At 36.7% G+C, this 82,764-nt stretch carries 51 protein-coding genes and 6 pseudogenes; 24 read left to right on the top strand and 33 right to left on the bottom strand.

Translation table 11 applies throughout. The annotated features are described in order from the left end of the window. On the bottom strand, positions 1-609 hold a 609-nt coding region (locus CO726_RS23545; protein ID WP_169513068.1), incomplete at its 3' end, for a tyrosine-type recombinase/integrase. A gap of 231 nt (positions 610-840) precedes the next feature. On the opposite strand from CO726_RS23545, the gene CO726_RS23540 reads away from it, so the two are divergent. Both CO726_RS23540 and CO726_RS23535 read left to right on the top strand, forming a co-directional pair. After that, on the top strand, positions 841-1,191 hold the full coding sequence (locus tag CO726_RS23540) for a zinc-finger domain-containing protein (protein ID WP_099685872.1): 351 nt from the start codon (positions 841-843) through the stop codon (positions 1,189-1,191). A 21-nt stretch (positions 1,192-1,212) separates the two neighbouring features. Next, entirely contained in the window at positions 1,213-1,725 is a 513-nt protein-coding gene (locus CO726_RS23535) for a helix-turn-helix domain-containing protein (RefSeq protein ID WP_099685871.1), read from the top strand. A gap of 288 nt (positions 1,726-2,013) precedes the next feature. Here the strand turns inward: CO726_RS23535 and CO726_RS23530 are convergent, their stop codons facing one another. Continuing rightward, positions 2,014-2,268: a hypothetical protein gene (locus CO726_RS23530; protein WP_000045595.1), complete on the bottom strand. Its 255-nt coding sequence runs from the start codon at positions 2,266-2,268 to the stop codon at positions 2,014-2,016. A gap of 353 nt (positions 2,269-2,621) precedes the next feature. Here CO726_RS23530 and CO726_RS31900 point away from each other — a divergent pair, with 353 nt between their 5' ends. Beyond that, positions 2,622-2,777, top strand: coding sequence for a hypothetical protein (locus CO726_RS31900; protein ID WP_000394770.1), 156 nt, complete (start codon positions 2,622-2,624; stop codon positions 2,775-2,777). Positions 2,778-3,049: 272 nt separating this feature from the next. On the opposite strand, the gene CO726_RS23525 is transcribed toward CO726_RS31900, so the two are convergent. Then, positions 3,050-3,589, bottom strand: a complete 540-nt coding sequence (locus tag CO726_RS23525; protein ID WP_099685870.1) for a hypothetical protein — start codon at positions 3,587-3,589, stop codon at positions 3,050-3,052. Positions 3,590-4,073: 484 nt separating this feature from the next. Here CO726_RS23525 and CO726_RS23520 point away from each other — a divergent pair, with 484 nt between their 5' ends. The 4 genes from CO726_RS23520 to CO726_RS23505 all read left to right on the top strand — a co-directional run bounded on the left by CO726_RS23520 (position 4,074) and on the right by CO726_RS23505 (position 7,350). Next, the gene (locus CO726_RS23520; RefSeq protein WP_099685869.1) at positions 4,074-5,306 is read left to right on the top strand and encodes a WXG100 family type VII secretion target; all 1,233 of its coding nucleotides are present in this window, start codon (positions 4,074-4,076) and stop codon (positions 5,304-5,306) included. 14 nt (positions 5,307-5,320) lie between these two features. After that, a complete protein-coding gene (locus CO726_RS23515; protein ID WP_099685868.1) occupies positions 5,321-5,773 on the top strand; it encodes an SMI1/KNR4 family protein in 453 nt (150 codons plus the stop codon). Positions 5,774-5,916: 143 nt separating this feature from the next. Next, a complete protein-coding gene (locus CO726_RS23510) occupies positions 5,917-6,765 on the top strand; it encodes an AraC family transcriptional regulator (protein WP_136699832.1) in 849 nt (282 codons plus the stop codon). A gap of 192 nt (positions 6,766-6,957) precedes the next feature. Beyond that, positions 6,958-7,350 (top strand): cupredoxin domain-containing protein, encoded by a 393-nt coding sequence (locus tag CO726_RS23505; protein ID WP_063222252.1) that lies wholly within the window; start codon positions 6,958-6,960, stop codon positions 7,348-7,350. Positions 7,351-7,523: 173 nt separating this feature from the next. Here CO726_RS23505 and CO726_RS23500 read toward each other — a convergent pair whose 3' ends face one another. The 3 genes from CO726_RS23500 to CO726_RS23490 form a co-directional block, all read right to left on the bottom strand. Further along, entirely contained in the window at positions 7,524-7,868 is a 345-nt protein-coding gene (locus CO726_RS23500; RefSeq protein ID WP_099685867.1) for a DUF4878 domain-containing protein, read from the bottom strand. A 239-nt stretch (positions 7,869-8,107) separates the two neighbouring features. Further along, the gene (locus CO726_RS23495) at positions 8,108-9,049 is read right to left on the bottom strand and encodes an ABC transporter permease (RefSeq protein ID WP_099685866.1); all 942 of its coding nucleotides are present in this window, start codon (positions 9,047-9,049) and stop codon (positions 8,108-8,110) included. After that, positions 9,030-9,935, bottom strand: coding sequence for an ABC transporter permease subunit (locus tag CO726_RS23490; protein ID WP_099685865.1), 906 nt, complete (start codon positions 9,933-9,935; stop codon positions 9,030-9,032). Before CO726_RS23490 ends, CO726_RS23495 begins: the two co-directional genes overlap by 20 nt. A 238-nt stretch (positions 9,936-10,173) precedes the next feature. Between CO726_RS23490 and CO726_RS23485 the strand changes: the two genes are divergently transcribed. From CO726_RS23485 to CO726_RS23460, 6 genes are all read left to right on the top strand, one after another. Continuing rightward, positions 10,174-10,356, top strand: a complete 183-nt coding sequence (locus CO726_RS23485; protein WP_099685864.1) for a hypothetical protein — start codon at positions 10,174-10,176, stop codon at positions 10,354-10,356. A gap of 37 nt (positions 10,357-10,393) precedes the next feature. Then, a complete protein-coding gene (locus CO726_RS23480) occupies positions 10,394-10,579 on the top strand; it encodes a hypothetical protein (RefSeq protein ID WP_099685863.1) in 186 nt (61 codons plus the stop codon). A gap of 36 nt (positions 10,580-10,615) precedes the next feature. After that, a complete protein-coding gene (locus CO726_RS23475) occupies positions 10,616-10,798 on the top strand; it encodes a hypothetical protein (protein WP_086420007.1) in 183 nt (60 codons plus the stop codon). 254 nt (positions 10,799-11,052) lie between these two features. Continuing rightward, positions 11,053-13,158 (top strand): peptidase domain-containing ABC transporter, encoded by a 2,106-nt coding sequence (locus tag CO726_RS23470; protein WP_099685873.1) that lies wholly within the window; start codon positions 11,053-11,055, stop codon positions 13,156-13,158. 11 nt (positions 13,159-13,169) lie between these two features. Next, positions 13,170-13,577 (top strand): thioredoxin family protein, encoded by a 408-nt coding sequence (locus CO726_RS23465; protein ID WP_099685862.1) that lies wholly within the window; start codon positions 13,170-13,172, stop codon positions 13,575-13,577. Between the two features lie 32 nt (positions 13,578-13,609). Beyond that, positions 13,610-14,020, top strand: coding sequence for a disulfide bond formation protein B (locus tag CO726_RS23460; RefSeq protein WP_086420004.1), 411 nt, complete (start codon positions 13,610-13,612; stop codon positions 14,018-14,020). A gap of 441 nt (positions 14,021-14,461) precedes the next feature. On the opposite strand, the gene xerS is transcribed toward CO726_RS23460, so the two are convergent. The 11 genes from xerS to CO726_RS23405 all read right to left on the bottom strand — a co-directional run bounded on the left by xerS (position 14,462) and on the right by CO726_RS23405 (position 56,366). Further along, positions 14,462-15,538 (bottom strand): tyrosine recombinase XerS, encoded by a 1,077-nt coding sequence (gene xerS, locus CO726_RS23455; RefSeq protein WP_099685861.1) that lies wholly within the window; start codon positions 15,536-15,538, stop codon positions 14,462-14,464. An 852-nt stretch (positions 15,539-16,390) separates the two neighbouring features. Continuing rightward, entirely contained in the window at positions 16,391-18,163 is a 1,773-nt protein-coding gene (locus CO726_RS23450; protein WP_099685860.1) for an ABC transporter ATP-binding protein, read from the bottom strand. Continuing rightward, positions 18,160-19,905: an ABC transporter ATP-binding protein gene (locus CO726_RS23445; protein ID WP_099685859.1), complete on the bottom strand. Its 1,746-nt coding sequence runs from the start codon at positions 19,903-19,905 to the stop codon at positions 18,160-18,162. The genes CO726_RS23450 and CO726_RS23445 overlap by 4 nt, the downstream gene beginning before the upstream one ends. A gap of 23 nt (positions 19,906-19,928) precedes the next feature. Beyond that, on the bottom strand, positions 19,929-25,259 hold the full coding sequence (locus tag CO726_RS23440) for a non-ribosomal peptide synthetase (RefSeq protein ID WP_099685858.1): 5,331 nt from the start codon (positions 25,257-25,259) through the stop codon (positions 19,929-19,931). Positions 25,260-25,297: 38 nt separating this feature from the next. Then, positions 25,298-29,224: a condensation domain-containing protein gene (locus CO726_RS23435; RefSeq protein ID WP_169513067.1), complete on the bottom strand. Its 3,927-nt coding sequence runs from the start codon at positions 29,222-29,224 to the stop codon at positions 25,298-25,300. 38 nt (positions 29,225-29,262) lie between these two features. Next, positions 29,263-32,415, bottom strand: coding sequence for a non-ribosomal peptide synthetase (locus CO726_RS23430; protein ID WP_099685856.1), 3,153 nt, complete (start codon positions 32,413-32,415; stop codon positions 29,263-29,265). Positions 32,416-32,466: 51 nt separating this feature from the next. Continuing rightward, entirely contained in the window at positions 32,467-34,974 is a 2,508-nt protein-coding gene (locus CO726_RS23425) for a condensation domain-containing protein (RefSeq protein WP_099685855.1), read from the bottom strand. 3 nt (positions 34,975-34,977) lie between these two features. Next, positions 34,978-36,231 (bottom strand): MupA/Atu3671 family FMN-dependent luciferase-like monooxygenase, encoded by a 1,254-nt coding sequence (locus CO726_RS23420; RefSeq protein WP_169513066.1) that lies wholly within the window; start codon positions 36,229-36,231, stop codon positions 34,978-34,980. Continuing rightward, positions 36,224-40,882 carry a type I polyketide synthase gene (locus CO726_RS23415; RefSeq protein ID WP_099685853.1) on the bottom strand — a complete coding sequence of 1,553 codons (4,659 nt, stop codon included), beginning with the start codon at positions 40,880-40,882 and terminating at the stop codon, positions 36,224-36,226. Before CO726_RS23415 ends, CO726_RS23420 begins: the two co-directional genes overlap by 8 nt. Further along, the gene (locus CO726_RS23410; RefSeq protein WP_099685852.1) at positions 40,879-53,727 is read right to left on the bottom strand and encodes a non-ribosomal peptide synthetase; all 12,849 of its coding nucleotides are present in this window, start codon (positions 53,725-53,727) and stop codon (positions 40,879-40,881) included. The genes CO726_RS23415 and CO726_RS23410 overlap by 4 nt, the downstream gene beginning before the upstream one ends. A 29-nt stretch (positions 53,728-53,756) precedes the next feature. Then, a complete protein-coding gene (locus tag CO726_RS23405; protein ID WP_099685851.1) occupies positions 53,757-56,366 on the bottom strand; it encodes a non-ribosomal peptide synthetase in 2,610 nt (869 codons plus the stop codon). A gap of 1,074 nt (positions 56,367-57,440) precedes the next feature. On the opposite strand from CO726_RS23405, the gene CO726_RS23400 reads away from it, so the two are divergent. Next, positions 57,441-58,166: a thioesterase II family protein gene (locus CO726_RS23400; protein ID WP_099685850.1), complete on the top strand. Its 726-nt coding sequence runs from the start codon at positions 57,441-57,443 to the stop codon at positions 58,164-58,166. A gap of 98 nt (positions 58,167-58,264) precedes the next feature. Beyond that, positions 58,265-58,912 (top strand): 4'-phosphopantetheinyl transferase family protein, encoded by a 648-nt coding sequence (locus CO726_RS23395; protein ID WP_099685849.1) that lies wholly within the window; start codon positions 58,265-58,267, stop codon positions 58,910-58,912. A gap of 158 nt (positions 58,913-59,070) precedes the next feature. Here the strand turns inward: CO726_RS23395 and CO726_RS33045 are convergent. The 3 genes and pseudogenes from CO726_RS33045 to ectB form a co-directional block, all read right to left on the bottom strand. Beyond that, positions 59,071-59,526 (bottom strand): annotated as a pseudogene (locus tag CO726_RS33045) (ATP-binding protein); the annotation flags it as partial. Then, positions 59,519-59,871: pseudogene (locus tag CO726_RS32590) on the bottom strand (IS21 family transposase); the annotation flags it as partial. The pseudogenes CO726_RS33045 and CO726_RS32590, both read right to left, overlap by 8 nt. Before the next feature lie 764 nt (positions 59,872-60,635). Next, the gene (ectB, locus tag CO726_RS23380) at positions 60,636-61,919 is read right to left on the bottom strand and encodes a diaminobutyrate--2-oxoglutarate transaminase (protein WP_099685848.1); all 1,284 of its coding nucleotides are present in this window, start codon (positions 61,917-61,919) and stop codon (positions 60,636-60,638) included. A gap of 248 nt (positions 61,920-62,167) precedes the next feature. On the opposite strand from ectB, the gene CO726_RS23375 reads away from it, so the two are divergent. After that, on the top strand, positions 62,168-62,437 hold the full coding sequence (locus tag CO726_RS23375; RefSeq protein WP_169513065.1) for a DinB family protein: 270 nt from the start codon (positions 62,168-62,170) through the stop codon (positions 62,435-62,437). A gap of 4 nt (positions 62,438-62,441) precedes the next feature. Here CO726_RS23375 and CO726_RS23370 read toward each other — a convergent pair. From CO726_RS23370 to CO726_RS23360, 3 genes and pseudogenes are all read right to left on the bottom strand, one after another. After that, a pseudogene (locus tag CO726_RS23370) lies at positions 62,442-62,729 on the bottom strand (GNAT family N-acetyltransferase); the annotation flags it as partial. Positions 62,730-63,093: 364 nt separating this feature from the next. After that, a complete protein-coding gene (locus CO726_RS23365) occupies positions 63,094-63,519 on the bottom strand; it encodes a DUF4879 domain-containing protein (protein WP_048525317.1) in 426 nt (141 codons plus the stop codon). Positions 63,520-64,191: 672 nt separating this feature from the next. Beyond that, positions 64,192-65,481: a hypothetical protein gene (locus tag CO726_RS23360; protein ID WP_245916727.1), complete on the bottom strand. Its 1,290-nt coding sequence runs from the start codon at positions 65,479-65,481 to the stop codon at positions 64,192-64,194. 220 nt (positions 65,482-65,701) lie between these two features. Between CO726_RS23360 and CO726_RS33230 the strand changes: the two are divergent. Then, positions 65,702-66,191 (top strand): annotated as a pseudogene (locus CO726_RS33230) (site-specific integrase); the annotation flags it as partial. A 31-nt stretch (positions 66,192-66,222) separates the two neighbouring features. On the opposite strand, the gene istB reads toward CO726_RS33230, so the two are convergent. From istB to CO726_RS33035, 3 genes are all read right to left on the bottom strand, one after another. After that, positions 66,223-66,966, bottom strand: coding sequence for an IS21-like element helper ATPase IstB (gene istB, locus CO726_RS23350; protein ID WP_099685846.1), 744 nt, complete (start codon positions 66,964-66,966; stop codon positions 66,223-66,225). 197 nt (positions 66,967-67,163) lie between these two features. Continuing rightward, positions 67,164-67,880: a hypothetical protein gene (locus tag CO726_RS33040; protein ID WP_181950581.1), complete on the bottom strand. Its 717-nt coding sequence runs from the start codon at positions 67,878-67,880 to the stop codon at positions 67,164-67,166. Further along, positions 67,873-68,079 carry a hypothetical protein gene (locus tag CO726_RS33035; protein WP_181950580.1) on the bottom strand — a complete coding sequence of 69 codons (207 nt, stop codon included), beginning with the start codon at positions 68,077-68,079 and terminating at the stop codon, positions 67,873-67,875. The genes CO726_RS33040 and CO726_RS33035 overlap by 8 nt, the downstream gene beginning before the upstream one ends. On the opposite strand from CO726_RS33035, the pseudogene CO726_RS23340 reads away from it, so the two are divergent. Continuing rightward, a pseudogene (locus CO726_RS23340) lies at positions 68,065-68,444 on the top strand (DDE-type integrase/transposase/recombinase); the annotation flags it as partial. The gene CO726_RS33035 and the pseudogene CO726_RS23340 sit on opposite strands and share 15 nt — an antisense overlap. 25 nt (positions 68,445-68,469) lie before the next feature. Here the strand turns inward: CO726_RS23340 and CO726_RS23335 are convergent. From CO726_RS23335 to CO726_RS23315, 5 genes are all read right to left on the bottom strand, one after another. After that, positions 68,470-69,777 (bottom strand): putative HlyD family type I secretion protein, encoded by a 1,308-nt coding sequence (locus tag CO726_RS23335; protein WP_099685845.1) that lies wholly within the window; start codon positions 69,775-69,777, stop codon positions 68,470-68,472. Next, positions 69,770-71,989, bottom strand: a complete 2,220-nt coding sequence (locus CO726_RS23330; RefSeq protein WP_099685844.1) for a peptidase domain-containing ABC transporter — start codon at positions 71,987-71,989, stop codon at positions 69,770-69,772. Before CO726_RS23330 ends, CO726_RS23335 begins: the two co-directional genes overlap by 8 nt. An 81-nt stretch (positions 71,990-72,070) precedes the next feature. Further along, positions 72,071-72,421 carry a PH domain-containing protein gene (locus tag CO726_RS23325; RefSeq protein ID WP_099685843.1) on the bottom strand — a complete coding sequence of 117 codons (351 nt, stop codon included), beginning with the start codon at positions 72,419-72,421 and terminating at the stop codon, positions 72,071-72,073. Positions 72,422-72,523: 102 nt separating this feature from the next. Next, positions 72,524-73,918 (bottom strand): glycosyltransferase family 2 protein, encoded by a 1,395-nt coding sequence (locus CO726_RS23320; RefSeq protein ID WP_099685842.1) that lies wholly within the window; start codon positions 73,916-73,918, stop codon positions 72,524-72,526. A gap of 82 nt (positions 73,919-74,000) precedes the next feature. Beyond that, entirely contained in the window at positions 74,001-74,228 is a 228-nt protein-coding gene (locus CO726_RS23315) for a hypothetical protein (RefSeq protein WP_000854592.1), read from the bottom strand. 251 nt (positions 74,229-74,479) lie between these two features. Here CO726_RS23315 and CO726_RS23310 point away from each other — a divergent pair, with 251 nt between their 5' ends. From CO726_RS23310 to CO726_RS23280, 6 genes and pseudogenes are all read left to right on the top strand, one after another. Then, complete coding sequence (locus tag CO726_RS23310) at positions 74,480-74,968, top strand: CPBP family intramembrane glutamic endopeptidase (RefSeq protein ID WP_099685841.1); 489 nt, start codon at positions 74,480-74,482, stop codon at positions 74,966-74,968. Between the two features lie 103 nt (positions 74,969-75,071). Beyond that, a pseudogene (locus tag CO726_RS23305) lies at positions 75,072-76,087 on the top strand (IS4 family transposase); the annotation flags it as partial. A gap of 597 nt (positions 76,088-76,684) precedes the next feature. Continuing rightward, on the top strand, positions 76,685-77,815 hold the full coding sequence (locus CO726_RS23295) for a tyrosine-type recombinase/integrase (protein ID WP_099685840.1): 1,131 nt from the start codon (positions 76,685-76,687) through the stop codon (positions 77,813-77,815). 3 nt (positions 77,816-77,818) lie between these two features. Continuing rightward, positions 77,819-79,924 carry a tyrosine-type recombinase/integrase gene (locus CO726_RS23290; RefSeq protein WP_099685839.1) on the top strand — a complete coding sequence of 702 codons (2,106 nt, stop codon included), beginning with the start codon at positions 77,819-77,821 and terminating at the stop codon, positions 79,922-79,924. Further along, positions 79,911-80,291 (top strand): DUF6262 family protein, encoded by a 381-nt coding sequence (locus tag CO726_RS23285; protein WP_099685838.1) that lies wholly within the window; start codon positions 79,911-79,913, stop codon positions 80,289-80,291. Before CO726_RS23290 ends, CO726_RS23285 begins: the two co-directional genes overlap by 14 nt. A 106-nt stretch (positions 80,292-80,397) precedes the next feature. Continuing rightward, positions 80,398-81,408 carry a phosphotransferase enzyme family protein gene (locus tag CO726_RS23280; RefSeq protein ID WP_099685837.1) on the top strand — a complete coding sequence of 337 codons (1,011 nt, stop codon included), beginning with the start codon at positions 80,398-80,400 and terminating at the stop codon, positions 81,406-81,408. Positions 81,409-81,638: 230 nt separating this feature from the next. Here CO726_RS23280 and CO726_RS23275 read toward each other — a convergent pair whose 3' ends face one another. Beyond that, complete coding sequence (locus CO726_RS23275; RefSeq protein WP_099685836.1) at positions 81,639-81,950, bottom strand: LCI fold-containing protein; 312 nt, start codon at positions 81,948-81,950, stop codon at positions 81,639-81,641. 684 nt (positions 81,951-82,634) lie between these two features. Beyond that, a complete protein-coding gene (locus CO726_RS32575; RefSeq protein WP_245916730.1) occupies positions 82,635-82,742 on the bottom strand; it encodes a transposase in 108 nt (35 codons plus the stop codon). Positions 82,743-82,764: the final 22 nt, after the last annotated feature.

Here is an 82,764-nt window from a genome sequence, read left to right as displayed (position 1 = left end):
AGAAGGGTGGAACGCAAGATCAGCCCATTTTGCATTTGCGACTTCTTCAATTCGTAGACCAGTAGTGGTAAGGAGGAAGAACAAGGAATACATAAAGAAATTTGTTCTTTTTAATGTATCTAAAATTTCGTTCACTTCCTCTGGAAATAGATCGCGGTTGACTAGCTCTTCTTTTTTTACAGATACTTTTTTGAGACGACTACTAAAGTTGTCAGAGAGTCCATTGTTATCATACACATATTTTAAAAACTGCTGAACCACTGTTTTCTTTCGACGTAATGTGGTGGCCGCATACTTCTTACTTAGTTGATAGAAGTAGATTTCCATCTCATTATGGGATAACTCCTGAATGGTTCCGATTGTTTCTTTTATGTAACGAAGAAAATGAGAAAGATCATGCAGATACAGTTTTTTTGTTCGCTCACTTCTTTTTTTCGTTAAAGAAGGCTCATCGTGTAAAAATAAATAAACTAATGATTCTTCGCTTAATTGGGAATAGTCAATATTTCGAATGCCCATGCCCATAATTTTTTCGAAATGACTGCTATCAAAAAAATCTGATTCGGATTTTACAATTTGATTATTATGTTCGTAATTTATAATATTCAAATTTACACACACCCTTTAATAGAATGAAATGACACACATATATTTTATATAAACTTTTATGATTCTTATTATACCACAATAAATAGATTATTTATTGTGGTATAAATAGAATCGATTAAATAAATATTTTAGCCATAATATTTAACATTTCTATTTAGATATTATATAATAGAAATGTTTAACCTGATTTTTTTGTACATTTCGTTCTAAGTGCGATAGGAGGAGACATTTTTGAGTAATATTCGTCGGAAAATTTTACATGAAATCTATAATTTAGAAAATACCCATTGTTCAACTTGCCCTCTGAACAACCTATCAATGAATTGTACAGATGAGCAAGAACAGACAAAACAAAGAAACTACAAACATTGCAAAGGTTGTCCCATTTTCGATTCCATCCGAGAGAAAGGAGAGCAATTGAATTCTTTATCGAAAAAGAGTACATTTAATAAGGTACGTGAACGTTATATGGAAAATCCATTCAAGTATCTGCAGTATAAGGAGTACTCAATCACAGATGTAGTAAAAGAAACAGGTTTAACAAAGTATCAACTAAGAAAATGTAAACAACAGCTAGAATGAAAGTTTCGGATGAGGTGAGATATGGACTATTTATCTTTAGAAGAGGTATGCGACAGAGTAGGTTTAACAAATAGTCAATTAGGCTATTTAATTAAGTATAAACACATCGAACCTATCAATCTCGCTACCTGGAAAGCAGATGGGGGATATCGCTTTGAGCAAAAAGATGTAACAAAGCTAGAGGAATTATACAAAGGTCGTTTAACGTTAAAAGAAGCTGCTGAATTTCTAAACAAATCTAAGACATACGTTCATAATGCAGCTAAAGATGGGATATTGCCCTTCAAAGAGATTGCTAAAGGGAAATCTACTGAACGATTGTACTTAAAAAAGGATTTGGAAATTTTCAAAGAAAGAATTGAAAATAGATCAAAAGAGGAGTCGAAAGAAAAAAAGCAGCATTTAAGTCTATACCTTGATGAAAAGGTATTAGAAGCTATAAAGAAAAAGGCCGAAAAGAAAGGGTATAATGGCTACAAGAAATTTGCTGAAGACATTTTATCCGCAGAAGTAAAAGAAGACATAGAAGAATAGAATTCTAGAGAGAATAGATCCCTGAAAAATGAAAAAACGTTATAAGGGGTCTGTTTTTGTTTTTGAGGAGCTTTTTAACACTCGAATCTTATTGCATTACCCACATAACCAATGTTCTTTATAAACGAATTTGAGAGCCCTTTTTTTGAGTGTGTTCCGGAAAAATTCTCTTAAAATACAAAAAAAGTAACATACATACTATATATGGAAAATAATGGAGGGGTAATGAGAAATTTAAGACGATTTTATTCAAGGTAAAAAAAGCACTCGAATTGAGTGCTTTTTTTATCATTTATCTGGTACATAACATGTGTTGTTATCCATATAGCATTTTTCTATCTTTGTTTTTGTATTCCCTTTTTTATCTCTGTAAAAAATTTTAACTGTCCCCTTAGCGCCATTATAATCAAATTCATATGCATTAGGGTATTTGTCTCTAACCCATATTAATCCTGAACCAGCACTTGCCGGCATTGCAGAAATAAGTAATGCAGATGTTAAACTTAGCGCCCCAACTATCTTTTTAATTTTTGACTTTGACATAAATAATCCCCCTTATCATTTTATTAACTTATTAGAATAATTTATCTAATAGGTTAATAAAATGGTAACATATACCACAGGTTTTTAAAATCAATAAAACTTGATAAATAAATATTGTAAAATTCAAAAAACAATTACTGTTTCTAATAAAATTTAAGGGTAAGTGTAAAAACCTTCAAGTAAACATATTTTAATTATAGTAAACTAGATTATTCGAAAATGAATGTATCATTGTGGATTCTCTATTTAAATGAATAGGAATATGATAAAATAGAAGTATAACTGTATATCGTGTGAAGGTGGGCTTGTTATTATCCCTTCTTTCCATTTGGAAGGAAAGGGGGTGATATAACATGGAATTTTTGTTTGAACTTTTAAAAGAAATTGCAAGAGCAGTTGTGCGTGAGCTTTCAGCATACGCACTGAGAAAGCAATTCGAAAAAAAAGACAACAAAAAACCCGCGCTTCACCGACCAAAGTACAAGCGTGGGTCTAAAAGAAAAAGATAATGCATAATAACAACCACCTTGACAGTAGCAGTTATGGGACGGGATGTTGACGCATCTCGTCTTTTTTAGTTTATGCAATTCAGTTAAGTACTATACTTTATATATACTGAATATGCATTCAATATATAACTAATCTAAAGTAAACATACCATATTTTTATTTTTTGGTCAACGTTTGGAAATATGAGGGACTAATGTTGGTTTGGAATAAAGTTTGATCATTTTCTACCGATGATCTTAAACAATCGCGCCCGTTTGCGGTATTTTAAATTGTTACCCCTTTGCCCTTTTTGGCCAAATAAAATTGCTTATGGCAATCACAAAATCAATACCTAACACAAGTGTCCATAATTTTAGAAACCCAACCAACACTTCTGTCCGGGAAAAATCGTTAATTAAATAGATTAGGACGAGTAAAATCCCAGCACCTATTAGAAAGGCAAGCACATGTTGTCCCCAACTTTTAAAGTAGTGTTTCGCATAATCGATGCCAAATCTTTTAACTGGTTTCGATCCTTGTTTCATCACATAATATTGAAAGCGTATATCAGCCCATTCAATCATACTTCTACCGTATGCGATAGAGATTCCAATATACACAGCAGCAATTGCATGCACTTTGGTAGCAGTCGCACCACGATACAAGTCTATACCCGTAGCAACCAATAAAATTAAATCAATGACAGGTGTCAAGGCTAGAAAAAACAATCCTAATTTATTTCTTTTAAGGATATATCGTGTGAATAGACCTAAAGTGATAACAACCCAAAACCCTATTTCACATGCAACGATTAACCACGCAATTACATTCACCCCAGCACCCCTTTGTACGACGTACGCAATTACTTGTTTCCCCTTAATAGTTCAACAAAATGGCCCGTTCGTATAACCTTATATTACTTTTACCATAGGACCCCCCTTCAGATAAAGCATATCCAAAGGTGCAAAAAGGTGCAACTTTTTTATAAACGGTTCATCTTTTTTCAAAACGGTACGACTTTTTTTCAAACCCACAACTAAATTAAGAGGTTTATACTGTGATTCATAATGTAAATGGTATAAAAAGTAAGAGTAGTTTTATAGTGAAGGGTTTACTTGTTTTGAAAACAAGCAAACCCACTTGATAGATAGTCTTTTATATATTTTACTGCAATCAATTTATCGATATCTTTGTGCAAATTGCTCGCTATAAGAATCAACTAGTTTTATTTTAGGAACGGATATTTTCAAATGATAACCATTAATGAAATAATGATATGTTATAATTTTCATAATATATAAGAAAAGAAGGGATGGAATGAGCACACAAATAAAGGTAACACCGGAACAATTAGAACAAGCTGCTAAAACCGTAAAAAATACGAGATCATCATTAGAATATATACATAGAGATTTATACTCTCAAACAGAATATATAGCTTCTCAGTGGAACGGAGCAAGCAGTGTTCGTTTCTATCAGATGTTTAATGAAGCAAAGCCAATGATGTTTAACATCTTGCAAGAATTAGATAAAATCGCAGTAGAATTAGAACGTGCAGCTATTAAATTCCGAGAAGCGGATGAATTGTATGGAGGAAATTTAGTTGACTCTGATATTCAAGAAGGAGCCATGTGTGGAAAACTCCCTCCAAAATCAGAAGAGTCATTTTTCAATAAAAAAGATTTAAATGCTGCGTGGACTGGTATTTCTAATGGGTTTGTAGATGGTGCAGTGGATGCGTGGGAAGGACTGATATCCTTAGGTGATAAAGAAACCTGGCTTAATATGCGAGATGCAATTGTAAACTATAGGGAGACTATTCCTGCTGCATGGAACACTGTATCAGATACATTTATGAATAAATTTTGGAATGGGGATCTGGAAAGTAGAGAGCATTATGTAGCTTATGGAATAGCAACGTTAGGACTCGGGCTTCTGGGTGATAAAGGTCTTAGTAAAGCAGGACAAGTTGGGAAGGTAGCTGCTATTACAGGTTTTACTAAAGGAAAATCACTTGTAATTAATTCGCCGGCATATAGAAATGCATTACATATATTAAACAATTATGAATTTAAGGGTGGTAATCATCTCTCATATGCAGGTGTCGGTAGTACACAACAATATTTACAGAAAGCAGCTACGTATACTTATGAAGGCGCGAACGGTCCAAAAACAATTCGTTTGCGAAAAGGAGACTTAGCAGGAGACAAGCACCCAGTTACAGGAATTCCATACGATGCTGACGGATTTCCTATTTTTGAATCAAAAGGTGAGGTACTATTAAAAGAGGCAGATTTCAAAAAGTCTAGAACAACACAGTCTAGAAAGTGTAGTAAGGCATTATATGAACAAATAATGGAAAATCCTGAATTAGCTTTAAATTTCACAGAGGAAGAAATTCAATTATTTAAAATAGGTAAAACGCCAGAGCATTATACATGGCATCATCATCATGATGCTGGGAGAATGCAACTTGTAGATTATCAGACTCATCATGATATCGGTCATACAGGTGGATATAAAATTTTGGGAAAAGATAGCGATAAATAGGGAGGTACTTAGTCATGAGTCACATTACATGGATCAATGCAAATGAGAACAAAATAACAAATAACCAAATTAAACAATTAGAACAATACTTTAATATTAAATTTCCTAATGATTTTATAGAGTGTGTACAAAAATATGATGGTGGATATCCTACGCCAGATACTTTTAATATTCCAAATCAAGATGAAAATTCACTCAATAATCTTTTAACCCTAGATTCTAATAAAAAATATTCCATTCTAGAAACATATAATAATACGAAAGATAGATTACCTGATAAAATTTATCCTTTTGCTAGAGATCCATTTGGTAATCTTTTATGCTTCGATTATCGAGATACCAGTGATTCACCATCAATCGTATTCTGGGATCATGAGGAAGAAGACATAGAGGAAGCAATATATCCTGTTTGTCCAACATTTACAGAATTGCTTTATAGTCTATATGAATTTGATGATGAAGAATAAAGGATGAGTTATACCATAGCTTATCCTTTATATTTTTATCATTTATTGGTTTTAATAAAAAGCACCCGACATCTTTCGAACAGCAAAAATCGGGAAAGATTCCCTTATTTCATACATAATATTTTTGAAGGGAGGGATTACACCTGGACTGGCTGGAGAGAATGAATCGAGCAATGAATTACATTGAGCAGAATTTATCAAAGAAAATAGATGCTAAAGAAGTAGCAAAATTAGCTTGTTGTTCAGAATATCATTTTCCGAGAATGTTTTCGTCAATTACAGGATTTACTTTGTCGGAATATATTAGACGAAGACGTTTATCACAAGCTGCATGTGAGCTTCAAAATGATAAGACTATACGTATTATTGATCTTGCACTTAAGTTTGGGTATGATTCACCAGATGCATTTAGCCGAGCTTTTAAAAACCTGCATGGTGTATCTCCGACAGCAGCGAGATGTAATGGAATAGAGTTGAAAATGTTTCCGAAAATCTCCTTTCAAATTACGATTAAGGGAGATGTGGAAATGGAATATCGAATAGAAGTATTAGATGAGGAAATTGAAATTATAGGGGTAAAACAAAAAGTAATGACGGAAGATGCATTTCGTACAATTCCGCTATTATGGGAAGAAGCGACAGCGAGTGGACTCTTAGGTAAACTTATAGATATGTCTTGGCAAACTCCACAATGTAAATTAGAAGGACTTTTAGGAGTATGCGGGAAACAAGCCGCTATTACCGACGAAGCCTTTCACTATATGATGGGATGCCGTTATCAAGGAGAATATACACCTGATATGGAGAAAATCATAATACCCAAAAGCACATGGGTTGTATTCCCAGATGTTACTAAAGCATGGAAACGTCTCTATACAGAATGGCTGCCAGCATCTGAATATGAGCTAGCAGACCTTCCTTGTATCGAGAATTATTTAGCTCCTGATCAAAATCCAAGTAGTGAACTATGGGTTCCAGTTGTTCAAAAATAAAAAAACGGCCTATATATTAGACCGTTTTTTTTATGATTTACTAATTTTCCAACCATCATCCTTTTTCTCTGATGCAGAAAAACTTTCTCAATATTAAATTCACTAATTATTCTAAATTTAAAATGTTTTTATTTTATCCTAATGTTAATATTTTGTTGAAAAGAAAAAATATGATTTAGGAGGAAGACTATTATGAAAAAAGTACTAGTAAGTATTCTAAGTTTATTTTTATGCTTCACAGTTTTTGGTGCGTCCTCAGCAGCTGCAGAATCCACACATTTTAAATATACCCAAGGAGTAGGTCCTGGAGACAGTTATGAATGGGATCAAAAAATTTACCTAAAAAGTAATGGAGATGTGGAAATAGTAGCTGTACAATACTCAGATGATACAACAGATGTTAAGGTAGAATATACATTAATAAATATTGGTAGCAAGAATGCAGAATCTGATGCAATAAATGGAACTTATAAAGGAAAATCTAAAATACTTAAATTTAAAAATGTAAAAAAAGGAACTTACAAATTAAAAATTACAAATCACTCAGATGAAGTAGTTTACGGTAATTTTTACGCCTATTATTGATAAATGAGAATATAAGGTGTCCATATACAGAATTACTTTCTGATTGGAATATGGGCTTGCAGACCTTCCTTATATCGAAAATTATTTAGCATCTGATCAGAAGCCAAGTAGTAAACTGTAGGTTCCAGTTGTTCAAAAATAGAAAAAACGGCCTATTTGTTAGACCGTTTTTTCTATGATTTACTAATTTTCCAACCATCATCCGTTTTCTCAAGTTCAATTACGATTACTTTTTTAGGATTATCTTTATATACAGCATCAACAGTTACTGTAGCAATTTCATTTTTCTCTTCGACTTTTCGAATTTTATAGCTTTTAAGATCCTTGCTCACTGATTTCATTAAATCTGCATTTCTGCCTACAAAAGCAACGATTTTCTTCGCTTCAGGATTGAAGAACTCTCCAAAATCTTTTACATTTCCTTCTTTTGCATCTTCGAAATACGCTGTAGCAACTTCTTTGGGATCACGATTATTTCCACATGCTGCAACGGATAAAGCCATTACCACCATTAACATGATTATACGTGTAAAATAAGATTAAAATCCTGTACATTATTTCTTTGATTTTCCTTTTGAAAACTTGCTTTTTTCATATACAAGCATTTTCCTAGGCTAAGGTTAATTGCATTTATATTCACCTATATAGTTTCAGCAATGATCTCTAATCCTATTTTTCTTTATCTTTTGTTTTTAATTAAGGCGTTAATCTTGTTATACCTCATTTTTAAATTGGAAATTAAATATTATTGTACTAATTATAATTTTATTGAAAGCCATTGTTTCAACTGTTGTAAATGTATCTTCCATCTCTCATGTTTTACTTGCTCTATTTTATTTAGTAGAAGAGAAGATTCTTGAAATGCAGCATCACCTTTTAAAGTACTTTGTAAACCTGATAGTAAAGCATTAATAGATAAAATAACAATGGTAAAGAAAATAACAGGCCCCACCGCTACCCAAGGAAAGTTTATTAATTTTTGATTAGTGTCACTAATTAATACAAGACTACCTCCTACATTAAAAGAAATAGTTTCAAATAATGCTAAATGCATCATTAATATCATTACCTGTAGCATTTGTTGATGAAACCAAATGAATAGTTTTGAAATTAAATAAGGCCTAATATGAACTTTATATATGTGATAAGAATATCCACCAAGTAGCTTGGAAGTTATAACATATTCACGTTTTAAGAGTAATCTAACTTCATTGCTAATGAGATGTGTTAAATTAGGTATGCCAATTAAAGTAAGAACTACAATTGTATAACATATCCATTTGTTTTCGGGATTATCATAGATACCTGACATTGTAGGACTGATTAGTAAAATTGCTAACAGTGTCGTAGGTATAAATTGGAAAATTTCAAAAATCCAATTTATATATTTCGTCCAAGTATAAAAAAAAGCATGTAATACCCCAAATATAAGTGATAAAGCGAGTCGAAAGATACAAATGACTATAGCGAAGAAAATTGGTATTCGTGCAAAAATAAGAACTTGTTTTAAAATATCCACTCCATAATCTCCAGTACCCAATGGATGCATTAAAGAAGGAGGTGTGGGTACAGATTGAAGATTTAGATTTTCAGAATTATATTCAATTGAGTATTCTAAAATAAAGCTAGTTATAATAATGCTGAATAAAATAAAAAGACCTACTAAAAATTGTGTGTTTTTATATAATTTTTTTATCATATAAATACCTTCTTTCCACTATAACAATTTTTAAGACTTCAAATAAAAAATAAAGTGGAATCATGAAAAGTAAAATACCAATGGAGATAATTTCAGGGTTTTGATGGCTAATCAAAAATCTGAACAATCCAAAAGAATTAAATAAAAATTCAAGAATAATTGAATTAGAAATCATTAGTAGCAAAATGGATTTCGCATTATAAAAAATTGAGATTGATGTATTACGCAGAACATGGTGATTTAGTATATAAAAATGTTTCAATCCTTTGGCGATTGCTAGATCTATATAACTGTTCGACATTTCATTTGTATAGTTAATTAAATTTATTTTATATAGATAAATCGTTGGTAAAATTGAGAGAGTTACAATAGGTAAAAAATATGTTTTGTTTGTTATTGTAGAAAACGGAATAGTAATAAGCCAATTTGTATTTTTATATATTAAAATAATAATTAATTGTACAGATATTATTAAAAATAAGTCAGGTATAGCTTCTATGATATTTAAACTTTTCGAAATTATAGATTGGATTCTTTTTGGTAAATAGAATGTGAATTTTACTAATACAATAGATAAGAATACCGCAATAAAAAAAGCTGAAATTATAATAGTTAAGGTATAAAAATATGACTCTAATAAATTGGGTAATAATAAGCGTTTAATACCATAAATTTCATATGTTATATGTAATGGATCTAGTAGGGAATTAATAACTTTTTTCACATAACTAATATACTCTAGCCAATCCAATTCTAATATAATTTGTTTCTTATTGTTTTGTGAGGAAGTCAAAAACAATTTTGGTAGACAGCAAATGAAAACAACTCCTATAGCAATTAAAATAATTTGTAGAAAAACGAATATAATCCTTTTTGTAAAGTGCATAAAATATATCTCCTTAAAATAATTTGTTTTCATTGTTTTCAACTACTGCTGTCGAATACCCTCTTTAAAGAGAAAAATATTAATCTGGATTTTTCAAGAACTGCAATCAATTTTAATGATAAATAAAAAGTTCTAAAGATTCAAATATTCTTAAAATTTTTTATATTGTTATTGACTTCCTTTATTTGGTTATGTATTGTAATAAATGTAATAAAAATCCTAAAAAGGAGGAAAAAAGATGAATAAATTTATGCGTGAACTAAAAGCAGAAGAATTAACAAAGCACAGTGGAGGCATTAACCCTACAAATGAAACAGTAATCCATGATGGTGGAGGAGTAGGCCCAAACTGTAAAAGTTTATTGAATGAATGTCTAGCAAAACGCCCCAAATCATGTATTCTATATAACCAATTTTGCTAATATGTTTAAAAATTAATATTTCTTAGGAGGAAAAAAGATGAATAAATTTATGCGTGAACTAAAAGCAGAAGAATTAACAAAGTACAGTGGAGGTATTAACCCTACAAATGAAACAGTAATCCATGATGGTGGAGGAGCAGGCCCAAACTGTAGAAACTTACTTGAGTCATGTATGATATTTAAAAATTTAAAATCTTGTAAATTATATGACCAATTTTGCTAATATGTTTAAAAATCAATATTTCTTAGGAGAAAAAAGATGAATAAATTTATGCGTGAACTAAAAGCAGAAGAATTAACAAAGCACAGTGGAGGCATTAACCCTACAAATGAAACAGTAATTCATGATGGTGGAGGAGCAGGCCCAAACTGTAAAAGTTTATTGAATGAATGTCTAGCAAAACGCCCCAAATCATGTATTCTATATAACCAATTTTGCTAGACAGAGTGGGTTAAGATATTAGATGTAATTAATATAGTTGTATTGTAGTATATGTAATAACCTCAAAAAAGTATAGTATCATAAAGAGTTAAAAAAACTGAATTTTCATTTTTTGTAGATACCTGTTTAAACTTTTATTAAAGATTCTTGTAACAGATTCCAAAACTCTATTCAAAAAAGGAGGATTTTGGGATCTGTTCCTATAAAGTATGAAAAAAATTAAAAACCTAATATTATGTAAAGGTGATAATAAAATGAAATACATACATACAAAGCAACAAGAAGAATACGATTGTGGAATAGCTTGTGTCGCATCTATTTTTAAATATTATCATTTGCATCATGGTATTAATTACCTTAGGGATCAAGTTACTTATAAAAATGGATATGATTTAAAAGATTTGATATCGTTATTTAGTCAAGTTAATCATTTTTCTTGTAAAGCAGTTGAGATAAATAAAGAAGATATTGGAGAAGCATTAAAACACATTGAAGGACCTTGTATAGCTTTAATAAATAAAGGAGTCAATGAATCTTATGAAGGTCACTATATAATTGTTTATAAAAGGAATAGAAATAAATTGGTAATAAGTGACCCGGCTAACGATAAAATATCTAAAATTACTATTGATGAATTTAAACAATATACTACAGGCATATTTCTTTTAATTGAATCTAAAAAGTGTAATTCTGATAAAAAAATAAGTTATCATCAGAATTTTTTTAAGGAATTGATAAAAAATAATAAATTGAATATCTCGTTTGTCTTATTTTTATCTATTTTGTTTGTCTTGTTTTCAATTAGTAACTCTTTCTTCTTTAAACTTGTAATAGATGAGATAATTCCTCACAATTATGAATATCTATTGCTGGAATTCGCTTTGATTTTTTTAGGAATTAATTTTTTAAGTAATGCATTTGATTATTTAAGAACTTACATAATTAATAAGGCAGCGATAAAATTAGACAAATCTATATCGAAAGAATTTTTTAGGAAAATATTAAAACTACCTATTAATTTTTTTGAAAATAGGGATGATGGCGATATTATATCGAGATTTAATGATATTTATTATATTCGGAATTTAGTAAATATAGCTTTTGTTTCAGTAATATTAAATACTGTAATTTTTTTAGGAATAGGATTCGTCCTTTATAACATCAATGTTTTACTTTTTTTCACTGTTCTTATTTTGACGTTGATTTTGATAGCAATTACTTTTATATATTATGATATTATCCAAAAAAGAAATAAAGATTCTATGAGTAAAAATGCTGATACCCAATCTTTTTTAATACAATTTATAAAAAATATGAATAATATTTATTCTTTAAATAAGAAGGAATATTTTTTCTCTGCATTTAACAAAATATTCAATAGGGAACTTAATGCGGCGTTAAAAGAAGCCGTTACAATAACAAATAATAATGGACTAAAAAAACTTATTCAGACTTCATTTTCTATCATATTATTATATGTTGGTGCTAAACAGATTATGGCGGATACTATGTCATTAGGGGATTTACTTTTTATAAACTCGTTAACTATGTTTATGTTAAGCTCTTTATCAGGATTAATTGAATTGCAAGGAGAAATTCAAAAATCGCTTGTGGCTAAGGAAAGATTGACTGATTTAATGAATTATCCAGTAGTTCAAAATAAGCCTCAGACAGATATTACAAGGATTAAAGACATATCTATACAAAATTTAAACTTTAATATTAATGATCACTGTATTATTAAAAATGTTAATATGAATATTTCTAATAATGATAAAGTTATTTTAATCGGTGAAAGTGGTTCAGGAAAAACTACGTTTTCTAAATTATTAAACAAACTCTATCAAACTAACCCATCACAAATATATATTAATGGTGTTGATATTAATGAAGTTAATGATAATAGTTTAAGAAAGGAAATTATTTATTTAAATGAAAATCCATTTCTCTTCAAAAATACAATTAAAGAAAATATATGTATGGGGGAATATTTTACTGAAGATGAAATTATAAAGGCTTGTAAAATTGCACATATTTATGATGTAATCACTTCACTTCCTAAAGGATTTAATTTTGTAATAAATAATAGTCATTCTAATTTGTCTACGGGACAAAAACAGCGATTATGCCTTGCTAGAGCAATTCTTCATAAACCAAGTGTTTTAATTTTAGATGAATCGCTTAGTAATGTAGATTCTGATAATTTCATGAAAATTTATGATGCTTTATTGGATTTAAATTCGATAATAATTTTTATTACACATAATCCTGAGTATATAACAAAATATGATAAGAAATTTATTTTTAGAGAAAAATCCATCTTCGAAATGCAAAAAGAATTTGAGAAACAATTAAATTAGAGGTGAATAAAATGTCAAAAAAAATCCTGTTTTTCAGTTTAGTTATTCTAATAAGTATAGGTTCTCTCTTTTTTATCTTCACTTCAAAAGATTTAGAAAAACCTAACTATACTAATATTGATATAACAGAATATAAAGGTAAAATAAACTCAAAAGATAATTTTTATGTTTACGTTTACAAAACTAGCTGTACAGCATGCCAAACCACTAAGCCATCCTTAAATGAAGTGATTAAAGAAGATAAGAAAAAGGTATTTGCTATAAACATGGAGTCAGAAGAAAATATGGATATTGAATTTTTAAAAAAAAATAACATTCAAAAAACACCTACTTTACTAAAATATAAAAATGGGGAAGAAATAGACCGGGTAGAGGGGATCCAATCTAAATCTGAATTAAAGTCATTTTTGGCAGAATAAAATTAATTTGATTTTTTTAAAGGAGTAAATATATGATATATTTTTCTTTTCTTGTTTCACTAGTAGCTACGATAGGGAGTTTATATTTTAGTGAAGTAAAGGGCTATGTTCCTTGCAGTCTATGTTGGTATCAAAGAATTTTAATGTACCCAATTCCTTTGTTAATTTTCATTTCAATACTAATTAATGATAAAAATATAAAATATTATCTTCGTTATTTTTCATTGATAGGTATAATTATTTCTTCTTACCATAATTTTATTCAATTTACTCAACAGAAAAGTAGCTTTTGTGGTATTACAAGTAGCTGTTTAACAATCTATGATAAATGGGGAGGTTTTATAACAATTCCGCTTATGTCTTTAACAGCATTCATAATAATATTCGCTTTATCATTTTTTATAAACGGGAAGGTTCTGTTACAAAGTTCGAAAAAATTATAAACTGATTGATAAATGGGAAACAATGTTTAGGAGGTATCTAGTATATTCATTTTATCATAGTTAATTTTTCCCCAATATAAATCTAACTAATCTTGAGTAAGAATGGTGGCATCTTACTCAAGATTAAATAGGTTTAGGTCTGTTAATCAATAAAATTTTAGTTTAATAATTTTTATCGGAATATTTTGAAGTTTTACACCCTTGTACAGATAGGATAAGGGGTAACGGCCATCTTATAATTGTCCGTTAAATAAAAATTTAATAGACACAATAAAAATAAGAATCTGTACATCTTATTTTTTTCAAAAGAAAGTGATTATACCCCAATTAAAGTAAGGTTTAATTATGCATTTTTTATACAATAAAATTTAATTTATATTAAAATACATATGTTTGAGTAGGATGAAGAATAAGATTTTGCAATAGGAAATTGCTAAACTCTTATTCTTTATTTTTTCCTATTCTTCCTAAACTATCTTTAATAGTTGTTTCTCCAAGCTGTGTGTATAACAAAGCTGTATCTTGACTCGTATGTCCAAGTTGCTGCATGACTTGTAACGAATCTTTTTCTTCCATATATAATTTATTTGCCAATGTATGTCTTAATTTATGAGGAGACATTTTTTTGCCATAAGCCTTAGTATATTTTTCTACTATATCCTGGATAGCCCTAACCGAAAGAGGTTGTGCAGTATGTTTATACTTCGATAAAAACACATTTTTTAATTCTTTCCCGGGAGCGTATCTATTATCTCTAATTTCCATATACTTTTCAAGATCATTTAATGCAATTGGGGTAATCCATACTGAATCTTCTTTATTTCCTTTGCGAATTACATCAATTAGTCTTTCTTTTAGGTTTATATCCTCCATACGAAGATCGGCCAATTCACTTACACGAATACCACTACCAAGAAAAAGGGAGAGGATTGCTACATCCCGATCTTTATCTCTCAAAAAATAGAACAACTGATGTTTTGTTAAAGATTTTTCATGCTTATACTTAACGTAATTTAAAAACTCTTGATCGTCATCATTATGAAATATTTTAGATCTCATACGTTTTGCACGAGCATTTAACGTTTCTTTATCTTTATGTATTTCAATCTTAGCCATTACATTTCTATAAAAATAACATTCTCCATCATCATTCTCTGATAGGGCGGTAAGGTACTTAAATAAAGACTTTAAGGCTGAAATTTTTCTGTTAACCGAGGAATTCTGCATGTTTTGTTGTAGTTTTAAAAACCTCATAAAGTTCTCAACATCTTTTTTCTTTAAATTCTCCAAATCAGAGAAGGATATGTCTTTAATAAGCTTATATTCAATAATTTGTTCAGATAATAGCCAATTAAAGAAAACTCTAAAATCATATACATAATTCAGTAGGGTGGAGGGAGAGGCATCATGCAATTCTTTGTACTCCACAAATTCTTCTATGTAAAAGGGCATTTCATTTAAATTCTCGTATAATTTCTTACGATGTACTGATTTTTGACGTTGCTTGCTGTAATCCATAAAAATCACCTCATATATACTATAACAGAAAAAATAAACGAACACAAGTTCGCGTTAAATTCAATTTTTACACAGACTTATTTACATAATTAAATTATCAGGTACTAAAAATACTCAATAGTGAATGGAATAATGTATTTACTCAAGTAAAATTATAGATAATTAAGCCAGAAATTTGTATTTAACCATAAAAATTAGTGTAAAAACTACAAATGTATATAAAATAAATTTGATATATAAATTTATACAAAGAATCAATACATAAATATAGTTTAAAAGTCTTTATAAAAACATACATTGGTTTATATAATCATAATTATGGGGATTTAATTAGATTGACGTGAGAAAAAATCTTATAAAGTAAAATGTAATTTACTATAAAGATTAGTAAGGAGTTACTCAAAATTTAATAATTTCTATATAAAGTATGAATTATATAGGTAAACACCAAAATACTAAGATTCATGAAACTAAGCTCGAAATCCCTAGATACTGTTATTAGATTTTTATTTAACCTCCTTATTATTCGTAAAATTGGTATTTCGTGCGAAGTTATTGGTGCTTATTTTTCCCTTTCTTTATAAAGATATAATTCTCCTTACCATCGGCTAGCATGGTTAATTTTTAGTTTTAGATACTTTAAACTATACATATTACCTATTAGTCTATAGTTTAGCGTTCCTGCACTAGCAAAGGGCTATAAACTCTTGATCAAAGCGATCGAAGACTTTATAGCCCTTTGCTTTTTAAAATTATAGTAGGAAAACTGCGTACATAGCCAGGAACGTCTCATTTCAGATCGTTTAATGTTTTGCGAATTTGAAATGAGAATATCACAGTTTTTTATTAAGATTAAGAAACCGCAGATGAATCTTCTTGCGTACTATTCCAAATTTTTTGCATTTCTTCAGAACTTTCTAACAGATGGTCTAGACTGCCTGTTGCTTCTACTTGTCCGTCTTTCATAACGATGATTTGATCTGCACGACGCAGCACGGCTGGACGGTTAGAAATGACGAGATACGTAGCATCTTGACTATCAAAAATTCGCTCCCACATCGTAAGTTCCGTATTCACATCAAGCGCACTAGAGAGATCATCAAACACTAGCAATTCAGCTTCTCTTATAAACATACGCGCGGCCGCTGTACGTTGTAATTGACCGCCGGATAATTTTGTTCCTCTCGTACCGATTAATGTCTCCAATCCTTGCTCCATTTGCGAAACATCCTTCTCTAACACGGACAATTGAATCGCCTGTTCCAGGTTCACTTTATCTTCAGGAAGCCCCATCAAAATGTTTTCACGTAGCGTTTCACTTGATAGCTTTGGCACTTGAGGTGTATAGGAGCTACGTGGCGATACAAAGAAAGCCCCTTGATCTTCCACAAGTTGATCGTTCCAACGAACTTCGCCTTCCTGCTTTGGCAATAGACCGAGCAGCGTCTTCACGAGTGTGCTCTTTCCAGAACCGACTCGGCCTGTAACTACAGTCAACGTGCCCCGTTGGATGTGCAAATCTACATCCTGAATGCCCTGCTGTGACCGTGGGTAGGTATAGCTCAGACCTTTTACATCCAATTTATTCAAATGATGTTCTACCGATTTTTCTACATACGGAACTTCTGGAAACTGTCCGTCCAAATAAACGGGTCCGTGCTCAGTCAGCTTATCCACTTCACCGCCTTGCATGTCTAAAATACGATCAATAGATACGCCCGCCTGCTTAAAGCGTGCAATTAGACGTCCAAGGAAGTGTGTGACCTCTCCAAGCCATCCCAAGTAAAAAATGAATAATACTAAGTCACCCGTGGAGAAACTTCCATCTTGAACAGAGGCAGCTGCAAAAAATAGAATTAAACCTGTTCCGAAGCGAATCGAATTCTCAAAAATAGTGTTTAGTAAATCACTGAACAACTGATCTCTAACAGAGAATACTTGTCGCTTTTCGTTAAGACTCTGCAGGTATTTTACCAATTGTTTTTCAGAACCAGATGTTTTGACGGTTTCCACACCATCGAAAGTATCCGCGATAAAACCTGTGACACGTCCCATCGCTTGACGACTCGCTCTTCTATACTTTTCAACATAGGTTTTCGCAATATTACTTACTATCATTAATCCTACTAACGGAATAAAGACTATCAGCGTTAATTTGACGTTGATTTGGAACATAATCACCAATGCGACAATCGCAAAAAGTGGACGATAGATTAAATCTGCTGTCCAACCGACAAATCCTGCGATTTCATCAATGTCATCACGGAAACGACTGATTGAATCACCAACCGAGCTCGGCAATGCTTTGGCAGCAGGGCGTTTAAAAATGTATTTAAGCACATTTTTACGCAATAAACTTGCCACGACAAAGATAAAGGTGAAATCAACATAAAAACCGGCAATCAATGTAATGGCCCGGACAAGTAAAGTAGCAACCAAAATGATAATTAAAAAACCGATATCATTTGAAACAACTGCCGCTCCATCTAAAGCGTCAAAGATTTCTTTTAAAACAATCCCTGTGGCTAGTGGAAGTCCATGAACCAATGCCCAAAGAAGAAAGGCACCTAAGTAAAGTCGTGGACGGAAGCGAATGAGGCGACCTACCAATTTCCATATCTTCATGCGATCACCTCCGTTAAACCAGCTTTCTTCAGTTGGGCAAAGCGCGAAAGCTCATCCTGTTCAAGAATTTCACGTTTGTCATGCTCAATGATCTCTCCGTCCTCAAGTATCATGATTTCATCCACTTTTTGAACAGTTTGCATGCGATGGGCGATAATAATCGCAGTCCGTCCTTCAAGCAATTTCTTCATTGCTTTATCCATAATCTTTTCTGTGCTAGCATCTAGACGAGAAGAAGCCTCATCCAAAATAACCAATCCTGGATCCTTCAAAAAGACACGAGCAAAAGCAAGGAGCTGAACTTGCCCAGCTGAAAGACCATTGTCGCTTGTTGAGAGCTCCGTATCGAGTCCATGAGGCAATGAATGCAGCCAATCGCTCAGTCCGATTTCTTCGAGTATTTCAATGATACGTTTATCCGAAGGATTATCGTCAAACATGGTAATATTATCGCGGACTGTCGCCCCAAATAATCGGACATCCTGCGTCACAATACTAACGTGTTTACGCAGTTCGTCAAGCGGAATGTCGCAAATATCATGTCCTCCAAGGAGCAGATTACCTCTTTTTGCTTCATGCAAGCGCAATAGTAATCGAGTGATGGTGGTTTTTCCACTTCCCGTCCGCCCAAGTAAGCCTAAAGTTTTGCCAGACTCTAACTTGAAAGAAAGATCATTTAAAATTGTAGAATACTCGTCGTAACCAAAGGTGACGTTTTTAAATTCTACTGATAACGATTCTTGAGCCAGATTCACCTTATTTTCATCCTTAATACTGCTTTCCATAGACATCAATTCTTGAATACGTTGAATACTAGCACTTGCCTTTTGGAAGTCCTCCATTTGCAAGGTTATACGTTCTAAAGGAGCACGCAAAGTATCCATATAGTAGAACATCAAGAATAATGTCCCCATAGTAATAAACTCTTGCTTCATGAGGTAAGAACCAAGAATAAAGACCAACGCATACCCTAGAGCAAATACACAAATAGTTGCTGGCCACAAGGCGCGTGCACGTACATAAGCTTTTCGCTCTTTAATCAAAAGGTTATACATATTTTCAAATAACTTCCGCATCACATAGGAAGTTCCTTGATTCGCTCGAATATCTTCCATGCCTGTGAGACGTTCTCCAAGAAAACCGAAGAAATCGGCGCTCGCTTGACGCGCGATCACCCAAAAAGGAGTAGCATATTCACGAATGCGGTTAAGGGTAAAGAATGCCAATATCGTGAATGCGACAAACGAGAGACCAATCCAAATGTTTTCGATGAGTAAAATAATCACAATTCCAAAAATCAACAGCATATTTCCTAAGACTTGAATCACAAATCTTGAGAAAAAGTTCGCTAGATTTGTGACGTCTCCATCAATTCGTTCGATCATTTCCCCCGAGGAGTGCTCTTGGTGAAAAGAGCTATCCAGTTTTAAACAATGCAGCGTCAATTCTTGACGCAAAGCATTGGTTGCTTTCCACGCCACGTTTTCACCAATATATGTTTCAAAGAGTTGTACGATTTGATTGACAATTGTCAGCCCAATAAATAGTAAAGCCACTAGTTTTAAAATTTCAAGACCACCAGAGGTACCAGCAGTATCAATGTAGTAGCGCATAATCTGCGGGCTAATTAACTGTAAACCAATCCCGCTTAACAACAAAATTAGCAAGAATATTACCCTGGTACGTTGAGGAGCAATATACTTTGTATATAACTCTTTGTAATCCTTCAACGATATTTTCATAACCTTTGATTTCTCCTTTTGTATTATTGGGCAGATTGAGCAGATGCAATAATCCGTTTAATACAGCTGACATACATCTCTGATAATGATTCTATTGTTGATTTTTCGTGTACATTTGTGCTGTATTGCCAGTTCAACATAATTTGGCTGTTATAGACCCAGCTTCTAACATCGAGTTCATAATATCTTTGTGCCTTTGGACTACGCACTGATCCACGGGATTCAGTAGCATGTTCCCACAAAGAAGGTTTTGCCTCTCCCTTGCGCCCTGCACTTCCAATCAATGGACCATCATAGTCAAAAGAAACTTGTGGTGTGGGGATTTGAGACAAAGCTTCTTTCACAGCTTGATCTTTACAGAGCGATTTCATCACAGCATAGTTAAAGCCGTATTGACGACTCGTCTCGAGCCGTTCTTTCGTCGATAATAATATTTTTTCAATCGACTCATCACTATCTATTTCAAACTTTGTTGGGAAAGAAGTGGTAAACCATCCCACCGTACGGGACAAGTCTACATCTTTACTTATGTCTTCCCGTCCATGAATTCCTTGATCAATGAGCACACTGCCTTCGCCTTTCCACTTGACAAGGGTCATTGCCATAGCGGTGAGCAAAACATCTCCTACGTGCATCTGATATGCTGCTCTCACCTCTGCAAACAAGGATTCTGTATCTTCAACACTTAACGCAAAATAAAATTCAGCTAAGGATACCTCGATATTATTGCCATCCTCGCAGTCCCTTGGCAGATCACGGTTTGCTGTTTTCTGTTCTTCTACCCAGTGCTTCATCTCCTCGAAAAGTTCTGGTGATTGGGCATAGGCTGTCAATTTCTTTGCCCAATCCTGATAAGCAGTCGTTTTAGCAGGCAGACGCGGAACCAATCCTTTTTCCAAATCCATATAAGCCGTCTGAATATCTTCCATCAGGAAAACCCAAGACATATGATCAATCACCAGATGGTGTACGACGATGAAGACACGTTGTCCGCGAACACCCAAATCAAACAACACCACTTTGATTAAAGGTCCCTCTGTTAAGTTCAACTCAGATTGATAATTGGACACTGCTTGCTCTAGTGCGGATTTCTGCCGCTCTTCAGCTACATCCGAAAAATCCATATATTCAAAGATTTTATGGTCTTTGCGTTGTTCTTGGAATTGTATCCACCCCTCTTCTGTCTGGCGATAGCGCAAGCGCAACACATCATGATACAAGACGATATGCTGAACCGCAGCTTGCAGTAAATTAGGTTCAACCGATCGAACCGTTTTTAGCACGATAGCTGTATTCCAGTGATGCGCTTCGACAAATTCTTGTTCAAAGAACCATTGCTGCATATGAGTCATTGGCTCATGGAATTCCCAAGTATAGCTTCGTACTCCCGTCTGCTCCTGTGTACTAGCAACCTGCTTTTCTCCTATCTTAGCACTGGAACAATCATGGATTATGGAGCGTAGAGCTTCCATAAAACCTTGAGCAAGCTGTTCAATTGTGGCACGATGATGAAGATTGTCACTGTACTCCCAATTAAAACGTAAGCAACCGTCGATTACAGCCCCGTTAATATCGACAAGGTAGTTACGCTGGTCTCGTGCACTCCGCAACGAGCCCATTGATTCAGGAGCAGCTTCAAACATAGATTCTACCGATGAAACTTCATTAAACTGACCCAGATAATTAAAGCTGACCTCTGGTTTTGCTAATGCAGCAAACTGTTCTCTCACATGATTTTGCGAATGCAAATAACGAAGCAGGCCATAGCTAAATCCACGCTGCGGAATCTTCTTTAATTGCTCTTGAATTTGTGACATAACAGAAGTAAGTGAACAATCTAGTTCTAGCATAACTGGAAATTCTGAAGTAAACCAGCCAACGGTTCTACTAACATCCAGATCATCAAATAGATCTTCCCGTCCATGTCCTTCTAAATTAAGAAACAGAGAAGATTCCCCTGTCCATTGGCTAAATATCTTCAGCAGTGCAGTTAATAAAACATCATTTATCTGAACATTATAGAAAGCGGGAACTTGCTGGAGCAAGGACTTGGTTTCCTCTGCTGTTAGTCCTTCCGAAATAATTTGAGAAGAACCCACCGTATTGTCTCCTTCTTTCTTATCAATCGGTAGAGCAGAAACATCTCTTTGCGCTAAATTAAGCCAGAAAGGAATATCCTCTGCTATGTTTTGTGATTGAGCATAATCCACCAATCGCTCTGCCCACATTTTGTAAGATGTAGTCTTGACGGATAACGGAGGGGCCTCTTTACGGCGCAGAGATTGATAGACCGTTTGGAAATCATCTAAAAGAATGCGCCAAGAAACGCCATCCACGACCAAGTGATGGATGATAAATAGCAATCGCTCAGGTTCATCCTCACCTAAATCAAATAATACAACACGTAGGAGTGGTCCATTCCATATATCCAGGCTTGCCTGATACTTCTCAGCCAACTTAGTTATCGTGACAACTTGCTCTTTTTTAGCCATTCCTGCTAGATTTACCCTTTCAAAAGGAAGGGAATCATAAGAATCTTGAAATAATTGCTGCACTCCCGTAGCTGTTTGTTCAAAGCGAACACGAAGGGCATCATGATGTTCTAATATTCGTTTTAGCGCTTCTTGCAACACATCAATTCTTACGCGTTCACGTAGTTGCAAGAACGTCGCCTGATTCCAATGATGGGCATCCAGATACTCCTGCTCAAAGAACCACTCTTGGACAGAGGTTAATGGTGCCCCCCCGCTGACAGCGCCTTGCTCAGCTTGCAGCGTTTTGGCTTCGCTTACCATACTTGATAGCTCTTCAATTGTCTGATGTTCTAAGAGATGGGTAGGACGGATAAATATTCCCTGCTGCTTACTTTTGTACGCCATTTGAATACTTAAAATCGAATCTCCACCTAATTCAAAGAAATTACTTCTGACCCCAATCTTTTCTAGATTAAGGACCTCCGCCCAAATATCTGCCAACACTTGTTCGACATGGTTTCGCGGAGCAACGTAAGTGTCACTAGAAGCTGCCCCAATGAAATTTGGAGCAGGCAATGCTTTATAATCCAGTTTTCCATTGGGGGTCAGCGGCATGGCATCCAGCCACACAAAGATATGAGGTACCATATATTCTGGAAGGCATTGTTTTAAAAAGCCCTTTAACTCCGCTTCTTGAAGCCTGATCCCCTGCTCACATACGACATAAGAGACAATCTGTTTATTATCACCCACACCGTCTCGAACCATGGTTGCTACGTCTTGGACACGCGGGAACTGTCTTAGTACCGCATCAATTTCTCCGAGTTCAATGCGATAGCCGCGAATTTTCACTTGATAATCGACACGACCGATGTATTCTAGATTTCCATCACTCAAATATCGTCCTAGATCCCCTGTTTTGTATAATCTTGCTTGGGGGTCATCTACAAAGGGATTTTGCAAAAATGTCGCGTTTGTTTTTTCGGGATCATTCAAATATCCACGGCCAACTCCTATCCCGCCCACATAAATCTCCCCTGTAACACCGATAGGCACGGGATTTAAGTGAAAATCGAGCACATAAACTTGCAGATTTGGAATCACTTTCCCAATGGGTATATTGACGGCATTTTCAGGCGGGCTCTCATGGATTGGATACATCGTAACATCATCTGAGCACTCAGATGGACCATAGGCATTCATTAATGGGATATCAGCATAATGTTCAAACCACTTGCGCGCTAAATCAGGAGGGAATGCTTCCCCAGTCACACTTAAACACTTGAGTTTTGACAACTTTGGCTTCAGAAAATGCTCATTCTCTATCCCATGAAGAAACGCACGTAATAAAGACGGTACGATTTGCATAATATGAACCCCTTGGACATCCGCCTGCTGAAATAATTTTTCAGGATCGCGAGCCACGTCATAATTAAAAATGTGTACTTTTCCTCCGACCAATAAGGCAGCGAGAAACTGCCATACGGAAATATCAAAACATTGCGATGCAGTTTGTGCAACGATATCTTCGTTGATCAAATCAAAATCCTGGATCATCAAAAACAGATGGTTAATCATTCCCAGTTGTTCAATCATAACCCCTTTTGGTTCACCAGTAGACCCTGACGTAAAGAGAACATAGGACAAATGCTTTTCTCCAGTCACAACAGGCAGGTTCTTTTCATTCTGCTCCCTTGCAAGTAAATCCTCTGCCACAAAGAATTGAGGAGGTTTATCCGTAGACATGCCCTCTAACACTTCTTCCATCTTCTCTGCAAATTCTGAAGTCACTACTATGGTGCGAGTGGCACTTTTTTGAATAACCTTGCGCATTCGCTCCACAGGATAGTTAGGGTCAACAGGAAGATAGGCCCCGCCCGCTTTAAAAATGGCAATCACCGTGGCAACGAACCACACACCACGTTCAGCGAGCAAGGGAACCACGGAATCAGGACCTACATTCTGTTTCACCAATCCTCTAGCCATTCGGTTGGCTTTTGCATTCAATTCACGATACGTCCATGCTTCTTCTTCAAAGCATACAGCAATCTGGTCAGGGGTCTTTGCCACCTGTGCTTCAAATAATTCTTGAAAACTCTTATCCAATGGAAAATCAGCTTTACATTGATTCCATTCCACTAAGACTTGCTGACGTTCTGCTTCGGTTAAGAGGTCTACTTCTGCCACCGATGCTTGATTATACTCTACCAAGGTGTTCAAAGCATTTAGAAAATGCTGAGTAAACCTTTCAATGGTATCTGGAGCAAACAAACTAGAATTGTAGACGAGTTCTCCTCCGAAAGCTTCCCCTTGATTTTCAAAAGTAAGGGTAATATCATTTTTTAAATCAGGAAATTCGCCGTGTATCTCCGAATAGGCTAAGATGATATCAAATACAGGACAACTGTTCAATTGTTTCTTGATTCCTACATCCCTAATGACATGCTCAAAGGGATACGATTGATGCCTATATGCTTCCAATAAAGTTGCCCGAATCTGTTTGATCAGCTGACGCATTGTCGTTTGATCATCTATCTTATCAATAACCGAGACAAGGTTTGGTTTTGTCTCGGTATCTTCTCCTGTTTTACGACTAGGACTCCCTACAATAATAGAAGGGTTTCCTGTATACTTGTACAGGCAAGTTTTTAATGAAGTCATCAGTAAAACATAGATTAGAAAAGGAGAATCCTTCGCTAATTTACGTACTTTACTGGATAACGCAGTTGGGATGTTGATCGTCTCAACATATCGCTTATCTACGTATTGAGCGGGACGAGGATAATCCAGTATTAGATTGGTACTTGGAACATCTCCAGAAAGCTTGTCGGCCCAGTAATCCCGTTCTGCTTTCAGCTGTTTATCAAAAAGTAACACCATAGGAACAGAACTCCTTTCATGCTGAAATAATCTTAGAATTAATCGAAATCAAAATCATCCAATTCATCATTAGCTATTTGCTCCCCTGCAGGGACAGAGACCGCTGTCTTCTCCATTTTGATATCTAGCAACTGAGTTTCAGGGTGCTGTAAAATATATTCGATCAGTGTAAAAAAGCGTTTCATGAGCAGCTCTATTGTTGGCTCATCAAAAAGTGAAGTACTATACTCCATGATACCAAGGATTTCCTCATCTCCCTCTGCCAAAGTCATACATAAATCGAACTTTGCCATCTCTGTGTTGGTATTTATAAATTGCATATCAAGACCCAACAGCTCTACATCTTTAGTCAATGATTTGTGATTATGATAATCAAACATCACTTGTACCAAGGGAGAATAACTAGAAGAACGTGGCACCTTCAGCGCATCTAAGAGTTTGAAAAATGGCAGCTGTTGGTGGGAAAACGCTTCAAGTGTTGTCTGACGAACATTCTTTAAGAAATCACGGAACCTCGGATTCCCAGATAAATCAGAACGTAAAGCCAGCGTATTAATAAACAATCCAATCAATCCTTCCGTCTCTACCTGCCGCCCCGCTACGGGCGAAGCTACCACAATATCCTCTTGGCCGGAATAACGATAGAGCAGTGTTTTCCAAGCTGCCAAAAGGATCATAAACAAGGTAGCCTCTTCTTGCTTACTAAACTTCCTAAGCTTTTCAGTCAATTCCGCTTCCATTTTAAAGGAATAGCTCGCCCCTTGGAAATTCTGTACTGTTGGACGTTCATAATCTAGCGGAAGATCTAGCAAAAGTGGAGCTTGATCAAGCTTGGCTTGCCAATAGTTTAATAGCTTCTCTAATGGTTTTCCCTGTAAATATTTCCGTTGCCAATTGGCAAAATCATAGTACTGGATAGGAAGAGCAGCTAAAGCAGCTTCTTCCCCTTTCACTAAGGTGTTATAAAGAGTAACAAGCTCACGGATGAAGACATGAATCGACCATCCATCTGATACAATATGGTGCATCGTCACCAACAACACATGTTCATCATCATCAAGCACCAGCAGACTTGCACGGAATATCGGTCCCTCTGCAAGATTGAAAGGAATCTTTGATTCTACGTCAATCCGCTTTTGAACTTCTGCTTCCTGGTCTTCTGGGTAGAAGCCTTGCAAATGTTGAATGGTTAAAATCGAATCGGTTACAGACTGAACTTCTACCGAAGGCATACCATTGACTACAGGAAATGTGCTTCGTAGTGTATCGTGACGTTTGACAACTTCGCATAGACTTTTTTGTAACACTTCCTGATTGAGCTCCCCTTTTAATCGGATCGCCAACGGAACATTATAAAGCGCACTCCCTTCTTCCAACTGGTCTAAAAACCATAAACTCTGTTGGGCAAAGGAGAGAGAAGCTTCTTCACCATCTTTCATCGGGATGATTTCATTAAGGTCTGTTGCCGAAGCTAACTCTTGTTGTGCTACAGGAACTGTTAGCTCTAGAGAATCAATATACTTGGATAATTCTCGTAACGTAGAGTATTCATACACATCCTCAAAGGCGATCTCCACACCAAAGCTTTTCTTGATACGTCCCATCACACGCGAGCCATTTAAGGAATTTCCTCCTAGTTCAAAGAAATTATCTTCCACACTGATTTCATCTAGTTTTAATACTTCTCCCCACAAACGAGCCAAAGCTTCTTCCGTAGCTGATACATTCTCGCCTGTCACCCGGCAGTGATATGCATCTTTCACAGTTGTTTTGGCATGACCTATACTCTTCTCAAATGGGCGAGGGGCTTCTACCCAACAACGAATTTTTTCAAATGGGTAGGTTGGAACCTCGACACGTTGAAGCTGAGCAGATTGATAATATTTATCCCAGTTAATTTTCAGCCCTTGAGCGTACATGGCAGAAAGCGTCCGTGACAAAGAGAATGACGTTTTTGAAGTAAAGGATGAAAATACACTTAAATGCGCTAGTTGAGCCGTCAACTTGTTCATTTCTCTTGACAAAATACCTTGTGCACCGACTTCTAGATAGAGCAAGTACCCTGCTTTACTTAGTTTAGATGCTAACAATCGGAGCTTATCTGCTCCTAAAGGCTTTACGGTGCCCAGTTCTACAGCACATTGGATCCCATCTGGCAGTGAAATTTCTTTTGAAATCACTTTTGCCACGAGATTCCCCACGCCATTACCGATAATTTTGTTGGATGAAATCCCGTGCGAACGCCAAAGTTGATATAGGGAATACTGGTATATTAATTTCTTTACATTGTAGTGATCGGCCTGCTCACCAGCGACCTTCAAGCACTCGGTATATATTTTTTTAAAAAGCGGGTAATGACTCAACAAGAAGTCGATTTGATTTTGCTCGGCCTTTACATCATGTGAAAACATAAAGACTACCTTGCTTTCCTTGGTCATGCGAAACTCATCAGGTGATTTGAAATCGCGTTCTAAAGATTGAATCAACTCCTGCTTATAAGCCGCTGTCACTGCATAGCGATACATATGGTCATCGCGTCCCCGGTTAAGGACATATGCAATATCTGTAAGCTGTGGAGTCTCACCTTGGAGATATTCTAATAAATTCACGCCATACCGATGCAGACTAGCAGCAGATTTTGCGGAAAGCGTTATCAGATGATCCTCTTGTTTTTGCTCTTCCTCTCTGACTAGCAGGGGACCTTCTTCTAAGACAAGGTGTACATTTGTACCACTTAGACCAAACGAGCTGACACCTGCCCGTCTAGTTCTCCCTTGCTCTTCCCAATCTTTCAAATCTGTATTGACATATACCGCTGTATTTTCAAAGTCAATATGCGGATTGGGTGTATGAAAGTTTAGTGATGGGAAAATCTTTTTATTTTTCAAGGAGAGCACGACTTTAATAAAACTAGCAATTCCCGCTGCGCCAGCAAGGTGACCAATATTCGTTTTAAGAGAGCCGATAGCGCAGAATTTTCGTTTCTCGGTATAGCGTTTAAAGGCATCTGTAAGCCCTTTAATTTCAATAGGGTCCCCAATTTGTGTACCTGTACCATGGGATTCAATATAAGAGACAGTTTCTGGTTCGATCCCCGCCAACTCCCACGCTCTGGTGATCACTTCAGTTTGCGCGCCTGAGCTTGGAGCTGTAATTCCTGTGGAACGCCCGCCATCTTGGTTTGCGGCTCCACCTTTGATGACAGCGTGTATTGAATCGCCATCCTTAATCGCTTTTTCAAGCGATTTGAGAATAATGATCCCACCTCCTTCTCCACCTACAATGCCATTTGCAGACGAATCAAACGTCTTACACTTTCCGTCCGGAGACTCCACGCCAAACACTTCATCACCTTGATCTTTAAGCGGAAAATCGAGATTCAGATTTATACCGCCTACAATCGCACATTCTGCTTCACCCATCAGCAATTTATTATAGCCCTCATAAATGGCTAATAAGGAGGAAGAACAAGCCGTATCAATCACCATAGCAGGACTATGTAAATCAAAAAAGTGTGAGATTCTTCCAGCAATCACGGAATGAAGATTCCCAGGAACAGCTGTAGGATCAAATTCTGTAATTAATTGATAATAAGAAGGCTTGGGAGCCCCAGGTGCTCCCAAAATGACTGCCGTTCTGCTACCCTTAAATTCTCGTAAACTATACCCGGCGTTTTCAATCGCACTAGATACCAATTGTAAAAGCAAGCGCTGATGAGGATCCATATTTTGGGCTTCACTTCTTGAAAAACGAAAGAATTGGTAGTCAAATTCATCGATTCGATCAAGATACCCACCAATTTGATAATCTATAGACGGATCAATAGAAGAGTTTTCTTTTCTTTCAACCGATAACTCTTTGACGCTATCGATACCATTGCTCAAGTTATAATAAAACTCATCTAGGTTTTTTGCGTCTGGAAATATGCCGCTGAGTCCTATAACGGCAATATCGCGATTCGACATCATGATTCCCCCTTAGTCCGACAAGCTGACTGTATTTACTATAATTCGAAGTTTTCAATTTCGTTTTCCTCAGCTTCCCCTTGCCCTTCTTGTTTATCAATAAATTCACTAAGCGAAGCAATGGTATTGTGTTCAAATAAATCAACCAACTTTATATGTGGATACTTCTCTTGTAGTAACGCTAGCGCATTTACACTCTTTAAAGAATTTCCACCAATTTCAAAGAACTTATCATGAATGCTGATTTCTGCCGTTCCTAAGACCTTATACCAAATCTCGGCAACCCACTCTTGCGTCGGTGTTTCTGGAGCAATAATTGGGCGAGCGGATTGACTGGCAGGGTCAGGAAGGGCTTGGCGATTAATCTTTCCGTTGGCTGTCAGCGGAAATTTATTTAAAAAGACAAAAGCAGAAGGGACAAAATATTCAGGTAAAATGGATTGCAATCGCTCGGACAGCTCTTCTTGAGATGGCACTTCACTTGATGAAGCAAGTAGATAAGCAACCAAATACTTGTCTCCTCCGTGTTCGTCACGAGCTAAGACAAGGGCTTCTTTAATGCTTGGATGTTGTTCTAGTGCGTGCTGTATTTCTCCTAACTCAACACGGTAGCCACGAATTTTGACTTGGTCATCCACCCGTCCAATGAATTCAAGATTACCATCTGGAAGATAGCGTACAATATCCCCTGTACGATACAGAGTCTGTTCATTATCAAAAGGATTCTCAATAAAACGATCTGCTGTAAGCTCTGGGTGGTTTAGATAGCCTCTGGTTACACTTTCCCCACCAATGTAGAGCTCTCCAGCCGCGCCAATCGGGACAAGCTGACATTGACTATTCATAATATACACTTTTGTATTGGCAATCGGTTTTCCAATTGGTACCGTTGCTGCTACAGTTTTTTCCTTCCGTTCATGCAACCCATAGGTCGTTACACCTATTGTCGCTTCTGTTGGCCCGTAGTGATTTATGATGCGACAATCAGGGGCTAGTTCTTGGATTCTGCTCACTAAATCCCAAGAAAGAGCTTCCCCTCCAAGCACCAGCAGACGCTTCGGTAAAAGATTTGCTGATTGCGGTGCAGACAGCAGGGTAGATAGATGAGACGGGACAATTTTCAAACAATCAATAGTATGATTTTCACAGTAATCGGCGAGCTGTTTTGGATCTAATAGACGCTCTTGAGAAATAATATGCAAGCGGCCTCCTGTACACAAAGAGGTATAAATAACCGTATTCCCCAAATCTGCTGCAAGTGTAGATACCGTGGCATAACTTGCAGCAGAGCCAATCTCAAATCGATCGTACATCCCATTGAGATAGTTTAGGAGCTGTCCGTGTTCTACGACGACTCCTTTCGGTTTTCCAGTCGAACCAGAGGTATAAATCGTATAGGCTGCATTATCAATCGTAACAGAACGATTCGGGTTATCCTTGCTTTCTGTAGAGAGTTTATCACCATCACTATCCAGACAAATTACGTTTTTTTCTATTGCTGGCAAATCAGACATTAATGCTTTTTGAGTCAAATAAATTGAGATATCAGCATCTTGTAAGATAAATTGTTTGCGTTCTGCTGGTAATGCGGGATCAATCGGTACATACGCCCCACCAGCCTTCAACACACCTAGCAGCGCAACAATCATATCTAAAGAACGTTCCATACAAATGCCAACCTTGACCTCTGCCTCTACTCCTTGTTGGACAAGAGCGTGAGCCAGCTGATTGGCACGCTCATTTAATTCGCGGTAGGTCAGTTGTTGTTCCTCAAAGATTACTGCTATCTCATCAGGCGTGCGCTCTACTTGCTGTTCAAATAATATGTGGAAGCATTCAGAAGCAAAAGGAGAAGAAGCAGGGTTGGTGGCGCTTCCTGTTAACAGATGCTGTTTCATCTCTTTGCTCAAAATATCTAAATCTGTAATTAACGTCTCAGGCTGCTCCACAGCATACTTAACAAGTTGAATATAAGATTGGAGTAATTCGCGTACGTATTCTTCTTCCCAATATGGATTCGTATAATAAATATCAAGTGAAAGTGATTCTCCTAATTTGGTACAAGACATCTTTAGATCAAAGTAATCCACTAAGCTTGTCAGTTTTTCGAGCTCAAAGTGAGGACTTTCAGAAGAAAGCATCCCTGCAGCTTCACTATACTCAAATCCACTGGAGAAATATATGTCGTTACTTTGAACTAGTCCATATGAGAAGTATTCCTGCCATTCATACGCATTGTACTGCGCTTCAGCAAGTTCTTGTAAAACTTCATCCATACGCGTGTTGGCAATGTAAGTATAGCGAACAGGCGCGGTGCCAGCTAATAGGCCTATGGTTTTTTCCATTTCTTCGTACTTTCTGCCATCAAACACATAACCAGTAGTGATTTCGCTTTGCCCTGTCAGATGCCACATGAATAGGTGCCAACTCGCAAACAAAAGGTCTTCTAATGAGAGTTCCCACTTTTCTGCGACTTCCTCAAATTGAATGGATAGATCAGATGAAAGCATGATACTTTCAATATTAGGCACCTTAGGAGAAAGTTCGGATAAATCATTCCACGGGAGTTTTAATTGCATCGCTGGTTCCCATTCCTGGTTTTCCCAAAAAGCGATTCCTCCCTCTTCATCTTCCTCATAGATATCGTTTTTCCACTCGGAAAATTGAATGTATTGCAACGGCTCCTCTTCTTCAAAATCAACCGGCGACATATAAGCTTCCTGAATCTCTGCTACGAGATTATGAAGACTTACCGTATCAGCGCATAGCGCTGAAATCGTCATCAACAGTATGTTGTGCTGTTCTGTAAGTGAGATCAACGTGAGCCTAAATAATGGTCCGTTTTCCAAATCAAACGGTTTAAGCTGCTCCTTCTCATATAATACTTGGATTTTCTCCGTATTATCTGTTTCTGCTTCTACTTGCAAATCTACCTGTTTCCATTCTGGTACCATTTCCTCATGCACGATTTGTAGCGGTAGTTCCATTCCTTGTAATTGCTTAAAGGTTGTGCGCAGTGCTTCATGCTTTTGTACGACTTGTTGAACCGCATGTTCTAATTTGGTAAAATTCAATTCCCCCGTTAGCGATAGGGAACACTGAGAGTAAAACGATGGACCATTCACTCCTAAAGTCCATAAGCGTTCTTGTTGTGGAGACAATCGAAAGCCTTTAATACATACATCTTTCATATTCGCTCATCCTTTTAATCATAATTTTATAATCGAATAGTCCTCGTCTGCCTATTTTCGGTACGGATCAGCCATGGCAACTACGACTTTACGTTGACCGACAAATGGATTTCTCCCATGGGCAATCAACATATTATCCAACATGAGTACATCGCCTTCCTCCCATGGGAAAACGATAAGTGCTTGACGATATGCTTCACGAATCATTTCAAGGACTTCGTTTTCAATCGGGCTGCCATCACCATAGTATGCATTGCGTGGTAACTCCTCTTCGCTTACTACGGACAACAGAGATCCACGCGTTTCTTTTGGCAAGCTCGATACATGGAAAAGATGAGCTTGGTTAAACCACAGCATTTCCCCTGTGACAGGGTGCTTTTCTACGGCTTGACATACTTGTTTCGTTCTCAAGCGGCCATTTTCCAACCATTCAAATTCAATGTTGGCATCGCGACAGTATTGTTCGACCTCGACAGGATCATCGGTTTGAAAGGCATTTTGCCAAGTAAGATCTAACCCGGCACCAAAATTACGAACATACATCACTTTTTTCTCCATAAACTTCTCTTTGATTTTTTCATCTAAAATCTCAAATACTTTGCGATTATCAGCAAGCGGAGTCTCACCTTGTTCATCTGCCGGCTTCACACAGTAAAACCATATTTTTTGTGGCCAGTTAGAGCTATACGACATCTCACTATGCATCTGTATAAATTGATCTGCTGGATACTCTGTAGAAGTATAAACCTTACCACTGACCTCTGAACGCGGCGTTGAGCGTTCATGATAATTAAGAAGATTAGGTGCGATCACTTTTGTAAACTGTTCAAATTCGTCAGTAGACCCCGTTTGAAAGCCACGAAAAAGAATTCCACCATGTTCAACCAACTTTTTGTTCATCTCTTCTTCATTACCAACTACCCACTTCGTAAGATTAATATGCTGAGAATTCGGCTGCATCACGAGCGGTATTTTGATAGATGGGTCCAAAAAGCTGGAGGTCACTAATTGTTCATTAGAAATCGTTACTGCTTTGGGCTTGTTCTTCAAAAAATTCTTTTTTTTGAATCCTTCTTTTTTCTTTATTTTCATCGCTCTCTCCTTCTTCCCTTCTTCTGTAATCATAGGTAAAGCACCGATTGGCTGTTCCGGGTTGCTTATAATACTCTGAAGCAATGTGATAAGGTGATTCAGCATGCGCTGAATCGTTTCATCGTTAAATAATTCTGTACTATATTCAATTCTCCCGCCCACACCTTTTGGCGATTCTGTTACATCTAGCATTAGGTCAAACTTGGCTGTTCCTGTATCTGTTTGTAAAAATTCTATGTCAAGCCCTGGCAATTCCAAACCCATACCCGGTATATTCTGGTAAATAAATTTAACTTGACACAAAGGGGCAAACCCAGGGTTGCGCTCCAATTGCAACGCATCTACGATCATCTCAAAAGGAATTTCTTGATTGTCATAGGCTTGCAGAGCTGTTTTCCGTACCCGTCTAAGCACTTCACGGAAATGAAGATTCCCTGACAAATTTGTACGCATTGCCAAGGTATTGACAAAGAATCCAATTAAGTTTTCTGTTTCTAGGTTGCGTCCTGCTGCCGGTGAACCTACAACGATATCTTCCTGTCCTGTGTAACGGTATAACAAGGTTTTCCAAACTGCTAAAAGAGTCATATAAACGGTAGCATCCTCTTTGCGACTTAAAGTACGAAGCTCCTCTATCAACTTTTCTGGCAGTGTAAAGTATAGACGTTTTCCTTGGAATGTCTGTACTTTAGGACGCGGACGATTCATAGGCAATGGGATGACAGATGGCACACCTTTTAACTTTTTCTCCCAATAGGATAGTTGTGACTGGATATGTTCACTCTCTAATCTCTCATGCTGCCATGCGGCATAATCCGCATACTGAATCAACAATTCTTTTGGCTGCACGTTTTCCTCTAGTGAGTATTTCGTGTAAAACTGTTGTAACTCTTGAAGAAAGACCATCATTGACCAGGCATCAAACACAATATGATGAACCGCTAAAGACAATACATGTTCTTCTTGGTCTAACTTTAGTAATGTCGTACGAATCAAAGGACCCTGCGCTAAGTGAAAAGGCCGCTTCCCATCTTCCATCAGTAGACTCTGTACTGCGCGCTCACCATCTTCTGGCGACAGATACGACAAATCCTTTACAGGCAATGGATTGTGAAACGGAGGGGAAATCTCCTGCACAGGATTCCCCTTATCATTTTTAAAAGTCGTGCGTAATGCTTCGTGGCGCAGGATAATTTTGTTAAAGCTGCGCTCCATAGCGCTCACATTTAACGCCCCTTTTATACGGATCGCGATTGTAATGTTATAAGCAGCACTACTTGAGTCCAATTGATCAGCAAACCATAATGCCCGTTGTGCAAAAGACATGGGGTTATGATCTTCCCCTGACCGTTTTGGGATTTTACGTTCGGTACGTCCCGCATTCTCCCTTTTCTTTTTCAATTTTAATTCCAGCAAAGCACGTTGCTTCGGACTAAGCGAAGACAGTCTTTTTTTTATATTACTCATCACCTATTCACCTACAGCTATTTCTTCCGCAGAATATTTTGCTTTTAAATCTGTCAACTTTTGCATGCTTTCCATTACCGAATCCAAGTCGAGTCCGAAGTCAATTAAACACCCAATCTCATTTACCCCCAACACTCCTAGCCTTTGAATCACCTTTTCACACTTTTCTGGTGTCCCTAATAAGGAGCTTCCCTTATAATAACGTTCAAACGAAAAAGCGAGCAGATCGTCTTTGGACGTGTCGATGATATTTTTCATTTCACTGTTGCGCTTATCTTCGGATTTCTTATTTGAATTGTCCTGCTGATCAAGAAACTTACCGAGATACTCATACATTGGGAGTCTTACTTTCTCTTTCACCATTTCATCATCATCCCCGACAAAGGTGTGCAACATCACCGTTACCTTCCCTTGTTGTGGATCATATCCATGGCGTTCTAAGGAGTCGCGATATAGTTGAATTTTGTAAGCTAAGTCATCAAAACTTTGTGTAATCAGAGCAGCGAGGACATTCGCCCCCATTGCTCCTGCTTTTATCCACGTCTCAGGATTGCCCGAACTAGTAATCCAAACAGGCAATTGTTTGCTAACAGGCTTTGGCGTTAGACTTACAGTTACCTCTTTATCTTCTACACCATCGAAGACCACTTCTTCACCAGCCCATAGCTGTTTCAGCTTTGCAATCCCTTGGAATGTAATCTCTCTACGATTGTCATAGTTTTCGGGACGGAAGACAAAGTCTCTCGGATTCCATCCTGTTCCAAAGGAAAGCCCTACCCGTCCCTTCGATAAATTGTCTACAATCGACCACTCTTCCGCAATGCGAATTGGGTGGTGCAACGGCAAAACGATACTGCCTGATCTAATTTGAACATTTTCACTAATTACCGCAAGCGCTGAAGCGATAACAGAAGGGTTGGGATAGAGCCCTCCAAAGTCTCGAAAATGCCGCTCAGGAACCGAAACGAATGAAAATCCAGCCTGGTCTGCATATTTGGTGGTTTCTAACAATAGTTGGTACACATCGTCCGCTTCCGCCTGTCCGTTACTAGAAAAGAAGAAGAGACCGAAATCCATATTTACCTTAGCACTGCCCTCTTCCTCCAAACCTGTCACTTTGTCTGCATTGTTTGTTTTCAGCGTGTTTCCTAATGTTTTTAAGGAAACACGAGACAACCCCTTCTTCTTCAACTTTAACTCTAATAATTCACGCTGCTTGGGTGAAAGAATTGAAAGACGTTTGGACCAATCACTCATGGCCATCATCCTCCTCATCGAGATGAATCGCCGCTGCGATCTCATCCTCGATATCATCATCTGTCAAGGATTCGATCTCTACTAGCAAGCTTTCCAATTCATCATCTTCTAAGCTTTCTAGTTCTATTTTAGAAATCCATTCAGCTATGCCTGCAATGCTTGGTGCTTCAAATAGTTGATTAAGAGATAACTCCACCTGGAACACCTCGCGCAGACGCGCGAGAAGCTGTACAGCTAATAAAGAGTGCCCACCCAAATCAAAGAAGTCATCATGGATACTGATCTGCTCCATTCCAAACAGCTCTTTCCAAATTTTTGTAATCTCTTCATTTGTAGACATTGAGAGATTATTAGAGATGCGAACAGTATCTAACTTATTAGAAACTCCGCCGATGGCTTCCAATTGTTCAAAGGCGCTTGTTGTCTTCCATTCTTCATGTTGTTCAATCAGTGCATGTAGATCCTGCGTCGTAATAGCCATTTGTGGTTGTTGGGCATATAAAGTACGGAAAAGCGCATCAATTCCTTCTTCAAAAGTCATTCCAAAAGTTTCACGATTTTGTCTCAGTTCTTCTTGGAATACAGTTGCCGTAGGCAATGCTGCTCCTTGCCAATCATCAAACTGCCATTGTCCCCAGTTGATAGAGATGGTAAGTCTATTTTGCTGCGCATGGTGATAATGGGCAAAAGTATCTAAAAAGCTGTTCGCTGCTGCATAATCAACTTGACCTAATCCGCCATAAATGGCTGATAAAGAAGAGAACAAAATTATAAAGTCTAGCTCTTTTCCTTTTAATACCTCATCCAAAGCTAAGGCCCCTTTTACTTTTGGCGCTAATACATTCGCCGCCATTTCTGGGGTTTTCAATTGGATAAGTCCTGCACCTGGAACCCCTGCCAGATGGATGACACCATTGATGTTTCCGAAATGCTGTTCTGCCGCACTTACCACGGATTGTAGCTCTGTTACATCAGATACATCGGCTTGGAAAGTCAACACTTTTGCTCCTAATTCCTCAAGCTTCTGTATCTTTTTTATGCGCTGACTGATACGATCTTCCCCACCATGATTAGTAAGATATTGCTTCCATTCTTGCTTATCTGGCAGACCAGAGCGTCCGATTAATACCAGCTTGGCCTGAAAATCGCTTGCTAGCTTTTCCGCAATCGCAAGCCCGATGCCACCAAGACCACCTGTCAAAAGGTAAACGCCACCTTGACGCCACTGGTTCTCTTCAAGTTCTGTTTTCTGTAACGGTACGGCATCAAACGTTTGTTGCCAGCGATAATTCCCACGATAGGCCACCACAGTATCCTTCGCAGACGATGTGGCTTCCGAAACAATTTGTCCTGCCAAACGCTGCTGACAGTTGACGTCTTCTGCCGAGATAGATATGTCGACATGGCTGCAGTCAATATTTGGATATTCCTGTGGGATGACACGCACAGGACCTGCGATAATAGAAGCCTCTGGATACAACACTTCATCGCCTAAAATACTTTGTACATTATTGGTTACGACCATCAAACGAATTTGGTCCTCTGTGTTTTGAATGCCAAATGCTTGCGCCAAATAGAGAAGGCTATTAAAAGTAAGATCTTGTGTCTGTTCAAAGTCAGACAAGCGCCGCTTCTGCTCTGATGTCACCTTAACTGCCCACATGTGCAAAACCGTGCTCGGAAGTTGGTCTAGTGATTGAATCAGCATCTGGTAATCGTTGCGCTCCGCAGGATTAATTGTATAAGCAGACCCTTGCTGGTCAAAGGCCTCTCCAGCTTTTACTGTAATCACCTCTTTAAATTTGGACTGCAATTGTTCTGCCACTTGGACATGAAGACCCCATTTATCAGTAAATACAATCACGGTCTCATCTCCCGTTTCTCTGATTGGAACAGGAAGCGGTGATTGTTTCCATGTAGGCCTGTAGAACCATTCAGAGCGATTGGATTTTTTATCCATTAACTTTTGCGTGTCTCGTTTAGCAACTATCACCTGATTTGGCTCCACCCAGTGGCGTTGACGCTGAAATGGATAGCTTGGCATAGCAATGCGATAACGCTTTTCGTCCTGGTATAAAGACTCCCAATCTACTTCTACACCATTCAACCAAAGTTTCCCAATTGAACTCATCAAAAATTCCAAATCTTCCGCCTTTTTATCGTTTACATGACGCATAGATGTGATGACATGATGCGGCTCCACTTTTTGCTGCTTCGTCAACATACTTAATGTACGTCCAGGTCCTACTTCTAGAAAAACAGGGCTGTCTTCTCGTAATGTTTCTATCCCTTCAGCAAAGCGCACAGCTTGTCTTAGGTGCTGTGCCCAATATTCTGGACTTGTCGCTTGTCCTTCTTGAATCCAGGTTCCTGTAAGATTGGATACGTATGGAATAGTCGGTTCTTGTTTCTTTATATTGTTTACAAGTTCTTCAAAAGAAGTCAAGATCGGGTCCATCATTTTAGAATGGAACGCATGACTGGTATGCAAGATCACGGCCTCAATATCTTGCGCCTCCAATTTCGCTTGAAAACTCTTAATTACTTCAGTCTCCCCAGATACAACACACAATGCTGGTCCATTAATGGCAGCGATTGATAAATCTTTTCCCAGTAATGGCTGTATATCTTGCTCTGGCAGCGGTACCGCTAACATAGAGCCTTGCGGCAATTGCTGGATCATCTTACCTCGCATCGAAATCAATGCTAACGCATCTTTTAGACAAAAGACTCCAGATAAACAAGCCGCCACATACTCCCCGACACTATGTCCAATCATGGCATCGGGTTTAATGCCCCATGCCATCCAGAGTTTGGCAAGCGAATACTCAATGACAAATAAAGCAGGCTGTGTATACTGTGTCTGTTTTAGCTTACTAGCAGCCTCCGTTGCCTCGCATTCCTCAGGATATAGTAAGGTGCGAATATCAAAGCCTATATGCTCCGTTAAAATTTCCGCACAACGATCCACCTCTTTACGGAAGAGCACCTCACTCTGATATAGCTCGCGTCCCATGTCTACATATTGGGCTCCTTGACCTGGGAACATGAATACAACAGGCTGTTGTTCATCCTGTGCAACCTCATGTGTAGAAATTCGTTTTGGATCCTCCAACGCTTGAATGGCTTCTTCGCGATTGCGGCACACAATCATACGACGCTTTTCAAAAGCACGGCGTCCAATTTGTAAAGTATAGGCAGCATCTGCCAAATTTATATCCGTTTGCTTGCTGAGATAATCACGCAATCTCTCAGTCGCTTCTTCCAGTGCTGCTTCCGTTTTCGCAGATAAAACGAATAATTTCCATGCTTTCGAGTCGTCTGATGACGACACAACAGGGGCTTCCTCTAAGATCACGTGGACATTGGTGCCACCAACTCCAAAAGAACTTACCCCGGCCCGACGAGGTTCCTCGCCTGTTGCCCACTCTTTCAATGTTGTATTTACATAGAAAGGACTATTTTCAAATTCAATCTTGGCATTTGGTTTTTCAAAATGCAGACTAGGTGCTATTTCTTTATGCTTGAGAGATTCAACCGTTTTAATTAACCCTGTCACACCAGCTGCGGCATCTAAATGTCCAATATTGGTTTTGACAGAGCCGATTGGACAGAATTGTTTTTCGTCTGTATCGGCTTGGAATGCACGGGTTAATCCCATAATTTCAATCGGATCACCAAGTGGAGTACCTGTACCATGTGTTTCAATATAGCCAATCGTGTCAGGAGAGACACCTGCCACAGCCAAGGCTTCCGTGATAACTTCTGCCTGTCCATCTACACTCGGAGCGGTATAACCAATTTTCATATCGCCATCATTGTTGATCGCTGAACCTCTGATGATTGCTTGGATAGAATCACCATCTTCTATCGCATCTTCTAACCGCTTTAGCACAACAATGCCCATTCCACTTCCAAAAACAGTGCCTTGGGAGTTTTCATCAAAGGCACGGCAATGACCATCAGGAGAGGAAATCCCCCCCTCTTGATACGGATAACCTTCACCTTGACTCACCTTGATGGAAACGCCCCCCGCCAATGCCATATCACATTCACCATTTAATAAGCTTTGACAAGCCATATGCACAGCGGTCAAGGAGGTAGAACACGCTGTTTGGATGTTCACACTTGGCCCTTTAAGATTTAATTTATAAGACACCCGCGTTGGTAAAAAGTCCTTATCATTTCCAATCATGGTTTGGAACTCGCCTACGTTTTTAATGAGGTCTGGGTTGGAAAGCAAGTTGAGAATCATATAGGTGTTTAAGGCTGCACCGCCATATACACCGATTAATCCGTCATACCTTTCAGGATCGTATCCCGCATTTTCCAGCGCCTCCCAAGCGCCTTCCAAAAAGAAACGTTGTTGCGGATCCATCATCGATGCTTCGCGTGGCGTATATCCAAAGAACGCGGCATCAAAAAACTCAATGTTGTCTAACATGGCGTTTGCTTTTACATAGTTAGGGTCTTGAATGTTTTCCTCGGCTACACCAGCTGTCTTTAATTCTTCATCTGTATGAAATGTAACCGACTCTATACCATTACGCACATTATTCCAAAATGCGGAAATATCTTTTGCACCTGGAAAACGCCCCGTACTACCTACAATAGCAATCGCTGATTCATAGGATTGATCAAAATTACTCATCTCGTTTCCCTCTTTTCCTTTTTAGCTTGAGCACGCTGTTGTCTGCGCTGTCTCTGTTTTTTTTGAACTTCCTTACGACTCTTTGCTCGATCTACCTTCTCTTCCATTCCCTGGTGTTCCCGCTCTCCTTGATGCAACGCATTAGCTAGGGTGGCTACCGTTGGATATTGAAACATGTGCATGGTTGGAACTGCTTGATCCAGTGTCTCACTCAACCTACTGCACACTCTTACAACGAGTAGAGAATGGCCGCCTAAGTCGAAGAAGTTATCTTTCAATCCAACCTTATCCACGCCCAGTACTTCTTTCCACACATCAGAAATTGTTTGTTCTAGCTCCGTTTGCGGTGCTGTATAAGAGGTTGTAGACAGAAGATGATCTTTTTTTGGCGCCGGCAATGATTTCCGATCTACTTTTCCTGTTCCTGTCAATGGCATTTTCTTTAATAAGGTGAAAGTAGAAGGTACCATATATTCAGGCAGAAACTTTTTGAGATATTGTCGGAAATCAGAAGTGATATCAGTGTTCGTCATGATCACATAAGCTGCGAGACGCTGTTCCCCTGGTACTTCCTCACGAACAACCACAGCACATTCTTGTACCTCCGGGTGTTGGGCAAGCAGTGATTCAATCTCTCCAAGCTCCACTCGATAACCGCGAATTTTCACTTGGTCATCAACACGGCCTAAAAATTCTATACTGCCATCTGGGCGATAGCGCGCTAAATCTCCACTGTAATACATGCGAGCATTTGGCTCATCACGGAATGGATTTCCAATGAATTTCTCCTCCGTTAAGTCCGGGCGGTTGAGATATCCATTTGCCAAGCAGTCCCCTGCAAGGTACATAACGCCTGGAACCCCAATGGGAACAGGATTCAAATGACGGTCAAGAATGTACACCTGTGTATGATCTATTGGATAACCAATAGACGGCAATAGCGGCCAGTCATCTGGATTCCCAGTCAGAGCCATCGTCGTGATAACATGGGTTTCAGATGGTCCATAATGATTATGCAGCGTACAGTTGTTTAGTTTTTTAAACAAATACCTCACACTTGGTGTGACTTTCAACTGCTCACCTGCTGTAATTACTTCTCCTAAGTGTGTTGGCGCTTGTACTTGTCCACTGACTACAGCTTCAGCAAGTTGTTGCAAGGCAATGAACGGAAGATAAAGTCTCTCAATCTTCTTTTCATCAAGATAGTTCAATAGCAACACAGGATCTCTTCTTGTCTCTTCTGTAATGAGCACAAGTTCTTCACCAGCACATAGAGTGGAGAAAATTTCCTGATAGGAAACATCGAAGCTAAGGGATGTAAATTGCAACGTCTTCATAGGCCTTGTTAATGTAATATTTTTGTGCTGCCAAGCAATTAAATTAGCAAGCGAACGATGCGGCATAGCCACACCTTTTGGCTCCCCAGTTGAGCCAGAAGTGTAAATCAAGTAGGCTAAGCTATCTAGCGTATCATCTCTTGATAAATTGTCGCTCTTTTCTTCATCGATCCGCTGCCATTCTTGGTCTAGGCATATGACTTGGGCTGAAGATAAAGCTGGAATCTGTTTGGACAATGACTCTTGGCTCAATACCAGGTTGACTTGAGTAGCACCTATGATAAAGGCTAAGCGTTCTTCTGGGAAATTCGGGTCCAACGATATAACCGCTCCTCCTGCCTTGAGAATCGCTAGGACAGATATGATCGTTTCAATGGAACGATCCAAACAAATTCCCACAGGTGAATCCTTACCTACTCCCGCTTTACGAAGGTAATGTGCCAACTGATTAGCACGATTATTTAGTTCGCAATAGCTAAGACTCTGCTCTCCAAACTGTAGTGCTGACGCGTATGGTGTTTTTAACACTTGCTCTTCAAACATGCGGTGAACACTTTGTTCTACCTTTTTATTAGATGTCCTATCATTCCAATCATTGAGCAGCTGCTGTTCTCGCTCACTTAGCATCGGTATCTCCGTAATGGATTGGTGAGGATTTTGAATCACCTGCTCTAGCAATCTTTCTAAGTGTCCGAGCATGCGTTGAATGGTAGCTCGGTCAAATAAGTCCGTATTGTACTCAATCGTTGTCGCTAGTCCATACTCTGTCTCTTGAACGAATAGCGTCAAATCAAATTTGGAAGTCTTATTATCAATATCAATTCCTTCAAAGACCACTTCATCCATCATAAACTCTTGCGACGTAAAGTCTTGATAAGCCAACATGATTTGAAATAATGGCGAACGGCTCAGGTCACGGTTTGGCTGCAGCTCTTCTACTAATTTTTCAAAAGGAAGATTTTGATGTTCATAAGCTTCTAAAGCTGTGATACGTACCTGTTTTAATAACTCTCGGAAACTCATATTCTCCGTTATTTGAGTGCGCAACACCAATGTATTGGTAAACAACCCAATCAGCTCTTCTACCTCAGACAATTGACGGTTGGCAATCGGTGAACCGATCAATATATCCTGCTGATTGGTATAACGATAAAGCACCACTTGAAAGGCTGCCAGCATCGTCATAAATAACGTAGCATCTTCTTGGTAACTCACTTTTTGCAAAGCTTTCAGCAAAGATCGAGAAAGATTCCGAGTCTCATGTGATCCGTTAAAAGTCTGCACAGGCGGTCGTGGTCGATCCGTTGGAAGTTCTAAAGCGGGTGGCGCACCCTCTAGTTTTTGTTTCCAATAGTCGATCTGTTTATCTATAACTTCTTTTTGTAGCCACTGTCGTTGCCAATTAGCAAAATCAGCATATTGAACCGGCAATTCTGGCAGCTCAAGCTTTCCACCTTGCGTCCACGCTTCATAATAGGCTGCTAACTCCTTCATAAAAACATCCATCGACCATACATCAAAGACAATATGATGAACGGTAAGCAGTAGGATATGTTCGTTTGATTTCAATCGGATCAAAGCTAATCGCAACAATGGACCTGTATGCAAATCAAACGGCTTTTTAGATTCTTGTTCGATAAAGAAGGTAATCTGTGCCTCTTGTTCCTTATCAGAAAGATGTTCAATCTCTACCAAGGTCATATTTATATTCATATCTAGATGAATTTGTTGTAACGCTTCTCCATCTACCTTAGCAAAGGCGGTACGCAATACTTCATGACGACGTATGATGTCATGAAGCGCCTTCTCTAGAGCAGAAACATTTAGGTTTCCTGTTACACGGAACCCAATTGGAATGTTATAAAACGCACTGTTTGAATCCAATTCATTTAGGAACCACAGCCGCTGCTGAGCAAAAGAAAGAAGAGGTGAATCCTCAGCAGACCTCGGTTCAATCGGCGGAAGTTGCAGTGGTTTCTCTGCTTGACTCAGTCCTTCCACTTCCATTGCTAAACCAGCAATCGTTGGATTTTCAAACAAACTGCGCAAAGGCAATTCTACATTGAGCTCCTTACGCAAGCGGGAAATTAATTGAGTCGCCAATAGGGAATGACCACCACTCTCAAAGAAGCTGTCATGGATGCTCAACTGATTTACGCGCAGGATATTACACCATATATCTGCCAACTGTTTCTCCATTTCAGTACGCGGTGCTTCAAACTCATGATTCCCTGTTAATTCTGTACCCTTAGGAATCGGAAGTTTGCGTCGATCGATTTTTCCATTTGGCGTTAAAGGAAATTTGTCCATAACAACAATCGCTGATGGAACCATATAATCTGGTAAATTTCTCTTTAACAGACTACGTAAGGATGAAAGATTAGGCTGCTTATCATTGTCAGCGATGACATAAGCCACCAAACGTTTATCGTTGACCACATCCTCACGTTCAATCGCCACGGCTTCTTTTATACTCTCATGCTCGATCAACACATTTTCGATTTCACCCAACTCAATACGGAACCCTCTGATTTTTACTTGGTGGTCAATACGAGAGATGAACTCCAATTCACCATTCGCTCGATAACGCACTAAATCACCCGTTCGATACATCTTAGCATTAACTTTATCACTAAACGGATCGTCTACAAATCGTTCTCGCGTTAATGCGGGACGGTTAAGATAGCCAGCCGCCAGCCCTTCTCCGCCGATATAGAGTTCACCTGAAACCCCTGTTGGTATAGGATTCAGCTGACGATCAAGAACATAAATGCTCGTATTGGCAATCGGGCGACCAATAGATACCCAATTTTCCCCTGGTTCTACTTTAGAAATCGTAGAATAAATGGTCGCTTCCGTCGGTCCATAAAAGTTCCAAACGCCGGCACTGCGTTCAAGGAGTTGATTGGCTAGATTTAGTGGAAGTGCTTCTCCCCCTGTAAGCACCTTAAGCTGGCGATGTCCTTCCCATCCCGCTTGGAGCAACATCTGCCATGTAGCTGGTGTTGCTTGCATCACTGTCGCTTCACTTGTCGTTAATAGTTCAGCTAAACACTCTCCATTTGTGGCTTCTTCACGTTTCGCAATTATGACACAAGCCCCCATCATGAGCGGCAAATACAATTCCATTCCAGCGATATCAAAGGAAATGGTCGTCACAGCTAAAAAGCGATCCTGCTCTTGTAACTCAAGGTGTTCGTTCGCGGCTAATAAGTAATTGGTCAGCGCATCATTGCGAATCTGAACGCCCTTAGGTTTTCCTGTCGAACCGGAGGTATAAATGGTATAAGCTAACGAATCATTCGGTCCATAACACTCTAGGTTGTGGTTAGGCTCCAGAGAAATTGTTTCCCAGTCCTGATCGACATACACCACTTGCGCTCCGTGTTCTGGAATCTGTGTTGCTAAATCCTGGTGGGTTAATATCACACGCGTCTTAGAATCCTCAAGCATAAAGGAGACTCTCTCTTGCGGATAAGACGGGTCAAGCGGTACATAGACTCCTTCCGATTTGAATACAGCAAGCAGGGAAACAAGCATTTCTAGAGAGCGCTCCATGTAGATGCCTACAAGCGTACCTGCTTTTACACCTTGTGTTTGCAAGTGACGTGCTAGTTGATTCGCACGACAGTTTAATTGTTCGTAGGTCAGCGCCTCCTCATCGAAAACGACCGCTAGGGCTTTAGGATTTTTTTTCACTTGCTCTTCAAAGAACTGGTGCATCCTCTTTTCTAGTGGATAATCTTTTTTTGTATCATTCCAATCTATAATTAATTTTTTCTTTTCTTTGGCTGACACAACAGGAAGATGGTCAATTCTCTCCTCCACATGAGCGACGATGCCTTCCAATAAGGTATAGAATGAGTCCGCCATTTGAGCAATGATGTGTTCATCAAATAAATCTGTATTGTACTCAAAAACACCAGTCAGTCGATCATCTTTCTCTGCAATAAAAAGGGTTAAATCATATTTAGCCGACGGTCTATCAATCTCTATGTCTTCTATCTCTAATCCCGGCAATTCTACTTCCACAGCAGAGGTATTCTGAAGCATAAACATTACTTGGAATAGCGGAGAGTAACTTAAATTTCGTTCCACGTTTAATTCCTCTACCAATTTTTCAAATGGAACATCTTGATGAGCGTATGCTTCGAGAGCTACCTCGCGTACATGCTTTAACAACTCACGATAGGTCATGGTTCCTGCTACTTGCGTACGCAAGACCAACGTATTGACAAAATAGCCAATGAGATTTTCAATGGTACGTTGATTGCGATTAGCGACAGGAGAACCTACGGAAAGGTCCTCTTGGTCTGTATAACGATAAAGAAGGACTTTAAACGCCGCTAACAAGGTCATATACAAGGTAGTGCCTTCTTCTTTGCTTACATTTTTCAGCAAAGCGGTTACCCGCTCTGGGATTTCAATCCGATAGATGTCTCCCCGATAAGTCTGTACCGATGGACGCTGGTGATTCGTCGGCAATGGCAGCAGCGGAGGCTGTCCTTGTAATTGTTCTTTCCAATAATTGATTTGCTTCGTAACCTCTTCACTTTCGATCCACCCTTGTTGCCACGCAGCAAAATCAGCATATTGAATCGGCAATTCCGGAAGCTTTTCCACTTCCTTTGCTAAACGCGCCCGATAAAGAATAGATAATTCACGCATGAAAACATCATGTGACCATCCATCCCAAATAATATGGTGCAAATTAAGCAGCAAGATATACTTTTCAGGCTGGAGTCGAATGATACTTGCACGGAAGAGCGGTCCTTGACTTAGATCAAATTCGTATAGCACCTCTTGCTGAATCAGACTATTTGCTTTTGTTTCTCGTTCTTCTACTGGCTCCCTACTAAGGTCAATAAACGGAACAGACATGGCTTTGAATGGAGAGATTACTTGCTCGATTTGCTCTCCATTTTCCACGAAAGTCGTTCGCAGAATTTCATGGCGACGAACGATTTCATTTAAACTTTCCTCGAATACAGCAAGATCTAATTCTCCCTGAAGTCGCAAAGCAAGTGGAATATTGTATACATGCTTGTTTTCCATTTCCATTTGATTTAAAAACCACAATCTCTTTTGTGAGGAAGAGAGTGGTAAATGTTGACCTCGTGGTACGGCTTCTATAGCAATCTCGTTTTCCTCTTGCTTCGTCGTATCAATATGTGAAGCTAATTCTGCGATAGTTGGGTAATTAAAGATCGCATGGACAGGGACTTCGATACCTATGGCGATACGTAAGCGCGAAAGAACCTGTGTCGCTAATAGAGAGTGGCCTCCGATCTCAAAAAAGTTATCTTGAATACTCACCTGATTGACACCGAGCACCTGATTCCAAATCCCTGCAATGATTTCTTCAATTGGGTTACGCGGTGCCGTATATTTACCAGAAACCACGCCCTCTACTTTCGGCATCGGCAATGCTTTACGATCCACTTTACCGCTTGGGGATAATGGCATTTCGTCTAGTGTTACAAATACACTTGGAACCATATATTCAGGTAATTTTCTTTTCAGGAAATGGCGCAGTTCGCTCGTAGCCAACGCTTGATTTGGCTGCACGACGATGTAGGCTACTAACCGCTGATCCTGTAGCTGGTCTTCTCGAACAACAACGACAGATTCTCGCACAGCAGCGTGAGATTCTAATGTCGCTTGAATCTCGCCTAGTTCAATACGGAACCCTCGCAATTTTACCTGATCATCCATCCGCCCTAAATATTCCAAGTCGCCATTTGGCAACCAGCGTACCAAATCTCCCGTACGATACATCCGCTCGTCTACAGCCCAAGGCACAGGGACAAATTTTTCTTCCGTTAGACCTTCACGGTTCAGATACCCCTTTGTTACACCCAGGCCTGAAATGCACAATTCTCCTGGTACACCCAATGGCTGCAGTTGTAAATTTTCATCAACGACATAAGCCTTGGTATTCGGCAGTGGTTTTCCGATTGGGATACTTGATTCCCTCTGCATCTCCTCGACTGAGAAGTGAGAAGCATAAATTGTAATTTCTGTCGGTCCATAAAGATTTTCTAGTCGCACGCCTTCAAATAGCTCAAAGAATGTTTTCACCGTCTCTTTTTTCAGTGCCTCTCCCGCCGAGAATACATAGCGCAAGGCAGGCAATTTCCTTGGAAGCTTATCTTTTAATGACTCTAGAAAAGAGTGCAACATAGATGGTACAAAATTAACATGGGTGACTTGGTAATCTTTAATAGCCTCAAATAAACGTACAGGGTCTTTTTCAGCTTGTGGTTCTAAGATCGCAAGCTTTCCGCCTCCCTGAATCCAACCAAATAATTCACTGACAGACACATCAAAGGTAAATGGCGTTTTCAAGAGGTAGACATCACTTTCGTTAAATGGATACAGCTGCTCCAAGGCGTATAAAATATGCAACACATTGCGTTGAGTAACCATTACACCTTTTGGTTTCCCTGTGGAACCCGAGGTATAAATCACATATGCCAAATCATTTAATTTGCTCAACGGCTTAAGATCAGTCGCGTCTCCTTGGTAAAGTTTTTCATCTTCAAGATTCAAAACCTCACCGGCAAATGCGACATGCTTTTGCCAAATTTCTTGGGTCAAAAGCAGCTTTACTCCGCTATCTTTGAGCATGTACTGAATGCGTTCCTCGGGAAGATGAGGGTCAATTGGTAAGTATGCTCCTCCCGCTTTCAGGATTGCAAATATACCAATCACCATTTCTAACGAACGCTCTGCCATAATCCCGACTAGCTGGTTAGCCTCTACTCCACGCTCGCGCAGATGATAGGCTAGTTGATTGGCGAGCTTATTTACTTCTCGATACGTAAGCTGCCTGTTTCCATAGATGAGTGCCACCGCGTCTGGACTTTGGGCAACTCGGGTTTCAAAATGCACAGCGAGTGTATCAGGAGCATCCGCCTTATGATTGAATTCATTCCAATCTGTTAGAAATTTCTGTTGCTCCATCTCTGTTAAAATTGGAATCTGACCAATCGTATATTCTGGAGAATCAACGATTCCATCAAGGATTGCCTGGTAATGCTGCCCCATGCGCGAGATCGTCTCTTCATCAAACAAGTTACTATTATATTCAATAGACACTTCTAGCCTGTCTTCACTTTCCATGACGTTTAGCGTGAGATCAAACTTGGCAATATCATGCTCTAGTTCCACGGATGTTACACTAAGCCCTGGTAACGTCAGAGACGATGATGAAGTGTTGAGCATAGCAAACATCACTTGGAACAACGGGGACGTGCTCGCATCCCGATCAGGCTGGAGTTCCTCTACTAGCCTTTCAAATGGAACATTCTGATAGGTATAAGCATCTAAAGATATTTCCCGCACATTTTCAAGTAACTCAAGGAAGGTTTGTTCGCTTGATACATTTGTTCTAAAGACGATCGTATTGACAAAGAAACCGATCATTTTTTCAATTCCCTCGTGATTTCTTCCCGCGATTGGTGAACCAACCAATAAATCTTGCTGCCCCGTATAACGATAAAGTAGGACTTTAAAGGCTGCGAGTAAAGTCATAAATAAAGAAGCCCCTGATTGCTGACTGAGCTGCTTCAGCTTCCTATAAAGCGCACGAGATAGTTCAAATCGCTTTAATTTCCCTTGGAAGGTCATCTCCTTTTGTCGCGGTCGATCTGTTGGCAATTGAAGTATAGGCAGTTCACCGCCCAGTTGTTTTTTCCAATAAGACATCTGTTCTTCTAGCCTATCTCCTTTCAGCCATTCGCGCTGCCAGACAGCATAATCCGCGTATTGGAAAGGCAATTTTTCTAATGGGGAATCCTTTCCTTGACTTATGCTTTCATATAAAGCAGACAATTCTTCCATGATGATTTTATTCGACCATCCATCCGACACAATGTGATGAAGATTGAGCATCAAAAGGTATTTCTCTTCTTCGAGCTTTATAAGTGTCACTCGGAAAAGCGGCCCTTGACTAAGGTCGAAGACATAATGTGCTTCTTTTTTCAGTATCGCCTTGGCACGTTGTTCACGTTCAGATTTTGGCTCGTTAGATAAATCAATCATCGTTGATTTGAATTCCGTATAGGAGTCAATTACTTGGACGATTTTTCCATCCATATCTTTAAAAGTCGTCCGCAAGCTTTCATGACGGCGAACCATCTCGGATAAACTCTGCTTCAATGCCTTGACATGGACTCTCCCCTGCATTTCATAAACCAGCGGGATATTGTAAAGATGACGCGTGTGAGACTGCCATTGATCTACAAACCACAAACGCTGTTGAGCAAATGACAGCGGCAGATTTTCACGTTGCCCAACAGGGGAAATCCCCTCTGTGAAAGTCTTTTCACTTCCCTTTTGCCCTTCTATATAGACAGCCAATGTGGCTACTGTTGGATATGTAAAAATACTCCGCACATCTAAGCAAATGTCAAAAACTTCACGCAGGCGTGAAACGACAAGCGTTGCGACTAAAGAATGACCACCTAAATCGAAGAAATTATCATGAATTCCGATACGACGAATGTCGAGAACCTGACTCCAAACTAACGCAATCTCCTCTTCAACATTAGTGCGCGGTGGAATGTATGCTTCTGTCAAATCTTTGTTCTCTAACTCTAAGGCTGATAACGCTTTGTAATCTACCTTACCATTCGGCGTTAATGGCAAACTTTCTTTAGTGACCACAATGTGGGGCACCATATACTCTGGAATATGATCTTTTACGTAATGAAGCAATCCTTTGACTGCAAGCTCATGTTCCTGTGCAGAAACCACATAAGCCACTAAACGCTTATCCCCCGATGTAGTTTCATGCACCATTACGACAACGTCTTCTACATGTGGATACTGTGCCAGTACAGCTTCAATTTCACCTAACTCAATTCGGAAGCCGCGGATTTTCACCTGATTATCAGCCCGTCCTAAAAACTCAATGTTACCGTCAGCTAAATAACGTACCAAATCTCCGGTCTTATATAAACGAGATGACGAATCGTCACTAAATGGGTCTGGAATGAATCGCTCCTCTGTTAAGTCGGGACGATTAAGATATTCTAATGCCAGACCATCCCCGCCAATATACAACTCCCCTGGTACGCCTACAGGAGCCAGCTGAAGCGACTTGTCCAATACATAGACTTGTGTATTAGAAATCGGTCTGCCGATCGGTACTGTCTTTAGGATTTGCTCCACGTTGTCCATTGGATAACAACAGGTAAAGGTAGTGCTTTCTGTTGGACCATACCCATTAATGAGACAACATCCATCTAATTTATCCAACACTTTGCGTACATGAGCAGGAGATATTACGTCCCCCCCTGCTAAAAGCTGACGAACTCCTTGCAAATCTTCCAAATGGTATTCCACCATTTGATGGAATACACCTGCTGTGAGCCATAATGTACTGATTTCGTATCGCTGCAATACCTGCCCCAATTCTTCAAGTGAGGCTTTCTCATAAGGATAAATCACCAATTGCGCTCCATTGAGCAAACTACCCCAAATTTCAAAAGTAGCCGCATCAAAGGAGATTGGAGCAAATTGAAGTAATGTCTCTTCAGAGGACAAGTTCACATAATTAACATTTTTGACCAAGCGTAAAACACCACGGTGGGGGATTACAACCCCTTTCGGCCTTCCCGTAGAACCAGAGGTATAGTTGATATAAACCGGGGCTTCTCCCGTCAAGCCATGTACGGGATTTTCGGTGCTTTCTTGTGAAATCTTGTCCCACTCGGAGTCTAGTGTAAGAGTCAAATCTTCATCAAATGGAAGTCTTCCCATCATATCCTTTTGTGTGATCAAAAGAGAAACATTTGAATCTTCTAACATAAAACGCAAACGTTCCTCTGGATAGCAAGCATCAAGGGGGACATAGACACCACCCGCTTTAATGATTCCGAGCATTCCTATAATCATTTCAATAGAACGTTCTACACTTAGCCCAATCATGGATTGTGAGGAAACCCCACGCTTTTGAAGATAGTGAGCTAATTGGTTAGCGCGATGGTTTAGCTCCGCATAAGTCAGACATTTTCCGCCTTCTTTCAGTGCTACAGCATCCGGTGTATTTGCTACTTGTTCTTCAAATAAATCTTGGATACATTTTTCTCGTGGGTATTCTGCTGTGGTATTGTTCCAGTCTGTTAATAGCCGCTTTCGCTCAGATGTTGTCAACATGGACATTCGGCTAATTTTTTGATCAGGATTGGAAACAGCACTTTCAAGCAATGTCACATAATGTAGTGTCATGCGAGCGATAGTTTCATCATTAAATAAATCTGTATTATATTCAAATACAGCTTGTAAACCTTGTTTACTTTCCTCAATAAATAGAATTAAATCGAATTTAGCTGTTTCATTGTTTACTCTACGAGGAGCCAACGTCACCCCTTCCAATTCTAATGGCTTCATGGGTGAATTTTGGAAGGCAAACATAACTTGGAAAATCGGGGAGTAGCCCGGATCACGTTGTGGCTGTACTGCCTCCACGACTTTATCAAATGGAATATCTTGATTGTCAAAAGCTTCATAGGCTACTTTCCGAGATTCCTGCAACACATCTAGGAAAGTCGGGTCATCCTTAAGTTCCAAACGTAAAACGAGTGTATTGACAAAAAAACCGATGAGGTCTTCAGTTTCTTTCTGGTTCCGTCCAGCTATAGGCGTTCCAATCAAAAGGGTTTCTTGAGAAGTATAACGATATAAAAGTGTACTGTAAGCGGCAAAGAAGAGCGTAAACATCGTTACACTTTCCTTCTCACCCAATTGCTCTAATTTATGAATTAACTCATGAGGAAGGTCAATCACTTGATAATTCCCACGGAATGTTTGCTTCACAGGACGTGGACGATCTGTCGGCAATTGTAATACAGGAAGGTCTCCAGCCAATTGTTTCTTCCAATAGTTTAACTGTTCATTCGCCTCTTCCTCCTGCAACCACTTGCTATGCCACTCGGAAAAGTCGACATACTGAAGGGCTAGTTCAGGAAGCGGGGAATGTTCCCTTTTTGAAAACGCGGCATATAAGGTAGAAAGCTCCTTATGAAAAACCCCCATAGACCACCCATCTGAAATAATGTGGTGCATATTCCAAAATAGTACATGTTTCTCAGGATTTAACCGAATAAGAACAGCACGGAATAAAGGTCCTTTCTTTAAATCAAAAGGCTTTGCCACCTCTTCTTTAATCAGTGGCACTACATCCTCCTCTTGTGCTTCAATGACAGGAATTTGTATCTGCAAAGAAGGATGAATGATCTGCACTAGTTCTTCTTCTACCTGCGCAAATGTCGTCCGTAAGCTTTCATGACGATCTGTAATTTCTTGAAAACTTTTCTCCAAGGCGCTCACATGAAGCGGGCCTGTGATATCTAAAGCAACAGGGAGATTGTACACGGTGCTAGGCTTAAATTCCTCAATGAACCACAGTCGTTTTTGACTTGAGGACATCGGAAAAACAAAAACTTCATCTGCCGTATTATTTACGTGAACAACGGTAACAGAATCATTAGATTGACTCATTTCAACAACTCCTTTGTTTATTCGCTCATTTAATCATTTAGCAAATCTGTTAATTTTTTCGCATGTGAACGCCGTGATTGACGCATAATACCATTGTTTCTTTTTGAGGATTTACTTGTTTGATGCTCTTTACGATTAACTTTTTCTGCTATTTTCACAATAACTGGTTCACTTAAAAATTCAATGAGCGTTAATTTTACTTTGAAACGCTCATTAATCCGTGTAATGACCTGAGTGGCCAGGATAGAATTACCGCCATGTTCTAAGAAATTATCATGAATTCCAATTTTCTGCGTACCTAGCACCTCTGTCCAAATCGCTGCAATCCGCTCTTCGATTGGATTGCGGGGAGCTATATATTCTGCTGAAACCACTCCCATTGATTCGGGGTTAGGTAATTTTTTACGATCCACTTTACCATTCGGAGTCAGCGGAAACGACTCCATTGGCACAAACAACGCGGGCACCATATACGACGGCAGGTGTACTCGAAGATACTCACGCCACTCCGCCATTTGTTTTGCATGATACCCTTTCTCTACAGTGAGATAAGCGGCTAAATATTTGGTGTTTTTCTCACTCAAACGGTCAACCACCACTACCTGCTTCACCTTAGGAGCTCCCTCTAATACATTTTCGATTTCCCCAAGCTCAATGCGGTGACCATGGATTTTAACCTGATGGTCAATCCGTTCTATATATTCAATTTCTCCGTTTGAGAGAAGACGTGCTATATCTCCTGTCTTATACATCCGTTTTCCTGGTTGGTACGGATGCTGTACAAACCGCTCTTGATTTAACTCGTCACGGTTATGGTAGCCACGAGCCAAGCCGGCACCGGCAATACATATCTCACCTTTGACACCAAAAGGCTGTACTTGCATATTCTTGTCCATAATGTAAAGCTCATAATTGGCAAGCGGCTTTCCAATGGTGATTTCATCAGGACTTGTCAATTCTTTGATTGTAGCGTATACCGTTGTTTCTGTTGGTCCGTATATATTGAGAATCTTGGCATCACTCACGCTACGTACAGCTTCAAACAACGTAGGAGGAAACGACTCTCCTCCCATACAGATGACTTTTACAGATTGAAAACTTTCTTTATGGTCATCATCATTTAGCATCAGTTGAAGACGTGCAGGGGTTCCAGGCAAAACTTCTATTTGATGTGTCTTAAGTAAGGTATGAAGTGCCTTATAGTCGTGCTGCTCTACTTCATTTGCGATGACTACTTTCAATCCATAAGCTAGTGAAATGACGGATTCAATAACAAAGATATCAAAAGCCATACTTGCTAAGGCTACAATAGAACGGTGCTTATTCAGATCAAGATGATCCCTGACAGCATAATACAAATTTCGCACAGAATGATGTTCAACCATCACTCCCTTGGGCCTTCCTGTAGAGCCAGAAGTATAAATCATGTAGGCTAGTTGATTGCCTCTAATTTCTACATTCAACTCTTCTGTACTCTCCGTTTCAATATTTCCGTTCTCGTCTTGAAGATTAATGATTACTGCTTCAGAATCAGCAAACTGCTCCGCCAATTCCGATACGCTAATAACAAATCCCAATGCTGCATCCATCATCATATAAACCAACCGCTCTGTTGGGTAAGTAGGGTCAAGAGGTACATAAGCAGCCCCTATTTTCAGAATTGCCAATTGTGAAATGATGATTTCTGCTGAGCGCCCTAGGCAAATTCCTACGAGATCGCCCACACCTACTCCTTGTTTCTGTAAATAACGTGCTAATTGGTTTACCTTATGGTTAAGTTCGCGGAAGGTTAAACAGTGTTCACCTACTACTATTGCAATAGCTTCAGGATTCAATAATACTTGGTTTGTAAATAATTCATGAATCTGCCCCTCATTGGGGAATTCACAAACATCAATATTTGCTATAGTTATCAATTCCTTCTGCTCTTCTTCCGTTAAAATTGATACTTGTTCAATCAAACAATCTGGCTGATTTATCATATTATGTAATACCTTCTCAAGATGCCCAAGTATACGTGCCACTACATCTTGGCTAAAGCGACCTTTGTCATACACCATAGAAAGTGAGATTCCAGATTGTTCTCTAAACGTATATAGCCCTATGTAGGCACCACTCAATTCTTGAAATTCTTGTATATGATTAGAAACTGTCTTAGAAGTCTCAACTGAAAATTTTGTCATATCTATAAAATCAAACAATACCTGAAGTAATGGTGTACTACTCTCTTTGTTACGCTCAGATTGCAATTTTGCAAATGATGTTAATTCTTGAGATTCAATCTGTGCAGTTTCAACTTCCTTACATACCTGACAAAAAGTAAACTTTTCGGAAAATCTTATATTAAAAACGTTTGGATTAATGTCTTCTAGATTACTAGATAAAGAGTTATCCGATTTTATCCGTGGAGAGCCAATCCAAAATTCGACTTTTTCAGTATACCGATATAAAAGTATATTTAATGCAGAAAGTAATGCTACACCTTCGTCGTGAGAAAACATCTTTAAACTCTGAAAAAGGTAATCGGGTAATTTTTTTTTGTAAATTGCATATCCTGATTCCTTCCTATTTGTGAAAGGAAGGCTAAGGATATGCTGTTCACAATTTAAGAAATGTTTTAGATTTTGTTGTGTAATCAATATATATCACCAATACCTTTCAAAATATTAAATCAAGTGTTTATATAATGGAATTAATTATTTCGGAACAAAAGTCCAATTCTAAAGATAATGCCTATTGGGAGGTAGACATATAACGAAAAACCATAGACAAGGAAAGCTTTGACACATAGATTCAAGAAATTAAAATTCACATGAAAGAATTATTAGTACTAAGATTGCACAATCGTCCAAAGTAAACTTTATTGAATGAACTGAAGATGTTTATACAAGAGATGAGATATAAATAGCATCGTATATTCTTAAAAAACTTTATATATATATTGACAGATTTTATTTACTAAAGTACAAATTATTCATTTTTTTCGAAAAATTAACATTATAACCATTTTATTTCAATTAATTGGATATTTCAACAAATTATTCTAATCTTTTTATTTTTCTATAAACTAAACATATTTCACACCTAATATTTTTGTTAGTTAAATTTTATTGATGCGGTACAAATAATAAGAAAAACAGCCAACTCATTACAGTATTTACAATATGGGAAAGTTCACCTAGGACTTCCATCCCACTTTAGACAGGGGATGAAAGTATCGTTTTTTACATAGCAAAACATGTTATACTTTATTCATAGTCATGCAAAAGACATAACAGCATTTGAGAACCAACAATTTGTACAGTACGGTCACAGTATATAGACCACGAACCTATATGCTCTGTTGTCAGAGTGGTAGCAATCTTACTCATCAGCAATACCAGAAATGGACTAAACCTTTGGTAGGAAGAATCCCACTGACGTTATTCAGCTTGCCTCTTGAGGTGGTGAAAATGTCAAAATAACTATGATTTCATTTTCTACATGATAAATTGTTTTCAATCATTTTTAGATCTGTTTAAGATCTTATAAATTTCTTGCCTATACCTTGCAATCGACACGGTATTTACAGCTTTAAAGCATATATTAATAGAAAGACCACCTAATAATCATTAGAGAAATCTTATATAAAACATAAGGTTTAATTATGTCGTAGGTAGATAAATTAATAGATAAAATCCGTAAACGTTTATGGTTAAAAGGGAGAGTATAAAATGAGTCAAATAATTAAGGAATTCCAATCATCAACAAATCATAAGAAAATATTTTGTTTCCCGTTTGCAGGAGGATATTCAGTATCCTTTCGTCCACTGAATACATATTTACATGATTTTTTTCACATACTCGCTATTGAACCTCCCGGTCATGGTACAAATCGAATGAAATTAAATGATAATTTCGAAGAATTAGTAAACATATACATTCAAGAATTAACCCCACTACTTGATGGTGTTGATTTTGCTTTGTTTGGGCATAGCATGGGAGGATTAATTGTTTACCGATTAGCTCAGGAGATGGAAAAAAAAGGTGTATTCCCAAGAGCTATATTTATTTCTGCAACTAAACCTCCACAACACAAGTATACTAATATTTCCAATTTCGATGATACCCATTTAATAAACTATCTTATAAAGTTAGGTGGAATTCCTAAAGAATTAGTACAATCAAAAGAATTATTACAATTTTTCTTACCAATATTCCGCGCTGATTTTAAGGCGTTAGAAACATTTAAACATAATGATCATACTTTACTTCAATCTCCTGTTCACATTTTTAATGGCAAGTTAGATCACATGTGTTTTCAACACTCCTCGGGTTGGAATAGATGGGCCAACGAAGTACACTTTCACAATTTTTCAGGAGGCCATATGTTTCTTAATTCAGAAGTCGAAGAAGTCGCAAAAAAAATTCGGTTAATATTAAATAACAATAGCTTATAAACATCTTTATTTACAAAAATGTGTGAGGTGAGACAGTTATTCAAAATTATATAGATCTTATTGCATTTAAAGTAGGTAATAAACTTACAGACCTATCTATGGAGCAGAAACTTAAACTATTATCAAATAATGAAAGACAGCGGATATTGCGATTTCGAAAGTGGGAAGATCGACAAAGGAGTTTATTAGCAAATATCGCTGTACGAAGACGATTGCAGATTTTACTACAAGAGCCAATTAATCCGTCTTCTATTGAAAGAGATCAAAAAGGACGTCCTTTTCTAAAAAATTTCCGCAACTGGCAAGGAGATTTTAATCTTTCTCATTCGGGCGAATGGATTATATCTGGAATAACTACTAATGGAAAAATTGGTGTTGATGTTGAGCAGATACAATCTATAGATCTTTCAGTATCTGAACTATGTTTTACACAGGAAGAAAAAGCTTATCTATATAGTCTTCCTACTAAAGATCAACTATCTTTTTTCTATGAGATATGGACATTAAAAGAAGCTTTTGTAAAAACAATTGGTCAAGGACTTCTTTTTCCAATTAATAGTGTTGGCTTTGATATGAATAAATGGACTCAAAATAAAATAACAATAAGCAACACTACGCTTTCTTTTCATCATTTCCTATTTCAATTATATCGATTAGAACCAAATTACATTGTAGCTGTCTGTACAAATTTAAGACATGTTTCTGATTTAGAAATCCAAATTTTAGATAGATCCGATATTCTTTAGGGTATTGTAACAGTCTCTTTAATTGGTATGATAAAAATTCAACATAATCATTTATTATTGTAGATTAACGAAAATAAAAGAAGGCCGATGGATATGTCTGTCAACTAACAGAAAAATAATCTGAATGTTCGGATGTTTAAATAGTTCTTATAAGTAACAAGGCGATTTTCCATTTTTACACGTTTAAGATTTTGAAGTAAACAATAACATTTGACTAAATATATACTTGTGTGTTTCTTAGCTCCTGCGAGGCCAATTGAAGTCGCTAAGTGGTTCTTACCAATACACCACTCGGTCCTAAGAAAACAATGTTTTCATGCTTCTCTAAAAAACATAAAAGAAACAAAATCTAAAATTTATTGGAGGTTAACACTTGGTTGGAAATCAAAATCTTCAATTTCTTTTAAATAAGGAAATGCTCCGAACTTAACTATAGAATGAATCATATTTTGCTCACGCACATCGATTTCGTAATTTGTTAATTTTACTATTGTTTCTACAAATGATAATTGGTTATTAATACTTAAATCAACAACTTCACCGAGGTGTTGTACCAATTGCTTAAGTTTTAGATATTCTAGATTCTTTGTTAATTGTTGATAACTATTATTCATTACTATACACCTCACCTGTGGCAGATAAATTTTGTTTGGCTAAATTATTGATATCTAGATATTGAGGAACTACTGTAGAAAATGTTTCTTTATCATCCAACTTCGAGTGGCTTACTTTATACCGCACAATTAGCTCTGTGTAATAATAAACAAATAACTGATTATCATATACTTGTAGACTAAGGTCTTTCCTTGATACTTAGCTGGAATTGAGCATTGACTTGACTTTTAGGAAATCCTGTTCGATGCATCGAATTTTACAAGTGTATGTTTGATTCTATAAGAATCTCTTATTGTGTTCTTTTGTAGGAACTGTAAGAGATTCTTTTCTTGTGACAAATTGTATTATTAAGTGAGACACCTAAAAGACAAAAAAGCTCACCTCGCTCCGTGTAAAGTAGAAGTTACCACACCACTTACTTAACACAGAGGACGAGTATGAGCTATTCTCATTTCACCACATTTAAATGTGGACAACTAGAATCACTTTATAGATTGGGATATTTCAGAAGAAAAGTAGGTTCAATTTTAAAACGACATCATTCATCTATCTCACAAGAGTTAAAAAGAAATTCCAAAGAAAACAAGATATATGACAGTGAACAAGCACAGAAAAATATATCGAGCGAAAAATATGGTATTATCAAGCAGCTGTCATCCCAGACAGAACGGCAGAATCTATGGAATTCGTTATTAAACAGGTTAATCTACTGCATTTCAAATAGCTATTGTTGATAGAGGAAAAGAGTTTTCGTGTTAGCAACGAGTGGATAACAACCTGAAAATCGCAATTTTCTTTACCGATCCTTATTAAGTCACGAAGATGCTAATAGCCTATTATGCGAGTTTTATCCTAAAAAACAGATTTGGGCCTTGTTTCACAACAACAATTGAATCAAGTACTATTTCTTATTAATCAAAGACCCAGAAAATGTTTAGAGTAGAAAACTACTCACGAAGCATTTCAGAATGAGCTGTCGCATTTAGATTGATAAACTATCATATAAAGACCCTCGGTAATACTTGGAATATAAATAATAAAACCTTCATCAAAGTCACTAACGATATTACTTGTATTCACTTTATTTTTAAAATATTCGCACTCCTTTTCATCTCTTAACCTGCTGAATTATATTCTTTTCCATCGCATTTTTCATGATTATACAGCCCTTCTCTAGACCTTCAATGTCGATAGTGAGAGGTGGCATAATCTTTAATACAGTATCATTTCTTCCTACACGTTCAATTAGCAATCCATTCTCATAACAACAAGAAGCAATCTCTTTGGCAAGGATAGATGCTTGTTTCCCTAAACCTGATAAATCTATCCCCCAAATTAAACCTAACCCACGTATTATTATCTTTTCATCTAATGCTGAAATATGGTCATTCAAATATTTCTCCAGCCATGTTCCTTTACTTTTTACACTCATATCAAGTTGATTAATTTCACGAAATTCAAGTGCTGCTGTCGCCCCAATAAATGCCAATTGATTCCCTCTAAAAGTTCCGTTATGCTCAGCCGGTTCCCAAATATCTAGTTCTGGTTTTATCAAAAGTATAGACATAGGTAAACCATAACCGCTAATAGATTTAGATAAAACAACTATATCAGGAATAATATCAGCTCTTTCAAACGAGAAGAAATTGCCCGTTCTTCCACACCCAACTTGAATATCATCACATATTAAAAGAATATCGTGTTTGTCACATAATTGTCTTAATCTTCGAATCCAATCAATTGAAGCAATATTTACTCCTCCTTCTGCTTGAACAGTTTCAAAAATAATAGCAGCTGGCTTAGAAACTCCCGAATGACTATCTGTTAGTAATGCTTCAATATATTCGATAGTATCAAAGGGAAAATCAGTTGGATATGGCATAAATGTAACATCCGACAAGTTGACTCCAGCTGCATTACGATGATAATCATTAGAAGTTATAGATAAACTTCCCAATGACATTCCATGAAAGCCACCTGTAAAGGAAAAAATCCCCGTTCTTTTCTTTGATTTCCTTGCAATTTTTAATGCAGCTTCTACAGCGTTTGTTCCCGTCGGCCCACAAAATTGTACTTTATAATCCAGCTTTTTAGGATTAAGTATTAAATTAAAAAAGCTTTGTAAAAAATCTTCTTTTGCAGAGGTATACATATCTAATCCATGCATAATTTTATCAGATTCTATATATGCAAGAATTTGCTTTTTTATAAAGTCATTGTTGTGACCATAGTTTAATGCACCCGCCCCAGCAAAAAAATCAATATACTCCTTTCCTTTTTTTGTGTATAAATTGAAATTTTTTGCAATCTCAAAGGTGTCAGTAAAATTCCGGCAATAAGAACGTACATTTGATTCTAGTTGTTCAAATGTATTTAATTTAGTATTTAACATTAGATTATGCCTACTTTCTAAATTATTATCGTAATTCTAACTGATTGAATACACATCCTGAAAATGTAAAAAGATTTAAAATCAGGTACTTATTACAATTTTTATGCGATATTAATATAATAGAACATGCGCAATGGATTTTCAACGGAATTTTCTGAACAATACAATTTAATTATTTTGCATATAGTTATGTAATCCTTTATCTTAAGCCAATTTATTCTTATTAGGATTATAGAAATATCAATACTTTGATTCAAACTGTAAAAGAACAATGGAATAAGATAAGCCTTGCAGAAGAAAAAGATATTTCTGGAACAAAAATATCAAAAGGTGACCTTTTACTGTTTTTAATTCAATATCAAATTCAGCACCTAGGAAAAATGACAATTCTGATGCACCAAGCTAACTTAAAAATGCCCGCTATTTACGGTCCAGCAATAGAGGAATGGGCTAATTTTGGTACGAAAGCACCAAAGTACAATTTCAATTATGATTTTGATCTAAATAATGAGCTCTGAAACACTACTCTTCTTCTAAAATAGCGTAATAATATTCATCCCACCACTCATTTCCATGTGGTATACACTTCCTGAAATAAGCCTCTTTTCTCATTCCCATTTTCTCCATCAATCGATATGATGTGGTATTTTGTGGCTGACATGTAACTATAATTCTATGTAATCCCATTTCCTTAAAACCATATTTCAATGTGGCTTGTGTAGCTTCAGAAGCATATCCTTTATTGAAATATTTAGGATTGAATACCCAACCAATCTCATAAGTATGCTTACCAAAATATTTATGAAAAACATAAAGGCACTCCTCAACAATCCATATATTTAATATCCATTAGCTATAATTTCAGCTATAGCTATAATAAAAACAGGCTATGATTTAGGTTCCTTTATAATAAAGTTAAAATATTTTTAACCCGTAAAAAGGAAATTGATTTTTAACATAAGAGCAATTTCCTTTTTATATTTTATCGTGACTTTATTTACAAGCGAAAATGGTCTAAAAAAAGAAAGTCATAAGTCCATCGTTCATGTAAATTGGAGCTATATAATAAGATAAGAGCATCCCCTATTAAGAAATGCTCTTATCTTTCATATAAGTGAATCCGATTTTATAAATTGAATTTTGTATGATAAATCCCTATAACTCTTCAAAATATTTATTTGATATAGATTGAAGTTCGCATGGTATTAAATGGAGCGTTAATAGATGTTTTCTGGTATTCAAATGTCCCTTGCTGATGCCCAGAAGCATCCCACTTATAATACCAACCAACAATTGGTTTTCCACCAATTATAGTAGAGCCAATACTTTTCACATTAAAACCATTCATTTTCGCAAATGGATTTTGACCATATCCCATTTCCTTTGTAGTAATATATAAGTATTTTCCCCCGTGGTCACGTGTTGTGCTAAAACTGTTTGGATTAATCGTTTCTACTCCACCCTGCTCAGATTCTACTTGTACGACGTTTAGTGAAGTAAGTGGTGCTGCAGGTCCTGCAGAAGCTTCTGTTGCCATTCCTAATCCGACAAACGCAGTTATTGCTAAAGATGAAATACCCAGTGCTGCTTTTTTAAACATAAAAACATCCCCTTCCATCTATTACTTTCTCTTTCACTGCAAATATAATCCTATTACCTTTATATGTATATAGTTTGAAACTGTAGAAATATTAATGAGAATATTCTATCTTATATTTCTGCAGTTATTTGACATCGAATTACTTATTTACAGTGTAAAACAAAATCTCTATTAAAAACCCCTTAATTATCGCTATCATTAACATCTGTTATTCATTTCTCAACTAAAAATAATCCCTTAACTTAGATTATCTGTGAATTGTAAACCTAAAAATCTAATACGCTTCCACTTTAGTAGAGATAAATTTTAAGTATCCAAGAGTTCGTTAGATTCCGATTTAACGAACTCTTGAGTAGATGTATGATTTGAATGATATAATTGTTATAAAAGATATGGCACACAACCATTACATTCTATATTTAAGTTTATAAAATCTTATAAATATAATAAAATAATATTATGATTAAATGGATAACTTTTTAAAACCATACTTCACTCTAGTAATCGCTGCACAGCTTTTAGGTATTAAAAGGAGTGGTTTTATGTTTCAACGAATTAAAAATACATATTTGATAGTAGCATTCTTTTCATTATTATATTGAATAAGAGGCACAACAACGTATGAATGTGTCTCTTATTTTTGAAAAATAAACTGTATTTAGTAACCTATAATCATTTTTTTCGACGCTTTATGCACTCAACCATTTTAGAAACTTTCTCTTGAAACTTATATATCTTGCCTTTGAAAAAATCATATAATTTGTTGTATTTTGCAATGCTATAATTTTTCAACCTTAAAACTTTTTCTTTTACAGATTTAGATATTAGAGGGAGGTTTCTTACAATGTAATTAAATAAATTGATTGATTTTTCTTTAATTAATTCCCGATATAAAATACATATAAAAATAATAAAGATAAAATTACTTATAGAATATATAGGTAGAAGATATTCTACAATGTTTAGCAATTCTAATAATTGCTTTAATGTTGGTAAAGAAAATAATAAGGTAATAGTAATTGTTAATATTGGACTTAAAGCAGTGAATTTTGAAACATATTTTTCTTTTCTTAAGGTAATTAACTCTTCCAATCTTTTATTCCTTTCTATTACCATTTCATTTTTCAAATAATCATCGCAGGCATTTTCAAGGTAATTTGTAAAAGAGTTTACTGAAGCATATGAATAATAGTACTGTGAGAATTCATGGAAATATTCAATATTATTATTAGTTTTAATTTTAATTAAATCGTTTATTGTCATTGCAGAATTAAGATTTAAAGAAGTTGTTTTATCATTTTGAAGTTTTTTTTGCATAAGTAGTTCTATAGAATTGATGGATCCGCCAATCGCAGTAGTGTAAAGTGAGCTCTCAGGAAACGGGGAGTCACTCATAGACTTAAACGGTTGTTCAATTCGGCTGCTATAAATATTAATTAATCGATTGTGGTTCGCATAAGAACGAAAATGCAAATTAAAATCATATTTCTTATTATTCAATACTGTACCTATATTCATATCGCTATTCATAGTAAACTCTGAAACTGGCGCAAATAATAATTGATAAAGGCTAGCCTTCAATGGCTTTGAAATATTATCTTCTTCAAAGGTTTTAGGTCTATATGAATAATCAATTAAGTTTAAATGATTATATTTTGTTGTATTAATTTGATCTTGTATATCGAGATATTTTGATAAATATTCCAAAAATAATGATGTAATATCATTCATATTGTTACATCTAGCTTTCTTTTTATATTCCATAGATGTACAGTTGTTTATCATCCTTTCAGGGAACATAATTTTATCAAAGTGAACATTCCACACACTGGTATTTAGAAGGTCTATATCAATATCTGTTGCATTAATCGAGCAATGTAACATACAATAACCATGTTTAAAAATCGTTAATATAACGTTTATAAAGAAAGTTTTCTCATTAATTGTAGCTTTGACTGGCATTAATAAAAATCTATTTTTAAAAGATGTATGTAAGAAACCTGTATGTTTATGTTCTAAGTTATACAGGGATATTAATTGCTGTAAAGCGATTAATTGGGAAACTCTTAGCTCATCTACAATATGGAGTTAGTGGAGTTAGTATAGTCATATGGACACAACTTAGTTAAGTCCCTACAATGGATTTCAAGGAGGAAGTGTCCGTATGACTATACTAACTCCAAATGTACCAATTTCAACATTAGAAAGTTTACCATTAAATGAAGCTAGAGCTTTTCAAAGATATCTCCATGGTGTAGCCATTAAAACAAGAGTTATTAACAGAACTTGCTCTGCTTTAAAATCCCTATTCAAGTACTTAGCTCAGAATACAGAAAATGAACAAAGGGAAAAGTACATCTCACGTAATGTAATGGAGAAATTTGAGCTGCATAAGGAGAAAGTAGATGCAGCATCAAGAGCAGACGACGTTACAAACATGATATTTAATGAAAAAATGATGTAGCCTTTCTTCAAATTTTAGCAAATGATTATGGTGAAATCTTAAAAGATATATCTCGCTAAAAAATACAGTTTTTTTCAGCATGATAAAAAAGAAGTTATGTAACAAATATTCAAGTGCATCCGATGAGAAACGCATTCCACATAAACTACGGCATACCTATGCTATAAATTATTATAAAAAAAAGGACCTTGTTGTTTTTTGCAAGCAGAAAGTGCAGAGGCTTGCAGTTCTCTTTTTTCTTAAAGGTTCATGTCTGAAGTTGCAGAAGAAAGAGCGTGTCTCAAGCGATAACTTTCTCCTGTAAATGCAATAATGTGGGCATGATGGACCAACCGGTCCACCAATGCAGAAGTTAAGCGGTTATCCCCGAATATACGATTCCACTGTCCAAACTCCAAATTAGATGTGACAATTACACTCTTTTGCTCATAACAGTCATCGCTGATATGAAACAGAAGCTCCGCTCCTTGTTTTTGAAAGGGAACATACCCAAGTTCATCTAGAATAAGTAGCTCGCAAGCTTCGATCTGTTTCTTTAGTCGAGATAAACTCCCTTGTTTCAACGCTTCCTCCAACTGAGCTACTAAGTCTGCTACTCGGAAGAAACGTACTTCATGTCCCGCCTCACAAGCTTTTAATCCCAAAGCGGTAGCTAAATGCGTTTTCCCGGTTCCTGGGGAACCGAGTAGAAGGAGATTTTGCTTTCCTTGAAGAAACTGAAGGTCGCAGATTTGCTCTTGGTTCACTGTAGCTGGAAAATGGATTTGATCTCCCCATTCATATTTCTGCAACCATTTTACTTCTCGAAACTTAGCTTTCTTCATGAGACGTGCAATTTTCTTTGTCTGACGAGATTCTATCTCTAGACTTAATACATCGCAAAGAAATTGCTCTTTATTTTCAAATGTGATGCTACTATAATTGTCAACCACATGCGCTAGATGAAGAGATTTACAAACTGTTTGTAATGTCTGTAGAGTCATTACTATAGCCCTCCTTCTAGTGATGGACAGAGTTTCCGATCATATTGACCTAAATCTGTTTCATAGTCCACTAGGACTGTTGGAGTATGCGTTTCGTCCCATTTCTCTGGGTAAGAAATGTTTTTAGCCTCTATAAGAAATCCGAGTTCGTGAGGGTCTCTCTCTAATCGTTCTTCTTGTTGAAGAAGTTCATGGAGTTACTGTAAACAGTAGTTTGTTAAAAGTTTGCGTAAACCAGTAATCCGCTTTTTGCTGTCTTCTTTCTTGAAAAGAAGATAATCTTGTACCCTATCGGGCAAATAAGGAAAAAAACGTGAATAACGCATAGAACGTGGCTTTTTCTCCCAATCACCTAAAATTTCATCCCAAGGAATTTCTCTATTCACATTCATATATGGTCTATAATCCTCATAAATAATCTCTCCATCATTTGTAAAACAAGTAAACTGATCCCATCCCTTTTTCACGACAATAACTTGCTTCATACGCGCCTTTCGGATTACAAAACGTTCTTGATCCACTGTAATTTCTCCGTACTTGTTCACCGTAGCCTTATCTAAGGAGAAGACCTCCAGGTCTTCCAATGGTAACGGTTTAAGTTGCAGTTTATCTTCTTGCCAAAGTTCCTCTATCAAGGTTCCTTTATCATAATGAGGGCGCTTTCGATCTTCTATCATTTGTTCTTGCAGCCATTCTGTTAGTCCCGCAAAATCTTTCATAATCGGGGCTGTAACGAACCAGTTATTTCGAGTATAACTTACCTTACGTTCCACATTTCCTTTTTCATGTCCGCTCGCAGGATTACAAGGTTGGGTTTCGAAATTGTAATGCATTTGGAAACGAAGGAAGGCATCTGTATACGTACTCTGGTCTCCCTTTCCAATACTTACGATAGCTGCTGATAAGTTATCCATTCTTACATGTGTAGGAACGCCTCCGGCTTGGTGAAATAATTGCTTTAAACCTTCTTTCTGCTGGAAGTGGATACACAAATGCTGCATTATTGTGAGGAAAGCTCAGAATAAGTGCTTTAATATCTTTATATGCTCCATCTTGCACAGCTGTCATATTCCCAAAGTCCACTTGTGCCTCACCCCTTTGCGGTCTTTTCATGTTTCAAAGCCTCGTGTTATAACGGTCGGCAAGAATCCAGCTTATCCTATAGCAATTGAACAGTTAAAAAAAGAAAAAAGCATACCTAACGGTATGCAACTTAGATAACAAAAGTACTTGAATAACATAGTAGAACAAGATCATCGCTTTATAAAGAAACGAATCCATTCTATGCTAGGGTTCAAATGCTTTGACACAGCTACATCTATTCTTTCGGGAGTAGAGGCTATGCATTTGATAAAAAAGAACAGATTGATTTACGGGACCAGTCTGTCCAAAACCAGAAAGAATTCATCCATCAATTGCTTGAATTTGTAGCTATGCGTTTTACTGGTTTCCATTTTATCTTTGCACTAGAACCCTAATAGTTACTCCATTTCTCCTTTTAGACTAATTAGAAATAAAATCTAACTTACGTAAAATAAATTTCCAAATGAATTCTTCACCCGTCACGACAGAAACTCTGCCTACCATTCCCATATGTAATTCATCAAATGCATTTGTATCAATTGAAGCTTCCATTTCATACATATATGTTTTGGAATCTTTATCAAAAATAGGATGGGCAGATATATAAGTTACAGTCCCAACTTGCTTATCGGTCTTTTTTAATTTAAAGGAATACTGTGCTTTGTCTCCTTTTTTTATCCCTTTTACTTCTTGAGCAGGCATTAATATCTTTATCTTTTTGATATTTTCCTTTGGAATAATCGATATTAACTCTTGACCTGAGTCGACTAAATCACCTGTTTGTAAAATAGAGGGGAATTGTATAATACCATCCTTTTGTGCCTTTATAACAGTCGTTTCACCTTGATGATGTAAGCTATCCATTTCTTGTTTTTTTACAAATAGTTCTTGCTCTACTGACTGAATACGCTGATTAATTGAAACAATAGCATCCTCTTTATATTTTCCTAAAGTAAATTTCTTTTGCTCTTGTTTTCCTTCCTTAACTGATTCAATTTTACTTCTTTCATTTTCTAATGCTACTTTTCTTTGTTCGACTCTTTTTTCTACATTAGTTTGTTGCGCCTCTAATGATTGAATCCTTTCATTAATTGAATCGATTTGTTCTGATGTCGTCTTTTCTTTCTGTTTTTGAGTAAATTTCAGCTCTCTTTGTATGTTTTCCTTTTCCGCAAGTAACCCTTGTAAAAACTCATCTTGTTCGTTAGGTATCTTATTTTTCATGAGAGATTTAATCTCATTATCCTGTTCTTTTTCTAAAGCTTGATACCCTTGCTCATATGCCTTGTATTCATCACGTATTTTTTGATCTAAATCCTTAGAAAAAATTGCTTTTTCAGATTTAATACTCTGTTTTAGTTGTTCTAACATTGCTTTTTGTTCTTCTACATGTTGTATAATGTTATTTAGTTGATTCTGTTTACCTGTTAACTCCTGGTTCTTCAATTGGATTAAGGTCTCTCCTTTTTTTACTTCATCACCAGATTGCACAGAAATAGTGTCTACAATACCTACAATTTGCGTACGAATTGTACTGATATTTGATTTCCCTTCAACTATAGCAGTACCTTTGCTAACAATATCTACTTTACCAACATATGCCCAAATAGCAAAAACTAATAGACACAAAAAAAGAAAACTCAACAATATAGCTATAAAACGAGGCGGTTTTCTTTCTAATAACTCAACACTATCAGTTAATTCATCAAAAGAGTATATTTTAACCATATTGTCCACCTCGCATTGCATCAAATTCAGTCTCGAGATACTCCGCATGAACGGTTTGATTTTTCCATAAACGATAATACTCTCCTTTTTGAGTTAATAATTCCTCATGAGACCCTTTTTCAAGGATATTTCCTTTTCCCATTACAAAAATTCTATTGGCATGTTGAATGGTACTAAGTCGATGGGCAATCATGATAACCGTTATGCCTTTGACCCCTAAGTCTTTTAACATATCTGTAATATGCTTTTCTGTTGTTGAATCTAAGTTACTGGTTGCTTCGTCTAAAATAATAATATCTGGTTTTTTTAACAGTGCCCTTGCAATAGCTAATCTCTGTCTTTGACCGCCAGATAGATTTGAAGCATTTTCCTCTAAAGGAGTTTCATAGCGTAAAGGTAAATCACAAATAAATTCATGCGCACATGCACTCTTACAAGCTTGAATAATTTCTTCTAACGAAAGCATTTGTTCTAATCCAAATCGTAAATTATCATAAATAGATCCACTAAAGAAGAATGAATCTTGTGATACATAAGCAATACGATCTCTTAGTGCTGTACGATTAACCTCTTTTATATGAAATTCGTCATAATATATGTCACCTTTTTGTGGTTCATAATAATTCATTAATAACTTAGCAATAGTCGTTTTACCTGAACCACTTTCTCCTACAAATGCGACTTGGTGACCTGATTGAATCGAAAAGTTGATATTCTCCAACACGTTTTTACGTGTTCCATATCGGAATGTAACATCTGACCACTCTATCTTCCCAGATAATGCTTTAGGAGAAACTTTACGATATTCTGTTTCATCTTTTTCTCCATCTAAATCTAAAATTTCATTTAATCGTTCGCCAGCAACTAATGCAGATTGCATCGTAGGTTGAATACCGATTAAATTTTCAATTGGATTTAAGAAATATCCTAAAAGTGCATTATATGTAATTAATTCGCCAATTGTCATATTTCCTTTTAGAACTTGTATTGCTCCCACCCAAAGAATAATAGTACCTCCAATAAGTGCCAAAACCATTTTAATAGAACCTTGTAAATTTGATAACATTCCTCTTTTAAATATATGTTTTAATAAGTTTACAAAGCGATTTTCTGTTTGAAAAAACACTTCTTTTTCCGCATTATAGGACTTTATTGTCGCTATTCCATTTAATGATTCCACTAAATACGATGTTAATTTAGCACTGCTTTCCATTTCATTACGATTTATGGTCTGATAGGGCTTATGAAATAAAAAAATAACTCCTATATAAAATGGGATGAGAAGTAATGTAACTACAAATAAAGTGGAGCTTTGCACATATAATAAAATACCACCCAACAAAACCATAACTGTATCAATCATTAATGTAATAGTAATTGTCGATAAAGCTTCACGTATTTTACTTGCATCCATAAAACGGGAAATAATTTCACCGACTTTTCGGGTTTCAAAAAAATTCATAGGTAATCCTACAACATGATGATAATATCCAAGCATTAATTGAATATCCATCCGTCTACTTAAATATAGTATAAGGTGCGTCCGAAAATAGGAGAGTAATACTTTGAAAATGTATAAAATCACAATTCCTATAGATACTATATGCAGTGTTTGTAGCAATTGTTTCGTCACAATATCATCAATTAAGAACTTAAAATAAAATGCGCCAGCAAAACCAAATATATTAAAAAAAATAGAAGCCACAAATAATGGAAGTAGCAAGCTCATTTGAGGTCTTAACAGTGAAAAAAATCGAGATAATGTTCCTTGAGATTGCTTCCCTTTTTGGAAATTCTGACGAGGAGCCAGTAGTATCAATATTCCTTGCCAAATTTGACCGAAATCAACCGAGGTATATGTAACAAGCCCTTGTGCTGGATCTGCTACATAAATTTTACCGTTCTTTACTTTGTGTATGACTACATAATGAAGTAGTCCACCGTCCATAACGACATGAGCAATAACTGGCAAAGGTATTTCTGACAATGCATCTATGCTCTCTGCTTTTACACCCTTCGTATCAAAATCCAATCTATTAGCCGCTGTTAGTAAACCCTTAATGTTTGTGCCATGTAGGTCCGTTCCAGCAATTTCTCGAATTTTTGATATGGATATTGTAAGGCCGTAGTGGCGTGAAATCATAGCTAAACAAGCTGGACCACAGTCTTTTAAATCGTGTTGTTTGATACAACGAAACTTCTTTCGAACCAATATACTACCTTCTCTCTCAGTGATAAAACTGCTAAGTTACAAAACATTTTATTATCAAAGTGGCAGATACGAAATTTGCTATTACTTTTTACGTAGGGTATTTACTGTTTCTACAAATGTAGTAGCATCTGCATTCGTAATTTTATTAAATTTCAAGAATTCATCATTGTACTGCATTTGGATTCGAATTCCGAAAATATTCTTTTTCAATGTGAATGAAGAGATCCCTTCATAAAGGAATTCTTCAACTATTTCGTTTTTAAAATTCATAAAAGGTGTTCCGTAAAAAATCATTCTTTGCTCAGTGGCAACTAATATGCCGGGACGAGCACAATTTCGGTTGACATATTGGTCGAATGAACATTGTAATGTACACAATATGTTTTCAGTAGAATCCAATTGTTCCTTTATTTTTCCTAATGACTTTTGCATTCCAAAAACTCCTTACAATTTTATTTTGAGTTAGGATCTATCTCTCTTAGCCATAAATCCTAACTCAAAATAAAAATATTTACAGTAGTTAGGATATACTATTTATTTACTTAAAAAATTTTCAATATTATCTTTTAAAGCATTTAAGTTTGATTTGATTTCATCTAGCATAATGTCATCCTTTATTATAAAAAACATTTGAAAAGCCTTTGCATAATTCCCCACATTAAAATACAACATGCCTAATAGATAAAAGATATGATACCCATTAGAATTTATTATGGAATAAGGAGATTCGACCTTTCTCATATGTTGAAAACTTTTCTCGGTAAGAAGTGAAATTTGAGATGACTGGTATTCCCAGCTACTGATTAAATTATAGTATAATCCATCAATACAATACGGGAATCCATTAGATAATTCATTAGCAATTCCATGTAGCGCTTCAAAATTATGATTATTATGATAGAGATCTGCTAACATTAAAAGAGATAATAAATAAAAATGATTATTTTTTTGCTCATTTTTACTATTCTTTATTCCTTGTACGAGTGTATGAATTACTGCTTCATCAGAATAACCAGCTAATTGTCTTTCTCTGGCTAAGAAATAAAACCATCTGATGTTGTCTGGTTCAATGCGTACCATTTCATTTTCTAAATCTAGATTTCTTTTATATTTGTTTTTTAATTCAATTATTTCTGGCTTATACCCATCATGATTAAGTACAAAATCAGTAGTAAAATAGATTAAGTCGGCCCCTTTTTTCTGGATATTATAACGTAAATCTTCATGGATCATTCCAAAGTATCTGAGATTATCATTCTTTTTAAAAATCCTTTTATTAAAATCCAACTCTTGGTTATCATGATTTTTAATTTTCGGACAGATAACCATTGGAGATTTAGGAAATTCATAAAATAATTCTAAGAAATCCCTTAAATCCTCTTGGTTGATTTCTAAATCCTCATCCGCATCAATCTGAAATATCCAATCGCCCGTCGAATAATCTATTAACTGATTTCTACATTCCGAAAAATCATCTTTCCACTCTGTGCAATATAATTTTACATCCGGGAATTTTTTTTGTATGATTTCTAGTGTTTTATCAGTAGAACCAGTGTCTAAAACAATAATCTCATCTGCAAAATTTTTAATACTTCTAATACATCTCTCAATACATCTTTCTTCATTTAAAGTCATGATATTCACAGAAACCTTAATTCTTTTAGTGACTAGAAAGCTTTTTAACATTTCTATAAATTGTATATCACTTAAATGATTTATCTCATCAACTGTGCCTGAATGTAATTCAGAAAGTAATTCGTTAACTTCTTCTGAATATTTATGAATGTGGTTTAACAATGCTAATCGTTTCTTAACCTTTTTTAATAAGCTATTATCATCAATATTCATTGTTAATAATTTATTATATGCTATTTCAAAAAAATTTATATTATATCTTAATTCTTTTGAAACATAATTAAAGTTTGTCATATATCATCCCTGCTTTAATGTAATAGCTACAGGGTTAGTTTTGTAAACTAACCCTGTAGCTATTATTTATTAATAAAAGTTATTAACGGCTACCATATGATCCTTTTAAGTAACCACCGCCACTAGAAGTGTATGTGCTACCTTTAATATATGCGTCACCCATACCGCAACCATAAGGGAAAGATACAAGTCCTCTACCAAAGTCTGCGCCCCATCTTAGATGGTCTCTCCAGCCTCCACCATTAATTTCTTCTAATTCAATTTCTTCTAGATTTTTTAATAAACTATTTTCTTTGTTTAAAGTTTTCATACATAACATCCTCCATTTTTTAAAATCATTATATAAATATATTGTAAGCTTACGATATTTATTGTACACCTATAAGGAAGCGTTTTCAATAGTTTTTTACAAAATATTAATCTTAGATTATATTTGCAGAATAATATATTCAGTACACATTTTCCAAGTTTGCCCATCATTATGATTAATAGTATAGTAAAGTAAAATACATAGTTCCTAACCAGGATTTATAATTTCACAACATGCCAAAGGAGTAGATCATGCGGAAACGTTTACATCTTTTTATTTATAACTTAAGATTCCCTTATTTCATCATACTTATGACTATAGCTACATTTGTACTACCATTGTTATCCTTTCTTATACCGATAGAAGACGCGCAACGAAATCCGATTGAGGATATCTCTCTTATTCGGCAAGTTATATCTGGTTGTGTCGTAGCCCCGCTAATAGAAACATCCCTTTATCAAATGTTTTTGTTTTGGATTTTAAAAGATATTCCATTTGTGCGTAAATACGATAATATCCCAACGATTTTTCTTTCAGCCATTATTTTTGGAACTATTCACTCATATGGGCTTTCCTATATAGTTTATAGCGCCCTAATGGGTGTCATTCTAGGATACTCATATTGGATTTATCAAAAAAAGAAAGAAAAAACATCCAAAGCCCCCTCCGCCTATTGGGTTGTTTTTTTAATCCATGCATTACATAATTTATTTACCTTTCTATTAAAAAATTTCTTTTAATAGGGTCCCTTCACATTGCTATCAAGCTAAGATTTTAAAGTACCCCCTAAAAAAAAATACGCTATTCTTTCTGTAGAATCATAGGAAAGGATGGCGTTTTTGTATGTCTATTTCTGTATCTAATGAATTACAATTATTTGCTCAAGAAATTCAAAGAGTCTTATCCCAAAATATCTTGCTAGAGATGTTGGCTTTGTACAACGAACTAGTAAGTATCAAGCAAAAGATTTAGTCGCTTTATGTGTATGAATGAACGAAAATGTCGCTACGACGTCTTTAATTCATTTATCTAGCTGTTTAGAAGCAGCAACATCAGTACTCATCAGTCCTGAAAGACTAAATCAACGATTTAATCAAGCAGCCGTCCAATTTTTACAACACAAACTAGCTGAACTACTAAACAAAAAAATGGCCTCATCCATGCCGATTTCTTCTCCAGATACTTCTGTTTTCAAGCATATCCATATTTTACTCCCTGATTTATTTTCATCGGTTTATCCAAGTGCAGGAAGATGCAGCCATACAGCTGGGTTAAAAATTCAACTTGAGTATGATTTGTTAAGTGGACAGTTTCTACATATTCATACAGGTCCAGGTAAACAACATGATCGTACTTACAGATCTCTGTGTGCCCCAACTATGACAGTGAATGATTTGTGTATCCAAGATTTAGGTTATTTTCATTTAAAAGACCTTCGATATATACAAGATAAAGAGGCCTACTATACCTCTCGTCTCAAGTTGAATACATACTTTTACAAAAAATTCCAATTATAATTATTTTCAAGACGGAAAAATTAAGAAAGGTACAGAGTATATACAGATAGATATGGAGACGGTAATGAACTCCCTTCAACTAGGACAAACATGTGAAATAGCTGATGCTTATGTAGGAATGATTGATAAAGTGCCCGCTCGTGTAATTGTTCATCGATTAACAAAACAACAACAAAAACGATTACAAGATCAAGCTGTAAGAAAAAAAGAAAGGAATGAAATATTCTTCTCGTAGTAAACGACTCAGTAGTATCAATGTATATATGACAAACACCCCCTACAGATATTGTCCCGATGGGACAGGTACATGACTGGTATTCTTTGCGTTGGCAAATCGGCGTCTCCAAATAAGGGCACATTATCTAGTTGGTGAAAGTCTAATTGGGAGAATAGACTCCACTCCCGTAGCCTGAGAGGCACCATGAAGTGAAAGCGACATGGCGAAGCCCTCTGACATCACGTGCAAAAGGAATCTGGATAAATCTCCAGGTTGTAACGTACAGTGAACGTAGACGTAGCCTCGTTATACGCAATTCCGGTGGCTGAGATAGTCGATAACGTGCGAAAGCAGCAAGAACTGACCGAAATGAGTCCAGAACATAAGTTTTCACCGGTGACATGGAGAAAAAGTTAATGTGGGAACTGGAGAAGCCCTCGACATCCGATGAAAAAACTAATTCAATATGAAAGAATACGAAATGAAACTAACCTTTAAAAAATAAAAATCGATTCCTTAACGTACAGGGAATCGGTTAATCTGTGTCTAAAATGTGTCTAAACGTACATTAATTAGAGTATTATGAAGAGAGGATTATTCGTTCAATATAGAGACGAATATCCTCTCTTTTTATATATATTAGAAATGTAAACAGTAGCTTACATTTTTAGTATAGCTCGTTTATTATGTAGCTCATGTTTAATTTATAGGAGGTGGTTAGATTGAGAGTTCAAGAAGTGAAGCTAGATGGTAATAAAAAGAGGTATCTGTTACTAGAAGAACAAGGAAAACCTGTAATACCAGTAACAAAGTACCTTAAGTTTCTAGACCAAACAGGAAAGAGTAGCAATACTCAAAAGACATATTGTTATGCCTTAAAGCAGTATTTTGATTATCTAGGGGAATTTGATAAGAACTACATGGAGATTACTTTACAGGACTTAGCAGTCTTTGTCGGATGGTTGCGAAATCCATATAACAGTCATAAGGTTACTCCCTTTAAAGAAGTAAAAGCAAAAAGGACAGAGAGAACAATAAACCTTACGGTTACTGTGGTTACAGCTTTTTATGATTACCTATACCGCAATCAAGAGCTAGAAGAAGATGTTCGTGACAGACTTATGAAAGAAGTCTTTATGGGAGACCGGAGGCGGTATAAAAGCTTCCTTCATCATGTAAATGCAGGTAAACCTGTAAGTAAAAATATTCTTAAACTGAGAGAGCTTCGCCGCAAGGTGAAGATTTTAGAAAAAGAAGAAATAGAAGCCTTATACGTATCAACTAGTAATATACGTGACCGTTTTCTTATCTCTCTCCTCTTTGAGACAGGACTGCGAATTGGCGAGGCATTGGCACTCTTTTTAGAAGACTTCATTTTCGATCATAAACATGGACATCGCATACGCTTACGGGATCGAGGAGAATTATCAAACGGTGCTAAATTAAAAACTGGCGAACGAGAAATTTATGTGTCACAAAAGCTTATGGACTTATACGATGACTACCTCTACGAGGTTATTGATGAAATGGAGATTGATACAAATTTTCTGTTCGTAAAACTACATGGTAAAAATAAAGGGTTCCCAATGACGGATTGGGATGTTCGCGCACTCTTTAAACGTTTACGAGAGAAAACAGGAATAAAAGTACATCCCCATCTATTGCGTCATACACACGCTACTCTATTCTATCGTGAAACAAAAGACATTAAACAGGTGCAGGAACGACTGGGACATGCTAACATTCAGACCACAATGAACATGTATGTCCATCCTTCTAGTGAAGAAATTCGTAAGAATTGGGAAAAGGCACAATCAGCTTTTCAAGTTAGCACAAATTATAATAAGGAGTAAAGAATGATTGATACAAGTGTTAAACCTATTATAGAACAACAAAAGTTTCATCAAAAAATTCAAGATGAGCTCACTACTTATATAAAAGAAAAAATAAACAAAAGTAATTGTGTCTCTAATTCTTATCTTTTAGCAAATGATGTTTGGCATTTAGACGTTATAACAGAAATGGAAGAATTCGTGGGGTATAAGCAAAAAAGGATAGGTAGCAAGAGTTTATATTTCTTAGCTCGTAATTATTTTATAAATTTGGAACTGAAATATATTTTTTATAAAAAGTTATTTAATCAAGAGTGGGCATTGACAAACATATTTGGTGGTAAAAGCAATTTATTAAAGAAGTTAGCACAATTCTTAAATGAAGTATATCCGGAAATAGATTCACTTTTAAAATTAGATTTAGAAAAGACTGAAAAGAGATGGATTTGGTGGTTAAATGAAAAAAACATTAAGACAAAAAGGAGAGTAAATAAAAAAGGATGTAAAGAATCTATTGTATATACAGCTGAGGCTAAGTTCCTAAGAAGTATACATTCTCTTATTTATCAGCTAGCTGACTCCCGTGATGAATGGGAGAAAGATAGATGGGATATCAGAGTGTTAAATCAAATGTATGGTATTGAATTCAATCAATCGCACCATAAGTATTATATCAATTTTTTGAAAATTGAAAACAAACACTTCCGTGGTGAACTAAAAAGATATTTTAAACAGCGTTTATTGGGACGAAGCGTGTCTTGGGGAACAGCAATGACCTACATGGAGTACATCCCTAAATTTATAAATTTTGTATGTGAACTAGAATCTGAATGGCATGATTTAAGGAAATTGTCCAGAGAACATGTGCTGAAATATATAGAACAACTCTATGACTATGCGAAGACCAAATTGAAACGAAGAGATTCACATCCTGAACAGTATGTAAGGACAATTTTAGTTATGATTCGGAATTTTTTAGAGGATCTTCAAACCTATGAATATAGTATCGCTCCTATAAAGAGTGCAAGAACGCTTATTTTCTCAGAGGACCTTCCAAAACCTCGGAAAAAGAGTTATGATCACGTTGACTATATTCCAGATTATGTATTGGAGCAATTGTTTCAAAAAATTAACCACCTTCATCCTGAAGTTCAACCATTGATATGGATTGTATTTAAGACAGGTCTTCGTATCTCCGATACACTCACATTGACACAAGATTGCTTAATAAAGCTAAATGACAAATATCAGATAGTAACGGATATAAAGAAAACCTATGTACAAGGGCATTCTATCCCTATTGATGATGAGTTGGCTTTAAATGTTCTTGTAGCTCTTATTGATAAATCTAAAAAGAACAGTAATGAGAGGAATAACCCCAATCGGTATATTTTTGTACGTTATAGTGGGCCTCGAAGAGGACGACCATATTGCCAAAGCTGGGTTCGTGAGCAACTTAACATTTTTGCAAAAGAACAAAATATTCGAGATGAAAATGGCAACTTGTTTCACTTTAAACCCCATCAATTCCGGCATACTTATGCCGTTAAAATGTTGAACGGTGGTGCTGATATTTTAACAGTTCAAGAGTTATTAGCACACGCCTCTCCAGGAATGACAATGTGTTATGCTCGTTTACTAGACAATACAAAACGAAAAGCCTTTGAATCTGTCATGAAGCAAGGAGTCTTTAGCTTTGACCTAAATGGTGAAGTTCAACAAGTGCAGCCGAATGAAGATCTTCCAACCGACATCTTAGAGGCACTGTGGCGGGATCATAAGCTAAATGCCATCGATAATCCCTATGGTACGTGTTATGCGCGAATTAATGGAAATTGTCCATATGCGGAAGAACCACCATGTTTGACTTGTAATGGTGGCAGTCCATGTAAGGACCTTGCGGTCGGCTTCTCGGAGCTGGACGTACAGAAATATGAACTGCATATGAAGACGACAACGAAGATGATACAAGCACTAGAAGACCGCGGCCGTCATGACACTGCTACGAAGAACCGTACTAATTTAAAAAGGTATGAAGATATTTTAAATACCATAAAACAAGGAAATATCATATTTGGTCGACTAGAACGAGTAAAACGAAAGATGGGTGTACAAAATGAAGACATATGACCGATTAGCGCACGTCAAGCAGCTTCATGAAATGCGCAAAAAAAATACCTTTCAGAAAGTGGATAAAGCCATCCAAAGGCTCATACGAGCTTGTGAAAATATCAACTTTAATAGCGTGGCAAGTGAAGCTGGTGTTAGTAAAGCCACTCTTTACAACAATATGGAAATACGGAAACGAATTGAGTCTCTGCGTAAGCAGCAATCACAAGTTCCTACTCCTAAACAGATTAAGAGAGAGATGGATGAGAACAACAAAGATGCCATTATTGCTTCTCTCAAACGCAAAACTAAGAAGTTAGAGGAACAAAACAAAGAATTGCGTGAGCAATTGAAGATTGCTTATGCTGAAGTTTATAGAAAGATTTGAGGGAACGATGTTCCCTTCCTTCTCAAGCTAATAGTACAGGTTAGTCGAAAAAGAACCTTACTAGATTTCATGTAATTTTACTTATACTAAGGAGACGTAAAAACTAATGGAACAATTAATAAAAAAGGCTCTCATTCCCTATTTTATAGGAAACAAATCATTGGTTATTGAAAAAGAGTTACATATAGACAGTTGGAACAGTGACTTACACTATAAAATTGTTGTAGATGGAATACCATATTCCGCAAGGTTTATTAGATATAATCGATCACCTAATAATGTGTTTGGAGAGATTACTAATGAAATATTATATGAACAAACAAAGTTTTGCCGATTCCTTGTAAATAATAACGTCCCATTCATGCGTTTATTCCCAATATCAGAAGATGAGCCATTTACTACTGTTGAATGGAAAAATGAAGTTTATCGTTTTATATTATTTGAATGGATTGAAGGTCAACATATCACTCATTGTGATGAGTATATTGCAGAGGAATTTGGAAGAGTGGCAAGAAGATTTCATGATATTTCAAGTATATATAAGAGTTCCATATTCCCCCAAAAATCACACCTTGTTGGGTACTCTCAATTTATTAACAATCTCCGTAATAAAGTTAAAACACTCAACCTATCATTAGAAAATTCAAAAATGATAGAGGAATACCTTGAAATAACTGAACATCATATAAAAAAAGCGAATACAAAGCAGTTTGATTTTATCCTACACTCAGATTTAAATCCACTTAACATCATCTGGAATGAAAATAAAAGGGTATTAGGAATTGTGGATTTTGAATCAATTGGATACAGTGATAGAGTTGAAGGTTTAGCCTGGTTAATAAAATGGTATTCTAGAACAAATGGAATTAATTCTCATGAAATGTCACCTAAAGTCGCTAACTCTTTTTTAAAAGGTTACAATTCTGCTGATTTTTTAAGTAAAAAAGATTATCATCGACTATCTTCACTTATATGGCTATCAGGTTGTATTAACTGGAATTTTGTTAAGAAAACAACTGAAATTTTAGAAACGAATAATAATGTCACATTAAAAAAACATATAGAGACTTATAAACAGCGAGGCGAAAAACTTTTATCATTAATTTTAATCAATTAGTTGAACTAAACATAAAAGGTAAGTATATATTAAACATGACTAATATATACTTACCTAGTATTGTTGCAGGTTTTTAAACTTTAGGTCTTGATAACGTACAATTTTCTTTTTTTGATAAGGATATTCATGCACTTGTTTTTGACTACATGGAAGTAGAAGGCGTACAACAAAAAGAAGAGTGAAATCTCACTCTCCTTTTTTTATCACTCAATTGGGTGTCTTTTCTTTGATTAATGCCTTGTTCCCCCATAGCATCCAATGCCCTTATGATAACCATAACCTTTAAAGTACCAAGTGATACCTGATGATGGATCAGTAAAAGCGTTAGCGAAAATCCCATCTGCATTTCTCAATGACATGTGATAGTCAGATATAACCTGAGGACAACTATCATGATATTCATACATTTTATAAGGTGCCAGCTGTGGTGAATCAATTTTTTTATTAGTATTATCAACTGTAGATGTTGCAGCTGAGGCTCCCATACCTCCTGTTAATACAAAACCAGTTGCTAATGCTCCCACTACTAATTTCTTGAACATAAAAATCCCCCCTTTAATAGTTTTATAACTCGCACCTTAACTGTAACACGTTTTACATTACTGTAAATATTTATAATATACAGAAAATTTTATTTAAGTATTAGGAATATTTGGAACCCACTTTCTCAATACAAAGAAAATAAATTCTAATATATAATTAAATCAAAGTTGTCACTCTTATCAATGTTAGATTGGAAAACTAACATCTTATCGAATTTCAACAAAAGAAAAGGCACTCAAAATCTGGGCATAGCCATCAAATTTAAAGAAGTGCCTCCGATGCTAAAAGTATCGGAGGCACTTCTTTTACAATCTTTGAATACAATCCTGTATTTTGGACATACTCAAATAGAACTTCCTATGGTACTTATTTTTTATGAAGTCATTGGAAGTTAATCCGTTGATTTACCTATTAAGCCTAGGATCTCAAACGGTGTTCTTTTTTATACCGCCGTGCTTTTCTCCCATTTTGACTGATATCTTGAAAGAGCCTGCTGAGCACTGAAACAGGATGTTGGACAGTATAAAAAAGGGCAGCGTGTATTTTTTTAGATAAATCTGCACCATACAAGCACATTTCAACTCACTCATTTCTTTTCCTTGTTTCTCCCATAAAAGCCTTCGCATTTGATAAGCAACGCTTGCGACTAAACATAAACGTAAAAGTTGGTCATACAAATGACATTAAAATCGTTCTAGTTTCATTCTTTTACTTACATGAATACGAAATATAGATTTCCATGTTTTAAATAGAATTTCTACTTGCCATCGTAATGAATAAAAAGCATACACCTCTGTGGCTGGCAGTTTCTCT

Source organism: Bacillus fungorum (assembly GCF_002746455.1).
In the GTDB taxonomy this organism is placed as follows: Bacteria; Bacillota; Bacilli; order Bacillales; family Bacillaceae_G; genus Bacillus_A; species Bacillus_A fungorum.
The sequence above is the reverse complement of the archived record's forward strand: the minus strand, read 5'-3'. Positions and strand labels throughout refer to the sequence as shown.

Coding starts and splice junctions, on each gene's coding strand:
- CO726_RS23535 (WP_099685871.1), top strand. CDS start 1,213: ATGGACTATTTATCTTTAGAAGAGGTATGCGACAGAGTAGGTTTAACA.
- CO726_RS23435 (WP_169513067.1), bottom strand. CDS start 29,224: ATGTCGAATCGCGATATTGCCGTTATAGGACTCAGCGGCATATTTCCA.
- CO726_RS23360 (WP_245916727.1), bottom strand. CDS start 65,481: ATGCCAGTCAAAGCTACAATTAATGAGAAAACTTTCTTTATAAACGTT.
- CO726_RS23280 (WP_099685837.1), top strand. CDS start 80,398: ATGGAACAATTAATAAAAAAGGCTCTCATTCCCTATTTTATAGGAAAC.
- CO726_RS23400 (WP_099685850.1), top strand. CDS start 57,441: ATGAGTCAAATAATTAAGGAATTCCAATCATCAACAAATCATAAGAAA.
- CO726_RS23310 (WP_099685841.1), top strand. CDS start 74,480: ATGCGGAAACGTTTACATCTTTTTATTTATAACTTAAGATTCCCTTAT.
- CO726_RS23495 (WP_099685866.1), bottom strand. CDS start 9,049: ATGATAAAAAAATTATATAAAAACACACAATTTTTAGTAGGTCTTTTT.
- CO726_RS23480 (WP_099685863.1), top strand. CDS start 10,394: ATGAATAAATTTATGCGTGAACTAAAAGCAGAAGAATTAACAAAGTAC.
- CO726_RS23460 (WP_086420004.1), top strand. CDS start 13,610: ATGATATATTTTTCTTTTCTTGTTTCACTAGTAGCTACGATAGGGAGT.
- CO726_RS23515 (WP_099685868.1), top strand. CDS start 5,321: ATGAGTCACATTACATGGATCAATGCAAATGAGAACAAAATAACAAAT.
- CO726_RS31900 (WP_000394770.1), top strand. CDS start 2,622: ATGGAATTTTTGTTTGAACTTTTAAAAGAAATTGCAAGAGCAGTTGTG.
- CO726_RS23485 (WP_099685864.1), top strand. CDS start 10,174: ATGAATAAATTTATGCGTGAACTAAAAGCAGAAGAATTAACAAAGCAC.
- CO726_RS23315 (WP_000854592.1), bottom strand. CDS start 74,228: ATGAAAACTTTAAACAAAGAAAATAGTTTATTAAAAAATCTAGAAGAA.
- CO726_RS23325 (WP_099685843.1), bottom strand. CDS start 72,421: ATGCAAAAGTCATTAGGAAAAATAAAGGAACAATTGGATTCTACTGAA.
- CO726_RS23475 (WP_086420007.1), top strand. CDS start 10,616: ATGAATAAATTTATGCGTGAACTAAAAGCAGAAGAATTAACAAAGCAC.
- CO726_RS23335 (WP_099685845.1), bottom strand. CDS start 69,777: ATGGTTAAAATATACTCTTTTGATGAATTAACTGATAGTGTTGAGTTA.
- CO726_RS23290 (WP_099685839.1), top strand. CDS start 77,819: ATGATTGATACAAGTGTTAAACCTATTATAGAACAACAAAAGTTTCAT.
- CO726_RS23395 (WP_099685849.1), top strand. CDS start 58,265: ATGGAGCAGAAACTTAAACTATTATCAAATAATGAAAGACAGCGGATA.
- CO726_RS23440 (WP_099685858.1), bottom strand. CDS start 25,259: ATGGTGTTACTTTTTGATAAACAGCTGAAAGCAGAACGGGATTACTGG.
- CO726_RS23465 (WP_099685862.1), top strand. CDS start 13,170: ATGTCAAAAAAAATCCTGTTTTTCAGTTTAGTTATTCTAATAAGTATA.
- ectB (WP_099685848.1), bottom strand. CDS start 61,919: ATGTTAAATACTAAATTAAATACATTTGAACAACTAGAATCAAATGTA.
- CO726_RS23500 (WP_099685867.1), bottom strand. CDS start 7,868: ATGTTAATGGTGGTAATGGCTTTATCCGTTGCAGCATGTGGAAATAAT.
- CO726_RS23470 (WP_099685873.1), top strand. CDS start 11,053: ATGAAATACATACATACAAAGCAACAAGAAGAATACGATTGTGGAATA.
- CO726_RS23430 (WP_099685856.1), bottom strand. CDS start 32,415: ATGAAAGATGTATGTATTAAAGGCTTTCGATTGTCTCCACAACAAGAA.
- CO726_RS23530 (WP_000045595.1), bottom strand. CDS start 2,268: ATGTCAAAGTCAAAAATTAAAAAGATAGTTGGGGCGCTAAGTTTAACA.
- CO726_RS23450 (WP_099685860.1), bottom strand. CDS start 18,163: ATGAAGATATGGAAATTGGTAGGTCGCCTCATTCGCTTCCGTCCACGA.
- CO726_RS23415 (WP_099685853.1), bottom strand. CDS start 40,882: ATGAGTAATTTTGATCAATCCTATGAATCAGCGATTGCTATTGTAGGT.
- CO726_RS23320 (WP_099685842.1), bottom strand. CDS start 73,918: ATGACAAACTTTAATTATGTTTCAAAAGAATTAAGATATAATATAAAT.
- CO726_RS23505 (WP_063222252.1), top strand. CDS start 6,958: ATGAAAAAAGTACTAGTAAGTATTCTAAGTTTATTTTTATGCTTCACA.
- CO726_RS23425 (WP_099685855.1), bottom strand. CDS start 34,974: ATGAGTAATATAAAAAAAAGACTGTCTTCGCTTAGTCCGAAGCAACGT.
- CO726_RS23410 (WP_099685852.1), bottom strand. CDS start 53,727: ATGAGTCAATCTAATGATTCTGTTACCGTTGTTCACGTAAATAATACG.
- CO726_RS33035 (WP_181950580.1), bottom strand. CDS start 68,079: ATGAAAAGACCGCAAAGGGGTGAGGCACAAGTGGACTTTGGGAATATG.
- CO726_RS23285 (WP_099685838.1), top strand. CDS start 79,911: ATGAAGACATATGACCGATTAGCGCACGTCAAGCAGCTTCATGAAATG.
- istB (WP_099685846.1), bottom strand. CDS start 66,966: ATGACTCTACAGACATTACAAACAGTTTGTAAATCTCTTCATCTAGCG.
- CO726_RS23420 (WP_169513066.1), bottom strand. CDS start 36,231: ATGAGTGATTGGTCCAAACGTCTTTCAATTCTTTCACCCAAGCAGCGT.
- CO726_RS23490 (WP_099685865.1), bottom strand. CDS start 9,935: ATGCACTTTACAAAAAGGATTATATTCGTTTTTCTACAAATTATTTTA.
- CO726_RS23365 (WP_048525317.1), bottom strand. CDS start 63,519: ATGTTTAAAAAAGCAGCACTGGGTATTTCATCTTTAGCAATAACTGCG.
- CO726_RS23275 (WP_099685836.1), bottom strand. CDS start 81,950: ATGTTCAAGAAATTAGTAGTGGGAGCATTAGCAACTGGTTTTGTATTA.
- xerS (WP_099685861.1), bottom strand. CDS start 15,538: ATGGATTACAGCAAGCAACGTCAAAAATCAGTACATCGTAAGAAATTA.
- CO726_RS23520 (WP_099685869.1), top strand. CDS start 4,074: ATGAGCACACAAATAAAGGTAACACCGGAACAATTAGAACAAGCTGCT.
- CO726_RS33040 (WP_181950581.1), bottom strand. CDS start 67,880: ATGGATAACTTATCAGCAGCTATCGTAAGTATTGGAAAGGGAGACCAG.
- CO726_RS23445 (WP_099685859.1), bottom strand. CDS start 19,905: ATGAAAATATCGTTGAAGGATTACAAAGAGTTATATACAAAGTATATT.